The following is a 112,139-nucleotide window of genomic DNA, read 5'->3' on the forward strand; positions in this document are numbered from 1 at the left end:
AACGGTTCGACCACCTCATCCAGATCACCGACCTGGGCATGTCGGTCTCCAAGAGCCACCTCGAATTCGGCCAGCACGACGGCGAGTTCTGGGTGAACGACCGCTACTCCGGCAACGGCACCGTCGTGCGTCGCGCACCGGCTCCGGCACTGCGGTGCGAGCCCGGCCGGCGTTACCTGGTGGCCCGCGGGTCACGGGTGGAGATCGGCGACCAGTTCTTCATGGTGCTGTAGCTCCCGCCGGTCCTCCCCACGCCCGCCGCGGCCCGGTTCTGCACCGATAGGGCGGCCCGGTGGCGTGAGCCGGCGAGCCCGACTGGACTGAAGCCCATGACGACCACCGCCGGCCAGACCACGCCGCAGTCCCTTCCGCCGATCCAGCTGCCGCAGAAGCCGATCCCACCCGCCCGGCCCGGATTCCCGGTGATCGCCTGCGCGGCACCGCTGCTTGCCGCGGGGCTGATCTGGTGGCTCACCGGCTCCGCGCTGGTACTGGTCTTCGCGGTGCTCAGCCCGGTGATCGCCGTCGCCGGGCTCCTCGACGGGCGCCGAAGCAGTTCGCGGCAACGCCGCCGGGATACCGCCGCATACGCCGCGGCCATGACCGAGGCCGCCGAACGGGTCGACCACCGGCTGGCCAGGCTGCACCGCGACGCCTGGTCGTCGGCCCCGACCGCGCACCGCATCCTGACAGTGCCCGACGACCCGGGCCGTTGGGCGGACCCGACCACGGTGACCGTCGTGCTCGGCTCCGGCCCCGCCCCCAGCGGGCTGCGGCTGGACGGCGGCGGGGATTCTGCCGAGCACCGCGCAGTGCACGAGCTCGCCGCCGTGCTCCCGCTGGCCCCCATCGGAGTCGACCCCGCGGGCGGCATCGGCATTGTGGGTCCAGGTGTGATCGGGCGCTCGCTCGCCCGTAGCCTGGTGGTGCAGCTCGTCGGTCAGCTCAGCCCGCGCGCGCTGAGAGTCCGGGTACCGCCGGGGCCGGCGTGGGCCTGGGCCGCTGACCTGCCGCACCACAAGACTCGGGCAGCCCGGTGTCTCACCGTCGAGGACGCCGGACCCGCTGGGCCGCCGGCAGTACGGCCCATCCCGTCAGCGGCCGGGGAGATGCGCATCATACTGGCCGACAGCGTGACCGGCCTGCCACCGGGTTGCGGCACCGTCATCCGCGCGCAGGGGGTGACCGAGGCTGACGTCGTGCGGTTGGCGGGTCAGCCCTGCGAGCTCCGGTTCGCCCCGACTCTGGTGGCGGAGCGCCAGGTGAGCGACCTGGGCGAAATCCTCACCCGGGAGGCGGAAGCGGCTGGACTCGGCGGCGGCGACGCACTGCCGGAAGTGGTCGCTTTCGCCCCGCTGTGCGCCGCTCGCTCCGGACCCACCGAGGACTCGGCCCAGGGTTCCACCGCGGCAGGCAGCCTGGCCTGCGTGCTCGGCCTGGCCGAGCCGGGCGCACTCCACGTCGACCTGGTTGCCGACGGCCCACACGCACTCGTGGGCGGCACAACGGGCAGCGGCAAGAGCGAACTGCTGGTGACCTGGGTGGCTGCGCTGGCCACGCGGTATCCACCGAGTCAGGTCACCTTCCTGCTGGTCGACTTCAAGGGCGGGGCGGCATTCGACGCGGTGCGGGAACTGCCGCACTGCGTGGGCCTGATCACCGATCTCGACGAGCGGGAGGCGGCTCGTGCCCTCGCCAGTCTCGGCGCCGAACTGCGGCACCGGGAACGGGTGCTGCGGGAGTCGGGCGGCCGGGACATCACCGACCCGCAGAGCGCCGGCCGGCTCGCGCGCTTGGTGATCGTCGTCGACGAGTTCGCCACCATGCTGGAGGCCTTGCCCGCGCTGCACGCCCTGTTCGTGGACATCGCCGCCCGCGGGCGCTCGCTGGGGGTGCACCTGGTGCTCTGCACCCAGCGGCCGGCGGGGGTGGTGCGCGATTCCCTGCTGGCGAACTGCAGCCTGCGGATCTCGTTGCGGGTGAACAACCGCGCCGACAGCCAAGCGGTGATCGGTTCCGACGCCGCAGCCCTGATACCCGGCGACCTCCCCGGGCGGTGCCTGGTGCGGCGCGGTTCTGCTGCCGCGGTCGCCAGCCAGGTGGCGACAACGACCGCCGCCGACATCCGGGAGATCCTGTTGATCCGTCCCGCACCCACTCCCGCGCCCCGGCGGCCCTGGCTCGACCCGCTTCCGCCGCGGGTCACCGCCGAGATGCTGACGGCCGTCGCCGGTGTCGACGCCGTAGACCCCGGCGACTCGGAGTTCCTGCTCGGGCTCCTCGACCAACCCGACCAACAGCGTTACCGGGTGGCCAGATACGATCCGCAGAGCGCGGGCAACCTGTTGGTGGTCGGTGGTGCCCGCACGGGTAAGTCGACGCTCCTGGCCGCGCTCGCCGCCCAGGCGCCGCGCCGCGTGCGGGTGGTCCCAGCCGACGTGGAGGCCAGCTGGGACGCCCTGGTGCAGGCCAGGGCCGAACTCGACGGTATGGCCGCCCCGCCGACGGGACACGCCCGTCGGCACGATGCAGGTCAGGACCGCCGGTTGTTGCTCCTGGACGACATCGACGCGGTGCTCGCGCGCTGGGGCGATGAACACCGGGCGGCAGCGATCGACCTGCTCACCGGGATCCTCCGGGACAACGGTGCGGCCGGCCAGAAGCTGGTGCTGACGGCCCAGCGTCTCACCGGGTCGTTGCAGGCCCTGCCCGCCCTCTGCCAGAGTCGGCTGGTGCTCGGGCTGCCGACGGTGCACGAGCACCAGGCGGCGGGCGAGCCGGCGGCGAGCTACGACAGCACGCTGCCGCCGGGCGGAGGCCGGTGGCGAGGCGGGCGCATCCAGCTGCTGCATGCCGAGCCGACCGGTGCCGCCCCGCCTCCGCGGCCGGCGCTGTCAGCGCTCGCAGACCAGGCCGCTCCGATGCTGCTGGTGGTCGCCGGCTCTGCCGCCCGCTCGGCCGCGGCGTTCCGGGCTGCCGAGACGAATGCCTACCCCCAGGTTCTCGAGCTCGGCGCCCATACCGGTGCCGGAGCGTCGGGCGCGCGCGTGGAGGCATCCGCGGTGGCGGCGGGCACGGTGCTGGTGGCGGACGCCGACACCTGGCAGGCGAACTGGTCGTTGCTGACCGCGCTGCGCAGCGTGGCACCGCTGGTGTTCGACGGCGCCACCCTCGCGGATTACCGGCTGATCACCCGCCGCCGCGACCTGCCGCCGCCCATTGCGCCCGGGCGGTCCCACGGCTGGCTGGTCACTCCGGACGGCGTCGTTCGGCGCACCGGCGTGCCCTGACGAATCGGGGCTGCCGGGTCATCCGGCGAGCACCTCGGCGAGCGGCCGGAACGGCAGCGCGTTGGCGGTGGCGACGGGCGCGTTGGTGAGGGCGCCGCCGAAGGTGTTCAACCCGAGGGCCAGGGCGGCGTCGCCGCGGAGCGCATCCGCCCAGCCCCGACCAGCGATCGCGCGCACATACGGCAGGGTGGCGTTGGTCAGCGCGTAGGTCGAGGTGGCCGGCACCGCACCGGGCATATTCGCGACGCAGTAGAACAGCGATCCGTGCACGGCGAAAGTGGGAGCGGAGTGGGTGGTGGCATGGGTATCGGCGAAACAGCCGCCCTGGTCGACCGCGATGTCCACCAGCACACTTCCCGGCTTCATCCGGGAGACCAGCTCGTTGCTCACCAGCTTGGGCGCCTTCGCACCCGGGATAAGCACCGACCCGATCACGAGGTCTGACTGCACGAGCGCGGTGTCGATCTCGAACGCGTTCGAGGCGATGGTTTTAACTCGGCCGTAGTACTGCGCGTCCAGTTCCCGCAGGCGGAACAGGTTGGTGTCGAGCACCGTCACCTCGGCGCCCAGGCCCATCGCCACCTGCATCGCTGCCGTTCCCGCCACGCCGCCGCCGAGGATCGTCACCCGGGCGGGGTGGGTGCCCGGCACCCCTGGCACCAGCAAGCCTGGCCCGCCATTGGGCTTGAGCATGGCGTTCGCCCCCACGATCGGGGCCAGCCGGCCGGCAACCTCGCTCATCGGCGCCAGCAGGGGCAGCGCGCGGCTGGGCAGTTGCACCGTCTCGTAGGCGATGCCGGTGACCCCGGCCGCCAGCAGAGCCCGGGTGAGTTCGGCCTCCGCGGCCAGGTGCAGATACGTGAACAGCACCAAGTCGGAGCGAAAATAGCCGTACTCGCTCGCCACCGGTTCCTTCACCTTGAGTAGCAGTTCAGCCGCCGCCCAGGTGGATGCCGCATCCGGCATCATCGTGGCGCCGGCGGCCCGATACCGTTCGTCGCTGATCGACGACCCCAGTCCGGCGCCGGATTGCACCAGCACCTCGTGCCCGTGCAAGACCAGGTCGTGCACGCCGGACGGCGTGATCGCCACCCTGAACTCGTTGTCCTTGACCTCTGACGGCACTGCGACCCGCATGGTGCTCCTTTGCCCGAGCGGGTGCGTCTCATCGTTGACACGGACCCGTGCGCACAGCCTACTGCGACGGCGGAGCGACCGATCTGTGCGCTTTCGAGTGTGTTACCCCGACCGCACGGACGGTATCAGCCGAAATGCCCTGGAATGTTAACGTTTATCGCATTTTGTGGCGTGTTCAGCTCCGTCTGTGTCAGTATCGGTCCACTCGTCACGCAGCGGGCCGGGCCCATCCCGACGCTCAGGCCGCTGAAGAATGCAAGGAGACTGACATGACGCCGAGGCCCATGCCCGCAGACCCGATGATTCAGCAGCTGATCCGGCAGGCCAGGCAGTCCCAGATGGGCCGGCGCACTCTCCTCACCGGCGCGGGCGTGGGCGCAGCCGCGCTGGCCCTCGCCGCCTGCTCCACCGGCACCGCGGCGAAGCCGACCGCGGCGGCGGACAAGTCCGACAGCGAGAAGACCTTGCGCTGGGACAACTGGGCGCTCTACATCGACGTGGACGACGCCGGCAACTACCCCACCCTCGAGGCGTTCACCGCTGAGACCGGCATCAAGGTGGAGTACACCGAGGCCGTCGACGATAACAACACCTACTACGGCAAGGTCAAGGACCAGCTCGCCCTCGGCAAGGACATCGGCGCCGACACCGTCTGCCTGACCGACTGGATGGTCGGCCGGCTCGCCCGGTTCGGCTATCTGCAGGAACTCGACCACGCCAACATTCCCAACCTGGCCAACCTGCTGCCCACCCTGAAAGATGTGGACTTCGACCCCGGACGCGCTCTGTCGGTGCCGTGGCAGGGCGGCTTCGCCGGCATCTGTTGGAACAAGGAGAAATTCCCCGACGGCATCGGATCGGTGGAGGAGCTGTGGAGCACCCCTGAGCTCAAGGGCCGGGTCGGTGTGCTCTCCGAGATGCGCGACACCATGGGCCTGATCATGCTCGATGCGGGCGTCGACATCTCCGGCGACTGGGGCGACGACGAGTTCACCGCTGCTATCGACGTGCTGAAAAAGCAGGTCAGCGACGGCCAGGTGCGCAACATCAAGGGCAACTCCTACAAGGAAGACCTCGTCAACGGCGACAGCCTCGCCGCCATCGTCTGGTCGGGCGACATCGTGCAGCTCAATGCCGAGAACGGCGACAAGTGGGGATTCGTGGTGCCGGAGAAGGGCGGCACCATCTGGAACGACAACTTCGTCGTGCCGATCGGCTCCGCGCACAAGGCCAACGCCGAAGCGCTGATCGACTACTACTACGACCCGGCCGTGGCCGCCGAGGTCGCCGCCTACGTGAACTACATCACCCCGGTCGCCGGCGCGAAGGAAGCGGCCATGGAGATCGATCCGGAGCTCGCCGAGAACCAGCTGATCTTCCCCGACGACGCCACCCTCGCCAAGGCAAAGGTGTTCCGCACCCTCACCGGGGCAGAGGAGCAGACCTACGGCGCGCAATTCCAGAGCATCCTGCTGGGAGCCTGAGCCGTGGCGACGGGAGCATTCGCCGATCGCGGCGCCGACCTCGAACTCGTCGGCATCCAGAAACGGTTCCCCGGTTTCACCGCCATCGAACACCTCGACCTGGTCATTCCGGCCGGTTCGTTCTTCGCCCTGCTCGGCCCGTCCGGCTGCGGCAAGACCACGACGCTTCGCCTGGTGGCAGGCCTGGAGGACCCCACCGACGGGCGCATCCTGATCGGCGGCCAGGATGTCACCACCCAGAAGGCCTACCAACGACCGGTCAACACCGTCTTCCAGAGCTACGCCCTCTTTCCGCATATGACGGTGCTCGAGAACGTGGCCTTCGGGCTGCGCCGCCGCAAGATCACGGATGCCGTGGCGAAGGCGCACGAGGCGCTGCGGCTGGTCGAACTCGACCACCTGGCCGCCCGCAAACCCGTGCAGCTCTCCGGCGGACAGCAGCAACGGGTGGCTCTGGCCCGCGCGATCGTCAACCGGCCCGCCCTGCTGCTGCTCGACGAGCCGCTGGGCGCGCTCGACCTCAAGCTCCGCCGGCAGATGCAGCTCGAGCTCAAGAACATCCAGGAAGAGGTCGGCCTCACCTTCCTGCACGTCACCCACGACCAGGAAGAGGCCATGACCATGGCCGACACCGTCGCCGTGATGAACAAGGGCATGATCGAACAGATGGGCAGCCCCGAGCTGCTCTACGAACTGCCGCGCACAGCATTCGTGGCCAACTTCCTCGGCCAGTCCAACTTGTTCACCGGCCCGGTGGTGGGGGAGACCAGCACCTCGATCGCCGTCGACGTCGCCGGGCGCAGCATCGTGGTGCCCAAGGCCCGCTCGCACCGGCACGGCGGCGACGTCACCATCGGCGTGCGGCCCGAGAAGCTCAGCCTGCACCGTGACCTGCCCGCACCCGACTCCGCCTCAAACGTGCTCGGCCCTGGCCGGGTCACCGACGTCTCCTTCACCGGGGTCAGCACCCAGTACCTCGTGGCCGTTCCTGGCCTGGGCACCCTGGTGGTGTTCGAACAGAACCGGTCCGCCGGCCCGATCGAAGGCGAGGGCGACGAGGTCTGGGTGACCTGGAACGTGGAGCACGGCTTCGGCTTGGACGACGATCCGGCCGCGCAGACGGAAAAGTTCGTCGCCGACACCACCACGCAGAGCCTGGCGGCGCAGCGGCGCGCCGACCTGCTCACGGAGCTCGAGGAGGCCTGACCCATGGCCTTCGCCGCCTTCGCCAGCACCGCAGCCCCGCCAACGGATGCGCCGCCGCGCCGCCGCAGCCCGGTGGCTCTGCTCCTGCTGCTGCCCGGCATCCTGTATCTGGTGTTGTTCTTCCTGGCCCCGCTGGTGTCGCTTGTGCTCACCTCGCTGCAGGCGCCGAGCGAGTTCGGTGACATCGGTCAGTACAGCTACGCCTTCCGCTGGGAAAACTACGTGGTCGTGATCGAGCAGTACTGGCCGCACATCCTGCGCTCGTTCGGCTACGCCCTCACCGCCACGGTGCTCGCGCTGCTGTTCAGCTACCCGCTGGCCTACTTCATCGGCGTCACCACCCGCAGATGGCCGCTGCTGCAGAGCCTGATGCTGGTGCTCGTGATCGCACCGTTCTTCATCAGCTTCCTGCTGCGCACGCTGGCCTGGAAGCAGATCCTCTCCGACGAATCGTTCCTGGTCACCTCGCTCAAGGCTGTGTCGCTGCTGGCTCCGGATGCGCACCTCACCGGCACGGCGTTCTCGGTGATCTTCGGCCTCACCTACAATTTCATCCCTTTCATGACCCTGCCGCTGTACACGACGTTGGAGCGGCTGGACCTTCGCTACCTCGAGGCCGGCAACGACCTCTACGCCAGCCCGGTCCAGGTCTTCCGCAAAGTCACCATCCCGCTGTCGATGCCGGGCATCGTGGCCGGCACCCTGCTCACCTTCATCCCAGCGGCCGGTGACTACATCAATGCCAGCCGGGACTTCCTCGGCGGGGCGGACACCCAGATGATCGGCAACGTGATCGAGGCCAACTTCCTGGTGCTGCTCAACTACCCGGCGGCGGCGGCGCTATCGATCATCCTGATGACGGTGATCCTCGTGATCGTGGGCGTCTACGTGAAACGGTCCGGAACGGAGGAGCTGCTGTGACCCGTCTCTCCCTGGGCAAGTGGCTGCTGCCGGTGTATTCGGCGCTCGCGTTGCTCTTCCTGATGATCCCGATCGCCTACACCTTCGTGTTCTCGTTCAACGACTCGCTCAAGTCGAACATCACTTGGCGGGGCTTCACGCTCGATAAGTGGCTCAACGTCTGCGCGGTGCAGAACGGCGCGGTCTGCGAGGCGTTCGGCAACAGCCTGCTGATCGGCGCCGTCTCCACGGTGCTCGCCACGACGCTGGGCACCATGATCGCGATCGCGCTGGTGCGCTACCGGTTCAAATTCCGGGCCGGCACGAGCCTGCTGTTGTTCCTGCCGATGGCTACCCCGGAAGTGGTGCTCGGTGCGGGACTCGCGGCGCAGTTCCTCTCTCTCGGGGTGCCCAAGGACATGCTCACGATCATCCTGGCGCACACCATGTTCTGCATCAGCTTCGTGGTGGTCACGGTGAAGGCCCGGGTCGCCGGCCTCGACCCGGCGCTCGAGGAGGCCGGCCGGGACCTGTACGGCTCGCCGGCCCAGGTGTTCGCGCGGATCACCTTCCCGCTGCTGTTGCCGGGCATCCTGGCGGCCGCGCTGCTGTCGTTCGCGCTCAGCTTCGACGACTTCATCATCACCAACTTCAACTCCGGCGCGGTGACGACGTTCCCCAAGTACATCTACATCTCGGCGTCACGTGGCATCCCGGCCGAGGCCAACGTGATCGCCTCAGCGGTGTTCATTCTGGCCCTGGTGATCGTGGTGACCGCGCAGGTCTCCGCTGCCGCCCGGGCCAAACGCCAGGCCCGCCTCGGTTAGTGCCGGTTGTCGTCGGTGGCCGGGGATGCGGCATCCGCCGGCCCCCCGTCGTCGTCACCGTCGGTGGCCGGCCTGGTGAACGGCACCATGCCGAGAACCTCGGAGGACGTGCGTACCGGACCGACCGTGCGTTTGCGCAACGGGTCGCGGCGCAGGTCGACATAGAGGGACACGCACAGGCCGATGATGATCAGCACGAACGGGGTCGCCGCCAGGATCGTAAAGGTCTGCAGCGCCCCCAAGCCGCCCACGAACAGGAGCACTGCGGCGACAGCGCCGGTGAGCACTGCCCAGAAGATCACCAGCGGCTTCCACGGTTCCTTGCGGCCGCGACTCGAGAGCGTGCCGAGCACGAGGGCGCCGGCATCCGCGCCGCTGACGAAGAACACTGCCGTGAGCACCATCACCACCAGGGCAGAGCCGATGAAGAACGGGTACTGCTGCAAAGCGGCGAAGAACCCGGCGGCCTCGCTGCCGGTTCCGGCGATGTCGATGCCGCCCAGCTGTAGGTGCAGGCCGGCGCCGCCGAAAACGACGAACCAGAGGATGCTGACCGCTGTCGGCACCAGGAGCACGCCGAGGACGAATTCGCGGATCGTGCGGCCGCGGGAGATCCTGGCGATGAAGGTGCCGACGAACGGGGTCCAGGAGATCCACCACGCCCAGTAGAAGATCGTCCAGCTGGCCAGCCAGTCGCTGCCGCCGAACACGGCGGAGTGGAAACTCATCGGGACGAGATCGGCCAGGTACGCGCCGACGGCCGACGGCAGCAGGTTCAGGATGAACACTGTCGGGCCGACCACGAAGACGAACACCACGAGCACGGCGGACAACACCATGTTCGTGTTGCTGAGCCACTTGATCCCCTTGGCGAGCCCGCTCGCGGCGGAGAAGACCACGCCGACCGTGAGCACGCAGATGATGATGATGGGCAGGGCGGTGCCCGGGTCGTCGGCGAACTCACCGGTGGTCAGCAGTGAGAAGCCGGCCGCGATCTGCAGCGCACCCAGCCCGAGTGACGTCGCAGAGCCGAACTTGGTGCAGATGATCGCCAGGATGTCGATCGGCTTGCCCCAGCCCTTGTTGACGATGCGGTCCCTGCCGAAGATGGCCTGGAACGGGGAGCTCATCAGGTTGCCGCGTCCCATCCGGTAGGTCGAGTAGGCCAGCGCGAGGCCGACCACCGCGTAGATCGCCCACGGATGCAGACCCCAGTGGAAGAAGGTGTATGCCATCGCCGCGTTGGCTGCCTCCGGGCTGTTCGGCTCAGCATCGACGAACGGCGGGGGAGAGGCCAGGTGGGTGACGGGTTCGAAGACGCCGTAGAACATCAAGCCGATGCCCATGCCTGCGCTGAACATCATCGATACCCAGGACAGCGTCGAGAACTCGGTCTTCTGCCCTTCGCGCGAGAGCGGGATGCTGCCGTACCGGCCGAACGCCAGCACCAGCGCAAAGACCACGAAGCCAGTTGCCCCCAGGATGAACAGCCAGCCCAGGTTGCTGGTGACCCAGCCCAGGGCTGCTGACGCCCCTGCGCCCACGGCTTCGGTGAAGAACACACCGCACAGGCAGACCACGAGGATGATACCGGCGGAGACGCCGAAGACCGTTTTGTCTACGGTGGCCCAGCCGGTGCGGGCGGGTTCGTCGACCGCGTCCCCGAGCGCGGATTCTATGTCGTCGTCGGATAAGCCTCTGGACATGGTGCTCCTTGCCGACCGAACCGGCTCCGATCACCTCTCGTTGTGCACAATCAGTGATGACGTGACGAAAGTGCTGGCCCGCGGTCTGCATCAACGGTACGTGGATTCAGAGGACATTACTATAGTGGCCGCTATGGCTGAACTCGATGAATCCGGAACCGCTGGGCCCTCTTTGTATACCGGTCGAGGCGATTTCGGTCGCACCACCTTCGGCCGGCACGGCGACGTGGCCAAGACCGATGTGCGTGTCGCCGCCTACGAGGATTGTGACGAGGCGAACGCGCAGGTGAGTGTGGTGATGGCCGTCGGCAACCTGCCGATCGGGATCACGTCCACCCTGGCGAGCGTGCAGAACGACCTGTTCGACCTGGTCGCAGACCTGGCCGTGCCGCTGGACGCTGCCGAGCCCGCGACCGCGCGCATCCAAGAATCCCACCTGACCCGCCTGGAGCGGGCGGTCGACCATTTCGAGCCGGATGCCGCCGACCTCAGCGGCTTCGTGCTCCCCGGCGGCACCGTTGCCGCCTCGCTGCTCTATCAGGCGCGTGCCGTGGTGCGGCGAGCCGAGCGGTCGGTCTGGGTCGCCGTCGAGGCGCATCCTGCCGCGGTCAATCCGTTGTGCGCACGCTACCTGAACCGGCTCTCGACGCTGCTGTTCGTGCTCGCCCGGGGAGCGAATGCAGAGCACGGCGACGTGCAGTGGGTGCCGGAGGCGTCGGCGCTGGCCATGGCGCAGGAAGACGGCGCAGCCGCGCAGGACCCCGCCACCCCCGCCTAATCAGCTCCAGGCACGCGAGAGCGGCGGAGTGGCTGCCTCAGCGCGCTGAGGCGACCACACGACCGCTCTCGTGAACGGTCTAGACGTAGCTGACGCGGATCTGGCCGATGGGCTGACCGCCGCCGAAGACCGCGAGCTTCAGCTCGGGCACGATCGCGTCGATGTCGGCCCGGCGTACCGCGCCGGCATCCGCCAGCAGGCTGAGCGCCACGATGGTCGCGGCGCGCAGATTGCCGTCGAGGATCTTCAGCGCCACCGTTGTGCCGTTCTCTGCCGAGGCGACCATGATGCCCTCGGCGCCGCCCTTAACGAACAGGCCGAGCCGCTCGATCGCGATCGAGTCAGGCAGGCCGGGGCCGGCGATGACCCAACCGTTTTCCCGAACCGCCTCGGCCAGGAACCCGGCCTCACGGTAGATGGCGAACGGCGAGCTCGACTTCGAGGTGGCGATGCGGGCGATGCCGCGGGCCAGCGCGGTCAACGACAGCGCGTGCACCGGGGCACCGCAGCCGTCGACACCGCTGGCGGCGGGACGTTCGCCGGTGAAGCGCTCAACGACGTCGAGAATGCGCTTCTGAAGCGGATGCTCCGGGTCGAGATATCCCGCGGTCGGCCAGTGGTTCTGCACGCAGGCCACGAGCATCGCCGCGTGCTTGCCCGAGCAGTCGGAGTAGATCGGGGCGGGCCCGGCGCCCTGCCGCACCAGGGAATCCCGGGTGCCGGAGTCGCCCGGCCAGGTCGGGGTGCAGCCGAGGTCGGTCTCGGACAGACCGGCCCGGGCGAGCAGCCCGCGCACCAGGTCGGTGTGCTTCTGGGTGCCGGAGTGGCTGGAGGTCGCGATCGCGGCATCCTCACCGCGCAGCACCACACCACTGGCCATCACGGCGATGGCCTGGAACGGTTTCATCGACGAGCGTGGGAACACCGGGGCGTTGACGTCGCCCAGCGCGCGGAGTACCGCCCCGTCGCTGCCGAGCACCACCGCGGCGCCGGCGTGCCGGGATTCGATGAAGCCAGAGCGTTCGACCACGGCCAGTTCGACGGCGTCGATCACCTCGATGGTGCCGGCAGTGGCGGGGGAGGCCGCACCGAACGCGGCCGGTGTTGTTGTCGTCACGATTACAGCGTCGCCATCGCGTCGTCGATGACCGACAGCGCATCGTTCAGCAGCGCATCCGTCACGGCCAGGCTGGGCAGGAACCGGAGTACGTTGCCGTAGGTGCCCGCGGTGAGCAGCAGCACACCGTGCTGCGCGGCGTAGGCGGCGATGGCGGTGACCGCGGCGGCGTTGGGCGCCTTCGTGGTCTGCTGGGTGCCGGGCTGCACGAGTTCGATGGCGACCATGGCTCCGCGACCGCGGATGTCGCCGATGATGTCGTGCTTCTCGGCCAGGGTGGCCAGGCCCGCGCGGAGGGTCTTCTCGATGCGCTGGCCCTCGGCGAGCAGGTTGTTGTTCTCGATCGCCTCGAACACGGCGATCGCGGCGGCGCAGGCGACCGGGTTGCCGCCGAAGGTGCCGCCGAGCCCGCCGGGCTGGGATGCGTCCAGAATCTCGGCGCGGCCGGTGACGGCGGCCAGCGGCAGGCCGCCGGCGATGCCCTTGGCCACGAGCACCAGGTCGGGTTCCCAGCCGAAGTGCTCACTGGCGAAGTAGGCGCCGGTGCGGGCCATGCCGCTCTGGATCTCGTCGGCGATCATCACGACGCCGTTGGCGGTGCACCACTCCTGCAGCAGGGTGAGGTAGCCCTCGGCGGGAACCATGAAGCCGCCCTCGCCCTGGATGGGCTCGACCACCAGGCAGGCCAGGTCGCTGGCGCCGATGACCTTCTCGAGGTAGGCGATGGTGCGGGCAGCCGCTTCGGCGCCGGTGAGGCCGTCGTGATACGGGTAGGAACTGGGGGCGTGGTACACGTCGCTGGCGAGGGGGCCGTAGCCGGTGGCGTACGGCGCGGCCTTGTAGTTCATCGCCATGGTGAGCACGGTGCGACCGTGGTACGCGTGGTCGAGCACCGCCACGGCGCGACGGCCCGTGTACTTGCGGGCGATCTTCACGCCGTTCTCCACCGCTTCGGCGCCGGAGTTGATGAGCACGCTCTTCTTGGCGAAGCTGCCGGGAGTGTGCTCGGCGAGCAGCTCAGCGACGCGCACGTACTCCTCGTAAGGGGTGATGGTGAACAGAGTGTGCACAAAGTCGTTCAACTGGCCGGTCGCGGCCGCGACGACGCTGGCCTCCGAGTGGCCGACGGTGGTCACGCCGATACCGGCGCCGAGGTCGATGAACTGGTTGCCGTCGAGGTCGACGACGATGGCGCCGCTCGCCTTCTTGATGTACACCGGCAGGGCGGAGCTGACGCCGGTGGACACCGCGGCCAGGCGTCGCTGGTGCATCTCCGTCGATCGCGGCCCCGGAATGGCGGTCACGATCTTGCGTTCCTGGGTCACCGTGTAGACGGGAGCCGAGGGGGTGGGAGTGGCAGCGGAATCAGTCAACGTGTCAGTCATGATGGCGCCAGTTTACCGGCCCGTTACCTCCACAGCTCTTGCAAATCCTGCGAGAATTGACAGTGACGCGTCAAACCCGAAGGAGTCGCCATGATCGGTGTACATCATTACGCCGTGCACACCCAGTGGACAGGCAACCGGGGCACCGGTACCAGCAGCTACCGGTCCTATGGACGCGACCACATCCTCACCTCGCCCGGCAAGGAACAGATCCTCGGATCCGCCGATCGCACCTTCCACGGTGACGCCGACCGGTGGAACCCCGAAGAGCTCCTCCTCAGCGCGCTCAGCCAGTGCCACATGCTGTCGTACCTGCACGTCGCGGCCAATCACGGGGTAATCGTGGTGGGGTACTCCGACGATGCGATCGGCACCATGGCGCAAACCCAGGATGGTGGTGGCGCTTTCACTGCGGCCACCCTGCGTCCCCGGGTGGTCATCGCCGATCCCGATCAGGCCGAACTCGCCCAGGCGATCCACGCCGAGGCCGCCAGGTCGTGCTTCATCGCCGCGTCGGTGAACTTTCCGATCGGGCACGAACCCGTCACCGTCGTCGCACTGTCGACCTCTCTGCTGTGAGTGTTGTTCGGGCCGCCAGCGCCGCTCCAGAGGTGGAGCTGGTCGTGCTCGAAGCCGCGGTGCTCGAGGCTCTGGTAGTGGGCGACCGTACGGCCGCGGCCGCTGCCACCGGGCTGGATTTTCCCGAATTCTTCGACACGCAGGGCTGGCTCTGGCGCATCCATATCGACCGGATGCGGCAGCATCCGGCATCGGTCGGCTGGCTGGCCCGCGCCGTCGTCGACTCGGCCACGGGCGAGGTCGTCGGCCATGCCGGCTTCCACTTCCAGCCGGATCCGGCAGGAATGGTGGAGATCGGTTACACGATCGTGCCGGAGCGGCGTGGCCGGGGGCTGGCCACGGCCACCGTCACGGCGCTGCTCGCGTTCGCGGCGGCAGACCCCGCCGTGCGCACGGTGCGAGCGAGCGTGAGCCCGGAGAACCCGGCCTCACTCGCCGTCGTCGCTCACCACGGTTTTGTGCAGACCGGCGAGCAGGAAGACGAAGAAGACGGCTTGGAGCTGATCTTCGAACGCGCGCCGCGCTGACCCAACTCCCACGCCAGAAACGCGAAAGCGGCCATCCGGTCATCTCAACGGAGCTGAGACAACCACACGGCCGCTTTCGCGGGTTTTACTTCTGGGTGTCCGCGAACAGCGCGAAGGCCTCTTCGAGCACCGAGGCGGCGTCGTCGATGAGGGCGTCGGAGATGACCACAGACGGCATGATCCGCAGTACGGAGTCCCAGCTGCCGGCATCCAGCACGATCACGCCGTTGGTGGTGGCGTGCTTGAGCACGAACGACAGTGCCTCGGGGAACGGCTTCTTGGTGCCGGGGTGCACAAGCTCGACGCCGAACATGGCGCCCTTGCCGCGCACGTCGCCGACGATGTCGTACTTGTCGGCCCAGTCGCCGATTCGGGCCCAGAGGGCCTTCTCCACCCGCTGCGCTTCGCCCAGCAGGTTGTCGCGCTCGATGATGTCGAACACGGCCAGCGCGGCCGCGGTCGACACCGGGTTGCCGCCGAACGTTCCGCCGATGCCGCCGGGCTGAACCGCGTCCATGATCTCGGCGCGGCCGGTGACGGCGGCGAGCGGGAAGCCGCCGGCGATGCCCTTGGCCGTGGTGACCAGGTCGGGAATCACGTCGTGGTGCTCGATGCCGTACCAGGCGCCGGTGCGGGCGATGCCGGCCTGGATCTCGTCGGAGACGAAGACGATGCCGTTCTCGGTGCAGAACTCGCTCAACCGCTTGAAGTAGCCGGGGGCGGGGATGACGATGCCGCCGTCGCCCTGGATCGGCTCGACGAAGAACGCCGCGATCTCGGACGCGCCGATGTGGGTCTGGATGTAGTCGATGGTCTTCTCGGCCGCTTCCAGGCCGCTCAAGCCGTCCTGGTAGGGGTAGCTGGTGGGCACGCTGTAGATCTCACCCGGGAACGGGCCCATGCCAACGCGCTCCGGCCACGGGCGGTAGGTCATCGCCATGGTGAGGTTGGTGCGGCCGTGGAAGGCGTGGTCCAGGCTGACGATGGCGCGGCGACCGGTGTACTTGCGGGCGATCTTGACCGCGTTCTCCACGGCCTCGGCTCCGGTGTTCACCAGGATCGAGTGCTTCTCGAAGTCACCGGGGGTGATCTCGGCGAGCTTCTCGGCCACGCGCACGTAGTTCTCGTACGGGGTGACGGTGAAGAGGGTGTGGGTGAGCTTGCCGGCCTGCGCGGCGGCGGCGGCGGCCACCTCGGGGTGGGCGTGGCCGATGGTGGTCACGCCGATGCCGCAGCCCAGGTCGATGATCTGGTTGCCGTCGACGTCAACGAGGATCGCTCCCGCGCCGTGGTCCATGTAGATGTTGGCGAGGGTGCCGGCACCGGCAGACACGGCGCGAACGCGTCGTTCCTGCAGCGCGATTGACCGGGGGCCCGGGAGGGCGGTGACGAGCTTGCGCTCCTGGCTGACCGAGAAGGAAGAAGACATGCCCCCCAGTTTACGGTCGTCGCCTGGGGGCCCGCCCCGCACGGCGCTGCACACCGGTGCGGATGCCGCGCTCGGCCGACGGTTCGCAGCCGACGCCGGCGGCTTCGGATGTGCGCGAGACTTGGGTCATGCCGGATCTCACTGTGCGTGGCGGCGTCGGCAGCCAGGCCGCGGCCGAGATCGACGTGAAGCGATCCCGATTCCTCTGCCGCTTGGTCAGAGTCGAGACCGAGGATGCCGCGCGCGCCGCCATCGATGCCGCCCGGACCGAGCACTGGGGTGCGCGCCATCACTGCTCGGCCTTCGTGATCGGGCCGACCGGTGCGCCCGATCAGGTGCGACGCTCCAACGACGACGGCGAACCGTCGGGAACCGCGGGCCGCCCGATGCTGGAGGCGCTGGCCGGCCGTGGTGTGGTCGACTGTGTGGCCGTCGTCTCCCGCTATTTCGGCGGCACCCTCCTCGGCGCGGGGGGACTCGTGCGCGCGTATTCCGAGGCTGTTCTCACCACGATCGACCAGGCGCAGTCCGGCAGCCTGCTCGTGACCCGTGAACGCCGCGAGTTGTTCCGGCTGGCGCTCTCCCACGCGGATGCCGGCCGGATCGAGGCTGAACTACGCCAGCGCGGGGTGCTCGTCCTGGGTACGACGTACGGGCAGGACGCCCTGCTCAACCTTGCCGGCGATGATGCCGAGCGGCTCGGCGCCATCGTCGCCCAGGTCACGAACGGGGCCACCCACCTGGAGGCGCTGGGCCACGAGTGGGTGGACGTCGAGTCCTAGCGACTCGCCTTCTCACGGTGCTCGACGAGGTCGGCGAGCTGCCGGGTCACCGTGCCCCAGCCGTCGTGGAAGCCGAGCTCCTCGTGCTTGTCACGGTCGGTGACGTTGCGGTGCATCGCCGTCGCCGTGTATTCGGTGCCGTCGGGGTGGTCCGCCATGGTGATCACCGCGGTCACGAATGCGGCGTCCGCGGGGCGCCAGCCGGCGACCAGCGCATCCGTGAAGACGATGCGCTCGAGCTCGTCGACGGTGAGGAAGCAGCCGGTGATGTGCGGGGCGAACTGTTCGCCGTCCTCGCTCATCTCGGTGCGGAACGATCCGCCGGCGTAGAGGTCCATCTCGCGCACCCGGCAGACCGTCGGCGCGGGAATCCACCACTGTTCGAAACTGGCCGGGTCGGCCCAGGCGCTCCACACGGCCGCGCGCGGGGCGCGGATGATGCGCGAGACGGTGAGGTCCAGCTCGGGGTGCAGGGATGCGGTCATGCGGGGATCTCCTTGTCGACGGTTCCGGTGGTGACGAGGCGCTCCAGCCGGTCGGTGCGGCCCTCCCAGATGCTGCGCTGCTCACCGAGCCAGCTCTCGATCAGGTCGAAGGTGCCGCGCTCGAGGGTGCAGATGCGCACCCGGCCGGTCTTGCGGGTGCGGATCAGTCCCGATCTTTCGAGGTAGCCGATGTGCTTCATGAACGACGGCAGCGCCATGTCGAAGGGTGCCGCGAGCTCGCCGATGCTGGCCGGGCCGGCGCCGAGCCGGCCCAGGACGGCACGGCGGGTGGGGTCGGAAACGGCCTGGAAGACACCGTCGAGAGTCGAGGAATACTGAGCCATGCGGCTAAGTTACAACCCCATCATCACTTAGCGCAAGGGCTAAGTTTCTGACAGTCAGCGGCGCTCACGCCACCAGATGGCGCGCCGCACCCGCTGACCCACGGTGGTGGGCGGGGACTCGTTGTAGCTGTGCGCGAGTTCCTGGCCGGTCAGCTCGTGGATCGCGGCCATGATCTCGTCGGTGGCCTTGCGCCGGGCGCGACCGGAGTCGGCGGTGCCGTGCCCGCTCACGTCGATCGGTTCGCCGAATTTCACGCTAATGCGGCGGATACGCGGCATCTTCGACCCCACCGGCATGATCTCCTCGGTGCCGATCAGCCCAACCGGCACCACGACGGCCCCGGTGGTGAGGGCGAGCCAGCCCACACCGGTGCGGCCGCGATACAGCCGGCCGTCCAGCGACCGGGTGCCCTCCGGGTAGATCGCGAAGGCGCTGTCGGCGTCGAGGATGTCCTTGCCGGCGTCGAGTGCGTCCTGGGCGGCCTGGCCGGCGCCACGCTCAACGCCGACGGCGCCGATGGAGGTGAAGAACTGCCGGGAGACCCAGCCCTTGAACCCGGTGCCGGTGAAGTAGGTGGACTTGGCCAGGAACTGCACCCGGCGGGGCGCGGTGAGCGGAATGACAATGCTGTCGATGAACGACAGGTGGTTGCTGGCCAGGATCACCCGACCCTCGCGGGGGATGTTCTCCTTGCCGGTGATGCGCGGCCGGAAGACCAGGCGCGCGATGGGCGCCATGATGCCGTAACCGAGGAAATACACGAAGCCGGGCCGCTTGGTCTTCGCAATGATCTCAACGTCTTCTTCGACGTCCAGAGCCGGAACTGCCGGGGCTGCCGGTGTGGTTTCGGGCTCGGATGCTGGTTCATGCTTGGCTCCGGTCACTCAACGACCCTACCTCGCGGGGTAGCCGCACCCCGGCATATATCCGCCGTGCGCCTAGCATGGGGGCGTGCAGCGAATCATAATTCTCGGATCGACGGGCTCGATCGGTACCCAGGCGCTCGACGTCATCAAGGCCAACCCCACCCGGTTCGAAGTGGTCGGTCTGGCCGCCGGCAGCAACCGCGAAATGCTGGCCGAACAGGCCGCAGCGTTCAGCGTGGACGACACCGCTCTCGGCGCCGCCGAGGCCGAGCAGCTGGTGCGGGATGTCGACGCCGACGTCGTGCTCAACGGCATCACCGGCTCGGTGGGCCTGGGCCCGACCCTCGCCGCACTGAAGGCCGGCCGCATCCTGGCCCTGGCCAACAAGGAGTCCCTGATCGTGGGCGGCGACCTGGTGAAGAAGCTCGCCGCTCCCGGCCAGATCGTCCCGGTCGACTCCGAGCACTCCGCGATCGCCCAGGCGCTCCGCTCCGGCACGGCCGACGAGGTCCGCCGGCTCGTGCTCACGGCCTCCGGCGGGCCGTTCCGCGGCCGCAGCCGTGCCGAGCTGGCCGATGTCACTCCGCGCGAGGCGCTCAACCACCCCACCTGGGACATGGGGCTGGTCGTCACGACCAACTCCGCCACCCTGGTCAACAAGGGACTCGAGATCATCGAGGCCCACCTGCTCTTCGACGTGCCCTACGACCGGATCGACGTGGTCGTTCACCCGCAGTCGCTCGTGCACTCGATGGTCGAGTTCATCGACGGCTCCACCATCGCCCAGGCGTCCCCGCCGGATATGCGCCTGCCGATCTCGCTCGGCCTGGACTGGCCCAACCGGGTGGCCGCGGTCGGTGTGCCGATCGACTGGACCGCCCCGCATACCTGGACCTTCGAACCGCTCGACGACGTGGCTTTCCCCGCGGTGGAACTAGCCAAGCAGGTGGGCCGTGCCCGCGGCACCTACCCGGCCGTGTTCAACGCCTCGAACGAGCAGGCCGTGCTGGCCTTCCACGCCGGCCGGATCGGCTACCTCGACATCGTCGATACCGTGCAGCGAGTGGTGGAGGCCCACGAGTCCGCGGGGGAGCTCACCCTGGAGTCCCTCGCCGAGGCGGAGCGCTGGGCGCGTGCGACGGCAGACACCATCATCGGTTCGATCGCCCGCTGACCGGCGAGCTATCGGCGGTAACTGTCGGCCGCGGTGATCAACGCCTCGTTCCAGCCGGTGGCGGCCACACCGAGTTCCCGTTCGGTCTCGGCAGCGTCGATCAGGTATGGCACCCGGAACTGATAGCTGGATTTCCAGACCTCCCGCATCATCGGGCTGGCCACCCCGAGCGAGCGGAGCATCCAATCCGGGTACCCGGCCACGCTGCCGTGGCTGCCGTAGTGGGTGTTGAGTTGAGCGGCGATCTCGGTGCGGCTGCGGGCGTGGCTCGGAACGTGCCAGATCCGGCCCCACTCGCCGGTGTAGCCGGCCGCCTCGATCAGGGTCGCGGCGATGTCGGGCAGATAGCTCCAGCTGTGCACTTCGGCGGGCAGCCCGACCACCCGCGCGGTCTTGGAGGCCAGGACCGCGCCGAAGAAGGCCTGGCCGAGGTGGGCGGTGCCGGTGACGCCGGCGCCGAAGTAGTCACTCGCGCGCACCTCGACCGCCCGGATCTCACCGTGTCGGTGCGCCTCCAGCATGCGCTGCCAGCCGGCCCGGCGGATGGCGCCCTTGGATTCGGTGGTGGTCTCCGGCGTGTGTTCGGTCATCGGGCCGGTCGGCGAGCCGTACGGGTACAGGTTTCCCATCGAGACCAGGCCGGCCTTGCTCACGGATGCGGCGGCGATCGCTGCGGCGAACACCGGCGGCCAGCGCCTCGCCCAGTCGGCGTACGGGGGATTGGTGCACAGGAAGATGGTGTCCATCCGCTCGGCCGCGAGGGCGAACGCCACCGGATCTGACGCGTCGAGCACTCGCACGCTGGTGCCGGGCAGGGCGGTTCCCGACCGAGTGGCCACGGTGACGCTGTCGCCGCGGGCAACGAGTTGCCTGGCCAGTTCGCTGCCGATCCAGCCGGCGCCGACGATCAGGTGCTGGGGCATTTCATCCTCCGAACGGTGAGCTGACGGGGATAGGCTACCGGGTCGCGTCGCCCGGGGCCCTAGTCGGCGGCACCGTTGCCCGGGCCGGAGTTGTCGTCGGGCTCTGCGGTCGGGCCGGGCTCCGCGGTGTCCGTCGGCTCCGGGGTCGGCGCCGGCGTGGTGGGCACGGTCGTCGGGGTGGGCTCGGGCTCTGTGGGCTGCGGGCTGGGCTGTTCAGTGGGCGTCGGCGCCGGGGTGGTCGGGGCTGGCGCTTCCGGTGTCGGCTCCTGCGTGCGGGGAGTGGCCGGCGTTCGGGTGCTGGGCGGGACGGTCTGCGGGGTGGCGCGTGGCGTGGGGGTCGCGATGCTGAGCGCCGCGGCCAGGTCGGCTTCCACCAGGGCGATCGCCGCCTGGATGTCGCTGGCCCGGCCCGGCGCGATCCGGTTCTCTTCGGTGGCCACGGCCAGAAGAGCCTTCAGAGAGTCGAGCGCGGCCTGGGCGCCGGCGTAGTCACCCGCAGCAGCGGCTGTGCTCACCGTCAGAACGGCAGATTGCAGCTGCCCGGCTGTTCCGGCCGGCAGGCTGGGGGTGCTGCCGGTGCAGCCGGCCAGGGCGCCCGCCACCAGAACGGCACCGGCGGCCGCCAGGCGGATGCGGATGCGCAGGGATTTCGGAGCGCGGCGGGTCATGGCTGCACGCTCTCCTGCAACTGCTCGAGGTGCTCGCCCAATTCGCCGGTCACGGCAGGGTAGGCGGGCGGCCGCGGTGCCGGGTCACCGACGGGTACAACGAAGAACGCGGCCGCCAGGCCGAGAACCGCCACCAGCACACCGCCGAGGACCAGTGGCCAGCGGCGCCGACGCGATCCGACCCGACGGCGGGCCGGTGGCGGCGCCTGGTCCGGCCGCTCCTCCGGCGGCGCCTGGCTCGGCGTCAGCACTGTCGACTGCGTGACCGGGGCACTCGCGGGCAGCGATTCGACCACGGGAAGCACCATCGTCGGGGAGTCGGGCTCCGGCTCGACCGCGGCCTCGACCGCGGCTTCGGCCGCGGGTTCGTCCGCCAGATCGACCAGGGGCGAGACGATCGCCCTGGTGCTGTCATCGTCCTTTACGCTCGCGGCCGGCACGAGGCCGAGCAGTCGGATGGCCGCATCCGCCGCGGGGAGCCGATGCTCGGCCTCGCGCACGGTCATGCCGGCGAGCAGGCGGCGCCAGTCGTCGCCGAGCCAGCGCGGCAGCTCCGGCTGTCGGTGCAGCCGGGCGAGTGCCGACTCGACGGCCGTGCCGGGGTAGCTCTGTCGTGCCGTGAGGCTCTCCAGCAGCACCAGGCCCAACGAGTAGACATCGCTGGCCGGCCCGACCGGCTGGCCACGCGCCTGTTCCGGGCTCAGGTAGCCAGCGGTGCCGATCACCGCTCCCGGCATCGTCTGATGGGCGGCGTCGAAGAGCCGGGCGATGCCGAAATCGGCGAGCTTGGCGTGGGCGCCCCGGCCGGGAAAATCCGATGGTGCCAACAAGACGTTCGCGGGTTTGATGTCGCGGTGGATGATGCCCTTCGAATGCACGTAGTGCAGGGCCGCACAGAGGTCGGCACCCAGCCTGGCCACGTCGCCAGGGTCGATCGGGCCCTGCCGGATGCGGCTGCGCAAATCCGAGCCATCCACGAACTCGGTGACGATGAACGGCCGGGAGAGCCCGTCGATCAGCTCGGTGCCCGCGTCGTAGAGGGTGACCAGGGCGAAGTGGTTGAGGTGCGCCAGCATCGACACCTCGCCGTTCTGCCGGCCGGGATTCGTGCCCTCCGCGGAATCGACCCTGAACAGCTTGACCGCCACGGTGCGCCCCAGGGCCACGTCTTCGGCCTGATAGACCACCGACATGCCGCCGGTTCCGATCAGCCGGTCGACCCGGTATCGATTCGCGAGGGTGAGCCCGAGCACGCTATCGGCGCGTGTCGGTTCGCGAACCGGCTCGGTGGATGCAGACAGGCGGGCCTCCTGAAAACGGCTTTCAGTAATTCTTTGCCATGCCTGCAGACCCGTCAAGGTGCGCCGGGGCCCGTTGAGCCTACTCGCAGGCGTCCTTCTTCTTGCACTGACCGGGATCGTCTTTGCCCTTGTCGTTGCCCTTGTCGGTCTTCACCGGCTTGTCCGAGCCGGGGCCGTCGTCCTCGGTGTCGTCGGAGTCCTCGGAGTCGTCGGTGTTCTCCGGGTCGGTGGTGGTGACCGGGTCGGCCGGCACCGGTTCGGCCGGCGTGCTCGCCGCGATCGCGGCGGTCAGGTCGGCGTCGACGAGGTCGATCGCCGCCTGGATTTCGCTGGTGCGGGCGGCGGTGAGGGTGTCGGCCGAGGCGGCCAGGGTGTCGCGTACGGCGGCGAGGTCGGCCTGCGCCGTGGTGAAGTCGCCGGCGGCGGCGGCCACGCTCACCGCCATGACCCCGCTCTGCAGCGCGGCGGCAGTGTCGGCGTCGATCCGAGGCGTTGCGGCGGCGCAGCCGGCGAGCACGGTGGCCACGACAGCCGCTCCGGCCAGAGCGGCGCCCAGTCGTGCGCTCAGTCGTGCGCGCAGGGAAGACCCGGTGATCATGGCTGCACGCTTTCCTGGAGCTGCTCGAGGTGCACGCCGAGGTCACCCTCGACGGCCGGGTAGGCCGGTGGGTCGGCGGGTTGTTCGTTGGGTTGCACCAGGAAGAGCACGCCGGCCAGTGCGAGCAGCGCCACGAGCACGCCGCCGAGAACGATCCGGCGCCGCGCCGGCGACCGGCGGTCCGCTGCCGTCACCGGCGAGCTGCCCGCTGCCGTCGCCGGCAGCACCATGGTCGGGTCATCGGCTTGCAGGTCCGGTGTCGCCGTCGGGGCGAACACCCGTGTGGGGGCGTCGCCGCGCGTCGCATCCGCCGCGGATACCGCCACCGGGTCGCCGGCATCGACAGCCGCGACCGGGTCGCCGGCATCGCCAGCCGCCACCGGTTCCAGCCGCCGCAGCCGGGCCGCCGCATCCGCCGCCGTCAGCCGGTCGGCCGGGTCGCGGGCGGTCATAGCCGAGAGCACTGAGCCCCAGTCCGGTCCGAGCGCTGCCGGTATCTCCGGTTGCCGCTGCAGTCGCGCCAGCGCGGACTCGATCGCCGTGCCGGGGTACATGCGGGTGCCGGTGAGGCTCTCCAGCAACACAAGCCCCAGCGAGTACACGTCGCTGGGCGGGCCGATCGGCTCGCCGAGGGCCTGCTCCGGGCTCAGGTAGCCCGCCGTGCCGAGCACCGCGCCGGTGCGGGTGAGATGGGTGGCGTCGAAGAGCCTGGCGATGCCGAAATCGGCCAGCTTGGCGTGCGCGACCCGGCCGGGAAAGTCCGAGGGCGCCAGCAACACGTTGGCGGGTTTGATGTCGCGGTGGATGATGCCCCTGGCGTGCACATAGTGCAGGGCCTCGGCCAGGTCGGCGCCCAGCCTGGCCACTTCGGCGGCCGCCAACGGGCCCTCGCCGATGCGGCTGCGCAGATCGGAGCCGTCGATGTACTCCATCACGATGAACGATGCGGTGTGATCGCCGATCTGCTCGGCGCCGGCGTCGAAGAGGGTGACCAGGGCGAAGTGGTTGAGGCTGGCGAGCACCGCGATCTCGCCGCTCTGCCGCTGTGGTCCGGACTCGTCGGCGGTGTCGGTGCGAAACAGCTTGACCGCCACCGTGCGGCCCAGAGCCAGGTCGGCGGCCTCGTATACCGTGGCCATGCCGCCGGTACCGATGAGACGGTCCAGGCGGAACCTGTGCACGAGGGTGCGGCCGATCAGGCCGTCGGATCGCGACGGCTCCGGCATCAGCTCGGTTGGTGCAGACAGGGAGTGCCTCCAGGGTTACGGGTGCGCAGATGCGCGGGTGACGCTCGGGCCATAGGGCGGTGACAGTCAACGACCAGCCGCCTTGCAGCTAGAGAAGGCTAATCTACGACTGTGGAATCCGTGCTGTTGTATATCTTGGGCGTTGCCGTGGTCGTGGTCGGGCTGGCGCTCTCCATCGGCCTGCACGAAATCGGCCACCTGGTGCCCGCCAAGCTGTTCGGGGTCAAGGTCACCCAGTACATGATCGGCTTCGGCCCCACCATCTGGTCCCGGCGCAAGGGCGAAACCGAATACGGCGTGAAGGCCCTGCCCCTGGGCGGCTACATCTCGATGATCGGCATGTTCCCGCCCGCCAAAGACGGCGGCAAGACCCGGTCGAACAGCACCGGATTCTTCCAGCAACTGGTGCAGGAGGGCGAACCCGACAAGAAGCAGGGTGCCCTGGGCACCATGGTCGACGAGGCCCGCCAGGCCAGCGCCGACACCATCGGCGAGGGTGAGGACCACCGCGCGTTCTACCGGCTGCCGGTATTCAAGCGCATCATCATCATGCTCGGCGGCCCGTTCATGAACCTGCTCATTGCCGTGGTGCTCTTCGCCATCCTGCTGATGGGCTTCGGCACCACCCAGGCCAGCACCACCGTCGGCAGCGTCAGCGCCTGCGTGCTGCCGGCCACGAGCGACCGGCAGACCTGCGGCGCCGGCGACGAGGCCGCCCCCGGCGCCGCCGCTGGGCTCGAGCCCGGCGACCGGCTGGTGAGCATCGACGGCACCGCCATCACGAGCTGGGAACAGTCCACCGCGATCATCCGCGAGTCCTCCGGCACGCCGCTCCAGGTCATCGTCGACCGGGACGGCACCGAACAGACCCTCGTCATCACCCCCAAGCTCACCGAACGCTACGTCACGGATGACGACGGCAACGTCGTCACCGACGCCAGCGGTACCGAACAGACCACCGAGGTCGGCTTCGTCGGTATCGGCCCGGCCGGGGAGCTCGTGCCGCAGCCGGCATCCGCCGTTCTGCCCACAGTGGGCGAGAACATCTCCGGGGTCTTCCACATGATCCTCAACCTGCCGCAACGCCTGATCGACGTGGCCAACGCCGCATTCGGCCCGGGGGAGCGCGACCCGAACGGCCCGATCAGCGTCGTGGGCGTCGGCCGGGTGGCCGGCGAGATCGCCAGTATCGACACCATCCCGATCGCCAGCAAGACCGCCAGCCTGCTCGGGCTGCTGGCTTCGCTGAACATCGCCCTGTTCGTCTTCAACCTGGTGCCGCTGATGCCGCTGGACGGCGGCCACGTCGCCGGCGCGCTCTGGGAGGGCATCCGTCGCTGGTTCGCCAAGCTGTTCAAGCGCCGCGATCCAGGACCCGTCGACACCGCCAAGCTGATGCCGCTGACCTTCGCCGTGGTGATCGTGCTCGGCGGCATGAGCCTGCTGCTCATCTACGCCGACATCGTCAAACCGATCAACCTGTTCGGCTGAGTCTGCCCGGTGTACTCCCTCGGGAGTACCCGGCCGCCGGAATGCGCTCCCCGGGGCTAACTCGCGCCCGGGCGAGCGGACGTAGCATCGTTGCATGTCATCGTCCGCAGAGACGCCCGGGTACGACTCCGGCTGGTCGGAGCGCCGCCGGGGCTGGCCGGGCGAGCGGCTGCCGCCGTCGGTGCGGCTCTGGCTGCCTGTCGTGGTCTCGTTACTCGTGCAGGTGCCGACGACGGCGTTCCAACTCTGGCGGGGGCGCTGGGGCCTTCCGGAAGGTGAGACTCCGTTCGACACTCGGCGATGGGCGGAAGCGCTGCCCGGCCCCGGCGAGTCCGCCCCGGCCGCCGTCGCCGTGCTGGTCCTCGCGCTGGCCTTCGTCGGTCCGCTTTCGCTGATCGCCGCTCGCCGGTTTCCCGGTCCAGTGGTCATGATCTCCGCCGTCGCCGCCGCCGCGCCGATCCTGATCCTTCCCACCGTGGTCACCCCCTTCGCCGCCCTGGCCTTCGCCGTGGTGCTCGGAATCGTGCGGGGCGCGCGGATCTGGGTGTACGCATCCGTCGCGCTGGCCTGGGTGGGCACCATCGCACTGGCCGGTCTCTGGGGAATCAGCTTCAACCCGTTCCGGATCGCCGGCACCACCTTCGTGCTGGTGCTGCTGATGGGCGCCGGGGAGGGCCTCCGCCGTCGCCGGGAGGCGATCCTGGAGCACCGGCGCAGCGCGGACGCCCGCCGGCTCACAGCCGAACAACGGGAGCGGATGCGCATCGCCCGCGAACTGCACGACGTGCTGGCGCATTCGCTGTCGCAGATCAACGTGCAGGCCGGGGTGGGCCTGCACCTCATCGACAGCCAGCCGCAGAAGGCCGCAGACGCCCTCGCGAACATCAAGAGCGCCAGCAAGAACGCGCTCGACGAGGTGCGCACGGTGCTCGGCATCCTCCGTTCGGACCCTGCTGAGCCCTCCAGCGCGCCGCTGGCTCCGGAGCCCGATCTGGCCGGGCTCCCGGCCCTGATCGACTCGTTCCGTGCGCAGGGTCTCGGCGTGGCCTACGTGAACCTGCTCGAGGTGGAGAGCGCCGCACCGGCGGCCACCCAGCTGGCGCTCTACCGCATCTGCCAGGAGGCACTCACCAACGTGCTGCGCCATTCCCGGTCGCACGACGCATCCGTGTATCTCGGCATCGACCGGGGCGCCTACCTGCTGACCGTGACCGACAGCGGTGCGCCAGGGGAACGTCTGCCACCGGTCGATCCGGGCGGCGGCCTGCTGGGTATGCGGGAGCGCGCCGAACTGCTCGGCGGAACGCTGCGCGCCGGGCCGACCGAAAGCGGCGGTTTCCTGGTCGAAGCGAGGCTCCCGCTGCCCGGCCGCGCCGGCCAGGGCGAACGGGGCAACGGATGATCCGGGTGGTCGTCGCCGACGACCAGCAGTTGATCCGGGCCGGATTCAGGTCGCTGCTCGAGTCCGAGCCCGACCTGGAGGTGGTGGCGGAGGCCGGCACCGGCCGCGACGCCGTGGATGCGGTGACCCGGCTGCGTCCCGACGTGGTGCTGATGGACATCCGCATGCCGGACGGCGACGGCCTCTGGGCGACCGAACAGATCGTGCGCGACGCTGACCTCCGGCACACCCGCATCGTGGTCGTCACCACCTTCGAACTCGACGAGTACGTGGCGCGGGCCATCCGCGCCGGCGCGAGCGGCTTCCTGGTGAAGGACACCGAACCGGCCGAGCTGATCCGCGCGGTACGGGTCGTGGCGGCGGGGGAGGGCCTGCTCTCGCCGAGTGTCACCCGGCGGCTGCTGGCCCGGATGGCGGCGGGGCAGTCGGAGCCGCGCGACGACAGCGCCCTCACGGCCCTCACCGAACGGGAGAAGGAGGTGCTCGGCCTCGTCGGCCGCGGGCTGACCAACGCGGAGATCGGCCAGCGCCTGTTCCTCAGCCCGTTGACCGCGAAGACCCACGTGTCCCGCATCATGGGCAAACTCGCCGCCCGCGACCGGGTCCAGCTGGTCATCGCCGCCTACGACGCGGGCCTGGTCGCCCCAGGCCGGTAGCGGCGCCGGCGGATGCTCCCGCGGGTGTAGCGCAGGTGACTCCTGCGGGCAGATTCGCCCGCCGCATCCGGTCGGCACGCTGGAGGCACAGGTTTTCCCCCAACGAAATGGAGACATCATGCTGACCACTGCAGTTCTCACCGGGCTCGCCGCCCACCCGGGCTGGGGCATGGGCGGCGGCGGATTCGGCTGGCTGTTCCTGCTGATCCCGCTGTTCTGGATCGGCGTCGTGGTGGCGCTCTTCGCCATCTTCGGCCGCCGCTGGCGCCGGGGCGGGAACGGCCAGAGCCCATACGGCTACCCGAACGGCCCGCATGGCGCCGGCCAGGCGGATGCGCGCAGCGCCGAGAAGACGCTGGCCGAACGATTCGCCCAGGGCGACATCGACGAAGTCGAGTACCGTGCCCGGCTCGAGGTGCTCCGCGCCAACCGGGACGGCGCACCGTCAGCCTGACCCTGGGCCCGTCGGGCCCGCCTGCCCTCACCGGCGGGCGGGCCCGATCGGGCGTTCAGGAGGAACTGAGCCGGGCACGCGTAAGCTACATTCGTGGCCGCAATCAACCTGGGTACGCCCAAAGTCCCCGTAATCCTCGCTCCCCGACGTAAGTCCCGCCAGATCAAGGTCGGCAAGGTCCTCGTCGGCGGAGACGCGCAAGTCAGTGTGCAGTCAATGACCACCACACCGACGACGAACATCAACGCAACCCTGCAGCAGATCGCCGAGCTCACCGCCTCCGGCTGTGACATCGTGCGCGTCGCCGTGCCGAGCCGCGACGATGCCGAAGTGCTGCCGATCATCGCCAAGAAGAGCCAGATCCCGGTGATCGCCGACATCCACTTCCAGCCCAGCTACGTGTACCAGGCGATCGACGCCGGCTGCGCGGCCGTGCGGGTTAATCCCGGCAACATCCGCAAGTTCGACGACCAGGTGGGCAAGATCGCCGCCGCGGCCAAGGCTGCCGGCGTCTCCATCCGCATCGGCGTCAACGCCGGCTCGCTCGAGCCCAGCCTGTTGCAGAAGTACGGCAAGGCCACCCCTGAGGCCCTCGTCGAGAGCGCCGTCTGGGAAGCCAGCCTGTTCGAGGAGCACGACTTCCACGACTTCAAGATCTCGGTCAAGCACAACGACCCGGTGATCATGGTCAAGGCCTACCGGCTGCTCGCCGAACGTGGCGACTGGCCCCTGCACCTCGGTGTCACCGAGGCCGGGCCGTCGTTCCAGGGCACCATCAAGAGCGCCACGGCGTTCGGCATCCTGCTCGGCGAGGGCATCGGCGACACCATCCGGGTGTCGCTCTCCGCGCCGCCTGCGGAGGAGATCAAGGTGGGCCTGCAGATCCTGCAGTCGCTGAACCTGCGCGAACGCAAGCTCGAGATCGTCTCCTGCCCCAGCTGCGGCCGGGCCCAGGTGGATGTCTACAAGCTCGCCAACGACGTCACCGACGGCCTCGAGGGCATGACGGTTCCGCTGCGCGTGGCCGTGATGGGCTGCGTCGTTAACGGACCGGGCGAGGCCCGCGACGCCGACCTGGGCGTCGCATCCGGCAACGGCAAGGGTCAGATCTTCGTGCGCGGCGAGGTCATCAAGACCGTGCCGGAGTCCGAGATCGTGGCGACCCTGATCGAGGAGGCCAACCGCATGGCTGCCGAGATGCCGCCCAGCGAAGACTCCCTCGGTTCCCCCGTCGTGACGGTCGGCTCCCGCTAAGCGCAAGTAAGTCTCGACACACGCCACCCCGTTGGTCGAGCTTGTCGACGCCGTGCTGAGCTTGTCGAAGTAGACCCCGCAAGCCGATCTGTGGTCGCGACCCGCAGGCACGGCCACCGGGTCTCGACAGGCTCGACCAACGGCCCAAGGGGATTGCGATCTGCCCGCGCGCCGTAAAGTAGGTGCGTGCCTATTCGTATGTCGAACTACTTCCTCCGTACCCTTCGCGAAGACCCCTCTGATGCCGAGGTCACCAGCCACCGCCTGCTTGTGCGCGCTGGGTACATCCGCCGTCAGGCGCCGGGCATCTTCGCCTGGCTGCCGCTGGGCCTGAAGGTCAAGGCGAAGATCGAGACCATCATCCGCGAGGAGATGGCTGCCGCCGGAGCGTTCGAGGTGCACTTCCCGGCCTTGCTGCCGCGCGAGCCCTACGAGGTCACCGGCCGCTGGGACGAGTACGGCGACGGCCTGTTCCGCCTGCAGGACCGCAAGGGCAGCGACCTGCTCCTGGCCCCCACCCACGAAGAGGTCTTCACCCTGCTCGTGAAGGACCTCTACAACAGCTACAAGGATCTGCCGCTGTCGATCTTCCAGATCCAGGACAAGTACCGCGACGAGGCCCGCTCCCGCGGCGGCCTGCTGCGCGGCCGCGAGTTCACCATGAAGGACGCCTACTCCTTCGACCACACCGACGCCGGCCTCGACGTGAGCTACCAGGCCCAGCGCGACGCCTACGAGCGCATCTTCACCCGGCTCGGCCTCGAATACGTCGTCGTGCAGGCTGATGCCGGCGCCATGGGTGGCTCCAAGAGCGAAGAGTTCCTGCACCCCACCGCCGTCGGCGAAGACACCTTCGTGCGCTCGGACGGCGGCTACGCGGCCAACGTCGAGGCGTTCCGCACCCTGGCGCCCGCCGCGATCGACTTCACCGGGTTCCCGGCCGCCGAGGTGCACGACACCCCGGACACCCCCACCATCCAGACCCTGGTCGACAGCGCCAACGCCAACCACCCGCGCCCCGACGGCCGCGAGTGGACCGCAGCGGACACGTTGAAGAACGTGGTGCTCGCCCTGGTGCAGCTCGACGGCAGCCGCGAGATCGTCGTGATCGGCGTCCCCGGCGACCGTGACGTCGACCTCAAGCGCGTTGAGGTGGCCTTCGCCCCGGCCGAGGTCGAGGCCGCCAACGACGGCGACTTCGCCAAGCTCGACAAGATCGCCGGCCGCCCCGGCCTGGTCAAGGGCTACATCGGCCCGTGGTCGGCCACCGGCGCGATGCTGGGCGAAGAATCCGCCACCGGCATCCGCTTCCTGGTCGACCCGCGCGTGGTCGACGGCACCGAGTGGATCACCGGCGCCAACGAGGCCGGCCGCCACGTCTTCGGCCTCGTCGCCGGCCGTGACTTCGTCGCAGACGGTGTGGTCGAGGCCGCAGAGGTGCGCGCCGGAGACCCCGCCCCCGACGGCTCCGGCCCGGTCGAACTGGCCCGCGGCATGGAGATCGGGCACGTCTTCCAGCTCGGCCGCAAGTACGCCGAGGCGCTGGGCCTCAAGGTGCTCGACGAGAACGGCAAGCTCGTCACCGTCACCATGGGTTCGTACGGCATCGGCGTCACCCGTGCCCTCGCCGTGATCGCCGAGCTGAACAACGACGCCAAGGGCCTGATCTGGCCCGAGGCCGTCGCCCCGTTCGACGTGCACGTGATCGCCACCGGCCGCGACGAGATCGTCTTCGAGACCAGTGAGGCCGTGACCGCCCTGGTCGAGGCATCCGGCCGCGACGTGCTCTACGACGACCGCCGCAAGGTTTCGCCCGGCGTGAAGTTCGGCGACGCCGAGCTGATCGGCATCCCCACCATCGTGATCGTGGGCCGCGGCGCAGCCGATGGCATCGTGGAGCTGTGGGACCGCCGCTCGGGTGAGCGCACCCAGGTGGCCGTCTCCGAGCTGGCTGCCCACTTCGCCTAACCAGCAATCGCGAAAGCGGTCATCCGGTTGCCTCAGCGTCGCTGAAGCAACCGGATGACCGCTTTCGCGTGTTCGGGGAGGTTAGAGACGAGCGAAGCGGGCCCTGGCGAGGCAGTAGAGGCCGTAGGCGATCAGGCCGAGGCCCACCAGCACCAGGATGGCCACACCGAACGGCAGCTCTGCCAGCGAGCGCAGGGCGCCGTCGAGGCCGGTCGACTGGCTCGGGTCGACGGTGAACCCGGCCACGATCACCAGGATGCCTACAACGCCCACCGCGATGCCCTTGGCCACGTAGCCCGCGACACCGAGCCCGACCGTGGCCCGGCCCAGGGTTCCCCCGGGCACTGTGAGGTCCTCGGTGAACGTGCGCGCGACGCCCTTGTAGACGAAGTAGACACCGATCGCGAGCACCGCGAGACCCGCGACGATCAGCAGCACCGGGCCGCCCGGCAAGCCGAGAACCGTCGCACTGGCCGACTGGGTGCTGCCGGAGGAACTGGCCGAACCCGAGACCGCAACGGTGACCGCGGTGCCGGCGACGGCGAGGTAGGCCACGCCCTTGCCGATCTCCTTGGCGCGGTGCGCCCACACCTTCTTCGGGTCGTCGCCGGGAACGAGGAAGGCCTGCAGCAACTGCCAGACGCCCAGGGCGGCGAGGCCGACCACGATCGCCCAGAGCACGAACACGCCGCCGGGGGACTTGGCGACCTCGCCGAGCGCTCCGGACTGGTCAGCGCTCTCACCACCGGCACCGACGGCGACGCTGATCGCGATCGCGCCGATCAGGCCGTGCAGCAGGCCGTTCACGGCGTAGCCGACCCGGGCCAGGGTCTTCAAATGCGGATTGCTGCCCGCGCTCCGGGCGGCTCTGCCTGCCGATTGAGCGCCGGACGGTGCGGGGGAGCGTGTCATCATCGGGATATCGTAACCGCGACACCGCCGGCGATCGCAAGGCGCACCGGTGTGCACGGCTCCTACCGCTGAACGGGTGACGGGGCTGCCGGTATTCCGGTACCTTGGTAGAAGCCCGCTGCGCGGTTTCGCGGCGGCAAGATCTGAATAGAGGAGGCCGGCCATGGACATCGACCTCAGCGTGTTGCGGCTGATGGAGCGCGAGAAAGAGATTCCCTTCGAGGAACTCGTGCAGATCATCGAGCAAGCAATTCTGACGGCCTACCTCAAGCACACCCACCAGGGTGAGCCACTGAAGCAGGCTGCGGAAGAAGAACCCGGAGCTCGCGTCGTACTCGACCGCAAGTCCGGTCACGTCGACATTTACATTCCTGAGCACGACGAAGAGGGCAACATCATCGGCGAAGCCGTTGACAACCCCGACGACTTCGGTCGCATTGCCGCATTCGCGGCCAAGCAGGTCATCAACCAGCGACTCCGCGACATCGCGGATGACGCTGTGCTCGGTGAATTCAAGGGCCGCGAAGGCGAGATCGTCGCCGGCGTGATCCAGCAGGGCCCCAACCCCCGCATGATCCACGTCGACCTCGGCACCATCGAAGCGATCCTTCCCCCGGAGGAGCAGGTGCCCGGCGAAAGCTACGTGCACGGTTCCCGCATCCGGGTGTACGTCACGGCCGTCGGCCGCGGCATGAAGGGTCCGCAGATCACCGTGTCGCGCACTCACCCGTCGCTCGTGCGCCGGCTGTTCGCGCTCGAGGTGCCCGAGATCGCCAGCGGAGTCGTGGAGATCGTTTCCCTGGCCCGCGAGGCCGGTCACCGCACCAAGATCGCCGTGCGGGCCACCGAGCCCGGCGTGAACGCCAAGGGCGCCTGCATCGGCGAACTCGGCCAGCGCGTGCGCGCGGTGACCGCAGAGCTCAACAACGAGAAGATCGACATCGTCGACTACTCGCCCGACCTGGCCACCTTCGTGGCCAGCGCGCTCTCGCCCGCCAAGGTGACCAGCGCCTATGTCATCGATGAGTCGATCAAGGCCGTTCGGGCCCTCGTGCCCGACTACCAGCTGTCGCTCGCGATCGGCAAGGAGGGCCAGAACGCCCGCCTCGCCGCCAAGCTCACGGGCGCCAAAATCGACATCCAGCCAGACAGCATTCTGGAGGATGACGAATAGGGGGTACGATGGATCCCGTTAGAACGTGCATTGGATGCCGTTCGCGCGCCTCGCGATCCTCTCTTCTGAGGGTTGTCGCCCAGAATTCGCTGCTGGTGGTCGATGAGACTGCCACCCTGCCTGGGCGAGGTGCGTGGATTCATCCCACCATCGCGTGCTTCCAGGAGGCCGTAAAGAGGCGCGCTTTTGGGCGTGCCCTCCGCGTGACCAGCCCCCTGGACGCAAATCAACTAGAGAACAGGCTGACTTGGCTAATGGATAACTAATGAGCGGCTCGAAATGAGACCCGTCCGTTACTAACGGTCTGCCCCTTTCCGGGTGCAGGCCCGGAACAGGAGAATTGTGGCTGCAAAACCACGCGTACACGAGATCGCAACTGAGCTCGGTGTCGACAGCAAGGTAGCCCTTGCCAAATTGAAAGAGATGGGCGAGTTCGTCAAGGGACCGTCCAGCAGTGTTGAACCCCCCGTGGCACGCCGTCTGCGTGCCGCACTCGAGGCCGACGGGGTCGCCACCGGCGGCGCCGCTGCCACGCCGGCGGCACCTGCCGCCGCCAAGCCGGCTTCGACCACCACGGCCAAGCCCGGCGTCCGTCCGGGCCCTGCACGTCCTGCCGCACCGGTGCCCGCACCTGTCGTCGAGGCACCCGCAGCAGATGCACCGCCGATGCCCGCCGCTCCGCTGACCGTTGCCGAGCGACAGGTCCAGGCCGCAGAGAAGGCCGCGGCCGCCGAAAAGGCAGCAGCGACCGAGAAGGCAGCAGCGACCGAAGGCTCCACCGGCACCGAGGCGACCCCCGCGGCCGCCACTCCGGCAGCGAAGGCCGACGGCGACAAGCCGTCCGCCGCCGCCAAGCCCGGTGGAACCGTGCCGCGTCCGGGAGCTCGTCCGGGCAACAACCCGTTCGCCAGCAACCAGGGCATGGGCAAGACCCCCACCCCGCGTCCGGGCAACAACCCGTTCGCGAGCGCACAGGGCATGGGACAGCGTCCGCCGTCCACGTCCTCGCCCAGCAACATCCCCCGCCCTGCCGCACCCCGCCCCGGCGCCCCGCGCCCCGGTGGACCCGGCCAGGCACCCCGCCCGACCGGCTTCGGCCAGCGTCCGGGTGGCTTCCAGCGCCCCGGTGGCGCTCCGGGCGGCGCCGGTGGCGCACGCCCCGGCTTCACCCGGCCCGGCGCCCCTGCCGGTGCTCCCGGCTTCGGCCCGCCCCGCCCCGCCGGTGGCGGCGGCGCCGGTGGACGTGGCCGTGGCCCCGGCGGTGGAACCGCTGGTGCATTCGGTCGCGGTGGCGGCAAGAACAAGGCACGCAAGTCCAAGCGGACGAAGAGGGCCGAGTTCGAGCTGCGCGAGGCTCCGTCGCTGGGTGGCGTCAGCGTCCCCCGTGGCGACGGTGGAACCGTGGTGCGTCTGCGCCGCGGTGCCTCGATCACGGACTTCGCCGACAAGATCGACGCGAGCCCGGGCAACCTGGTGACCGTGCTGTTCCACCTCGGTGAGATGGCAACGGCGACCGAGTCGCTCGACGAGGCAACCTTCGACGTCCTGGGCAGCGAACTGGGTTACAAGATCCAGATGGTCTCGCCCGACGACGAAGACCGCGAACTGCTGCTCGGCTTCGACATCGACATCGACCAGGAGCTGGCCGACGAGACCGACGAAGAGCTCGAAGTTCGTCCGCCCGTCGTCACGGTCATGGGTCACGTCGACCACGGTAAGACCGCGCTGCTCGACGCCATCCGTAACGCCAAGGTGGCCGCAGGCGAAGCCGGTGGCATCACCCAGCACATCGGTGCGTACCAGGTCGTCACCGAGCACGAGGGTATCGACCGCGCCATCACCTTCATCGACACCCCCGGTCACGAGGCGTTCACCGCCATGCGTGCTCGTGGTGCGCAGGTCACCGACATCGCGATCCTCGTGGTCGCCGCCGATGACGGCATCATGCCGCAGACGATTGAGGCACTCAACCACGCACAGGCCGCCAACGTGCCGATCGTGGTCGCAGTGAACAAGATCGACAAGCCCGGTGCGAACCCGCAGAAGGTGCGCCAGCAGCTCACCGAATTCGGCCTCGTCGCCGAAGAGTACGGCGGAGACGTCATGTTCGTCGACGTGTCGGCCAAGAACAAGATCGGCATCCAGGAAATCCTCGACGCCGTCCTGCTCACCGCTGACGCCGGACTCGACATGCGCGCCAACCCGAACAAGGATGCCCGCGGTGTGGCCATTGAGGCCAAGCTCGACAAGGGTCGCGGTGCTGTTGCCACCGTGCTCATCCAGTCGGGAACGCTGAAGGTCGGAGACTCGATCGTCGCCGGAACGGCCTACGGCCGCGTCCGTGCGATGGCCGACGAAAACGGCGTCGCCGTTCTCGCCGCCACCCCGTCCCGTGCAGTCCAGGTACAGGGCCTCTCGAGCGTTCCGCGCGCCGGTGACACCTTCCTCGTTATCGATGAAGACCGCACCGCACGTCAGATCGCCGAGAAGCGCGAAGCCGCCGAGCGCAACGCCCTGCTGGCCAAGGCCCGCAAGCGCATCAGCCTCGAGGACTTCACCCGCGCACTCGAAGAGGGCAAGGTCGAATCGCTCAACCTCATCATCAAGGGTGACGTGTCCGGTGCTGTTGAAGCACTGGAAGAGTCGCTCCTCAAGATCGAGGTCGACGACTCCGTACAGCTGCGCATCATCCACCGCGGTGTCGGTGCGGTCACGGAGAGCGACGTCAACCTCGCCACCGTCGACAACGCCATCATCATCGGCTTCAACGTTCGCCCCGACACGAAGGCGCGCGAACGTGCGGCTCGTGAAGGTGTCGACGTGCGCTTCTACTCCGTCATCTACAACGCACTCGAGGACATCGAGTCTTCCCTCACCGGAATGCTCAAGCCCGAGTTCGAAGAAGTGCAGAGTGGTATCGCCGAGATCCGCGAGGTCTTCAGCTCGTCGAAGTTCGGAAACGTCGCCGGTGTCATCGTGCGGTCGGGAACGATCACGCGAAACGCCAAGGCGCGGGTCATCCGCGACGGCATCGTTGTGGGCGACAACCTGGCCATCGAGTCGCTGCGTCGCTTCAAGGATGACGTCACCGAGGTCCGCACGGACTTCGAGGCTGGTATTGGGCTTGGTAAGTTCAATGACATCCAGATCGGCGATGAGATCGAGACGATCGAATTGAAGGAAAAGCCGAGAGGTTAATAGCCTCTCGTTGCAAGGGGTCTCCGCTTGATCCCCCCCTCAGGGGAAGAGCGGGGACCCCTACCCCGATTCCCCTGAGGGGGGATCAAGCTACGACCCCACTCCCAGAGACACCTTCCGTCAATCGATGGTGGGGGAGGGCTTAAGAGCGTTTGAAGTACCCCAGACATATAGGAGTAGATCATGGTAGATCCGGCACGCGCTAGGAAGATGGCGGACCGCATCAAGGTCATCGTGGCCAAGCGGCTCGAACGCGGCATCCGCGACCCGCGACTCGGCTTCGTCACCATCACCGACGTCAAGGTCACCGGCGACCTGCAGCACGCCTCGGTGTTCTACACGGTCTACGGCTCGGAAGACGAGCGTAAGGACAGCGCCGCGGCGCTGAAAGCCGCTACCGGCATGTTCCGCAGCGAGGTGGGCAAGAACATCACGGCCCGCCTGACGCCGTCGATCGAGTTCATCGCCGACGGAATCCCGGAGAACGCCGCGCTCATCGACGACCTGCTGCGCGAAGCGCGCGAACGCGACACCCAGGTGGACGAAATGGCCCGCACCGCCGTTTACGCCGGCGACGAGGACCCGTACGTGAAGCCCCGCGAATGGGCCGAAGACGACGACGAGGATGACGACGACACCGACGAAGACGAGGTGGAGGTGGCCCCCGCACCCACCGGACGCCACGCCGCCGCCACCGAGCCCGACGCGTAACGACTCATCCGGCCCACCCGGGCTGGCGCACCACCTCGACACCTCCGGCCCCCTCACGGGTGCCGGAGGTTTCGTGTCAGTGAAACATTCCGGAACACACTGGAGAAATTCGAGAAATCCCCGGTGAAGACGCCCAAACAACTCTAGGATCGACGCAATCGTCCCATCCAGAAGGAGTTGTCATGGTTGAACCGAAGCAATCCGCCGCACCTGCCGGAGACGTTCCACTCTCCCTGCCGTACTACGGCGCCCCGATCGCCGTCGCGGTCAAGCGCTTCTTCAGCAAGTACGCCACCTTCACCGGTCGGGCCAGCCTCAGCGAATACTGGTGGTGGGCGCTGGTGAACTATGTCGTGCTCTTCGTGCTCGGCATCCTGGCGCTCGTTGCCGGCGGCGCCCCGACGGTCTCGGCCGACGGCACCGTCGCACCGCCGTCGGGCGGAGCCATCGTGGTGGTGCTGATCATCAGCGTGTACGGGCTGGCCGTGCTCGTGCCGGGGCTCGCGCTCACGGCCCGTCGGCTGCACGACGGCAACTTCTCGGCCCTGTTCATCCTGATCGCCCTGGTGCCGTTCATCGGCGGACTGATCCTGTTCGTGCTGACCCTGATGCCGTCCAAGCCGGAGGGCGCCCGGTTCGACTCGGCAAACCCGCAGTACAGCTACTAGCCACTCGCCGTCCAGACGCGAAAGACCCCGTGACGATGGTCACGGGGTCTTTCGCGTGGTGGGTGATTCGCCGAGTCAGGCCTCGGTGGCCGCGATCGTCCAGCCGGCGGTGTGCATCGTCCCCGGAGCGAGGAGCACCAGGTCCTCCCCGGTGGAGAAGGCATCCGGCGGGCAGGTCATCGGCTCGACGGCCAAGCCGATGCGGCTCTGCTCAGGCGCAGGCCGGTCTGCGGTGTGCACCTGCAACCAGGGCAGGTCGGCGCCGAAGCGCATGCGCACCCCGGTACCGGCCGGGCTGGTGAGGATGACAGTGGCCGACCCATCCGCCGCCGTCGCGATGGCGGTGAAGGCGTGGTCGATGAAGGTGTCGCCGATCACGCGAGCAGAACGGAAATCGAACTCCGGCGTGGTCTCCACCGGTACGACGGCGACGGGGCTGAGCCGGTCGGGCGTGACGGTGAGGTAGCTGGCGGCGGGGAACTCGAGCGTCCAGTCGTCCACGGTGCCGGGGCCGGCGACGAGATACGGGTGCGGGCCGGTGCCGTACGGCGCTGTGGCGGCACCGAGGTTCTCGGCGGTCACGGTGGTGGTGAGGCCGTCATCAGCGAGGCTGTAGGTGGCCAGCAGGTTGAGCCGGTGCGGGTAGCCGTCGCTGGGCACGATGGTGGTGCGCAAAGTCACGGAATCGACCGTGCGGGCCTCGAGCGACCAGTCGGCCCAGCAGACCAGGCCGTGCAGGGCGTGCGAGCGGCTGGGTTCGGTCAACGGCAGCTGGTAGTCGATGCCGTCGAAGGTGTAGCTGCCGTCGACGACCCGGTTCGGCCAGGGCGCGAGCACAGCGCCGCGGTAACCGGGGCGCACCTCGTTCGCTTCGAACGGAACCACCAGGTGGCGGCCCTGCCAGGTGAGGAGGCGCAGGCTCGCGCCGACGCTGGCGATCGTGGCGGAGTAGCCGCCGTGGTCGATCGTGTACTGCGATCCGGACAGCGGCAGCGGCGCCGCATCCGGGTCGGGGAAGGAGCCGGTGTCGGCAGCGGTGCCGTGCAGGGCGGCGTCAGTCATGGGGCAAGACTCGTTTCAAGTAGTCGTTCTCGAAGCGGCCGGCCGGGTCGACCCGCCGCACGTGGGCCGCGAAGTCATCGAGGCGGGGGTAGGCCCGGCGCAACCGGGCCGGGGACATCGTGGAGACCTTGCCCCAGTGCGGCCGCGGTGCGAACGACTCCAGGGTGTGCTCGACCAGCGGCAGAACGGTGAGGATTTCGGCGGGCAGCGGCTTCCAGGTGAAATGGATGGCCAGCGAGTCACGGGCGTAGCTCGGGCTGAGCCAGGCGGTGTCTGCGGCCACACTGCGCAGCTCGGAGATGTGCAGGAGGGGAGCGATCCGGTCGCCGATGGCCCGCAGCGCATCGATTGCAGCGACGGCGTGCTCGGCCGGGATGAGGTACTCGGACTGGATCTCCTCACCGTGGCTGGGCTGGAACTCACTGCGGAAGTGGGCGAGGCGTTCGTTCCACGGTCCGGGTTCGCGCAGCTGCCCGGTCACACTGTTGGCGGCGACGCCGGGCAACGGATGCAACGCGACCTTCGCTTCGGTGGCGCCGAGAGCGGCCAGGTCGAGCTCCGGTCCGTCGCGGTCGAGGCGACGCTTCGACCAGACCTGATGGGTGTTCTCGCCCTGGAAAGTGGTGAACACGCTGACGCTGTACCCACTGGACATGATGGCGGACCAGTTGGCGAGCGCGTTCCTCCAGCTCAGACCCTCGTGAACGTACTGCGAGATCTGGAAATGCGGTTCCACCCGCAGGGTGACCGCGGTGACGATGCCGACGGCACCGAGGCCGACCACCGAGGCGGCGAAGTCGGGGTCGTGCTCCCGCACGATCTCGACCTCACCGGAACCGCGCACGATCTCCAGCGCCAGGACCGACGAGGCCAGCGACCCGTTGCGCACCCCGGAGCCGTGCGTGCCGGTCTGGATCGCGCCGCCCACCGAGATGTGCGGCAGCGATGCCAGGTTGGGCAGGGCCAGGTCTCGGGCGGCGAGGAACGCGCCGACCTGGGCGTAGGTGCTGCCGGCGCCGACGCGCACGCTGACCGCGACACCGTCGTCGCCGAACTGCAGCGACGGTTCGATCGCCAGCTCGTCGAGGGCGACGAGGGTGCCGACGCTGTCGGCGATGGTGGAGAAGGAGTGCCGCGAGCCCAGGGCCTTGACCTGACCTCCGGACGCACCGGCGTCGACCACGATCGCAGAAACCTCTGCGGTGCTGGCGGGATGCCTGATGTCTTGGGTTGAATACTCGACGTTGCCGGCCCAGTTCTTCATGGAGTCCGTTTCTGTAGGGGGAAGCGCAGGGGGTTCACCCCTGGGAAAGAGCGTACAGGCCGGGCTCGACGGGCACCGCGAGGCCGTCGGCGACAAGCCCGGCCAGTGCGCGGTCGCGTTGCACGGCATCCGCCCACAGGCCCTCGATCTCTGCGGCAGTGACCGGATGGTGCGTGGCTCGCAACTCGGCCATGATCAGTCCGCGCACCTGCCGGTCGCTGCCCTCGAACTTCTTCTGCACGGCCTTCTTCGGCCCGGCGTACTCCGGATACCCGGCCGCACGCCAGGCGCAGGCCTCCCGCACCGGGCAGACGTCGCAGCGGGGACTGCGGCTGGTGCACACGATCGCACCGAGCTCCATGATGGCGGCATTAAAAACGGCTGCCGCAACTGGTTCGTCGGGGAGCAGGGCCGCCATGGCATCGAGGTCACGGCGGCTGGGCGGACCGGGCTCGCCCTGCCCGGTCACCGCCCTGGCGATCACCCGACGGGTGTTGGTGTCGACAACCGGATGACGGTGGCCGTATGCGAACGCGGCAACGGCCCGCGCGGTGTAGTCGCCGATGCCGGTGAGGGCCAGCAGCTCGTCGACGTCCTCCGGCACAATGCCGCCGTGCCGTTCGGTGATCTGCACCGCGGCGGCGTGCAACCAGAGCGCCCGGCGCGGATAACCCAGGCTCGCCCAGGCCCGCACGGCCTCACCCGGCGGTACCGCAGCCAGGTCGGCGGGGGTCGGCCAGCGTTCCAGCCACTCGGTCAGGCGCGGGATGACCCGGGTCACCGGGGTCTGCTGCAGCATGAACTCGCTGACCAGAGTGCCCCAGGCGCTGAAACCCTCTCGACGCCAGGGCAGGTCGCGGGCGTTCTGTTCGAACCAGGCGCTGATCGCCGGGGGAATGGCTGTGGCGTTCATCGGTTCTAACCTAGGCTCGATTCATGAAGCTTGTTTCCACCCCGCGCGTCGAGTACCTGCGTACCCTCGCGGCCGAGATCCTCAATCTCAACGGCAGAGGCCGGGTGATCATCGCCGTGGACGGCGCGGACGCGGCCACCCGGACCGCTTTCGCCGATGAGTTGGCGGCGGTCTTCGACGAGGCGGACAAGACGGCGGTGCGGGCGTCGCTCAAGTTCTTCCAGCGTTCCCGCGAGCAGCAGGCCGCATTCGGCGCCGAAACTCCCGAACGGTTCTACCGGCACGGCTACGACTACTCGGCGCTCCGCCGGGTGCTGCTCGAACCGTTCCGGCTCGGCGGCAGCACGGCGTTTGTCACCCAGGCCTTCGACCCCGACCGGAACACCTGGATCGAACCGGCCTGGACAACGGCTCCGGCCGACGCGTTCCTGGTGATCGACGGCGAGTTCGCGCTGCGCACCGAGCTGCGCGACGGCTGGAACTACCGCATCCTGCTGGAGAGCGAAGTGACCAGCGAAGCCGACTACCTCTACCAGCGCGAGAACCGGCCCCGCCAGGTGGCATCGGCCGTGATCGACGTGAGCGATGCGAAAGCGCCGCAGCGGGTGTTCAGCGACTCCTGCTGAACCGCGCCAGCACATCCGCCGGCGTCAGGAACGTGCCGCGTTCCTCCACCTCGTGCACCAATGCCGTGATCAACGCGTTCACCGGGGCCGTCGTGCCGGAGGCGGCGGCCTCGCGCACGACCGCGCCGTTGAGGTAATCCACCTCGGTGCGCTGCCCGCGGGTGACGCTCTGCAGGGTGGAGCCGAGGTTGGGCACCGAGCCCATGCGGGCCCGCATCATCAGCGGCAGCAGCTGGCCGGCCACGGCGGGCAGGGTGGAGAAGGCGCGCAACCGACGGTCGCCGAGCGCCTGCATCGCCCCGAACCGGATGCCGCGGCGCATGCCGACCCGCACGGCCTCCCGCATGCTCAAGGTCATCACCCGCCGCAGGCCGGGGTTCGCGACCACGTCCTGCACGCTCAGCCCGGTGATGGCCGGCAGCGCGTTGAGCATGTTCACCACGAGTTTGGTCCACTGGGCGCCGACGAAGTTGTCGATGGCCTGCGTTGGCACGGCCTCGGCCAGCACCTGCTGCCACCGGTGGGTCGCCGCATCGACGGGGCCGCTGCCCCGGCCGAGGTAGGTGGGCGCCGCCGTGGTGACGGTGACCAGGCCGGGCTGGGTGTAGTTGGCGGCGATGATCGACAGGGCACCGAAGCCGTCGGAGCGGGGCAGGAGCCGCCGGGCCGTGTCGACGCCGTCGAGACCGTTCTGCACCACGATCACCGCCGCCCCGTCGAGCATGGCGGCGTTGTCACTGATCGCCGATTCGGCGTCCTGCGCCTTGGTGCACACCAGGGCCAGCTCTGGCGCCTCCACCAGTCGCTCCAGGGCGTGCGGATGCGCTGTGGCCGGCCCGAAGCCGCCCTCGAGCCGGATGCCGTGCTCCCGGATCGCGGTGAGGCCGGCGCCCCTGGCCGTGACGGTGACGTCGTGCCCGGCCACGCTGAGGAGGGTGGCGAAGGTTCCGCCCAGGGCGCCGGCACCGATCACAGCAATTCGCATGCCCTCAGCCTAGGAGAGCGCCCGCCGACCTGAGGGCAGCGCCAGCGCGATCACGGCGGCGACGGCGAGCACGCCGGCACCCACCATGACGGCCGGCACCGCCGCATCCACGTACCCGGTGGGCGTGAGCTGGCCGCCGTTGCCGGTGAACACCGCGGTGAGCACAGCAACACCGAGGGCGACACCGATCTCGCGGAAGGTGGAGTTGGTGCCGGAGGCTTTGGCGTGGTCGTGCGGCACCATATTGGCCAGAACGGCCGTGGAGCTGGGCGCGAAGACCAGGCCCATGCCGAGCCCGGCCAGGATGAACGCACCGACGAGTTCGCCGTACTCGACGTCGGCCGACATGGTGAGGCTGAGCCAGAACATCGCGACCGCCAGCAGCGACAGGCCAACGACGATCGGCAGCCTGGTGCCGGTGCGCGGGCTGAGCATACCGGTGATCGGCGCCACGATCATCGGTGCGAGCGTCCACGGCATGGTCATCACACCGGCCTCGAGCGGGCTGTGTCCCTGCACGATCTGCAGGAACTGGATGAGGATGAAGATCGACCCGAAGATGCCGAAGCTGAAGGTGATGCCCACCAGGTTGGCCACGGTGAAACTGCGGTCCCGGAACAACCGCAACGGCAGCAGCGGGGCGGATGCCCGGCCCTCCCACCACACGAAGGCCAGCAGCAGGATGCCGCCACCGATCAGTGCCGTGAGCACCTCAGCGCTCGACCAGCCCGCCTCGTTGCCACGCACGATGCCGTAGACGACGCCGAACACCCCGACTCCGGCCAGCAGCAGACCCAGCACGTCGGCGCGGAGCTTCGCCCCGAAGCTGTTGGGCAAGGCCACCAGCACGAGCGGGATCGACAGCAGGCCCAGCGGCACGTTCAGCCAGAAGATCGCCTGCCAGTTCCAGCCCTCGACCACGGCACCGCCGATGAGCGGGCCGAGCGCCACGCCCAGGCCGGCGATGCCGCCCCAGATGCCGATCGCGGCCGGCCGGAACCTGTCGGCCACCGAGCCGACAAGCAGGGTGAGCGAGAGCGGCATCAGGGCGGCGGCGCCGAAGCCCTGCAGCGCTCGCGCGGTGATGAGCATCCACGGTTCGAGGCTCACGGCGCAGAACGCGGAGGCCGCGGTGAAGACCACGATGCCGGCGAGGAACACCGAGCGGCGGCCGAACCTGTCGCCGATCGCGACGGCCATCAGCATGAAGGTGGCGAAGCTCAGCGAGTAGGCGTTCACCACCCACTGCAGTTCTTCGATGTTGGCCGAGAGGTCGGTGTTGATCACCGGAAGGGCGCTGGTGACGACGAGGTTGTCGAGCGTCGCCATGAACATGGGCAGGGATGCGGCTACCACGGCGAGCCAGACCGGAACTCGGCGGCGCATTCCTGCGGCCGGTTCGGCCACCGCGGGCGCGAGAGTGGGGGAGGAGGTCATGAGCGGGAACCCTTCGCAGGCGAGGATGGGAAGTTGTTGTAATCGAATGATTACAAGATCCGAGACTAGTTATCGGCTGATAACCTGTCAACTGTGAATTCGACATCCGCACCGGAGCCCGCGCAGCCCACCGAGCGCATCCCCGCCGCCGAGCGCAGGGAACAGATCCTCGCCGCGGCTAGCCGGGTCTTCGGGGAGCGCGGCTACTCCGGCGCCACGACAGACCAGGTGGCGAGGGTCGCTGGGATCAGCCAGCCCTACGTAGTGCGCATGTTCGGCACCAAGGAGAACCTGTTCCTCGAGGTGCTCGCCCGGGCCCTCGACCGCCTGGTGACGAGCTTCCGGCAGATCATCCAGGAACCCCGCGAGGCCGGCCCGGCCGCGACGGAACTGCTCGCCTCCAGGCTCGGCGCCGCCTACGTGGACCTGATCGAGGACCGAGGCATCCTGCTCTCACTCATGCAGGCCTTCATCAGCGGGCACAACCCGGTGATCGGCGCCAAGGCCAGAGCCGGCTTCCTCGAGATCTACCGGATGCTGCGCGACGAGGCCGGCTTCCCGCCGGACACCATCCGCGAGTTCCTGGCCGACGGCATGCTGTTCAACACCCTGCTGGCCATCCGCCTGCCCGACATCTTCCACGAAGACCCGGCCGCCGCGGAACTGATGCGTTGCACATTCCGTGGCAAGCTCGACGTTGTGCTCGACGCCACCGCCGCCGAATCCACGGATGCAGACGCCGCACCCGCGCCTCCCGCAGCCGGACACGTCGACGCAGCAAAGGACGACAAATGAACGCGCAACGCCGCAAGCCCGGCAACACCACCAGCGGCCTGGTCCTGATCGACAAACCGCAGGGTTGGACCAGCCATGACGCCGTCGCGCGCACCCGGCGCCTGGCCGACACCCGCAAGGTCGGCCACGCGGGCACCCTCGACCCGATGGCGACGGGCCTCTTGATCCTGGGCGTCAACAGCTCCACGCGCCTCCTCACCTACGTCGTCGGACTCGACAAGGAATACCTGGCCACCATCCGCCTGGGCGCCGCAACGAACACGGACGACGCCGAGGGTGAGGAGCTCAGCCGCGCCCCCGCCGAGATCGTCGCCGCGCTCGCCGCGGAGGCCATCACGGCGGGAATCACTGCGCTCACCGGCGACATCAGCCAGCGGCCGAGCGCGGTCAGCGCCATCAAGGTCGACGGCAAACGCGCGTACGCCCGCGTGCGCGCGGGCGAAGAGGTAGAGCTGCCCGCTCGCCCGGTGACCGTGAGCGAGTTCGCTCTGCTCTCGACGACGCCCGTCGACGGTTTCCTCGACCTCGAGGTACGCGTGGTGTGTTCGTCCGGCACCTATATCCGGGCGCTGGCCCGTGACCTCGGCTCCGGCCTCGGTGTCGGCGGCCACCTCACCAGCCTCCGCCGCACCCGCATCGGCCCGTTCGGCATCGACGCCGCAGACCCGCTCGACCAGCTCGACGTCACGCGCGCCATGATCGGCCCGGCGGATGCGGCCAGCCGGCTCTTCGACCGCCTCGACCTCGACGCGCAGCAGGCGATCGACCTCAGCCAGGGCAAGCGCATCGACGTCCCGGCCGGCGCCGAAGACGGCGGACCCGTCGCCGCGGTCGACCCGAACGGCCGGCTGGTCGGCCTGGTGGAGTACCGCGGCGGCCGGGCCAAGTCGATCGTGAATTTCCCGCCGGACGAACCTGTGCAGGCCCGGCCCGTTCCCTCGACCGACGGCGCCGCAGACCCGGCCACCGCTGAGGACGCCTCGTGATCGAGTGGTACACCTACCTGCAGCTGGCGATCGCCGTGGCGGCCGGGCTGCTCTGCCTCGCGCTCGGGCTGGCCGGTCGCAAGCCCACGGACCTGAGCATGGGCGCGACGTTGCTCGTCGAGGTGCTGCTGATCGTGCAGCTCGTGGTCGCGATCGTTGCCCCGTTCGCCGGCAACGAGGCCACCGGCAGCGTGCTGGAGTTCTACACCTACCTGATCAGCGCCATCCTCCTGCCACTCGGCGGGGGAGTGTGGGCGCTGATCGAACGCAGCCGCTGGAGCACCGTGATCCTCGGACTGATCAACCTGTCGGTGGCGGTCATGCTCTACCGCATGCTGCAGATCTGGACGGTCCAGGGCGTCTGAGCCGGAGCTGGCGCCCGTCACCGTGATGTCCGAAGATGCTGCGATAATTACTGAGCCATGAATGAGCTGCAGACGAACCCCGGAGACAACGCCACCGGCACGACGAGACCCGGTCGGGTGACCGGAATCGGCCGTGTGCTGATCCTGGTCTACGGCGTTCTCGCCCTGGCCGCCACCGGTCGGTCGTTTGTGCAGATCGTAGGCAAGTACGACCAGGCTCCGCTGGCATACACCCTCTCCGCCCTCGCCGCCGTGGTCTACATCGTCGCGACGATCGCCCTGATCAACCGGGGTGCGCTCTGGTACCGCATCGCCTGGATCACGATCGGTTTCGAGCTGCTCGGCGTGCTCGTCATCGGCACCCTGAGCCTGGTCGACCCCGAACTGTTCCCGCACGACACCGTCTGGTCGGTCTACGGTCGCGGCTACGTCTTCATTCCGCTGGTGCTGCCCATCCTCGGCATGTGGTGGCTGGCCAAGCATGCGCCAGAGCAGCGGGTTCTCGGCGGCGCGGCAGCATGACCGCCCAGACCACCCCGATGAAGGTTCTCGACGGGCTTGACGCCGTTCCGGCCGACTGGCCGGCCTCGGCCGTGAGCATCGGCAAGTTCGACGGCGTGCATGCCGGACACCGTGCCGTGATCGCCGAGTTGAAGTCCCTGGCGCGCCGCGAGGGCCTGGCCGCCGTCGTGGTGACCTTCGACCGGCATCCGCTCGCCCTGCTCAACCCGGCCGTGTGCCCCGCCGAGCTGGTCAGCGTGCAGCAGAAGATCGACCTGCTCGGCGAGACCGGTATCGATGCCACCGTCGTGCTCTCCTTCGACCGGGCCCTGGCGTCGCTGGCGCCCGAGGATTTCGTGCGCGACATCCTGGTGAACACGCTGCATGCCAGGCACGTCATGGTCGGCCGTGACTTCCGGTTCGGCGCCAAGGGTGCCGGCGATGCCGATCTGCTCACCGAGCTCGGCCGCAGCTACGGCTTCGACGTGCGCCTGATCGACGACGTGATGCCGCTCGGCGAACGCCGGGTGTCCTCCACCTGGATTCGCGAACTGCTCTCCGCCGGCGACGTGCGGGCGGCCACGCGGCTGCTCGGCCACACTCCCACCGTGCGCGGTCTGGTCGTGCACGGCGCCGCCCGCGGCCGCGAGCTCGGTTTTCCCACCGCCAACCTGTCGCCGGAGTCCGAGGGCCTGATCCCCGCCGACGGCGTTTATGCCGGCTGGCTCACCGACAACGGGTCCAGCTACCCCGCCGCCATCTCGATCGGCAACAACCCCACCTTCGACGGCGTCGCCCACAAGCAGGTCGAGGCATATGTGCTCGACCAGGAGATCGACCTCTACGACCACGTCGTCGAGGTGTCTTTCGTCGAACACATCCGCGGCATGGTCGCGTTCACCGGTATCGACCCGCTGATCAAGCAGATCGAGGACGACGTCGTGAGAACCCGCTCGATCCTGCACCGCCCGCTGGGCTGAGCCGGGCCGGTCGGGCTACTCGCCCGGCGGAGTGTCCGGGCGGAACGATTCGGCCGGCGTGTCGACGGGCAACGGTCGACGGCCGAACAGGAACAGCACGATGTCCTCGGCCGTACCGGGCAGCTTCCGGCCGTGGCCGACGCTCCACTCGGCATCCGCGGCCACCAGCCGCACCGTACGCAGCACGGCTTTGATCTCGGTGGGCGCAATCAGACTGCGCCGCAGCGCGACGGCGCCGGCCGCGACCGGGTGGATGCTGAGGCGCAGGCCGAGCGGATGCGCCAGGTCCAGGCCGTGCACCACGGCTTCGGAGAGCTCGGCGATGCCGGTGCGACCGTGGCCGGCGGCCTCCGCTCGTGCGATCTCACGCAGGCGGGCCACCAGCTGTGCGGGCGGGGCATCCGCCGCGGCGCGGCTCACGGCGTCGATGGCCCTCGCCGGTCGTAAGTGGTGACCGACGTAAGCCCGGCCGGCGCTGGTGAGAAGCTGCGGGGTGCTGCTGCCGAGCCGCCAGACCAGATGGCCGGCGACGTCGCGCACCCGCCAGCCGGCGCACAGGCTCTGCGTCTCCCACTGCTCCGGCGTGAGGGTGGCCAGCAGGTCGGCGACAGTGCTGACCGTTGCTGCGAGGTGACCTGACCAGCGCGAATTCACGCCGGCCTCGTTACCGACGCTCCGCAGGCTGAGCGGGAGGTCGTGCGCGAAGTTTCCCATGCCGTCCAGCCTAGACTTGCACGGTGTCGATCAGCCCGCCCCGCCCCCTCTGGACCGGGCGTACCCTCGCTCTGGTCGGCATCCTGCTGGTCGCCGCCAACCTGCGCACCGCTGTGGCGGCCCTCTCGCCCATCGTCGGCGAGATCAACGTCGACATCCCGCTGAGCTCGACCGCCATCGGCGTGCTCGGCATGCTCCCGCCGGTCTGCTTCGCGGTGTTCGGCATCTTCACCCCGGTCTTCACCCGGAAGCTCGGCCTGGAGAACGTGCTGGTGCTCGCGCTGGTGGCCATGCTCGCCGGGCACATCACCCGCGGGCTCGCCGGGTCGCTGGGCCTGCTGGTGCTCGGCAGCATCATCACCTTCGCCGGCCTCGGCGTGGGCAATGTGCTGCTGCCGCCGCTGGTGAAGAAGTACTTCCCCGACCGCGTGGGCCTGGTCACCTCTCTCTACGTCACCGTGGTCTCGCTGAGCACCCTGATCCCGCCGCTGATCGCCGTTCCGGTGGCGGATGCAGCCGGCTGGCGGGTGTCACTCGGCCTGTGGATGCTGCCCGCGCTGATCGCACTCGTGCCCTGGGTGACCATGTTCATCCGGCACCGGGTGGAGACCTCCCCGGCCGCCCTGGACGAAGCCGAACCGGCCATGCTCGGCAAGATCTGGCGGTCCAGCATCGCCTGGGCGCTGGCCGTGGTGTTCGCCGCCTCGTCGCTCAACGCCTACGCCATGTTCGCCTGGCTGCCGCAGCTGCTGATCGACACGGCCGGGGTGACCCCGGCACAGGCCGGCACCCTGCTATCGGTCTATGCCGCGATGGGCATCCCATGCGCACTGCTGATTCCGTGGTTGACCGCCCGGATGAAGAACGTGGCTCTTCTGGTCTACCTGGGCGTCGCCTGCTTCCTGATCGGCGACCTCGGCCTGCTGCTCGCCCCGGCTACCCTCACCTGGCTGTGGGTCGTGCTGGCCGGTCTCGGCCCGCTGTTCTTCCCGCTGGCCCTGGTGCTGATCAACCTCCGCACTCGCACGCACGAGGGATCGGTGGCGCTGAGCGGATTCGTGCAGAGCGTCGGCTACACCCTCGGCGCCCTCGGCCCGCTCAGCGTGGGCCTGCTGCACGAGATCACCGGCGCCTGGACGGCCCCGCTGATCTTCCTGATCTGCACCGTTCTGGCCGTGACCGTGGCCGGCGCCGTGATCGCCCGGCCGCACCTGCTCGAGGACGACCTGGAACGCCACCGCTGAGCCTGCTCACCTGAGCGAGTTTCGCAACGAGTGTTGTACCGTCGGGCGGACTCCGCTTACGCTGGGGCCACGCAGGAAGGCGCCAACGCATGACCGACAACGACGAACTCCTCTCCATCCGGGCGGCCGAGCTGTACTACGAAGACGACAAGACCCAGGACGAGATCGGCACGATCCTGCGGCTGACCCGGTGGAAGGTGGGCCGGTTGATCGCCCAGGCCAAGGCCAACGGGTTCATCCGGATCGAGATCGTGCATCCCCGGGCGCGCCGGCTCGGCCTCGAGCGGCAGCTGCGCGAGAACACCCGACTGTCCGACGCCGTGGTGGTCTCCACTGCGGGCGTCGTCGACGAGCACGACCTGCAGCGCCGCATCGCGCAGGCTGCCGCCGACTACCTCACCGCTCTCCGGCCGGTGCCGCGCACCCTCGGCATCAGTTGGGGACGCACCCTCTACGACATCTCGGTGCAGCTGGGGCACGGCTGGGCCACCGGCGTGCACGTCGTGCAGATCAACGGCGGGGTCAGCCTGAATTCCCAGCCGGGCACCGCCGCGGCCACGGCCGTGAGCATCGCCCAGAAGGGAGCAGGGCAGTTCACCCTGCTGCCGAGCCCCGCCATCCTAGAACGGGTACAGACGAAACAGGCCCTCGCCGCCGACCGCTCGGTCGCCGCGGTGCTGCAGCTGGGGGCGACGGCGTCGGCCTACCTGTTCAGTGCCGGTCAGGCCGACGAGGGCTCGGCGCACGTGGCCAGCGGCTACCTCACGCCAGCCCAGATCGACGACCTGGTGCAGAACGGCGCCGTGGGCGACATCGTCGGACGGTTCATCAGCCGCACCGGGCAGATCGTCGACCCGGCGCTCGACGAACGCACCTTCGGCATCCCCCTCGAGCAGCTACGCCGCGCCAAGACCGCGATCGCCGTGATCGGCGGTCAGCGCAAGCACGCCATCGCCCAAGCGGTGGTGGGCAGCGGGCTCTGCACGGTCTTGATCACCGACGAAGACACAGCGCGCGCGCTCCTGGCCCGCGAGCCGTGACCTAAGCCCCAAGAATTTCGATTTCTGGGTGCTTATCTCACGGCTCGCGAACCGGTCAGGACTCGTGGGGGCGGTCGGGGTTGTCGTCTCGGAGGAGATCTTCCAGGGCCTGGTCGACCTCGTCCAGAACCTGGGGCTCACCCTTGGCGGAGCTGGTGAGGCGCGCCACGAGGGCCTGCGGGTCGTCGAGGTCCTCTGACGTGGGCAGAATGTCGGGGTGCGCCCACAGGGCGTCCCTGGCTTCGTTGCCCACAGCATCCGTCACGGCCTGCCACATCGCGGCAGCCTCACGCAGACGCCGGGGGCGGAGCTCCAGCCCGACCAGGGTGGCGAACGCCGACTCGGCGGGGCCGCCAGAGGCGCGGCGGCGCTTGACGGTCTCGTTGATCGCGTCGGCACGGGGGAGCCTGCTGGTGGCCTCCACGGTGACCACGTCGACCCAGCCCTCGACCAGGGCGAGCATGGTCTCCAGTCTGGCCAGGGCGGCCAGTTGGGCGTCGCTCTTGGGCGGGATCAGCGAGCCGTTCACCATGGCGTCCCGCAGTTCCTCCGGGTTCGACGGGTCGAAGCCCTCGGCCAGGGACTCGAGGCGTTCGGTATCGATGCTGATGCCACGGGCGAAGTCGGTGATCGAGCTGATCATGTGCAGGCGCAGCCACCGGGAGTGCCGGAACAGGCGTGCGTGCGCGAGCTCGCGCACAGCGAGGTAGATCTGCACCTGGTCGGCAGGCACGTCCAGGCCCTCGCCGAACTCGGCGACATTCTGGGGCACCAGGGCGGCCTGCTGGTCGCCGAACAACGGGATGCCGATGTCGCCGCCGGAGACGACCTCGCTGGAGAGCTGCCCCACCACCTGGCCGAGCTGCATGGCGAACAGGGTGCCGCCGAGGTTGCGCATCATCTGGCTGGCGCCGGCGAGCATGCCCTTGAGCTCCTCCGGCGCCTGCTCGGTGAGCACACTGGTGAGCGAGTCCGAGATGCTCGTGGCCACCGGCTCTGCCAGCTGGCTCCACAGCGGCATGGTCGCCGTGACCCATTCCTTGCGGGTCATCAGGCGGGGCACCACGGTGAGTTCGGCGACACTGATCACGTCGTCGAGCCAGAGCGCCGCGATGTGGAAAGCCTGCTCGAGTTCGGCGCGCTGGGCGTCGGTGGTGCTGAGCTGACCGGTCGCGGCGCGCTCCTGGCCCTGCTGCAGGGCGATGTCCCAGTTGATGCCGCCGTCGCCGCTGCCCTTGAGGGCACCCTGCAACTGGCTCATCAGCGCGGCGACGCTCGCGGGGTCGTTGGGCAGACCTGCGGCGCCGGCGAGTTGGCCGGGGTCGATCGACGACTTGCCCGAGAGGATGTCTCGGAGCATGTCCCTGAATTCGTCTTCTGGGTTGGAACCCTCGTCGGGTCTGGAGTCATCGGCCACTTCAGGCACCTCTCAGTTGCTTCCCTCTACGCTAGCCCGAGAACCCCTGCCAGAACTGGGAAATGACCTACGCTGGTAGGTCTGGTGTCCGCCCGTCGCGAACACCTCGCAGAACCTCAGTTCACGCTTATAAGGAGCCTGGTGGCCCTCTTCACCAACGACACGTATCCCGGCTCCGACCGACCCCGCCGCGGGTCCCGCGCGGGCTGGATCGTGCTCGGCATCGCCCTGGTCACCGGCCTGACGCTGGCGGTCGTGCCAGCCCCCTACGTCGTGGAGAAGCCGGGCCCGGTGTACAACACCCTCGGATCGGCCGACTACGAGGGGGAGAAGACCGACCTCATCACGATCGCCGACCGCGAGGTGTACCCCACCGAGGGTTCGCTCGACCTGCTCACGGTGTCTGTGCTCGGCAACCCGGACAACCGGCTGAACTGGTTGACCGTCGCCGCCGCCTGGCTCGATTCGAGCCAGGCCGTGGTGCCGCTCGAGTCGGTCTTCCCGGCCGACGTCACCACCGAACAGCGGGACGAAGCCAACCAGGTCGCCATGGTCAACTCGCAGCAGGACGCCATCGCCGCCGCCATGACCAGCCTCGGTTACGACTATCCGACCGATCTCACGGTGGCGTCGCTCGCCGATGATGCCCCGGCCGTGGACCTGATCGAGGCCGGTGACGTGATCACCTCGGTCAACGGCGAAGCCGTCGCCGATATCACCGCCCTCCGCGCCGCCCTCACCGCCAACGGTGCCGAGAAGGCCGCGACCGTCGGCCTCACCCGCGACGGCGCCGAGATGAGCGTCGACGTCACCCCCGTCGACATCGACGGCAACATCGTGCTCGGCATCAATGTCACCTCTGAATACAACTTCCCGTTCGACGTCGACATCCAGCTCGACAAGGTCGGCGGCCCCAGTGCCGGCATGATGTTCGCCCTTGGCATCATCGACAAGCTCACCCCCGGGTTCCTGCAGGGCGGCGAGGATGTGGCCGGCACCGGCACCATCGACCAGTCCGGCACCGTCGGGGCCATCGGCGGTATCCGGCAGAAGCTCTTCGGGGCCAAGGAAGCAGGCGCAGACTGGTTCCTGGCACCGGCCGCGAACTGCGACGAGGTCACCGGTCACATCCCCGACGGCCTCACGGTGTTCGCGGTGAGCACCCTCGATGATTCGCTGGCGGCGCTCGACGCGATCAGCACCGGCGCCGACACGAGTGCCCTGCCGACCTGCCCCGCGCCCTGATATCAAGGCTCCTTAGGGGTGAGCCCTCAGCGAACTCCGGGTTTGCCGTGAGTCGGGCTGCATAGAATGAGGGTCTGACCCCCGATCTATCAGAGCAAGAGGCCAATTCGTGACCACATCATCCGCCGGAAGCGCTCCACGTCGGAGCCGTGCCCCGCTCGCCATCACGGCAGCGATCATCGCGGGGCTGGTGATTTTGTTCTTCATCTTCGCCGGGCTGTACGCGGATGTGCTCTGGTTCGACCAGCTCGGCTTCCTCAGCGTGCTGACCACGCAGTGGATCGCCAGCGGCGTCCTGTTCGTCATTGGCTTCCTCGGCATGGCCGTGCCGGTGTGGGCGAGCATCCAGCTCGCCTACCGCCTACGCCCCGTCTACGCGAAGCTGAACTCGCAGATCGACCGCTACCAGCAGGTGATCGAGCCGCTGCGTCGCCTCGCGATGTACGGCATCCCGGCGCTGCTGGGCCTGTTCGCCGGTGTCGCCGCTGCCACGCACTGGCAGACCATCCTGATGTGGCTCAACCGCACGAATGCGGGCACCACAGACCCGCAGTTCGGCTTCGACGTGTCGTTCTACCTCTTCGACCTGCCGTTCTACCAGTCGCTGCTCGCCTTCAGCTCCGCTGTCGTACTGATCGCCGCCCTGGTCGCCCTGGCCACCTCCTACCTTTACGGCGCCATCCGCATCACCGGCCGTGAGGTCTACGTGGCCAAGGCCGCCCGCGTGCAGATCGCCGTCACCGCCGCCCTGTACCTGCTGCTGCAGGGCGTGAGCATCTGGCTCGACCAGTACTCCACCCTCACCCAGGCCAACGACCTGATCACCGGCGCCGGCTACACCGACGTCAGCGCCACCATCCCCGGCCGGGCGATCCTGGCCGGCATCGCCGTGTTCGTTGCGATCCTGTTCATCGTCACCGCCTTCATCGGCCGCTGGCGTCTGCCCGTGATCGGCACCGCGTTGCTGATCGTGAGCAGCCTGCTGATCGGTTCGCTCTACCCGTGGGTGGTGCAGCGCTTCCAGGTCGACCCGAGCGCGAAGACCCTCGAAGCGCCGTACATCCAGCGCAACATCGACCTCACCCGGGACGCCTACGGCGTCGCCGACGTCGAGGAGATCCCCTACACCGCGACCACCACCGCAGAGTCCGGCGCACTGCGCGCCGACGCCGAGACCACGGCCAACATCCGTATTCTCGACCCGGCCCTTGTGAGCGACGCGTTCGCGCAGCTCGAGCAGTTCAAGCAGTACTACCAGTTCCCCTCCAACCTCGACGTCGACCGCTACACGATCGACGGCAAGTCGCAGGACACCGTGGTGTCCGTGCGTGACCTCAACCTCTCCGGGCTGAGCAGCGAGACCTGGGTCAACTCCTCCGTGGTCTACACGCACGGTTATGGTGTGGTCGCCGCCTACGGCAACCAGCGCTCCACCGACGGCCAGCCCGTGTTCCTCGAGTCCGGTATCCCCACCTCCGGAGCCCTGGGCGAGTTCGAGCCGCGGGTGTACTTCGGCGAGACCTCCCCGACGTACTCGATCGTCGGCGCCCCCGAGGGCAGCGACCCCGTCGAGCTCGACTACCCGTCGGGTGAAGACGGCGCCCAGCAGACCTACACCACCTTCAGCGGTGACGGTGGGCCCAGCCTGAGCGGTCCGTTCAACAAGCTGATCTACGCCCTCAAGTTCCAGTCGGAGCAGATCTTCCTGGCCAACGCTGTCAGCGACGATTCCCAGATCCTGTACGACCGTGACCCGATCACCCGCGTGCAGAAGGTCGCGCCGTACCTGACGCTCGACTCCGACCCGTACCCGACCGTCGTCGACGGGCGGATCAAGTGGGTCATCGACGCGTACACGACCTCGGCCAGCTACCCGTACTCCACCGCCGTCAGCCTGAGCGACGCCATCGCAGACACCGAGACGCCGGAGCAGCCGTTCGCGCTGGACAACATCAACTACATGCGCAACTCGGTCAAGGCCACGGTGGATGCCTATGACGGCTCCGTCACTCTGTACGCCTGGGATGAAGAAGACCCGCTGCTGAAGACCTGGCAGAAGATCTTCCCGTCGACGGTCGAGCCGATGAGCGAGATGTCCGGCGACCTGATGAGCCACGTGCGCTACCCGGCCGACATGTTCAAGGTGCAGCGCGCCGTACTCGGCAAGTACCACGTGACCGACCCCGGTTCGTTCTACTCCGAAGACGACGCCTGGACCACCCCGAACGACCCGGTGTCGCCGTCGACCAACACGACCCTGCAGCCGCCGTACTACCTGACCATGCAGATGCCCGGCCAGGATTCCCCGTCGTACTCGCTGTACTCCACGTTCATCCCGAACGCGTCCGGTGAGACCAGCCGTAACGTGCTGACCGGTTACCTGGCGGCCGATGCGGATGCGGGCTCGACCGACGGTGAACGCAGCGACGGTTATGGCAAGCTCAGGCTGCTGACCCTGCCGAACGACATCACGGTGCCCGGCCCCGGCCAGGTGCAGGCCAAGTTCAACGGTGATCCCACAATCTCCGCCGAGCTCAACCTGCTCAAGCAGGGTCAGTCCACGGTGCTCAACGGCAACCTGCTCACCCTGCCCGTCGGTGGCGGCCTGCTCTACGTGCAGCCCGTGTACGTGCAGTCCACCGGTGAGACCAGCTACCCGCTGCTGCAGAAGGTCCTGGTGGCCTTCGGTGACCAGATCGCCTTCGAAGACACCCTGGACACCGCGCTGAACGTGCTGTTCCAGGGCGACTCCGGAGCGAACGCCGGCGACACCGATGTGCCCGCCGTCGAGACACCGGAGACCCCCACGGACGGCGGCGAGCCCACGGTTCCGTCGACCGAGACCGGGGACCCGGCAACGGATGCGCAGCTGAAGACGCTCCTGGCCACCGCCAAGGAAGCCATCGCCGAGAAGCAGGCCGCACTGGCCGCGAACGACCTGGCCGCCTTCGGAGTCGCTGACAAGAAGCTCTCCGAGACCGTGTCGAGCATGCTCTCCCTGATCGGCGAGTAGCGCTCAGGCATCCGCCGACAACGCGGGTGGTGCACCGGTAAGCCGGGTTGCACCATCCGCGTTTCTCGTTCGGGGCGCGACGCGCCCGGGGGAGCGGCCGATTCGAAGGGCTTGTAGAACTGTGGTAACTTAGTTCTTGTAGCGCGGGGTGGAGCAGTTCGGTAGCTCGCTGGGCTCATAACCCAGAGGTCGTAGGTTCAAATCCTGCCCCCGCAACAGAAAAGAAAAGCCCCTCCAGTCGGAGGGGCTTTTCTTGTTTCATGGGCCGCGTGGCGCGCACCCGCAGAAGCGGGAGAACGGAACCGGGGGGATCCGATGACACCAGGATCATTTACGAGGAAAAGCCGGGTGCGGCCGGTGTCGTGGAATCGGGAGGAGAGGTTCAGGCCGGTCTCGTCCCCGGTGGGTCCGCTGGCCGGTGGGGTCGTGCTGCTGGTCTGCTCGATCTATCTCACCGGACAGGTGATCATCAACTGGGACGCCTACACGGCCGCGATGCCCGGCAAGCAGGGCCTGCCCTACCTGTTGTGGCTCGCAACCATCGCCGCGTTAGCCCTGGGCCTGTGCACCATCGGGCCGCGGCGACGTTACCTCGCCGCGACCACACCAGCCCAGCGCGCGGTGTTCGAAGCGGAGCTGCGGGTCGAGATGCGTCTCCGCCGCGCCGGGCTCCCGCCCGCACCGCCAATCCCGGACGCCGAAACGCCCAGCGCCTCGGACGCCCCGACCACGCCCGCGAGCTAGTCGGGTGCTGGCGTAACTGCCACCAGTGCGGACTTCTGCGCCCGGTGCGCCGGGCGCAGAAGTCCGGTTCGGCAACAGTTACCCGACTCCGCGGGGCTATCGTTCTTCGCCATCCTCATGGTCGGCATCCGGGTCGCCGCCGGTCTGCCCGGCTAATTCAGCTCTATCGTCGGCGGAGGACTTCCGGTCGCTCTTCGCGTGAGACCGGTCTATCGCAGCTGCTCGTCGTTCACCGTGTCCGCGGTACGTCTCGGTGGTATCCAGGAACGCCTCGAGATCCGCGGCTTCCGCGCGCTTGTCGGATTGAGCGTCACGGAGATCGGCCTCATCGTCTCGCCGGTCCGCATCCGCCAGGAGTTTATGCACCTTTTGGTCCTGTCCTGACCGATTGCCTGCTTCCGCCTTTTCCCGGTTCTCCGGGATGAGGTCCGAGCCGGCCTCAGCGGCGTCGTCGCTCATGTCGGAGGAGTTCGTTGAGGTGCCCACAGTCACCATCTAACACCCCTTGTGGGCTGAAAGCCCGTAGCGGGCGGAGTTCCGGCCACGCCATCGAGCTAACCGCACAGCTGGTCAGCTGTTTCCCGAGCGGACAAATGCGCCCGGTGCGCCGGCCGCACTAGTCCGATTGGGGAACAGTTCGGCCGGGCGGACTCTCGGGGCGAACGGCGGGTTGTCGAGCTTCTCATGGCATCATCCCAAAGAAACGTCATCGGAACGTCGGGAGCAGTGCCGGCAATGCCGACCCTGCTGCCGCTGGCCATCCTCGGGGTCCTACTCGCCGACGGTTTCACGATCACGACCGAGGGCCCACGGTGGTTCTGGGTCGATTCGCCGGGGTTGGGCGTCCTTCTGGCAGTCGCTGGCGTCCTGCTCGGCGTGCTGCACTTCTGGCGTCGGGCCCGATCACACGCCTGACCGAAGGCCGCCCACGCAAAACGGCCCCGCACCGAAGTGCGGGGCCGTTCGTGGTGGTGCAGGTCGAACGGGTACTGCCAGAACTGCTGGAGCTTACTTGCCGACCTTGCGGGCGGTCTTCTTCTCGGCGGTCGTGGCGGCAACCTCTGCACCGGTCTCGAGCGCGGCGTCAACCACGGCTGCGCGGCCAGCGCGAACCTCGGCGAACGACGTGCCGTAGTACGCGGCTTCCATGAGGGTCTTCATGTCTTCCAGCATCGGCATCCGCGGGTTGGCGGGAGCGCACTGGTCGCCGTAAGCGCCCATGGCGAGCGAGTCGAGGCGGCTGATGAAGTCTTCCTCCGGCACACCCTGAGCCTGGAAGGACGGCTTGATGCCGACCTTGTCGCGCAGCTGCTCGACGGCCTTGGCGTAGGACTCGACGCCCTCGGCGGGAGTCGAGGCCGGCAGGCCCAGGTGCTTGGCGATCTCCTGGAAGCGCTCCGGGGCGATGTAGTGCTCGTACTTGGGCCAGCTGGTCAGCTTGGTCGGTACGGTGCCGTTGTAACGGATCACGTGCGGCAGGTAGGTCGCGTTGACCCGGCCGTGGATCAGGTGCAGCTGGGCGCCGGTGACGTGGGCCATCGCGTGGACTATGCCGAGGAAGGCGTTACCGAAGGCCATGCCCGAGATGGATGCGGCGTTGTGCATCTTCTCGCGGGCCTTGATCACGGTGTCATCGGTGCTGCCGATGGTGCCCTTGACGCTGGTCTCGATGTTCTCGAAGATCAGCTTGATCGCGTGCAGGCAGAGGCCGTCGGTGAAGTCGTTCGCGTAGACGGAGACATACGCCTCAGTGGCGTGGGTCAGGGCGTCGAAGCCCGAGTCGGCGGCGAGGAAGGAGGGCATCATGGCTGTGAGCACGGGGTCGATGATCGCGACGGACGGGATCAGCGCGTAGTCGGCCAGCGGGTACTTGACGCCGGTGACGTCGTCGGTGATGACGGCGAAGGGGGTCATCTCGCTGCCGGTGCCCGAGGTGGTCGGAATACAAACCAGCTTGGCCAGTTCGCCCAGGTCGGGGAACTTGAACGCGCGCTTGCGCACGTCGAAGAACTTTTCCTTCATGTCGGCGAATTCGATTTCGGGGTGTTCGTACAGGAGCCACATGACCTTCGCGGCGTCCATGGGCGAACCGCCACCGAGGGCGATGATGGTGTCCGGCTTGAAGGCGCGCATTTCCTCTGCGCCCTTCTCGACTGCGGCGACGGTGGGCTCGGGGAGCACGTTGTCGATGATCTGCAGGGCGACGCGGCCCTCGCGACGGTTGAGCACGTCGAGGATCTTGTCGACGAAGCCCAGGCGGGTCATGGTCGAGTCGGTCACGATGGTGACGCGGCTGACGTCGCGCATGTCAGCCAGGTAACGCACGGCGTTCGGCTCGAAGTAGGTCTTCGCGGGGATCTTGAACCACTGCAAGTTGTTGTTCCTCCGGCCGATGCGCTTGACGTTGATCAGGTTGATCGCCGACACGTTGTTCGAGACGGAGTTGTGTCCGTACGAACCACAGCCGAGCGTGAGCGACGGGATGAACGCGTTGTAGATGTCACCGATGCCACCGAGCGAGCTGGGGGCGTTGGTGATGATGCGGACAGCCTTGACGCGCTTGCCGAATTCCTCGATGATCGCGGGGTTTTCGCTGTGGATCGAGCCCGAGTGGCCCAGTCCGTCGAATTCCACCATCTGCTCGGAGAGCGAGATGCCCTCTTCGGCGTCCTTGGCGTGCAGGACGGCGAGAACCGGGGCCAGCTTTTCGCGGGTCATCGGTTCGTGCGGGCCGACTCCGGAAACCTCGACCAGAATGATCGACGTGTCTTCGGGAATGGTGAAGCCGGCCTGAGCGGCGATCCACACCGGCGACTTGCCGACGACGGTGGGGTTCAGCTTGGCGCCGGCGCAGTTCTCCGAGTTGGCCTGCACACCGAAGATGAACTCTTCGAGCATGGTCTTCTCAGCGGCGCTGGCCAGGTGGGTGTGCAGAATCTTGAACTCAGCCATGGCCTCTTTGTAGAGGGGCTCTTCGATGATGACGGCCTGCTCCGAAGCGCAGATCATGCCGTAGTCGAAGGACTTGGAGAGCACGACGTCGTTGACGGCACGCTTGAGCTTGGCGCTCTTCTCGATGAAGGCGGGCACGTTTCCGGCGCCGACACCCAGGGCGGGCTTGCCGCAGGAGTAAGCAGCGCGCACCATGGCGTTACCACCGGTGGCGAGGATGGTCGCGATACCGGGGTGGTTCATCAGCAGGGTGGATGCCTCAAGCGAGGGGGTTTCAATCCACTGAATACAGTTCTCGGGGGCGCCGGCCTTGATGGCGGCGTCGCGAACGACGCGGGCAGCGGCGACGGAGGACTGCTGGGCTCCCGGGTGGAAGCCGAAGATGATGGGGTTGCGGGTCTTCAGCGCGATGAGCGACTTGAAGATCGCGGTCGAGGTGGGGTTGGTCACCGGGGTGATGCCGCAGATGACGCCGACGGGCTCTGCGATCTCGGTGATGCCGGTGATCTCGTCGCGGCTGATGATGCCAACGGTCTTGAGGTTCTGCATGGAGTTGGTGACGTGCTCGCAAGCGAAGAGGTTCTTCACTGCCTTGTCCTCGAAGACGCCACGGCCGGTTTCGGCAACGGCGTGCACGGCCAGTTCGGCGTGCTTGGACAGTGCGGCGACGGAAGCCTTCTTGACGATGAAGTCAATCTGTTCCTGCGTGAAGTTTGCGTATTCCTTGAGCGCGACCAAGCCCGCGGAAACCATGGAGTCGATCTGCGCAGCTAGTGGAGTGGCGACTGGATGGTCTGTGATCGTCATTAGTTTTCCTCCTGGACAACCCGATCTGGGATCTTTGTCTCTGGTTCAAACATAGGACGGTCCCCGCGCGTAAACACGGGCCAAAGGTCCTGTCGCAAGGCCAATATTCCGCCCAGTGGACCTGTCGGGTCGACGTCGGGAAAATCCTCTGACCAGCAAAAACATCGCCACAGCGGGCCCAAGGTCCCCGTTGAACGTGCACAAATGTCCGCTTTCACGGCCAGAAGAGGCGGGTCAGCCGGCCAGGCCGCGCACGGTGGCGACGGCCTGCTGCACCCGGGTGGCCGCTTCGGCCAGCTCGCCGGCGTCGGTGTGGGCCGAGAGGGTGAACCGCACGGCGGTCTGGGCGAGGTCGCCGGGGATGCCGAGGGCGGTGAGCACGTGCGACGGTTCGTCGCTGCCGGCCGCGCAGGCGGAGCCGCTCGAGCAGACGATGTCGTGCCGCTCCAGCTCGAGCAACACGGCCTCGCCGCCGGTGCCGGCGAAGGTGAACGAGGCGTGCCCGGCCAGTCGGTGCAGCGGATGCCCGGTGAGGGCGGCCCCCGGCGTGCCGGCGAGCACCGCGGCCACGAAGGTGTCCCGCAGCTCGGCCAGCCGGGGAACGAGCTCGTCGCGCTCGGCCGCGGCGAGGGTGAGGGCGGTGGCGAGCCCCACGGCCCCGGCCACGTTCTCGGTGCCGCTGCGCTTGCCGCGCTCCTGGCCGCCGCCGTGCAGCACCGGTTCCACCGGCAGGCGGCCGCGCAGGTACAGCGCGCCGACTCCCTGCGGGGCGCCGAGCTTGTGACCGGAGATGCTCAGCGCATCGACGCCGAGTTCGGCCACGTTGAGCGGCAGCCAGCCGGCGGCCTGCACGGCATCGGTGTGGAAGGGCACGCCGGCGGAGCGGGCGACGGCGGCGAGCTCGCGAATCGGCTGCACGGTGCCGATCTCGTTGTTGGCGTAGTGCACGCTCACGAGGGTGCTGTCGGGGCGGAGCGCCGCGGCGAGGTCAGCGGGGTCGACCCGGCCGGTGGCATCCGTGGGCAACAGGGTGATTTCGAAGCCGTGCACCCGGTGCAGGTAGTCGCAGGAGTCGAGCACGGCCTCGTGCTCGAGGGCTGTGGTGAGGATATGCCGGCCGCGCGGGTTGCCCAGGGCCAGGCCTTTCACCGCGAGGTTGTCGGCTTCGGTGCCGCCACTGGTGAGAGTGATCTCGCCCGGCCGGCAGCCGAGCACCCTGGCGATATCGGCCCTGGCGGCCTTGAGGGTGGCCGCGGCGGCCTCGCCCACCCGGTGATGGCTGGACGGATTGCCGAAACCGCGAGTCATGACCGGCCAGATCGCCTCGGCGACCTCACGCCGCAGGGGCGTCGTGGCCGCGTTGTCGAGGTAGATCATGACTGTCGCCGATCGATCAGGCGTCGGCGAGGATCACGACGTCGAGGCCGAGGTCCAGTGAGCGCACGCTGTGGGTGAGGGCGCCGACCGAGATCACGTCGACCCCGGACTCGGCGATGCGGCGCACGGTGTCGAGGGAGACCCCGCCGCTGGCCTCGACGATGGCGCGGCCGGCGACGAGGCGCACACCCTCACGCAGCTCGTCGGCATCGAAGTTGTCGAGCATGATGGTGTCGATGCCGGCCGCGAGCACGGGCTCGATCTGGTCGAGGGTGTCCACCTCCACCTCGAAGTGGGTGGTGTGCGACAGCTTGGCTCGCACGGCGAGCAGGGCGTCGGTGAGGTTGATGCCGCGGGCGCTGAGCACGGCCAGATGGTTGTCCTTAGCCATCACCGCGTCCGAGAGGCTGAAGCGGTGGTTGTGGCCGCCGCCGTCTCGCACGGCCTGGCGTTCGAAGGCACGGAGGCCGGGCGTGGTCTTGCGGGTGTCGACGATCCGGGCGGCGGTGCCAACGGTTTCCGCTACGTAGCGGGCGGTGAGCGCGGCGATCCCGCTCATCCGTTGCACGAAGTTGAGTCCGATGCGTTCCGCCTGCAGGATGCCGCGGGCCGGGCCGGATGCCTCGGCGAGCAGTTCGCCCGCGGTGAAGGGGGTGCCGTCGGCGAGGTGCAGGTGCACCACGATGCGCGGGTCGACCAGCCGGAAGGCGGCTGCGAAGACGGCGCCGCCGCTGAAGACGCCGGCTTCCCGGGCGACGAGCTGGGCGGTGGCCACCGCGTCGGCGGGAATCAGCATCTCGGAGGTGATGTCGCCCCACGGGGCGTCCTCGTCGAGGGCGGCCCGCACAACGGTGTCGATGGCGGAAGTGGTCAGCATGCGATGGCCTCCGAGGGCTGCGATGGAGCGGACTGCGATGAGACCGGCGATCCCGCCGGAACGAGGGTGCGGGCCGACCAGGCTTGGCGCCGGCTGAAATGCGGCTGGGCCAGCTCGGCACGGCTCTGCGGGAAGTCGGCGCGGTGGTGGGCACCGCGGGATTCCTCCCGGGCGAGGGCGGCAGCCACGATGAGACGGCCGAGATCCAGCAGGTTGCCGGTCTCCAGTTCCGCGACGGTGGCGTCGCCCCGGTCGGCGGCCGTCCAGCCGGCCAGGGTCGCCGCGGCGCGGGTGAGGTCGGCACCGGAGCGGTGTACGCCGGCGGCTTCCCAGAGCAGCTGCTGCAGGGCGGCCCGGTCGACGCGGCCGCCGTCGACGATGATGCGCTCGGCGACGATCTCCTCGTCGATGTCCAGGTCGGTGGCGCAGCTGTAGTCGGCTTCGGCGTTCTCGAACAACGGCGGCAGCTGTTCGGGTTCGCCGAGCGCGCGTACGGCTCGGTCGGCGAAGACGGCGGCTTCGAGAAGCGAGTTAGAGGCGAGCCGGTTGGCGCCGTGGGCGCCGGTGCGGGCGACCTCGCCGACGGCGTAGAGGCCGGGCAGGGAGGTGCGGCCCCAGATGTCGGTGGCGACCCCGCCCATCCAGTAGTGCGCGGCCGGTGCCACCGGGATCGGTTCGACCGCCCAGTCCAGGCCGGCGGCGCGGCAGGCGGCAGTGATGGTGGGGAAGCGGCTCTCGAGCAGCTCGCGGCCGAGACCGGTGGCGTCGAGCAGCACCGGGGCGCCGCCCTGCGCCTTCATCTGAGCGGCAATGCTGCGGGCGACGATGTCGCGGGGTGCGAGTTCGGCATCCGGGTGGATGGCGGTCATGAATCGGTCGCCGGCACTGCTGAGCAGCACGGCGCCCTCGCCGCGCACTGCCTCGGAGACCAGGGGGGTGCCGGGCACCGCGAGCGCGGTGGGGTGGAACTGGTAGAACTCGACATCGGCCACGGTCGCACCCGCCCGCCAGGCGGCGGCGACGCCGTCACCGGTGGCGATGGCCGGATTCGTGGTGTGCGTGTAGAGCGCGCCGGCCCCGCCGGTAGCCAGGATCACGGCGTCGGCGGTCACGGTGTGCGTGGTGCCGTCGGCGCTGAGCAGGGAGGCGCCGGTGACCCGGCCGCGCTCCACGACGAGGTCGACGAGCATGGTGTGTTCGTGGATGCTGATCTGGTCACCGCCGAGGGCGTGCGCGCGGTTGGCGCGTTCCTGCACCGTAGCCACCAAGGCGGTCTCGATCGCGGCACCGGTGGCGTCGCCGCCGGCGTGCAGTACCCGGGAGCGGGAGTGCGCGGCCTCGAGCCCGCGGGTGATGCCGGACTCGTCACGGTCGAAGTCGACTCCGAACCGGATCAGATCGCGTACCCGGGCCGGGCCCTCCTCGCAGAGTACCTGCACGGCGGCGGGGTCGCAGAGGCCGGCACCGGCGCGGAGGGTGTCGAGGATGTGGGCGTCGACGGAGTCATCGGGGAAGAGGGCGGCGGCGATGCCACCCTGGGCGTACCGGGTGTTGCTGTCGGAGAGGGCGGCCTTGGTCACCAGGGTGACCCGGTGGCCCGCGTCGGTGGCCCGCACCGCGGCGATCAGGCCGGCGAGTCCGCTGCCGACGACCAGCACGCGTGCCATGGTCAGGCTCCCACCGTGGCGGCGGCGACGGGAGCGACCGGGCCGGCCGCGGGCGGCTTGGCCGCGAGCATCCGTTCGAGCGCGACCCTGGCGTGATCGGCCACATCGTCGGCGACGGTGATGCGGTTGAGCACCTCGGCCGGCACGCCGTCGCCGCCCACGAGCGCTTCGAGCACCCAGGCCAGGTAGCCCGAGTGGATGCGGTACATGGTGGAGCAGGGGCAGACCACCGGGTCGAGGCAGAAGATGGTGTGCTGCGGGTACTCGGCGGCCAGGCGCTGCACCAGGTTGATCTCGGTGCCGATGGCGAACGTCGATCCGGCCGGGGCTGCGGCGATGGCCTTCGCGATGTAGTCGGTGGAGCCGTATTCATCGGCGGCATCGACAACCGCCATCGGGCACTCCGGGTGCACGATCACGCGCACGCCGGGGTGCTCGGCGCGGGCCGTGGCGATCTGGTCGACGGTGAAGCGGCGGTGCACGCTGCAGAAACCGTGCCAGAGGATGACCTGCGAGTCCTCGAGTTCGGTCTCGGTGTTGCCGCCGAGGGGCTTGCGCGGGTTCCACATCGGCATCCGTTCCAGCGGCACGCCCATGGCCTTGGCGGTGTTGCGGCCCAGGTGCTGGTCGGGGAAGAACAGCACCCGCTGACCGCGTTCGAAGGCCCACTCGAGCACGGTCTCGGCGTTCGACGAGGTGCAGACGATGCCGCCGTGTTCACCGCAGAAGCCCTTGAGCGCGGCGGAGGAGTTCATATAGGTGACCGGGATCACGGGGACGCGCCCCGAGGCATCCGGTTCGGTGCCGTAGAGCTCTTCGAGCTGCTCCCAGCACTCGGTGACCGAGTCGATGTCGGCCATGTCGGCCATGGAGCATCCCGCGGCGAGGTTCGGCAGGATCACGGCCTGCTCCGGTGTCGAGAGCAGGTCAGCGGTTTCGGCCATGAAGTGAACGCCGCAGAAGACGATGGCCTCGGCGTCTGGCCGGCTCTGGGTGGCGACGGCGAGCTGGAACGAGTCGCCGACGAAGTCGGCGTGCTGCAGCACCTCCTCGCGCTGGTAGAAGTGGCCGAGCACCACGACCCGGTCGCCGAGGGTGGCCTTGGCGGCGCGGATCCAGTCGCCCAGCTCGCCGTTGGAGGCGGTGCGGTACTTGGCCGGCAGCTCGCCTTGACGGGGGGAGCCGGTGGGGATGACGTCGCCCATCGACGAGCCGGGGCCGTAGCCGGGGGCCTTGTCGTCGAAGTACCAGGGATCAACGGCAAGATCTGGCGTGCAGGTGCTGCCGTCGGTTTTGCCCGTGCTGATCAGGCGGATGGTGCGGTCGACCGATGCGATGGTCATGTCGTGCTCCTCGGGGGGTGCGGGGTGGGTCGGAGGGGAGTCAGGGGTGAGCCCGCCAGCGGGCCGAGCGGGCCCTGTTCGGCGAGCGACTGGGAGTCGTTGTAGCGGTAGAGGCGCGGCGGGCGGTGGGGAACACCGGCCAAGCGGAGGCCCGTGTCGACCAGGGTGCCGGAGGCCTCGATCGTGCGGCGGAAGTTGGCCGGGTCGAGCGGCTTCTGCAACACTGCCTCGTGCACGTCGCGCAGCTGCGCCAGGGTGAAGGTCTCACCGAGGAAGGCGTGCGCGATACGGGAGTACTCGACTTTGGTGCGCAGGCGCCAGAGGGCGTATTCCACAATGCGGTTGTGGTCGAAGGCGAGGTCGGGCAGACGGTCGGCGGGGAACCACTGCACGTTGTCGTCGACGACGGCCAGCTCGGCCTCGGTGGATTGCACCAGTGCCCAGTACACGATCGAGACCACCCGGCTGCCGGGCGATCGGCTGAGGTCACCGAAGGTATAGAGCTGTTCGAGGTATTTAGGGGTGAGCCCGGTGGTCTCGCGCAGGGTGCTGGCGGCAGCGGCCGAGAGCTCTTCCTCGGGCGGGAGCCAGCCTCCGGGCAGCGCCCACAGCCCCAGATACGGGTCCCTGGTGCGGCGCACGAGGGGCAGCCAGAGGGTCATGAAGCCCGATTCGACGTCGGGTCGGAGGGCGAAAATGACCGTCGACACCGCAAGCACGGGCGGGTGTGATTCGGTCATCGGGGCATCCATCGACTAAAGGTCAGTGTGACTTTAACTTGTCGCCCATCATATAGTCATTCTGACCAGAAGTCGAAATTCGGGCATGTAACCGCCGGGTGAGGCCGGTGGTTTCAGGAGTCGCGAGACGCCGTTGCAGCAGGTGCCGGGTTGGAATGGCGCGCTCCACGGCCGGTCAGCCCCCAGATCGTGACCCGGCCCATGGCCTCGAGAACGATGCTGCCGCTCATCTTGGAACTTCCCAGGGTGCGCTCCACGAAAGTGATCGGCACCTCCACCACAGTGAGCCGAGCGCGCACGGCGTGCAGGAGCATGTCGATTTGGAAGCAATAGCCCAGGCTGTCGACGCTGCCGAGCTGCATCCGTTGCAGAGCGTCTCTGCTGTATACCCGGTACCCGCCGGTCACGTCGCGCTGGGGCAGTCGCAACAGCAGCCGCGAGTACACCGAGCCGCCGCGGGAGAGCAAGCGGCGGTGCCACGGCCAGTTCTCCACCCGGCCGCCGGGAATCCAGCGAGAGCCCATCACCACGTCGGCGGTGCGCGCGGCGTTCAACAGGTCTGGCAGTTGCTCCGGCAGGTGTGAACCGTCGGCGTCGAGCTGAACGAGATAGTCGAAGCCGCGTTCCCTGGCCCAATCGAACGCGTCGAGGTAGGCCGCGCCCAGGCCGTTCTTCTTGGTGCGGTGCAGAACATGCACCTGCTGGTCGGCCGCGGAGAGGCCATCGGCCAGCGCACCGGTGCCATCGGGCGAGGCATCGTCCACGATCAGAATGGCGGCCTCGGGCACACTGGCGCGCACACGACCGACGATCGGGCCGATGTTCTCGCGCTCGTTGTATGTGGGAATGATGACCACAGTGGATGGCATATATCTACCTTGTCAGTTCGATGATGGTGCGATTCGCGGTGTTGGTAGGTGCCATGGTGTTTCCCAGTAAAGACCCCGCAGGTTAACGTTCACCCTCCGTGCTTCGGGCCAGGGCCTGCGAAGGCTCTCAGATTTGCGCTCCCGTCAGGGGTGCGTTGCGACCGGTCGTGCCTGGAATTCAGGCGACGTGACGGGGCAGCTGAATGGTGACGGCGAGTCCGTCGCCGGTGTTCCGCAGTGAAATCGTGCCGTGCGCGCGTTCGACGATGGCATGCACGATCGCCAGTCCGAGCCCGGAACCGCCTGAGCTGCTCGACCGGGAGTTGTCGGGGCGGGAGAACCTGTCGAAGGCGAGCGGGATGAAAGCGTCGGGCAGCCCCGGGCCGGTGTCCTCGACCGTGATCACGGCACCGGCGGCCACGCTGGCCAGGGTGACCGTGACGCTGCCGTTGCCGCCCATGGCATTGACCGCGTTCGAGATGAGGTTGTCGAGCAGCTGGCCCATGTTGGTGGGGGAGATGGTGTACCGCCCCACAGAGTCCTCGCCGTCGATGCGATAAACCACCTCGAGTTCCTGGCCGCTCTGCACCACCCTGGCCCGGTCGACGGATGCGGTCACCTCGTCCACGAGTCCTGCCCAGCCGGTCTCTGGCGGGGCCTGCTCGCTCTCCAGCTTGCTCAACTCGAGCAGGTTGGTCGCCAGACGGCTCAGCCGCGCGGCGGTCGCCGAAGCGTCCCGCACATCGCGTTCGAGCGCTGGGGCGTCGCCCGAGTTCAGGTGGGCGAGCTCGAGCTGGGCCTGGAGAACGGCGAGCGGAGTGCGGAGCTCGTGGCTGGCATCCGACACGATCTGTTTCTCGCGGTCGACGCCGCGGCGGAGCCGCTCGATGAAGTCGTTGAGGGTGTGGGCGAGCCGGCTCAGTTCGTCGTTCCCGGCCGGCACCTGCAGCCGGGCGGACGATCCGGTGGTGCTCAGGCTTTCGGCCTCCTCGCGCAACCGGGTCACCGGGCGCAGCGCGGCGCCGGTGAGGAGCCACGAGGCGAGACCGAAGCCGGCGGTGAGGATGAGCGTGCCGAGCGAGAGCACGCCGGTGAGTTGGTCGAGGAGCAGGCCGGAGGTTTGCTGGCTGCGGGCGGCGATCACGAGCCAGTCACCCGAGTCGGTGCTGACCGGCGTGGCCGACACCAGGTAGGTGGCGGCCGGGGTGTCCACGTTCTGCGGTTCCTGGCCGAGCCGGGTCAACCCGGTGATCTGGCGGTCGAGGCTGCGGGGGAGCGAGGACTTTCGCACCATGCCGGTGGGGTCGATGATCGCCAGCAGCTGCCCTTCGCTGGCCGACTGCAGCGCCTCGGCCGGGTTGGCCTGCAACTCGCTGATCAGCGGTTCGGCGTCGTTGCGCAGCATGGTTTCGTTCGTCTCGCTGAGGATGGACTGCACCTCGAGGCGGAAGAAGAAAGCTGCGGTGCTGAACAACAGCGTGGCCACGACGAGGCTGCCCACGGTGATGCGGGCGCGAATCGACAGTGCCGGCAGCCAGACCCGGCGCAGGCGGATCACCGGCCCGGCCGCCTCATTCGACGAGCTCCACCGCGTAGCCGCTGCCGCGCACGGTGACGATGCGAACGCCGGCGGCATCCGTATCGATCTTGCGTCGCAGGTAGCTGATGTACTGGTCGACGATGTTGGGATCGATGTGCTGGGTGCCGTTCCAGATCTCTTCCAGAATGGTGGTGCGATCCACGGTGGTTCCGGCGCGACTGCACAACAACCGCAGCAGGGCCACTTCCTTCGGGCTCATCGACACAGCTTTGCCGGCGACGGTCACGCGCAGGTCGCGGGAGTCGAGCACGATGTTGCCGATCTCCACGGTGAGAGGAGCGCCCATGGAGCGTCGGCGCAGCAGAGCGCGCACCCGGGCCGACAGCTCGGCGAGGGCGAATGGCTTGGTGAGGTAGTCATCGGCACCGCTGTCGAGTCCGAAGACCCGGTCGTCGACAGTGTCGCGGGCGGTGAGCAGGAGAACAGGCATGGTGCTGCCGGACTCGCGGATGCGGCGGCAGATTTCGAAACCAGACATTTGCGGCAGCATCACATCTACCGCGGCCAGGTCGAATCCGTCGCCGGTGATGGCGATCAGGGCGTCAACCCCGTTGGAGACCCGGGCGGTGTCGTAGCCCTCCGCCTGGAGACCGCGTTCGATGAGGGCGCCCATCTGGTCATCGTCTTCTACGACCAAGATTTTCATCGGTCACCCTTCGCTCGTTCAGGATCTTATGCTGGCACGTTACCGGCCTTGCTGCTCGCGACCGGCCGATGGCCCGGCTGGGAACCCGCCGATAGGCTGGCCGCATGGTGGACTCACGAGCAGGCGATGAACTCGGCGTGGCGGTTGCGCAATTCGCGCCCGGCAGCGATCAGGCCGCGAACCTGGCCGAGATGCGCACCCTGGCCGAGACTGCCGTGTCCCGCGGGGCGCGCATCGTCGTCTTTCCCGAGTACTCGTCATTCTTCGAGACCGTGCTGGGGGATGCGTCGGTGGCGGCCGCTGAGTCACTGGACGGACCGTTCGTCGGCGCGCTGGGCCGAATGGCCACGGACCTGGGAGTGCACATCGTGGCCGGCCTGCTCGAGCGCAGCGCCGATGCTGGCCGGGTGCAGAACACGCTCGTGGCGCTCGACCCAACCGGCGCCGTTGTGGCGCGTTACCGCAAGCTTCACCTCTATGACGCCTTCGGCAGCCGGGAATCCGACCGGGTGCTCGCCGGTGTGATCGAAGCGCCGGAAACCTTTGCCGTAGACGGCTTCACCGTTGGCCTGCAGACGTGTTACGACATCAGGTTCCCCGAGGTGACCCGTCGACTTGTCGACGCCGGCGCTGACCTCGTGCTCGTGCCCGCCGAGTGGGTGCGCGGCCCGCTCAAGGAGCAGCACTGGCGCACGCTGGTGACGGCGCGCGCGTTGGAGAACACGATCTATCTGGCGGCTGCCGACCACGCCCCGCCCAGCGGGGTGGGCGCGAGCATGGTCGTTGACCCGATGGGCGTCGAACTTGTCACGATCGGCGAGACAACGGATGTGGCGGTGGCGTGGATCTCCTCGGCTCGCCTGGCAGCCGTGCGCCAGATTAATCCCGCCCTGGCCCTGCGCCGGTTCGGGATCGTCCCGCGCTGAGGTTTCTCGGGTCCGGCATGCGCCGATAGTCGACGGTGTGTGCTGGGCGGAGTACACGCGCGCCCAGATGCTCGCGTCGCAGGGGTCGCGACGGGTTGCGAGCAGGCTTTTCCTGGACGAAGAAATTTTCGATATTGCCCTGTGGAAAACGTGACATTTTCTCGCATAGGAAGCCGATTCGTGGCAAAATGGGGGTATGGACGAAGAGCTCCAGAAAGGCTCCACCCCACCGATGGGAGACACTCCCACCGGGCAGAAGTCGCATGGCCGGGGCTCCAGCGGCCAGAGCTCCGACGGCCAGAGCGCGTTGGACTGGAACACCAGCCTGGTCGGCCCGGCACCCGAGATAACGGCGCCGCTCACGTCGACCGTAGCGGCCACCTCTGTCAGCACCGCCGCCGGCACGGACGCGTCGCCCAGCACGGCGGATGCGGCGCCGGACGGGAGCGGGTCGGGGGTCGGCGATGCCGGTGCCGGGCGCGGTAAGTCGCAGCCGGTGTGGCAAGAGCCCGCCGAGTTGCCCGCCGTGCAACGGGTGCTCGCCGGGTCTTTCGGGGAGAAGGTCGGTGTTCTGAGGGACGCGGCCCGCACGATTCGGGCGGTGATGGCGTCGATCGACGTGGACACGGTCAACGACGCCGAACTGGTCGCGTTGACGCAGGTGGTGGAGGAGGTGGGCCGGCCGGTGGACGCGGCCCGGGTCACGACCGCGACCGTGGTCGCGTACCGGGCCCGCCGGTCCTTGGGCCGGGACTCGCTGGCCTGGCGGTTGGGTGCCACCCGGGACCTGGACTTACTGACCCGGTTGACGCGTTGCTCGGACACGGAAATGAAACGCCGCATCACCCTGGGCGAGAAGGTCTGCCCGCGGATGAGCACGATGGGGGCGCAGGAACCGGTGTTCCCGATCGTGGCCGCCGCTCTGACCTCGGGGGAACTCGGGGTGGAGGCCGCGGCGGTCATTGTCAAAGCGCTCGGCGACTACACCGTGCACGGCCGGTTGTACGCCGACCAGGCCCAGGTGCGCTTCGCGGAGGCGAAGCTGGTCGAAAACGCCACCGGCTCCCGCTACGGCCATGCCACCACCGATAGCGATACTGATGGGGGCGCTACTGACGGCGGGGCAGACGAGGCTGGAGCCGGGACTGGGACCGGCCCGGTGTGCCGGGTGGGTGACTCGGACCTGGTCGCTGTCGGTGCGGACCACATCCAGGCCATGACGCCGGCCTGGCAGGCGTTCCTGAATCCCGACGGGGCGGCCCCGAACGCGCCGCTGCTCGAAGCGAAGTCGTCGTTCTCCTTCGGCACACTCCGAGACGGCCTCTACCCGCTCCGCGGCGGCGTCACCCCGGACCTCAAAGGGGTGATGCAGAACCTGTTCAACACCTACCAGTCCGCCCGCACCGCCGTGAAGTTCCCCTCTGCCGAGGACCAGCAGCGCATCGAAGCCGGCGAACTGATCCCCGGCGAAATCCTGGACGAACGCACCGGCGGGGAGAAACGAGCCGACATTCTGCGGGGCATTCTCACTCAGGTCGCCCAAGATCCCCGCACCCCGACCATGGGCGGCATGCCACCGACGGTGATGGTGCACGTGAACGCCACCGACCTGCTCAAGAACTCCGGCGTCGGCTGGATCGACGGGGTGGAGGGGCCGGTCTCGATGAAGAGCATCAATCAGATGATCGACAACGGCGGCATGCAACCCATCTTCTTCGGCGGAAACGGCGCCGTCCTCGGTTTGGGCTCCAAGGCCCGGTGCTTCTCCCCGCTGCAACGCAAAGCGATCACCGCGAGGGATGGCGGCTGCATCATCCCGGGCTGCACCTGCCCACCCCAATGGTGCGAAGTACACCACGTCGAACCCTGGCAGTACGGCGGTAGAACGCACGTGGACAACGGGGTGTTGCTGTGTTGGTACCACCACCACACCATCACCAGCAGCACCGGCTGGAAAATCCGCATGGTCAGAGGTGTACCCCAAGTGAAAGCACCCCACTGGATCGACCCCACCGAGAAGTGGCGCACCCCCGACAAGCATCGGGCACACGACCCACGCACCCGACGACCACCCGACGATCCCGAAACCCCGGAACCACCGAAGTAGTCACCGGGGTGCAGCTGGGTAGGTTCTACAGCTATTCGGGCGCGGCCACTGAGGACTTCGGCAGAGGTGATGCTGATCGCACTCTGAACGCGGCGTCTGGTCCGCTGGATTGGACAGCGGAACGGTTGGGAGACTGGCCAACGGAATGGCCGGGAGATTGGCCAGACGATTGACCGGAGGGCAGGCAGCGCTCTTCGCTGGTAGCGATAAGCCCCTGCGAGCTATTGGCCGACCTGGTCAATTGCGCAATCCAGTCAGGATTGAGGGTGGGGGTGTGGCCGCCCGTGAACTTGAAATAGAGCGGGATTGACGGATTCAGCCATGCCGAACTCCGCCCGTCACCGACCTCCGAGGCATTTCGCCAAGAGAACAGGAAACTCTCCCCACGACGCAGTTTCTGCACGATCACTACTTGCAGGTGCGTCAGTATTCTGTCGTCGAATTCCACAACGACACGGTCGTACGACAGGGTGCCCATGATTCACGTTCGCTTCCAATTAGTCACACAGGTTCCGGGAACCAGTGGAAGCGATGATGGGGCACTTACAAGAGAACCGGAGGATTCTTCAACTCTCCTCCGTCCTTTCTCAAAGGGCAAGCAGTTCTGGCAAAGCCGAAGAGTCGCTCAGCGGGTGGGAACCGGCGTGGTTATTCCGCTCATGAGCAGGGCAATCTCGATGCGCAGTGTTGCCGGCAGATCGGCGGGTGCTTCGCGGCCGAGGCCGGTACGGATGATCTCCATGTGCAGCACCGAAAAGATGCTCCGTGCAGCGAGCGTCACGTCGACGTCGGGTCGGAGCCGCGGGTCGGTACCGGGCTCGCCCAGCTGGGCCAACACGAGAGCTATGGACGATTCCAGACGGTCGACCAGGTCGAGCGCCTCGGAGCGGAAGGCGCCATCCGGGTCACCGAACAGAATCTCACGCTGGTACACCGCCATGTTCTCGCGCTGGCGAAGGCCGGCATCCAGCAGCGGGCCAAGCAGCCGCATGATCTGATCAGTGGGGTCAGCGTCTGTGCCGCCGATGTTCAGCCCGCGCTCGATCCCGTGGCTTAGTTCGGCGTTGTAGACCATGGTGAGGAGTTCAGGCTTGGAAGAGGCGTAGCGGAACAGCGTTCCGATGGCAACGTCCGCCCGGTCAGCGATGTCCTGCGTGGTCACGGCGGAGTAGCCGCGCTCGGCGAACAGCTCGGCTGCCGCCGCGTGAATGCGGTCCCGCTTGTCGACCTTGCCGCGCTCACGCCTTCCGACGGGCGGCGCCGTCAGGCCGGTGCTGTTGTCGGGTATAGGTCTCATCCGTCTCATTATGGTCCCGGCCGGTGCTCCAGGGCCGCAGGGCGAACAGAGCGTCGACCGGGTGCTCAATATGGCTGAAGTGACCCGTGTCGGCGAGGATCGTCACCTCGTACGCGGGGATCACCTCGTGCATCAGCTGGTCGTCGCCGACGGTGACGAAAACATCGCGGTCGCCGTGCACCGACCGCACCTCGCACTGGATGCTCGCCCAGCGCTGCGCAGCGTCGTAGCGCCCGGCACGGTGAGCGGCGAGGGCGAATGAGCGCGGCCGGGCCTCCGCAGCCAACGCTGCCACGACGCTGCGGTCGATCTCGTCGACGCGGCTGAACAGCGGTGTGACGAGCGGGCGGAGCACCCCGAGCCGGTGCAGTCCACGCACGAAACGGCGGCCGCCGGAGCCGAACCTGGTCAACACCCGCATCACGGCCAGCAGTGCTGTGAACCCGGGCAGCACACCGAAGCGGGTGAGCGGATGCTGCACACTCTCGATCACGCTGAAGGTCGTGGCCGACACCAGGCCAACGAAGGTTGTGCGCCGTGGCTGGCTTGCGGCAAGTTCCAGGGCAACGACTCCGCCCAGCGAGTGCCCGATCAGCTGCCACCGCTGGTAGCCCAGTGCGCGTGCGATTTCGGCGACCGCGGCAGCGAGGCTCTCGATGGTCTCGGTCTCCTCGCGTGCGGCGAGGGCCGAGTCACCCCAGCCGGGCAGATCGGGAATCACCAGATCGGTGAGCGGAGCCGGCGTCAACCGGTCCGCCGAGAGGATCAGCGGCGTCCAGGTGCTCCAGGACCCGGCTGCGCCGTGCAGCAGGATGGTGGCCACGCCGTCGCGGGCAGCCGAGTTGCGCCTGCCGTGGCGCACGGTAACCGGTCCCAGGGCGGTAGGGATCACGCTGGTTGTGAGACCAAGACCGCGCGCATCCGTCAGCAACGGGTACGGGCAGTACGCGGTGTCGGCATCCGACCAGGCATGGGAATTGCTGCTCATAGCCTTGGTTCGGCGCGCGCCCGCCGACGGATTGGGTGATGGACAAGGCTGGGAACGCGCTGCCGATTGCACGCGCGCAGGAATAGCCCGCGCTGGCAAACAGTTGCGATTGCGGGGCGTTCGTGCGGCCATGACGATCCAGCCGCCCACCAGCGATCCCCGTCACACCTATAGAAGGAGAACTACGTGAGTCTTTTCACCCCGCTGAACCTCGGCGCTCTTGAGCTGCCCAATCGATTGGTTATGGCACCACTCACCCGGATGCGTTCCGGAGTCGACGGCATTCCCGGCGCACTGAACATCGAGCACTACCGCCAGCGGGCGACTCTCGGGCTCATCGTCACGGAAGGTGTCTACCCCGACAAGGCCGGCCAGGGCTTCCCCGGCCAGCCCGGCTTGGTTACCGACGAACAGATCGACGGCTGGGCCAAGGTCGCCGACGCCGTGCACGCCGGTGGTGGACGCATCGTGGCCCAGGTCATGCACGCCGGCCGGGTCACGCACCCCGAGACCAACGGTGGCCTCGAGATCGTCGCTCCCAGCGCGATCGCGATCAAGGGCGAGAGTCACACCTACAAGGGCAAGCTGCCCTATCCGGTGCCGCGTGCGCTCACTCTCGACGAGCTGCCCGCTGTCGTCGACAGCTTTGTGCAGGCGTCACGCAATGCCGTCGCTGCCGGGCTCGATGGTGTCGAGATCCACTCCGCCAACGGCTATCTGCTGCACGAATTCCTCTCACCTGCATCGAACCAGCGCGATGACATCTACGGTGGATCGCCCGAGAACCGCGCCCGCTTCGTGATCGAGGTCGCCACGGCAGTTGCCGCCGCCATCGGCGCAGACCGGGTGGGTATCCGCATCTCGCCGGAGCACAACATCCAGGACGCACTCGAGACCGATGCCGCCGACGTGCTCGCCACGTATGGCGCGCTGGTAGACGGACTCGCACCGCTCGGACTGGCCTACCTGAGCGTGCTGCACCGCGAACCCGCTGGCGAGCTGGTACCCGCCCTGCGCGCCCGCTTCGGCGGCCCGCTGCTGGTGAACACCGGGTTCGGCGAGGTCACCACTCGCGATGAGGCCACCGCCCTGATCGCCGACGGACATGGCGATGGCGTAGTGGTGGGTCGGGCCGTGATCGCCAACCCCGACCTCGTGCGCCGCTGGCTCGAGAACCTGCCACTGAACGAGCCCAACCCGCTCACGTTCTACGCCTCGGACGCCGTGGGCTACACGGACTACCCGGCCTACGCCGGCTAGTCACACCGGCCGCGACCGACCGAAACAAGAACGGCCCCATGACGTGTCATGGGGCCGTTTCTGCTCTGCTGTTGAGACGGCTGGCTACAGGCGGGCGAGCCGGGCGGCGGCCTCTTCGAGCACGTCCACGCGCTTGCAGAACGCGAACCGCACCAGAGACGCATATTCCGCCTTGTGCTCCGGCAGACAGAACGCGGTGATCGGGATGCCGACCACTCCGGCCAGGTCTGGCAGCGCACGGCAGAACTCGACCCCGTCGGCGTGACCGAGCGCGGCGGCATCCGCCACGATGAAGTACGAGCCCTGTGGCACGGTGAGCGTGAACCCGGCCGCGGCCAGCCCCCCGGCCAGCACGTCGCGCTTGGCTTGCAGGTCGGAGGCGATCCCGGCGTAGTAGCTGTCGGGCAGGCCGAGGCCGACGACGGTGGCCGGCTGGAACGGGGCGCCGTTCACATAGGTGAGGAACTGCTTGACGGCGAGGATGGCGGTGACGATCGCGGCGGGGCCGCTCAGCCAGCCGATCTTCCAGCCTGTGGTGCTGAACGTCTTTCCCGCTGACGAGATGGTGACCGTGCGCTCGCGCGCACCGGCCAATGTGGCCACCGGTAGGTGCGCGACGCCGAACGTGAGGTGTTCATACACTTCGTCGGTCACGATCAGGGCGTCGTGCTTGTGCGCGAGCGTCACGATGAGTTCGAGTGTCTCGCGGGCGAAGACGGTGCCGGTGGGGTTGTGCGGGTTGTTGATCAGGATGATGCGGGTGCGGTCGTTGACCACGGCTGCGAGCTCATCGAGGTCGGGCTGAAAGTCGGGGGAGCGCAGCCGCACGGTGCGGTGCACGCCGCCGGCCAGGGCGACGAGTCCGCCGTACGCGTCGTAGAACGGCTCGAACGTGACGACCTCGTCGCCCGGTTCGAGCAGGGCCAGCAGGGTCGCGGAGAGCGCCTCGGTGGCTCCGGCCGTGACCAGGATCTCGGTGCCAGGGTCGACCGTGAGGCCGTAGAAGCGCTGCTGGTGCCGGGCGATGGCTTCGAGCAATTGCGGATTTCCGCGCCCGGGCGGGTACTGGTTGACGCCGTCACTGATGGCTTGGCGAGCAGCGTCGAGCACGGCGGCAGGGCCGTCTTCGTCGGGAAAACCCTGACCGAGGTTGATGGCGCCGGTGCGAGCCGCCAGGGCGCTCATCTCGGCGAAGATGCTGGCGGAGATGGATCCGTCGGCACCGAGCAATCCAGCGCCGCGGGCGGTGCGCTTCCAGGCGCCGGAAATCGTCATGTGGTGACCTGCATACTCCCAAATTTACGACATGCGGCACCCCTCGATTGGCCGCCGACCGAAGCAGCTCAATTGAGACCTGTGGATAACTCGCACGGGGAAGCGCGGCGGAGGCTTACCGTGTCGGCATGGGGACTGATGCTGGCAGGCGACGACGCACGAGCCGGATGGTGACGCTCGCCTGTGCGGGAATCTTGCTGTTGCTCCCCGTGAGCGCCTGTGCCGCGGAACCGACACCAGCCCCGACGTCAGCCCCGCCAACCGCTGCGCCCGTCTTCGCTACCGATGAGGAGGCGCTGGCCGCTGCAGAAGAGGCTTACGCGAACTACCTGAGTCGCTCCAGCGCGATAGCCCACGGCGGGGGAGTGGACGCCCAGCTTATGACCGAGGTCGCCACCGGCGAAGCACTTGAGACTGAGATCGGCTCTTTTGAGGAAATGTCCAAGGCAGGCACGGTCGGCGTTGGCGAGCTCCAATTCGACACGTTGACGGTTCAGTCCTTGGATCTATCATCGGGTTCGTTGTCCGCCTACGTGTGTCTCGACGTATCTGGATCTGATGTCGTGGATGGATCTGGCGTAAGCACGCTGTCGGAGGGGCGGGTTGAACGGCTCCCGTTGGAAATCGGCTTCGTTTACGACCGCGATGGAGGACGCCTACTTCTAGAGAGGACCCGAACATGGGACGGGGAAAACTTCTGCTAGCTGTGGTTCTGCCGGTTGTCGTTGTGGCATTGCCGACGACCGCTGCGGCACAAAGCGGGACATGCGGAGCATGGGAGGGCGCGAGCGGCGGCTGCCCCGATTCCAGCGCAGGTATCGGCAACGGCGGGGTTGATGTCTCGGCCGGGTGGGACGGTGCTAGTCCGGGGAGTGGTGCCGGTGGTGGGGCTGGCAGCGGCGGTGAAGTGGGCACCGGCGGCGGAACGTGGGACGGCAACAGTGGGCTGCCCGACGGAGTCAGCGTTGTTCCCGGGGGAGTCGCAGTAGACGACGGCGACGCGGCCAGCGGTCCGTTTCTTCCACCGCGGCGGGGCGCCATCGTGGATCCCGCAGCGCCGGCGGATCCGGCCTGCGTGCCGCAGACACCGTGTGACCCGGCGCTCGTCGTTCGGGTGAGTGACCTGGTGAGTATCCAGGCTGACGCACCCAGCCAGGGAATGGAACCCGACGGCTGGCTTGTGGTGGGCATCCCGACCAACTTCTTCGCCAGCGCTTCTCCGCACGTGCACAGGGGACCGCTGCTGGGCGCTCCCGCCGACGTTCGATTCACTCCCGTCGGGTTCCGCTGGGACTATGGCGATGGCACGTCAGCCACAGCGGAAACGGGCGGCTCGAGCTGGGCCGCTCTGAATCTTCCGGAGTTCTCAGAAACGTCCACCAGCCACGTCTTCGAGCAGACCGGCACCCTCACCATCCGCTTGGTCGTCTCGTATTCGGCGGAGTACAGCTTCGCTGGGTCGGAGTGGCGCCCGGTGCAAGGCCTGCTCGAGGTGCCGGCCAGCCCGATCACTGCCATCGCCGACCGCGCCGGCACTGTACTCGTGGCCGAGTCATGTTCGACGGATCCGGGCGGGCCGGGCTGTTGAGTGCCACGATAGAAGAGCGCTGAAATTCTGCGGTCTCAGGTGCCGGGCAAGGTCACGGCTTCGTCATTGACTGCTCCCAGCCTGCGCATATCAAACGTTCAGCTTCAGGCGAGAAGCTATCTTCGCTTGGAAGGAGCACATCATGACTGACAGCACTGAGAACCCGGGCACCACCCCCGACCAGCCTCACGACCACAACCCGATCGAGGTCAACTCGGCCGGTGAAGCCGCCGTGGCACAGCCCGACCAAACCACCCCCACTGCCGACGCCACCGGCGACAACACGACTGCCGTGCAGCCCGTTGTGCCGAGGACCGCAGACAACCAGCCCACCGAGGTGCTGGGATCCGGAGACGGCACAGTCGCCGCCCAGGCTCCCGCTACCCCCGGTGCGTCCCCGGCCGCCCAGCAGCACGCTGCACCCCAGCACACTGCGCCCCAGCACACCCCGGCACAGCCCGCGCCGCACAACGCCGCGCCCGCAGCCCACCCGGCACCGTACACGCAGCCCGGTGCTTACCCGACGGATGCCTTCGGCCGGCCGATTCCGGGCCCGGATGGCACCACCCCGATTTACGCTCCCACCCCCGCGCAGCAGCAGGCGTACGCGTATGCCAACGCCAGCCAGAACGGCTACGCCCCGCAGCCCACCGTCGGACCGAAGCCGCCCAAGGACCCCAACCGCCGCAAGGGCAGCGTCGCCGTCATCGCCGCGCTCGCCATCGGCGCGCTGATCGGTGGCGCCTCCGGCGCCGGCGTCATGGCATTCGCCGGCTTCGGCCAGACCAACGGCACCCCGGCCAGCCAGGCCCAGGGTCCGGCTACCGTCGTGGTCAACAACACCGACAGCGTCAACGAGATCACGGCGGTCGCCGCCAAGGCCTCGCCCAGCGTCGTCACGATCGAGGTCGCCTCCGGCGACTCCGGTGGAACCGGCTCGGGCGTCATCCTGAGCGAGGACGGTTACGTGCTCACCAACACCCACGTGGTCACCCTCGACGGTGCCGCGTCCGACGCGGCCATTCAGGTCAAGTCCAGCGACGGCAAGCTCTACTCCGCCACCCTCATCGGCACCGACCCGGTCTCCGACCTCGCCGTGATCAAGCTCGACGACGCCTCCGGTCTCAGCCCCATCACCTGGGCGGACTCCAGCGACCTCAACGTCGGCGACACCGCCATCGCGATCGGCGCTCCGCTCGGCCTCTCCGGCACCGTCACCAACGGCATTGTCAGCGCGCTTAACCGCAGCATCACCGTTGCCTCCTCCGCCGCTCCGACCACGCCCGACGAGACCACGCCCGACGAGGGCGACGGCAACTACTTCAACTACGACCTGCCCGGCGCGACGCCCGACACCCAGGGCACCCAGAGCAGCATCTCGCTCTCGGTGATCCAGACGGATGCCGCGATCAACCCCGGCAACTCCGGCGGCGCCCTGCTCAACAGCAAGGGCCAGCTGATCGGCATCAACGTCGCCATCGCCAACGCGGGCGGCAGCTCGGAGTCCACCACCGCCGGAAGCATCGGCGTCGGTTTCTCGATCCCGGCCAACCTGGCCAAGCGGGTCTCCGACGAGATCATCGAGAGCGGATCGGCCTCGCACGGCCTGCTCGGCGCCAGCGTCACCAGCGCCACCAGCTCCGACAGCGACACCGTCGGCGCCCTGATCAGCGAGGTGTCCTCTGGTGGAGCAGCCCAGAAGGCAGGCCTGGCCGCCGGTGACGTCGTGACCAACTTCAACGGCGTGCCGATCACCGATGCCACCGACCTCACCGCTCAGGTGCGCACCCTGGCCGCCGGCGACACGGCCGACCTCACCTACGTACGCGACGGCAAGTCAGTGACCGTCTCGGTCACGGTCGGCGAGCTCACCAGCTAGCCCGCCACCAGCTCCTTCCTTCTGCGCCGCCGGTCTCGCACCGGCGGCGCAGTGCTGTGCGCGGCAGTGCCATCGATGGATGCGAACCGGGTGAAAAGGCTCGGCTGCTAGGCTCAGTCGATTGCCCGAATGAGTGGAAAGATGGCCAGCCCAGTGCACGAGAGCCCAGACACCGAGCTGATCGGCGTCTCGTACATCATGCCCGTGCTCAACGAGGCCAGCCATGTGCGCGCCGCGGTGCAGAGCCTGCTCGAGCAGGACTACGACGGCCCGTTCGAGGTCACCCTGGCCCTCGGCCCGAGCATCGACGGCACCACCGAACTGGTGGAGGAGATGGCCGCGGTCGATCCGCGCATCCAGGTGGTCGCCAACGAGGTCGGGTCAACGCCTGCCGGCCTCAACATCGCCATTCGCGCGTCGCACTACCCGGTGGTCATCCGGGTCGACGCCCACTCGGTGCTGCCGCGCGACTACGCCCGGATCGCCGTCGCAACCCTTGAACGCACCGGGGCCGACAACGTCGGCGGCATCATGGACGCCCAGGGCACTGCCCCCTTCCAACAAGCCGTCGCTCGCGCCTACGGCTCGCGCATCGGCCTGGGCGGCACCCCGCTGCATGTCGGCGGTGCCGAGGGCGAGGCCGAGACCGTGTACCTCGGCTGCTTCCGCCGGGACAGCCTGCTGCGCGTCGGCATGTTCGACGAGGGCATCAAGCGCGGCCAGGACTGGGAACTCAACCGACGCCTTCGTGAACACGGCGGATCGGTCTGGTTCACTCCCGAGCTCAAAGTGATCTACCGCCCCCGGCCGAGCCTGTCCCGGCTGGCCCGGCAGATGCTATCCACCGGGCTGTGGCGCGGCGAACTCGCCCGCCGCTACCCGGCAGCGAACGGCCTGCGGTACTTCGCTCCGCCCGTGATGGTGCTGGGTGTCACGCTGGGCACAGTGCTGGGCATCATCGGCATCGTCCAGGCCGCTCTCGGCCTACCGGGCTGGCTGCTGCTGGGCTTCCTGGCACCGATCGCCTACCTGCTCATCGTGCTCGTAGCGGCCGCTCCAGTGGCCCGGCCCGACGGTGTTCGTGTGGCGCTCTGGTTTCTCGTAGTCTTGCCGTGCATTCATTTCTGCTGGGGCGTTGGGTTCCTGCTGGGCTACCTCAAGCTCACCACCAACATTTCCGCACACACGGGAAGACACCCATGACGTCTGGTTCGCCCAACACGGCTCGCCCCTCTTCGATCGCCGAACTTCGTGCCGTCGCGCAACCGCCCGAAGTGCGGATGCGCGCCAACGCCGAACACTGGACGGCGTCCCTCTACCTGCGCGACCTGTCGCCCTACCTCACCTGGTTGCTGCTGAAGACGCGCATCTCGGCCAACGGAGTGACCGGCCTGATGATTCTCGTCGGCTGGTCCACCGCGGCGGCCCTGCTCATCCCCGGCATCTGGGGCGCCCTGCTGGCACTCGTGCTCGGCCAGCTGCAGATGCTTGTCGACTGCTGCGACGGTGAGGTCGCCCGCTGGCGACGTACCTCCTCGCCCGCCGGGGTGTTCCTCGACAAGGTCGGGCACTATTCCACCGAGGCGTTGATCCCGATCGCCCTGGGCATCCGTGCCGCCGGCTACCCGTTCGAGGCGCCGGCCGACTTCCTGTTCACCACCCTCGGCCTGGCGCTGGCGCTGCTGATCGTGCTGAACAAGGCCCTCAACGACATGGTGCACGTGGCCCGCGCCAACGCCGGACTCGCCAAGCTGGCCGACAACAAGGGCGAGAAGGTGCCGCAGGCCGGCCTGATCGCCACCCTGCGCCGCCTGGCCCGGTTCCTGCCGTTCCACCGCTTGTACCACTCGGTGGAGATGACCATGGTGATCTTCGTCGCCGCGCTGATCGGCCTCGTCGCCGGCCAGCCCGCCACCGACCGGGTGTTCCTGGCCGTACTGGTGCCGCTCGCGTTCCTGGCGTTGATCGGGCATTTTCTGGCGATCATGGCCTCGAAGCGCGTGCGCTCCTGACCCCGGGCAAGACCGTGCCCGCCCAGAACCTGCCGGTGACCATCGGAGTGGTCGTGCTCACTCAGGGTCGCCGCCCTGACGACCTCGAGCGAGGCATCCGCAGCCTGCTCGCCCAGCAGGACGTGCAGCTCGACATCGTCTGCGTGGGCAACGGCTGGCAGCCCGTCGGATTGCCCGACGAGGTGGCCGCCCTCGCGCTGCCCGAGAACCTGGGCATCCCCGCCGGCCGCAACCGCGGTGTCGCGCAGGTCACCGGCGACTACCTGTTCTTCCTCGACGACGACGCCAGCCTGCCCGACCCGCGGTTCCTGATCGATGCCGTCGCGGTGCTCCGCGCCGACCCCAGTATCGGGCTGCTACAGCCGCGCGTGGTCGATCCAACCGGCCTCACGGCGCCGCGCCGGTGGATCCCGCGCATCCGCAAGGGCGAAGCCACCGCCTCCAGTGCCGTGTTCTCGGTCTGGGAGGGGGCCGTGCTGCTGCCCCGACCGGTGTTCGATGCCACCGGCGGATGGGCCGAACCGTTCTTCTACGCGCACGAGGGCATCGAACTCGCTTGGCGGGTGTGGGATCAGGGCCTGCGCACCTGGTACGCCGGCAATCTCGAAGCCAACCACCCGGTGATCCTGCCCACCCGACACGCCGACTTCTACCGGCTGAACGCCCGCAACCGGGTCTGGATCGCCCGCCGCAACCTGCCCGTGCCCCTCATGCCGCTCTACGTGGGCTCCTGGACCGCAATCCAGCTCCTGCGGGGTGCCCGCAACCCGGCGGCCCTGAAGGCCTGGTTCGCGGGCTGGTGGGAGGGCTGGACCACCGACCCCGGTGAGCGCCGACCGCTCAAGGCCCGCACGGTGTGGCGCATGACCCGTGCCGGCCGGCCGCCGGTGATCTGAGCGGGAATCGGTTAACGATTGACTACCGTTGCCGGGCATCCGGGGGGTGAGTCGGCGCCGGGCAGCAGCCCGGTCGGTAGGGTGGAACAGTGGTAAGCAAGAAAGACTTCCGTCTCGCAGCAAAGCTGGTCAGGGACGTGATCGCATCCCGGAAGGCCCAACGGCTGCTGACCGAACGCCTCTCCGCACGAGGCCCGCTGCCCACCTCCCGCTTCAAAGTCGCCGTCTACTATGCCGACGGGGCCGTCAATCTCTACCAGATGCGACAGTGGTACAAGCCGCTCGCCAAGCTGGCCGAGACCTGGCCGGTCGTCGTGCTCAGCCGCACCGCCGGCGGCACCATGAAGCTGCTCGATGAGAGCCCGGTGCCAGTCGCCTACGTTCGCAAGGTCGCCGACCTCGAACGCGTGATCGCCGAGCAGGACATCCGCATCGTGCTCTACGTCAACCAGAACTCCCGCAACTTCCAGATGATGCGCTACGGGCGCCGCTGGCACGTTTTCATCAACCATGGTGAGAGCGACAAGATGTACATGACCACGAACCAGTTCAAGGCCTACGACTATTCGTTCGTCGCCGGTCAGGCCGCGATCGAGCGGCTCGGCAAGGTGCTCTGGGACTACGACTTCGAGAAGCGGGCCATCACCATCGGCCGCCCGCAGGCCGACCACTACTCGGGCCAGCTGCCGTATACGCCCGACGACCGCACCGTGGTGCTCTACGCCCCCACCTGGGAGGGTGACCGGGCTGCCGCCGCCTACGGCTCCATCGCCACCCACGGCGTCTCACTGATCACCGCTCTGCTGCAAAGCCGCCGGCACCGGGTGATCTATCGCCCGCACCCGCGTAGCGGTGTCGTCGACCACGAATACGGCGTGGCCAACAAGCAGATCATGGCGGCGATCACCGCGGCCAACGCCCGGGACAGTACGGCCCACCACGTGATCGACACCGGCCCGGAGCTCGGCTGGCAGTTGTCGGCGGCGGATGTCGCGATCGTCGACATCTCAGCCATGGTTTACGACCGGCTGGCGTCGGGCAAACCGTTGATGGTGACGCGGCCGCAGAACCCGTTGGCGGCCATTGACACCAGCGGATACCTCGCTGACTGCGAGTGGCTCGACACCGGCGACACGGCCGGCATCGTGGAAACCCTCGACGAGCTCACCGGCGACGAAACTGCCGAAGCCCGCCTGCGAGTATGGGTGGAGAAGTACTTCGGCGACCCCACCCCCGGGGCCGCCACCGCGCGGTTCCACGGCGCGATCGAGCACCTGCTGGGGGAGTGGGACCGCTTCGCTGCCTTGCACGCGGATGACGACGACGGCCTGGCCGAATTCGACGAGGAACTCAGCGAGATCGAAGACGTCTGACCGTTAGACCGGCGGCCTAGACGGGCGGCCGCACGGGCTCGGCGGGCACGCTCGGTGCGGCGGGTTCAACGTGGTCGTCGCCTGCCCGGTCGGCCGCTGCGCGCCGACGACGGAGCGGCGCCGGGATGGCGCGGAGCGCACCATGGCCGAGTTTGCCCATCCGGCCGCCGCGCACGACCACGCCGTCCTGCAGGATGAGGGTGCGCTCGTGCGGCTCCAGCTCGGGGCGGAAGTAGGCGGGAGCCTGGCCGAACGCCAGCCTCGAGGAACTCACCACCCGTTTGCCGAGGATGTGGTTGCCCATGCCGCCGATGACGGCACCGATGCCGAACGGCACGGCCTTACCGATCAGGCTGGCTCCGCCCTTGGCCGCGAATTGCCGAATGAAGGTGCGCTTCAGTTTGTCGGTGAGCGGCCCCATGATGGCGCGCGGCAGGCTCGTGGTCACCAATTCGCCCCAGTAGGCCGTGCGGGCGACGCCGCCACCGCTGACCTGGCCGGCCAGCTGGCGCACGAGGTCTGAGCCCTCGTGGCCGAGCATCATGGTCATCACCAGCGCGCGCGCCCGCTCGGGGTCGCTTACCGTGATGCCGTGCACCTCGCTGACCGACTGCGAGAACAGCGCGGTCGCCTCGAGGAAGCCGGCTGTTTCCACACCCGACAGGGCCAGGGTGATACCGGTGCCCACCCCGGGGATCACCGCGGTGGCGCCGACAGCAGCTCCGCCACCGGTCACGGCGGCGAGGTAGCGGCGCTCGAGGATGCGGACGATCTGCTCGGGGGTGGCCTCCGGGTGCCGGTGCCGGATGCCGCGGATGTGCGCGAGAACGGCGGGCCGGTGGATCGCCAGGAGCCGGTCGAATCCGGTGACGACGGCGGTGGGGAGCTGGCCGCCCTGCGGCATTCCGCCAGTGGGCGACAGCAGCGGTTTTGGTTTCTTAGCCATGATGCGGTCCTCCTTCGGTGCCGTGGCACGAGTTTACGGGCCCAAACTGGGCATCCTCGCGAGAATTCCCAGCGAGATCAGTGCCCGATGGGCGTGACGAATCGAGGGCGGCGTACGTCTTAGGCCGGCTTGATTCCGTATTCCTGGTTGTACCGCGCGAGCACGTCGGTGATCGGCCCGTCGAGAACGAGGGCGCCCTTGTCGAGGTACAGCCCTCTCGCGCAGAACCGGCGCAAGTCGCGTTCGTTGTGCGACACGATGAACAGGGTGCGGCCGCCGGCGAGCAGTTCCTCGATGCGCCGATAGCACTTCTCGCGGAACGCCTTGTCGCCCACGGCCAGAACCTCGTCGACCAGGATGATCGGCTCCTCGAGCCGGGAGATCACGGCGAAGGCGATGCGCACCTTCATGCCGCTGGAGAGGTGCTTGTAGGGCGTGTCGATGAAATCGGCGATCTCGGCGAAGTCGATGATCTCGTCGAAGCGTTCGGCGATCTGTTTGCGGGTCATGCCGTGCAGCCCGGCCGTGAGATAGACGTTGTCGCGCACCGTGAGGTCATCGACGAAGCCACCGGTGATCTCGATCAGCGGGGCGACGCCCTCGATCACGGTGACGCTGCCCTCGTCGGGCAGAACCACGCCGGTCACGAGCTTGAGCAGGGTGGACTTGCCCTGACCGTTTCGGCCGACGACGCCGATGGCCTCGCCGCGCTGCACGGTGAACGACACCTTGCGCAGCGCCCAGAACTCGCCGGACCTGGTGCGGCGTCGACTGCCGGCGAAAAGGTCTTTGAAACTGCGTCGACTGCGGCGGTTGCGGCGGAACCTGATGCCGACGTCGGTGAGGGAGATGACGGTGTCGTTCATCAGATCTCCTTCAGCACGGCGCGCTCGGTCCGGCTGAAGACCAGGAGACCGATGCCCAGGAACGCCACCGACATCGCAGCGCCCACGCCCACGACGAACCAGTCCAGTTCGCCGGGGAAGAACGCGGCCCGGTACAGGCTGAAGATTCCGCTGAGCGGGTTGAACGCGGCCCAGAAATGCAGGCCTTCCGGCAGATCGCTGGTGGCGTAGATGATCGGCGAGGCATAGAACAGGAAACGCAGGATCAGCTTGATTGCACGCTCGAGGTCACGGAAGAAGACCACCAGGGGAGCGACGATGAGGCCGACACCGGCGGTGAGGATCGCCTGGATCAGGATGGCCAGCGGGAAGAAGACGGCATCCACGTTGATGTGTGCGCCGGAGAACACGGCGAAGAGGATCAACACCGGAATCGCCGCGACGAATTCAATGCCCTTGGAGAGCACGAGCCGGTTCACCCAGATGGTGCGGGGGATGCGGGTGGAGCGGATCAGCTTGGCTTCCCGGAGGAACGCCCTGGTGCAATCGGAGATCGCGCCGTTGAACCACATCCAGGGCAGCAGGGCCGCGAGGAGGAAGACGATGTAGGGATCGTTGCCCACGGTGCGCTGGAAGACCTGGGTGAAGACGAACCAGTAGATGCCGGCCATCACCAGCGGGTCGAGAATCGACCAGAAATAGCCGAGCACCGAGGTGGAGTACCGCACCCGCAGGTCGCGCTGGGTCAGCAGCCACAGGGAATGACGGTAACGCGCAAACGGGGTGCGCTGTTCAGGACGCACCTGAGCGTAACTACTCACGCGCTCTATCGTATGGGAGCGGATCGGGGCACGACGCCAATGGCGCCCGTGCCCCTTCCGCGTAACAGAATCAGACGAAGAGGTTGGCGCGCTCGAGGTCCTCGGCGAAGTCGACCTCGACGGCGTAGAAGTCCGAGATGTCGACGGGCTCGACGAGCATGCGGTTCTTCTCGATGGCGAGTTCGATACCGCGCTCGAAGTAGTCCTGGTCGGCGACCTTGCTGAGGTGGTGGATGAGCACGGCCTTGTCGGCAGCGGACACGTAGTTGATGCCGACGGCTTCGCCCAGACCGTTCTTCACGGTCTTGGAGAGCTCCTTGATGTAGCCCTCGGCGCTGGTCGTGTACTTGACTTCCTCGTCAGAGACCTTGGACGTGTTCACGGTCACGAACGACTGGTCGCGCTTCATCATCGAAGCGGCGCGGTCGAGGATCGCCGGGTCGAAGACCACGTCGCCGTTCATCCACAGCACGCCACCGTTGGCGGATGCGCGAAGGGCACGGAGCAGGCTCTTGGACGTGTTGGTCACGTCGTACTGCTCGTTGTAGACGAAGGATGCCTGCGGGAAGGCCTCGATGATGTGCTCGAGCTTGTAGCCGACAACGATCGTGACCTTGGTCTTCTTGCCGAAGGCGTGCTCGATGTTGTCGAACTGCTGCTGCATGATCGTGCGGCCGTCGTTCAGTTCGGTCAGGGGTTTGGGAAGGGAGCGGCCGAGGCGGCTGCCCATTCCTGCTGCAAGTATTACTACCTGGGTGGTCACGAATATCTCCTAAGAAAGATCTGGGTGGCCCCGCAACAGCCGGACGTTTCCGACGAGTTTGACTGCGGTTCACCCCTAAGTTCACGTATAGACACACCGTTATGCCACCTTCAGAGTACCTGAATACCCCGTTCCGGGGGAAGAGAGGGACGGATGCGTGTCCGGATCGTGACGATTCCGCGCGTTCGGGAACCGCTCGATGCCAGGTGTGGTTCGTAGCAGACGGCTCGGATCCCAGGGTGGGAATCAGCCCTTGAAGACGTTGCGGACCCAGCGATGTCAGATGGTCCTTGGTAGGTTAGCGAGGTGACTCCAGTGCCTCCGAACTCCGAGCCAGACGAGCAGACTCCGATCTTGCCCGTTACCGATACGGAGCCGGAACGCGAGGGTAGTGCTGCCCAGCACGAGACCTCTGCGAACCGCCCCCCTGAGCCTGCTTCCTCCTCTACTGCTGCGCCCGCAGCAGAGGCGAAGCCACCCCGCAAGACCCCGGTGCGCAGCACCACCAGGGCACCCCGGGCTGCGGCGACCCCGCGAACATCCGCCACCCCGCGTGCCAGTGCCGGTACCCGCGCCCCGGCCAAGAAGAAGCCGACCGCTGCCGAAGCCGCCGCTGAGACTGCTGCCTCGACCGCCGCCGCCGAGTCCACCGCTGCACCGGCCACGAACGAACCGGCCGGAGCCGCTGGCGATCGCGCGGAGCCGGCCACCGCGGCCGCCCGGGTCACGGTGAGCCGCACCCCGGCGGCACGCAAGACCCCGGCCAAGACCACAGCCAAGCCCCCGGCATCGAAGGCGACCCGGCTACCGTCCACCACTACGGCCACGGCCGATACGGCGGAGGCCGTGGATGCCGCTGCGCCTGCTGCCGACCCCGCTGCTCCGGTCGAGGAGACCGGCACCACGTCGCCGCGCGCGAGCACGCCCCGAACGAGCACACCCCGTTCGACCACGACCCGAACGAGCGCCGACCGCTCGGCGGCGGCTAAAGCTGCCGCCGCGAAGGCAGCGGCTGCCAAGTCGGAATCGGCGGCCAAGGCCAGCGCTGCGCGGGCGGAAGCCACGAAGGCGGCGTCGGCGAAGGCTGCTGCGGCTCGTGCCGCGGCCACCAAGGCCGCCCGTGCGGCGACCGCTGCCGCCCTGGCCCGCAATGCCCAGGTGGAGAACGCGGCCGAGCCGGCGCCCGAAGCCGAACCCGCTGTCGTCGAGCCCGCTGTCGTCGAAGCTGCTGTTGTCGAGCCCGCTGTTGTCGAACCCGCTGGTGAAACTGCTGTCGTCGAGGCCGAACCCGCTCCTGACGCCGCATCCGCCGCGCCCGTGGTCGTTGAGGCCGAACCCGCTGACGAACCCGCTGACGAAACCATCGTCGATGCTCCGACCACAGTGCTGCCGGTTGCCGAGAACCCGCCCGCCGACGACGAAACCCGCGTCATGACGATCCCGGCGGTCCCCGCCGATGATGACGACACCGTCGTTCTGACCGTTCCGACTGCAGCGCCGGCGCCGGTCGCCGAGGACGCCCGCCCCGTGCGCCGTCCGTTCTGGCGGTTGCCTCGCGGTGCCGAGAAGGCCGCACCCGTTGTCGCGGCAGCGACCGTCGCCCAGACGGATACCGTTGCGCAGGCTGAACCCGTGGTTGAGTCTGCACCGGTGCCGCGCATCACTCCTCCGGTCGTGCGCAAGCCGCTGGCACCGCGCACCGGTGCATCCCCTGTGGTGAACCCCAATGCCCCGATCGAGATCTCGGTCAGCGGGCTCAACAAGCGGTTCGGCCAGAATGTCGCCGTCGCCGACGTGAACCTCCAGGTTCGGTCCGGGTCGTTCTACGGCATTGTCGGCCCCAACGGAGCAGGCAAGACCACGACACTGTCGATGATCACCGGTCTGCTGCGGCCGGATTCGGGATCCATCCACGTGCACGGCATCGACGTCTGGGCCGACCCGATTGCCGCCAAACGGGTGATCGGCGTGCTTCCCGACCGGCTGCGACTCTTCGACCGGCTCACTGGCGCCCAACTGCTCTACTACGCCGGCGTGCTGCGCGGGCTCGAGAGCGAGACCGTGCGGGCCAGGTCCGCCGACCTGGCGAAGGCCTTCGGCCTCGAGGATGCCCTCAATCGGTTGGTTGCCGACTACTCGGCCGGCATGACCAAGAAGATCGCGTTGGCCTGCGCCATGATCCACTCGCCGCGCGTGCTCGTGCTCGACGAACCGTTCGAATCGGTCGACCCGGTGTCGGCAGTGAATGTCACCGAGATCCTGCAGCGCTACGTCGCCAGCGGCGGAACCGTCATTCTCTCCAGCCACGGCATGGACCTCATCCAGCGGGTGTGCGACAACGTGGCGATCATCGTGCAGGGCTCCGTGCTGGCCGCAGGGACGATCGACGAGGTCCGCGGCAACGCGTCGCTCGAAGAACGTTTCGTCGAGCTCGCCGGCGGACGCAAGGTTGCGGAGGGCCTGGAGTGGTTGCACAATTTCTCGGACTGAAACTGAGGCTCCTCGCCAATCTCTTCCGGCGTAGCCCCTGGCAGGTCGTGGGAGTGGTGCTCGGCCTCGTCTACGGGCTGCTCGTCGCAGCGGCGCTGGTCGCGATGCTGATCGCGTTCCGCTTCGTCGACGAGGTGGGCACCATCCGCGACGGACTCATCGTGGTGGGCTCGCTGGTGGTGCTCGGCTTCATTCTCGTGCCGCTCATCTTCGGCGTGGACGACAGCATGGACCCGCGCAAGTTCTCCACCATGGGCATTCCGAACAAGCAGCTCTCGCTCGGCCTCGCAGTGTCGTCGCTGCTGGGAGTTCCGTCTGCGACGCTCGCGCTGGTGCTGCTGGGCACCATCGTGACCTGGTCGCGGGGCGTAGGCGAAACCCTCTTCGCCATCGTGGCGGCAGCACTGCTGCTGGCCACCTGCATGCTGGCCTCCAGGGTGAGCACGTCGATCGCGGCGTTCCTCCTGTCAACCCGGCGCTCGCGCGAGTTCACCGGCATCGTCGGTCTGCTGCTGATCGTGATGATCACCCCGGTCGTCGTGCTGCTGGTGAACGTCGACTGGAGCCAGTACGGCCTCGACCTGCTCGGTGGATTTGCGGCCATCCTCGGCTGGACCCCGCTCGGAGCAGCCTGGGCTGTTCCCGGCGACGCCGCAGCCGGCGATTGGGGCCTCTCCCTGCTCCGGCTCGTGATCGCCGCTCTGACCGTGTACCTGCTCTGGCTGGCCTGGCAGGCGCTCGTGGCCCGCATGCTCATCACGCCCGGCCGGGAGGCTCAGGCCCGCCAGTACGGCGGCCTGGGCTGGTTCGACCGTCTGCCGCACAACCCGACCGGCGCCATCGCCGCACGCAGCATCACCTACTGGGGCCGTGACCCCCGCTACTGGGTGTCGTTGATCATGATCCCGATCGTGCCGGTGCTGGTCATCCTGCCGCTGGCCGTGGCCGGGATGCCGTTCGAGTACCTCGCCCTGGTACCGGTGCCGCTGATGTGCGTCTTCCTCGGCTGGACACTGCACAACGATGTCGCCTACGACCACACCGCGATCTGGCTGCACGTGGTCTCCGGGCCGCGAGGAGTCGCCGACAGGCTCGGCCGCCTCGTGCCCGCCCTGTTCGTGGGCATTCCGCTGATCGGACTCGGATCGGCCATCAGCGTGGCCGTCTACGGCGACTGGGCCGTGCTGCCCGGTCTGCTGGGGGTCAGCACCTGCATCCTGCTCGCCGGCCTCGGCTTCTCCAGTTTCACCTCGGCCCGGTTCCCGTACCCGGCAACCAAGCCGGGGGATAGCCCGTTCGCTCAGCCGCAGGCGTCGGACACCGCGGCGGCCGTCATCCAGTCCTTCACCTTCGTGGGCTCGATCGTGGTGGCGCTGCCGGCCATCATCTGCGCCGTGCTCGGTGTCTTCGTCGATCCGATCTGGAACCTGCCGGCGCTCTACTGGGGCCTGGGCGTGGGAGCGTTCATGCTGGTCGGGGGCGTCTGGTTAGGTTCGCGCACTTTCGAGCGCCGCGGACCTGAGATGCTCTCCTCCGCATTGCGCGCATAGCTGCATACACTTGAGACCATGACACTCGACATTCGCGCAAGCATCGCAGACCCCGGCCGGGGCCCAGAAACCGGTGGCGGAACGTCCACGCTCGACCGTGAACTCGAAGAACTGCTGAACCAGGAGCAGATCGAGCCCGGGGACCACGAACGATTTTCGCACTACGTGCCTAAAGACAAGATCCTCGAGTCCGCGATGACAGGTAAGCCGGTCAAAGCGCTGTGCGGCAAGAAGTGGCTCCCGGGCCGCGACCCGGAGAAGTTCCCGGTCTGCCCCACCTGTAAGTCGATCTACGAAAAGATGAAGCAGGACTGACCGGTCCGCCGCATCCGCCGCATCCGCTACCGGTAGACGGTCGGAATGACGGCTTCGCCGCGTCCGAGCCTGAAGGCGTCGATCGGCAGTTCCCGCATGGCAGCGGCGTTCTGCTCGCGGGCCAGCCGGGTGCCGGATGCGCCCAGGTAGCGTTCGTCCACCACCCCGGCTTCCATCAGCGGTACCAGGAGCGGCCGCTCTGTGGAGTCGTTCGCAGCAGCGGCTGCCGGCGCCTCTGCCGCGGCGAAGTCACCGTCGGCGGTGACCGTCACGACCTCTTCGCGGGCGGTGCCGGTGGCGTCCAAGCGGCGCAGCGCGTTCTTCCGGCCGCCGACCGAGGCCTTGTGCGCGGAGGTCTTCGCCACCGAGACCCACTCGTCGGCGTCGTTCTTGTGGGCCACGAGCTTGTAGACCATGCCGGCAGCGGGGGCGCCCGACCCGGTGACGAGCGAGGTGCCCACCCCGAAGGCGTCGACCGGTGACGCCGACAGTGCGGCGATCGAGTACTCGTCGAGATCGCTGGTGACGGTGATGTGGGTGTTCACCGCCCCGAGGGAGTCCAACTGGGCCCGAGCCGCGGCGACCACGGTGGGCAGGTCGCCGGAGTCGATGCGGATGGAGCCCAGCCCGGTTCCGGCCACGGCCACGGCCAGTTCGATGCCGCGTTCGATGTTGTAGGTGTCCACCAGCAGCGTGGTCGACGCGCCGAACGCATCCACCTGGGCGCGGAAGGCGTCTTCTTCGCTGTCGTGCAGCAGCGTGAACGAGTGTGCGGCGGTGCCCATGGTGGGGATGCCCCAGCTGCGGCCGGCCTCCAGGTTGCTGGTGGAGGCGAAGCCGGCGATATACGCGGCACGCGCGGCGGCGACCGCGGCGTATTCGCTGGTGCGGCGGGAACCCATCTCGGCCAGTGGCCGACCCAGGCTCACCGAGACCATCCGGGCGGCCGCGCTGGCCACGGCGCTGTCGTAGTTGAGCACACTGAGAATCAGGGTTTCGAGCACGACGCATTCGGCGAAGGTGCCGTCCACCTGGATCAGCGGGGAGCCGGGGAAGTAGGCGTCACCCTCGCGGTAGCCCCAGATGTTGCCGCTGAACGAATAGTCCGCCAGCCAGTCCAGGGTGGGCGGGCGAACCACGTCGTTGTTGCGCAGCCAGTCGAGTTCGGCGTCGCGGAAGCGGAAGTCTCTGATCAGGTCGAGCAGGCGGCCGGTGCCGGCCACGATGCCGTAGCGCCGCCCGGCAGGCAACCGCCGGGCGAAGGCCTCGAACATGCACTCGCGGTTCGCGGTGCCGCTCTGAATGGCGGCATCCACCATGGTGAGCTCGTAGCGGTCGGTTCGAAGTGCGGAAGACTCGGTCACCCGCGCAAGCCTAGTCGTGACTTAGAGCGCGCCGAAGGCCACGATGCAGTTCTGGCCGCCGAAGCCGAACGCGTTGACCAGGGCATGCTTGATCGGCTGGATCCGAGCGGTGAGCGGTGTGTAGTCCAGGCCGCACTCCGGGTCGGGGGTGCGCAGGTTGATCGTGGGCGGCACGATGCCGTTCTTGATCGACAGGGCGCCGACCAGCGCGGACAGCGCACCGGCTGCGCCGATCATGTGCCCGGTCATCGACTTTGGCGCGGTGATCGAGATCTTGTCGGCAAAGTGCCGCAGGGACTCGCGGATGGCGAGGGTTTCGGCCTTGTCGTTCGCCTGGGTGGAGGTGCCGTGGGCGACGATCATGTCGATGTCGGCCGGGTTGAGCTTGCTCTTGTCGAGCGCACGGGTGATGGCCTGGCTGGCGTATTTGCCCGACGGGTCGGGTGCGACGATGCTGAAACCGTCACTGGTGAGGGCGCCGCCGAGGACCTCGGCGTAGACGCGGGCTCCGCGTGCCCTGGCGTGGGAGAGCAGCTCCATCACGAAAACGACCGCGCCCTCGCCGAAGACGAGGCCGTTGCGGTTGGCGTCGAACGGGCGGCTGGCCTCGGTGGGCTCGATGTTGTGGGTCGACGCGGCGTGCATGGCGTTCAGCCCGGCGAACATCACCGGGGTGATGGCGGCTTCCACGCCGCCGGCGATCACGACGTCGGCGTCGCCGGTGACCAGCATGGTGCGGGCCTCGAGCAGCGCGTAGGCACCGCTGGCGCAGGCCAGGGCGCTGGCGTTCACGGGGCCGTGCACGCCGAGGTCGATCGCGATCTCGCAGGCGGCCATGTTCATCAGCGACTGCGGCACGAAGCGGGGGGAGATGCGACGGGGGCTGCCGGCGTTGACGTGTTCGGTCGCATCCTGGATCTCGGCGTAGCCGGATACCGCGCTGTTCACCACGACAGCGGTGTGGATGCCCTCCATCGACGGGCCGAAGCCGGCGTCGGCGACGGCTTCACGGGCCGCGGCGATGGCCATCTGGGAGGCGCGAGAGGCACGCTTGGCCTGCTTGACCGCCATGCGGGTGGTGGGGTCGAAGTCCTTGACCTCCCCGGCGATCTGGGTGGGCAGGTCGGTGGCGTCGAACTGGGTGATGCGGGCCACGCCGCTGCGACCGTTGATCAGGCCGTCCCAGGTCTCGGTCCACGAATTGCCGAGCGGGGTGAGGGCTCCCAATCCGGTGATTACGACTCGATCATTCATGACGATCATCTCCTCAGACGGCGCGAGGGACGTCTCCGGTGCGGGCTCTGTCTGGTTGACCTGGCCCACATGCCGAGTGTAGTTACGGGTATATACGTCTCCACGTACGTTGGAGCGTTTTGGGCATACATTCGAGCGTTGTGGGTATATAGCGGTATCTGGCCGGGGCGGAATGCCGAACCCGGCTAGGCTTGATTGTCGTGACGGATGCACCGATTGGGATTTTCGACTCCGGCGTCGGCGGGCTGACCGTCGCCCGGGCCATCAAGGACCAATTGCCCAATGAGTCCATCCTCTACATCGGCGACACCGCCCATTCGCCCTACGGGCCGAAGAAGATCGCCGATGTTCGGGAGTACGCCCTCGACGTTCTCGACGATCTCGTCGCCCAGGATGTGAAGTTGCTGGTAATCGCCTGCAACACCGCATCGGCGGCCGTGTTGCGGGATGCCCGGGAGCGTTACAGCGTGCCCGTCATCGAAGTGATCCAACCCGCCGTGCGCCGCGCCGTCGGCACCACCCGCAACAAGCGGGTCGGCGTGGTGGGAACCGTTGGCACCGTGAACTCTCGCGCCTACAACGACGCCTTCGCCGCCGCGACCGATATCCAACTGTTCTCGCAAGCCTGCCCGCGGTTCGTCGAGTTCGTCGAGAGCGGTGTGACCACCGGTGCCGAGGTGCTGCGGGTTGCGGAGGAATACCTGGCTCCGCTCAAGGCCGCCGACGTGGACACCCTCGTGCTCGGCTGCACCCACTACCCGTTCCTGCGCGGCGTCATCTCCTATGTGATGGGGGATGCCGTGACCCTGGTCTCCAGCCACACCGAGACCGCCAACGACGTCTACCGGGTACTCGTGGGGCAGGGCCTCGAACGCGTCGAGACCGCACCGCCCAGCTACCGCTACGAAGCCACCGGCGACAGCGCCGACGATTTCCTCCGCCTCGCCCACCGCCTGCTCGGCCCGGAGATCTCCCGGGTCGATTTGGTCGCGACCGGAACCATCAGCCTCAGCGAGGTGGCCAGACTGGCCGCCTCGACCCCCCGCCTGTTCAAGGAGAACCCGTGACCGACATCCTGCGCGCCGATGGCCGCACCAACGACCAGCTGCGCCCCGTGACCATCGAGCGTGGGTGGAGCGACCAGGCCGAGGGGTCGGCGTTGATCTCGTTCGGCCGCACCAAGGTGCTCGCCACCGCGTCGTTCACTAACGGCGTGCCGCGCTGGATGGCCGGCAAGGGCAAGGGCTGGGTCACCGCTGAGTACTCGATGCTGCCCCGCTCCACCAACTCCCGCATGGACCGCGAATCGGTCAAGGGCCGCATCGGTGGCCGCACCCACGAGATCAGCCGGCTGATCGGCCGGAGCCTCCGTGCCGTCGTCGACATGAAGGCGCTGGGCGAGAACACCATCGTCATCGACTGCGACGTGCTTCAGGCGGATGGCGGCACGCGCACCGCCGCGATCACGGGCGCCTATGTGGCCCTGGCCGACGCCCTCGAGTGGGGCCGCGAGAAGAAGTTCATCGCCCAGAAGGCCCAGCCGCTCACCGACAGCGTCGCCGCCGTCTCGGTGGGCATCATCGCCGGGGTGCCGATGCTCGACCTGGCGTACACCGAGGATTCGCGCGCCGAGACCGACATGAACGTTGTCGTCACCGGCCGCGGCAAGTTCATCGAGGTGCAGGGCACGGCCGAGGGAGCCCCCTTCGACCGCACCGAGCTCAACTCCCTGCTCGACCTCGCTCTCGCCGGTGCGATCACGCTCACCGACCTGCAGAAGACCACCCTGGGCCGCTGAGATGCGCGTCGTTCTCGCCACCCACAACGCCCACAAGGTCGAGGAACTCAGGCGCATCCTCGCACCTCTGCTGCCCGGCCTCGAGGTGCTGGCCTACGACGGCCCGGAGCCGGTCGAGAACGGCGCGACCTTCACCGAGAACGCGCTGATCAAGGCCCGCGCCGCCGCAGCCCACACCGGGTTACCCGCCATCGCGGATGACTCCGGCATCTGCGTGGATGTGCTGGGCGGCTCGCCCGGCATCTTCTCCGCCCGCTGGGCGGGACCGGCGCGGGACTCGGCCGAGAACCTGAACCTGCTGCTCTGGCAGATCAGCGACATCGCCGACGAACACCGCGCCGGGCACTTCACCTGCGTCGCCGCACTGGCGTTGCCGAACGGCGTGGAACGGGCCGTGACGGGGGTGTGGCCCGGGCGCATCCTGCACGCCCCCGCGGGTGCGGGCGGGTTCGGCTATGACCCGATCTTCCAGCCTGACGGCCATGACGTGTCGGCCGCCGAGTTGTCTGCGGAGGTCAAGAACGCCGAGAGTCACCGGGCCATCGCCTTCGCGGCACTCGGGCCGGTGCTCTCTGAACTCCTGGCATCCTGACCTGCTGAGAACGGCACTCATTCCCAACTAGCGGCCGGGCTGGCTTTCGCCCCGCGCGGCTCGTACCGTGGAGGCATGAGCCACGATCACGCATCCGCACAGACGACGAATCGCTCGCGTCTGTCGATCGTGATCGGCATCGTCTCGCTGGTTCTGGTCGCGGAAATCGTGGGCGCCTGGTTTACCGGGTCGCTCGCCCTGCTGGCGGATGCCGGGCACATGTTCTCCGACCTGGCCGGGCTGATCATCGCACTCACGGCCACCATCGTGGCGGCCCGGCCCGCATCCGACCGGCAGACCTTCGGCTATCAGCGTGCCGAGGTGTTCGGTGCCATGCTCAACGGCCTGATCCTGCTCGTCGTGGCCGGATTCGTGGTGTTCGGCGCGGTCAGCCGGTTGATCGCCGGAGACCCGGCCGAGGTACTGGCCGGTCCGATGCTCGTCGTCGCCGTGATCGGCCTGATCGCCAACATCGTCGGCATCCTGTTGCTGCGGCCGGCCGCGTCGGGGTCGATCAACATGCGCGGTGCCTACCTCGAGGTGCTCGGTGACGCGCTCGGGTCGATCGCCGTGATCGTCGCGGCCGTGCTGATCCTCACCACCGGATTCCAGCAGGCCGACGCGATCGCGTCGCTGGTGATCGCCGCGATGATCCTGCCGCGGGCGATCGGCCTGCTGCGGGACGTGGTGCGGGTGTTCAGCGAGTCGGTGCCCGCCGACACCAACGTGCAGGAGATCAGGCAGCACCTGGAAGGCACGCCGGGGGTCGTGGCCGTGCACGACGTGCACGTGTGGGCGATCACCTCTGGGTCACACGTGTTCAGCGCGCACATCGTGGTCGAGCCGGAGCTGCTGGCCTCCGGACGGTCGGGCCAACTGCTGAGTGAACTGTCAGAGTGCCTGTCGCACCACTTCGACGTGGAACACTCGACGTTCCAGTTGGAGCCGGCCGATCATGCCGCCGATGAGGAACACGCGCACCACTCCCACCGCTGAGCGCGGCCGGACGGCTCAGGCCTCGTGCTTGCCGTCGTTGTTGGTGTCGAAGGTCTCCGGGTCGAGCACGAGCTTCTCCGGGTCGACGGCCACACCGGCGCGAGCCTCGCGGCGGGCTTTCACGGTGGACTGCACGTAGTGGTAGATCGTGGGGATCAGGGTGATCACCACGGCACCGAGCAGGATGAGGTCGATGTAGTCGCGCACGAAGTCGGCCAGCGGCGGAATGTAGCCCAGGAAATAACCGAAGAAGGTGAGGCCGGCGCCCCAGATCATGGCGCCGATGAAGTTGTAGAGGCTGTACTTGCGGTAGTTCATGTGGCCCACGCCGGCGGCGACCGGGGCGAAAGTACGCACGATCGGCACGAAGCGCGCGGCGATCACGGCGAAGCCGCCGAAGCGCACGAAGAAGGCGTTGGTGCGTTGCACGTTCTTGACACTGAACAGTCCGGATTCCTTGCGCTCGAACACCCGTGGGCCGAGGCGATGGCCGATCAGATAGCCCACCTCGCCGCCGAGGAACGCGGCGCCGCCGATGGCTAAGGCCACCCACCAGATATCGATCTTGATGATGTCGAAGAAGACGAACAGGCCGGTGATGACGAGCAGGGTGTCGCCGGGAAGCAGGAATCCGATCAGCAGGCCGGTTTCGGCGAAGACGATTGCGCACACGCCCAGCAGTGCCCAGGGCCCGAATCCGTTGATGAGGATCTCGGGGTCGAGCCAGGGGATGAGTGCTGTGTTAATCACGAAGAAAACTCCAGTCGTCGGCGGCTAGATCGGCCGGTCGGCGGTGATCGCATGCGTCACTACAGAGTAACGCGGAATTCCGAGGGAAAGCCTGATGACGCCGTGGGCTAACCCCCCAAAGTGCCATCCTCCCGGGCCCCGGCGCTGTCGACCGTGGCTCGGGCATCCGCTCGGGACTCCGCCCGCTCGGTGTACCAGGTGCGCAGGCCGAACACGATCGACGCCGTGATGAAGAAGCCGGCGATGACGTATGCGGCGCTCTTCACCCCGGGGATGGCCGCCGCGTAGTAGCCGGTGAGGGTGATGCCGACCCCCCAGGCGAGCGCTCCCACGAGGTTGCTGGAGATGAACTTGTAGTAGTTCATCCGGCCCACCCCGGCGACCACGGGAACGAACACCCGAGCCCACGGCATGAACCGGGCGACGACAACGGCCCACCAGCCGTATTTGCGGTAGAAGGATTCGGTGCGCACCACCATCGCCTGGGTGCGCCGGCCGCCCCGCCGATCGAGGTAGCCGCGTCCGTACCGTCGGCCGAGCAGGAACCCGACCTGGTCGCCGAGGAATGCGGCTATGCCCACCCCCACGGCGAGCACGACGATATTCAGGCTTGACGTTGAGGCGGCCACCAGGCCGGCGCCGAAGAGCAGTGAATCACCCGTGATGAACGGGATGAACACGCCGAGGAACAGGGCGGTACCGGCGAACACCAGCGCCCAGACGAGGAGGTAGAACACGACAACGCCCGCACTCGCGACGAAGTCGCTGAGCTGGCCGTCGAGCGCTGCCGTGCGTAGCATTTTCTAGCGCGCCAACCCGTCGAAGACCGCACCGTTGTAGGTGAAGGCCGCATCGACCTCGGCCACGAGGGTGTTCACTTCGGCCGGTGCCAACGCGAGCGCGTTCAACCGGTCGCGGTAGGCACGCTTGTACTGCACGATGTTGTTGATCGCGTCGAACCGGTAGAACCCGAGCTGCTCGGGAGCGGCGCCGTAGTGCCGCGCGACAAGGGAGGCGATGGCCTGCCCACCGGACAGATCACCGAGGTAGCGGGTGTAGTGGTGGGCGAGGCACCGCACAGTGTCGGCGCTGGTGAGCGACTGCAGGTGCGCGATATACGCGGTGGTCGAGATCAGCGGTGGATGTTCCCGACGCCAGTCCTGCACACCCAGAGCGGCCAGGTCGCTCTCGATTGCGGGCAGCCGGTCGAGGTCCGGGTCGAAGAGGTCGAGGCGGTCGACCTGGGAGACCCGGTCGACAAGCTGTTCGAGCGCTTCGTAGACCCAGGCGTACTGGCCGAGGTAGCGGGTGTAGTCGGCGAGCGACAGGTTGCCGCTCATGAGTTCGGTGATGAACGAGCGGGTTTCGGTGTCGCGATGTTGTCCGCTGGAGCTCGCGCGGAGGTAGTCGGCCAGGCTCGGCTGCTGGTCCATGGTGTGCTGCGTTGTGGCTGGGGTCGCGGTCATGAGAACCGATCTGCTGGGGGACGAGTAAGGCAATCCTAACCTAAGCAAATTTCGGTGGCCAGAATTGGGGAGAATTCTCGGTTGCAGCGGAGCCGGACGGCATCTACGTGTCGACAGCCGGCGCCCGTCGGTGCGGGAGAAGGGACTTGAACCCTCACGCCTTTCGGCACAGGTACCTAAAACCTGCGTGTATACCAATTTCACCACTCCCGCAGTAAGGCTCCAGTCTAGGGGCGCTCGTTGATGCCTGCGCCGGTGCCCGCAGCCTTCCAGCGAAGGTGACGTCAGTCCAGGTCGTAGCCGAACGCGAAGAGGTCCAGAAAACGGCCGGGGGCGACCTCGACCGGTCCCTCGCGGTCCGTGAGACGCACGAAGCCGAGCGCCAGGTAGAGGCGGTGGGCACCCACCATCTCGCTGCCGCTGTTCATCACTACCCGCCGCGCGCCGCGTTCGCGGCCCAGGGCGATCACGTGCCGGGTCAGGGCGGCCCCGATCCCGCGCCCGCGTGCGTCTGGCGCCACCGCCAACAATCTGAAGTCGAGCTCGCCGTCCCTGGCGAGCGGGGAGATCCGTTCGCCGGGAAGCGGCGTCCAGACCGTGCCGAGAATCCGGCCTGTCGCCGGGTCTTCGGCCACCCAGACCTGGTCGTGCGCCGCGCGGGTGGCCACATCGAGCAGGGAGCGCCGGTAGCTCTCGGGGAGTTCGTAGTCGTGGCTGTAGGCGGCCTCGGTGACGGCGGCGACAGCATCCGTCTCGTCTGGCTCGATCAACCGGATGCGGACGGTGGTGGCCAGATCGGGATGGTGCGGCATGGTTCACTTTCTGGGGCGGGCCGGGCGGACTCGTGCGAGCGTAATACACTCCGGCCACAGGCTGTGGATAACTTGCACGGGCCGGCCCGGTTGTGACGCAGGATTTCCCCATGAGTGAGGCCGTGCGCATCATCACCGAGCAAGTGCGGCTGCGCGTGCGCCGGGACGGCGTCGACCTCGCCACCGACGACAGCCTGGCCGACCAATACGTGCGCGACGAGGTGCGGCGCTACAGTGAACGCGCCCTGGGTGGGTCGCTGCCGTTGCTCGCCGACGAATTCCAGGCGGCGCGGGAGGTGGTGGCCGCCCTCACCGGGTTCGGCGCGCTGCAATCGTTCCTGGACGACCCCGATATCGAGGAGATCTGGATCAATGCGCCGACCCGGGTGTTCGTGGCCAGGGACGGGGTGCCGGAGCTGACCACGATGGTGCTCACCGAGCGGGAGGTGCGCGACCTGGTCGAACGGATGCTGCAGGCCTCCGGTCGCCGGGTGGATCTTTCCTCTCCATTCGTGGATGCTTCCCTGCCCGACGGGTCCCGGCTGCACGTCGTGATCCCGGACATCACGCAGCGGCACTGGTCGGTCAACATCCGCAAGTTCACCCGGCGGGTGCGGGACCTCACCCAGCTCGTGGCTCTCGGCTCGCTCACCCAGCCGGCCGCGGAGTTCCTGCGGGTCTGCGTTCAGGGCGGTCAGAACATCCTGGTCTCGGGGGCGACGCAGACCGGCAAGACCACCATGCTGAATGCCCTGCTCGCGTCGACTCGGCGCACCGAGCGCATCATCACGGTGGAGGAGACTTTCGAGCTGAGCGTGGGCGCCCGGGACGTGGTGGCGATGCAGTGCCGCCAGCCCAGCCTCGAGGGCGCCGGCGAGATCACGCTGCGGCGGCTGATCAAGGAGTCGCTGCGGATGCGCCCCGATCGTCTGGTCGTCGGCGAGGTGCGGGAGGCCGAGAGCCTCGACCTGCTGATCGCCCTGAATAGTGGTCTGCCCGGGATGTGCTCGATCCACGCCAACAGCGCGCGGGACGCACTGGCCAAGCTCTCGACGCTGCCGCTGCTGGCCGGGCGGAACATCGACTCGTCGTTCGTGCTGCCCACGGTCGCCGGCTGTATCGACCTGGTGGTGCACTGCGAGATCGACCAGCACGGCCGACGCCGGGTGACCGAGATCATCGCGCCGAGCGGCCAGCTCACCGGGTCGACCATCGAGGCCAGTCCGCTCTTCCTGATCAAGAACGGCGTGCTCGAGCACACCGGCGGACTCCCGACGAAGCTGGCCAAGTTCCGGGCCGCCGGTCTCGACCCGGCCGCGGTGCTGCGGAGGGGAGCGGCATGACCCTCGTGCTGGGCAGTCTGCTCGGTGCCGGCCTGGTGTTGGTGAGCGCCCCGTTTCTCTGGCCGGGCACTCGCAGCGCCGCGCAGGGTGGGCGGCTGCTTGCCGGGTGGCGGGCTCGCCTCACCCAGGCCGGGTTGGGATCGCTCCCGGTGTCGGTGTTTCTCACTCTGTCCGGTGTGCTGGCGGTGGCTGCGGCGGCGCTCGCCGAGGCACTGCTCGGGGTGCGGGCGCTTTCGCTGGTGGTCGGCGTGGTCTGGTTGATTCTGCCCACCGTCGTCGTGCTCTGGCGGGCGCGGGCGCGACGACGGCTCAATCGCACGGTCTGGCCCGACGTGGTCGACCACCTGGTATCGGCCGTGCGCTCCGGCCTGGCCTTGCCCGACGCGGTGAGCAGCCTGGCCCAGGCCGGTCCGGTGGCCACCCGGCTGTCGTTCGCGGAGTTCGAACGCGAGGATCGGGCCACCGGCAACTTCGGCTACAGCATCGACCAACTCAAGACTGCCCTCGCCGACCCGTTCGCCGATCGACTGCTCGAAACCCTGCGGATGGCTCGGGAAGTGGGCGGAAGCGACCTCACCGTGGTGTTGCGCAGCTTGTCGAGCTGGTTGCGGCAGGAAGCGGCGGTACGAGCGGAGGTCGAGGCCAAGCAGTCCTGGGTGGTCAACGCCGCACGGCTCGGGGTGGCGGCGCCGTGGATCGTGCTCGTGCTGATCAGCAGCCGCCCGGAGGCGGCGCAGGCCTACAACACCCCGGCCGGGACCATCGTGATCCTCGGTGGTCTCACCGTGTCGGTGCTGGCCTACCGGGTGATGATCGTTCTCGGCCGGCTACCGGAGGAACGGCGGTGGTTCCAGTGACCACGCTGGCCTGGGGCGCGTTCTTCGGGTCGGTCCTGGGCCTCGGGTTGTGGTCGCTGGTGAGCCTCACCCCACGGCTGAGTCGGCCGCGACTGGCGAACCGCCTGGCCCCGTACCTGCTCGATGTCTCCGCCGAGGCTCGCTTCTATGTCGGCCGGCGCTCGGTCGACCCGATCCCGGTGCTCGGTACCCTGTTCTCGCCGGTCTTCGACGCGCTCGCCCAGGCGCTGGCCGGTGTGCTCGGCGGCGCCGAGGTGATCGAGCGGCGGTTGCGGCAATCCGGCTCCATCCGCACCGTCGACGCGTTCCGCTCCGAGCAGTTGGTGTGGGCGTTGATCGGGGCGGCCGGTACCCTGCTGCTCGCTGTCGCAACCCCGCTCGGCCGGGCCTGGCCGCTCATCGTGCAGGTGTCGGCACCCGTCGTGGCCGCGATGGCCGGGGTGGTGCTGCGCGACGCCCAGCTGAAACGCGCCGCAACGGCCCGGCTGGCCCGCATCGAGAGTGAACTCCCTACCATCCTGGAGTTCCTCACCCTCTCGCTCGCCGCCGGCGAAGGCATCCTCGATGCCCTCCGCCGGGTGGCGCGCAGCACATCGGGGGAGCTCTCCCGCGAATTCGCGGGCGTGATCACCGACGTGCACAGCGGGCTCTCCCTCACCACGGCGCTTACCGATCTGTCTCGCCGGATGCGCCTCACTCCGCTCACCCGCTTCGTCGACCAGGTCGTCGGAGCGATCGATCGCGGTTCTCCGCTCGCGGAGGTGCTGCGTGCCCAGGCCCAGGACGGCCGCGAGGAATCCAAGCGCAAGCTTTTCGAGGCGGCGGGCCAGAAAGAGGTGGCGATGATGGTGCCGCTGGTCTTCCTGATCCTGCCGATGACTATCCTGTTCGCCATCTTCCCTGGCCTGTTCGTGTTGCAGGCCGGTTTCTAGACCCTTTCGACCCACGTACCCGGTTTCATCCGTGCACCACCCGAGAGAAAGCAGGACACCGTGAGCCTCCTCATCCAGCTACAGAACCGTTTCCGCACAGGGCTGCACGACGCACGTCACGATGAACGCGGGGACGTGCCGGGGTGGGTTTTGATCACCCTGATGACGGCAGGCCTGGTGATGATCATCTGGGGGCTGGCTGGGCCGGCGCTCAGCGGCATCTTCGAGCAGGCCATCGACCGGGTCAGCGGCATCTGACGACATCGATGTTGCGCGGGTGGCCGGGCGCGCCCGGCGAGAGCGAGCGGGGAACGGCCGTGGCCGAGTTCGTGATGGTCTCTGCCCTGCTCACCGCGTTGACCTTGGCCGTGCTGCAGCTCGCGTTGGCGTTGCACATCCGTAACACCGTGCTGGATGCCGCGGCCGAAGGAGCCCGCTATGCGGCCCTGGCCGACAGCGGACTGTCCGAAGGCGCCGAGCGCAGCCGCGATCTGATCACCTCTGCCCTCGGCCCGGCCTATGCCGCCGATGTCTCGGCCAGCTACGCCGAGGTCGCCGGGGCGCCCGGCGTACAGATCCGGGTGGTGGCCCCGCTGCCGTTGTTCGGCCTGCTGGGCATGGACCGTGGGCTGGAGGTGACCGGACATGCGGCGGTGGAAGAACTGGCGACCGAGTGACCGGCTGGCCACTCTCAGCGGAGACGCCGGGTCGGCCTCGTTGGAGTTCATCAGCGTCGGCCTGATCCTGCTCGTGCCCCTGGTCTACCTGGTGCTCGCCCTGTCTGTGCTGCAGGGCGGCGCCTTCGCGGTGGAGGGCGCGGCCCGGCAGGCAGCCCGGGTCTACGTGCAGGCACCGAGTGCGGCGGAGGCCGAGGCCCGTGCCGAGCGTGCCGTGGTGGTGGGGCTGGCCGACTACGGCATCGACGTGACCGCCGCCGAGGTCAGCATCAGGTGCGCGGGCAGCGCCGAGTGCCTGGCTCGGCGGAGCGTTGTCACCGTCACGGTGCGGGTAGCCGTGGACCTGCCGTTCGTGCCCGCGGTGCTGACGCAATCGCACCGCGGCAGCATCCCGCTGGAGGGGTCAGCGACGCAGACCGTGTCGCGATTCTGGCATGAGGGCTGAAGCCGATGCCGGGACGTGTGAGGGACTTCTGCCGCGGTGATGATGGCTCCACGCTGCTGCTCACCATCTTCTACGGTTTCCTGGCCTTGCTCGTGGTGCTGATCGTGACGGCAGCAACCAGCCTCTACCTGGAGCGTAAGAAATTGTTCACCCTGGCGGATGGGGCGGCGCTCGCCGGAGCGGAATCATTCACCCTCGATGCGGTGGCGATCGACTCCGGAGAATTGCACGCCGCCCTGACCACCCCCGAGATCCGGGTTGCGGCCACCGGCTACCTCACCGCCGCACCGCATCCCGATCTGGATGAGCTCGTGCTCACCCGCGCCGACACCGCCGACGGCCAGAGCGCCACTGTCACCCTGCGGGCGTGGTGGCGCCCACCCGTGTTCACCCTGTTCGTTCCCGACGGCCTGCCCGTGGAGGTGACAGCGGTCGCCCGGTCGGTGTTCCACTGAGCGGTTTTCCCCGCTGTTCACCGTGCGTTCAGGCCCCATCCGCTCTGCCCCTGTTGCCTGGATGACGTTGGTTCGAATCCGGCCAACACACAGACACAATTTCCAGGGGGAAATACCGTGCACCGTGCGTCCAACTCACTCCCGACCATGAGGCGCAGCGCGCTGATGGTCGCCGCGACCGGCCTGCTCGCCGGCGCCAGCATCCTCGCGCCGCTCGGCGCCTACGCCGCCACCGACGACCACGGCGGCGCCGCCCGCAACGATGGCGACCAGACCGCCGCGATCCGCGAGTCCATCGTGGACGGCCCGGCCAAGAACGTCATCCTGCTGATCGGCGACGGCATGGGCGACAGTGAGATCACCGTCGCGCGCAACTACGCCCAAGGGGCCGCGGGCGAGTTCGCCGGGATCGACGCCCTGCCGCTCACCGGCCAGTACACGACCTACGCCCTCAACCCGGACGGCACCCCGAACTACGCGTCTGAATCCGCCTCTACCGCCAGCGGCTGGTCCACCGGCACCAAGACCAACAACGGCTCGCTCTCGGTCGACATCGCGGGCACACCGCAGTCGACGCTGCTGGAGCTCGCCAAGGCGAACGGCCTGCGTACGGGCAACGTCTCGACCGCTGAAATCCAGGACGCCACCCCCGGCGCCCAGGTTGCGCACATCAGCGCCCGTGGCTGCTACGGCCCGGTGGAGACCAGCGTGACCTGCGCCGAGGAGGCGCTCGAGAACGGCGGCCTCGGCTCCATCTCCGAACAACTCCTCACCCTGCGCCCGGACGTGGTGCTCGGCGGCGGCTCCGCAACCTTCACCGAGACCGCCGTCGGCGGCGACTGGGCCGGTCAGACCCTCTTCGAACAGGCCACCGAGCGTGGCTACCAGCTGGTGAACGACGCCGCCGGCCTGGAAGCGATCACCGCAGCCGACCAGAGCGCCCCGGTGCTCGGACTGTTCACCGAAGGCAACTTCCCCACCCGCTGGGTCGGCCCGGAGGCCACCGTGGGCGGCGGCGACCTTGCCCCGGTCTCCTGCACGGCCAACCCCGAACGGTTGAACACCGGCCTCTCGCTGGCCTCGCTGACCGACAAGGCCATCGACCTGCTGTCGGCGGACTCCGAGCAGGGCTTCTTCCTGCAGGTCGAGGGCGCCAGCATCGACAAGCGCGACCACGCCGCGGATGCCTGCGGACAGATCGGCGAGACCGTCGACCTCGATGAGGCCGTGCAGTCCGCCCTCGCCTTCGCCAAGGCCGACGGCAACACCCTCGTCGTGGTGACTGCCGACCACGCCCACACCAGCCAGATCGTCGGCTCCACCCCGCCCGGCCTCAGCGTCGCGCTGACCACCGAGGAAGGCCAGACCATGCTGGTCAGCTATGGCACCGCCAACGCTGGGGAGTCGCAGCAGCACACCGGGTCCCAGGTGCGCATCGCCGGCTACGGCCCCGGCGCCGCGAACGTGCTCGGCCTGACGGACCAGACCGACCTGTTCTTCACCTCGTCCAACGCCCTGGCGCTGAACACCGACCTAGCCGCGCTGAGTGCCGGTGCCGCGGTCACCCTCGACCAAGCCACCGTTGCTCCGGGCACCGACTTCACGGCCACCGGTTCTGGACTCGCCGCCGACTGGCGCGCAGCCGGTGAGGTCGGCACTGAGGCCTCCGGTGAGCCGCTGGGTGTCGCCGACGTCATCGACGGCCAGGCCGTCTTCATCGGCACGGCACCGAGCGAGCCCGGCGAGTACTCGGTCACCCTCACGGGAGCACAGACCGGAGTCTCCGTGTCGGCCACGCTCACCGTCACCGCCGACGCCATCCCCGCGACTCCGACACCGACACCGACTCCGACGGCCACCGCTCCGGCCGTGGCCCTGCCCGGCACCGGTCCGTCCGCCGGCGCCGCCGCGGCCGTGGTCGGGGCGCTTGCCTCTACCGGGGCGCAGGTCGCACCGGTTGCCGGCCTGGCCGCCCTGCTTCTCGCCGCGGGCGGGGTGTTCCTGGTGATCCGCCGCCGACGCCACCACGCGGCGTCGTAGCAAACATCCGGTAGCCGCACGCCGCTGCGGCATCCGGCAGCACGGCGAAGGCCGCTCCGACTGGAGCGGCCTTCGTTTGCTGTTCGGGCCGACACCCGGCCGCCGGTATTCTCATTCGAGTGCCGCATGTGGTGGCGGGGGAGAACAGTGACAGCCAAGCGTGACCGCCTGACCGGCGCCGGAGCCCAACTCGTCACCGAAGTGACCATCAACTACGGGTCCTCGCTGGCCGGGCTGCTCATCCCGATGGTGGGCTCGCCCGTCGTGGTGGCGATGCGCCAACTGGTGATGGCGGTCGCGGTGCTGCCGTTCTACCGGCCCAAATTCGTCACCTTCACCTGGGCGCGGCTCTGGCCGGCCCTGCTGCTCGGCGTGGTGCTCGCCGTGATGAACCTCACCTTCTACGAGTCGGTCGCCCGGCTCGGCCTCGGCGTCGCCGCCACCATCGAATTCCTCGGCCCGTTCGCCGTGGCCCTGGCGGCGTCCCGACGCTTCCTCGACTTCGTCTGCGCGGCCGCGGCCGCCGGCGGTGTGGTGCTGCTCACCTGGTCGGACGGCACCCTGGACCCGTTCGGTATCGCCCTGGCGCTGACCGCTGCGGCGGCGTGGGCCGGCTACATACTGCTCACCCGCCGGGTCGCCACGCAGCTGCCCGGGCTGGAGGGCATCACCATCGCCAGCCTGGTCAGTCTGGTGTTGCTCGTTCCGGTGGCCCTGGTCACGGTGGACTATTCGAAACTGAACTGGGGTGTGATCGGCCTGCTCGTGGCCGTGGGAGTGCTGTCATCGGCATTCCCCTACACGCTCGACACGTTCATCCTGCGCCGGATCACGCCGCGCCTGTATGCCATCATCACGAGCTTCGGGCCGGTGATTGCGGCGATCTTCGGCGTGCTGGTGCTGGGTGAGAGCCTGCTGCTGCAGCAACAGATCGCCATCGTCGTGGTCTGCGTTGCCGCCGGCGCGGCGATCGCCACCCAGCGGGAGCAACCGCTGTCGGACATCGAACGCACCGCCCGCGCCATCCCGTAGGGCGACAGCTCGGTCGGGCTGGGATCAGTCCCTGGTAGGGATGGCCTCCAGAGCGTCGGTCTCGAGCGCGGCCACGAACTCGTAGGCCACCAGATCGCGGGGGGACTCCTCGATCGCCGCCAGCGGGGCCAACACCTTCGACTCATCCAGGGCGCTGAGCTTGCGAGCTGTCGGCAGCACCTGGCGCTCCATCGACCCGACGAAGCCGTTGTAGTCCTTGACCGTGCGTTCGATTGCCCGGCCGAGCTTCTCGATGTGGGTTGCCGTGGTGGCCAACCGGGAGTACAGCTCGCGGCTGAGATCGAACAATACCTGGGCGTCGTGGGTGAGTACATCCTGTTGCCAGCTGAAGGCCACGGTCTTCAGCACCGACCAGAGCGTGACCGGGGAGGCCAAGGCAACTCGCCGGCTGAACGCGAACTCCATCAGCGACGGGTCGGCTTCCAGTGCCGACGACACCAGCGATTCACTGGGGATGAACGCGATCACGAGCTCAGGGGAGGCGTCCAGACCCTGCCAGTACGCCTTGCTGCCGAGGGCGGTGACATGGTCGCGCACGGCCTTGACGTGCGCCTTCATGAAGACAGCACGCTGGGCGCCATCCGCGCCGGTGGCGGTCGCCGGAATCTGGCTGGCCTCGAGAAACGCGGTGAACGGCACCTTGGCATCCACGGCGATGTTCTTGCCGCCGGGCAGGTGCACCACCATGTCGGGGCGGCCGGCACCGGCATCCGAGTGGATGCTGGACTGCACGTCGAAGTCGACTCGCTCGATCAGGCCGGCGGCCTCCACGACACTGCGGAGCTGAGTCTCGCCCCAGACGCCGCGGGTGTTGTTGGCCCGCAGGGCCGAGGCCAGGGATTCGGCCGTGCTGCGCAGGCGTTCCTCGGATTCGGTGGCGGAGCGCAGCTGCTCGGTGAGCTCGCCGTGCTGCAGGCTGCGCTGTTGCTCCAGCTCGGTCACCTTCTTCTGCATGTTCTGCAGGCTGTCTTTCACCGGGGCGAGCGCCTGCAGCACCTGGCTCTCCTGCCGATCGCGTTCGCTGCGGGCGGCCTGATCGTCGCGCTGCCGGTCGACGATGTCGCGGTACTGTCGCTTCTGGTCGGCGATCTGATCGCGCAACCCGTCGGCGGTGGCCTGCATC

At 68.3% G+C, this 112,139-nt stretch carries 106 protein-coding genes and 2 tRNA genes (2 of these 108 cut by a window edge); 61 read left to right on the top strand and 47 right to left on the bottom strand.

All coding sequences use genetic code 11. The annotated features are described in order from the left end of the window. Together CTB96_RS05895 and CTB96_RS05900 are read left to right on the top strand one after the other, a co-directional pair. Window positions 1-233: the end of an FHA domain-containing protein gene (locus tag CTB96_RS05895; RefSeq protein ID WP_248283240.1), read on the top strand. 307 nt of this gene lie to the left of the window's left edge; the window shows 233 of its 540 coding nt (coding positions 308-540); the start codon falls outside the window, past its left edge; the stop codon is at window positions 231-233. A 96-nt stretch (window positions 234-329) separates the two neighbouring features. Further along, window positions 330-3,290 carry an FtsK/SpoIIIE domain-containing protein gene (locus CTB96_RS05900; protein WP_110126003.1) on the top strand — a complete coding sequence of 987 codons (2,961 nt, stop codon included), beginning with the start codon at window positions 330-332 and terminating at the stop codon, window positions 3,288-3,290. An 18-nt stretch (window positions 3,291-3,308) separates the two neighbouring features. Here the strand turns inward: CTB96_RS05900 and ald are convergent, their stop codons facing one another. Then, entirely contained in the window at window positions 3,309-4,427 is a 1,119-nt protein-coding gene (gene ald / locus CTB96_RS05905; RefSeq protein WP_110126004.1) for an alanine dehydrogenase, read from the bottom strand. Between the two features lie 269 nt (window positions 4,428-4,696). Between ald and CTB96_RS05910 the strand changes: the two genes are divergently transcribed. From CTB96_RS05910 to CTB96_RS05925, 4 genes are read left to right on the top strand one after another with little or no spacing between them, the layout of a single operon-like run. Continuing rightward, a complete protein-coding gene (locus CTB96_RS05910) occupies window positions 4,697-5,911 on the top strand; it encodes an ABC transporter substrate-binding protein (protein ID WP_110126005.1) in 1,215 nt (404 codons plus the stop codon). 3 nt (window positions 5,912-5,914) lie between these two features. Further along, window positions 5,915-7,117 carry an ABC transporter ATP-binding protein gene (locus CTB96_RS05915; protein WP_110126006.1) on the top strand — a complete coding sequence of 401 codons (1,203 nt, stop codon included), beginning with the start codon at window positions 5,915-5,917 and terminating at the stop codon, window positions 7,115-7,117. Between the two features lie 3 nt (window positions 7,118-7,120). Next, window positions 7,121-8,038: an ABC transporter permease gene (locus tag CTB96_RS05920; protein ID WP_110126007.1), complete on the top strand. Its 918-nt coding sequence runs from the start codon at window positions 7,121-7,123 to the stop codon at window positions 8,036-8,038. Further along, on the top strand, window positions 8,035-8,844 hold the full coding sequence (locus CTB96_RS05925; RefSeq protein WP_248283241.1) for an ABC transporter permease: 810 nt from the start codon (window positions 8,035-8,037) through the stop codon (window positions 8,842-8,844). Before CTB96_RS05920 ends, CTB96_RS05925 begins: the two co-directional genes overlap by 4 nt. On the opposite strand, the gene CTB96_RS05930 is transcribed toward CTB96_RS05925, so the two are convergent. Continuing rightward, the gene (locus CTB96_RS05930; RefSeq protein ID WP_110126008.1) at window positions 8,841-10,550 is read right to left on the bottom strand and encodes a BCCT family transporter; all 1,710 of its coding nucleotides are present in this window, start codon (window positions 10,548-10,550) and stop codon (window positions 8,841-8,843) included. The two genes, CTB96_RS05925 and CTB96_RS05930, sit on opposite strands and share 4 nt — an antisense overlap. 133 nt (window positions 10,551-10,683) lie before the next feature. Here CTB96_RS05930 and CTB96_RS05935 point away from each other — a divergent pair, with 133 nt between their 5' ends. Then, window positions 10,684-11,328 (top strand): cob(I)yrinic acid a,c-diamide adenosyltransferase, encoded by a 645-nt coding sequence (locus tag CTB96_RS05935; RefSeq protein WP_110126009.1) that lies wholly within the window; start codon window positions 10,684-10,686, stop codon window positions 11,326-11,328. 79 nt (window positions 11,329-11,407) lie between these two features. On the opposite strand, the gene CTB96_RS05940 is transcribed toward CTB96_RS05935, so the two are convergent. Together CTB96_RS05940 and gabT are read right to left on the bottom strand one after the other, a co-directional pair. Beyond that, entirely contained in the window at window positions 11,408-12,445 is a 1,038-nt protein-coding gene (locus tag CTB96_RS05940; protein WP_110126010.1) for an asparaginase, read from the bottom strand. Window positions 12,446-12,447: 2 nt separating this feature from the next. Further along, window positions 12,448-13,830: a 4-aminobutyrate--2-oxoglutarate transaminase gene (gabT, locus tag CTB96_RS05945; protein ID WP_110126011.1), complete on the bottom strand. Its 1,383-nt coding sequence runs from the start codon at window positions 13,828-13,830 to the stop codon at window positions 12,448-12,450. Between the two features lie 90 nt (window positions 13,831-13,920). Here gabT and CTB96_RS05950 point away from each other — a divergent pair, with 90 nt between their 5' ends. Together CTB96_RS05950 and CTB96_RS05955 are read left to right on the top strand one after the other, a co-directional pair. Beyond that, on the top strand, window positions 13,921-14,409 hold the full coding sequence (locus tag CTB96_RS05950; RefSeq protein ID WP_110126012.1) for an OsmC family protein: 489 nt from the start codon (window positions 13,921-13,923) through the stop codon (window positions 14,407-14,409). Further along, window positions 14,406-14,936, top strand: coding sequence for a GNAT family N-acetyltransferase (locus tag CTB96_RS05955; RefSeq protein ID WP_219993223.1), 531 nt, complete (start codon window positions 14,406-14,408; stop codon window positions 14,934-14,936). The genes CTB96_RS05950 and CTB96_RS05955 overlap by 4 nt, the downstream gene beginning before the upstream one ends. 85 nt (window positions 14,937-15,021) lie before the next feature. Here the strand turns inward: CTB96_RS05955 and CTB96_RS05960 are convergent, their stop codons facing one another. Continuing rightward, window positions 15,022-16,365, bottom strand: coding sequence for an aminotransferase class III-fold pyridoxal phosphate-dependent enzyme (locus CTB96_RS05960; RefSeq protein ID WP_181397165.1), 1,344 nt, complete (start codon window positions 16,363-16,365; stop codon window positions 15,022-15,024). 128 nt (window positions 16,366-16,493) lie between these two features. Between CTB96_RS05960 and CTB96_RS05965 the strand changes: the two genes are divergently transcribed. Further along, window positions 16,494-17,147: an IMPACT family protein gene (locus tag CTB96_RS05965; RefSeq protein ID WP_110126014.1), complete on the top strand. Its 654-nt coding sequence runs from the start codon at window positions 16,494-16,496 to the stop codon at window positions 17,145-17,147. Here CTB96_RS05965 and CTB96_RS05970 read toward each other — a convergent pair. From CTB96_RS05970 to CTB96_RS05980, 3 genes are read right to left on the bottom strand one after another with little or no spacing between them, the layout of a single operon-like run. Next, window positions 17,144-17,632 (bottom strand): SRPBCC family protein, encoded by a 489-nt coding sequence (locus CTB96_RS05970; RefSeq protein WP_110126015.1) that lies wholly within the window; start codon window positions 17,630-17,632, stop codon window positions 17,144-17,146. The two genes, CTB96_RS05965 and CTB96_RS05970, sit on opposite strands and share 4 nt — an antisense overlap. Further along, entirely contained in the window at window positions 17,629-17,976 is a 348-nt protein-coding gene (locus CTB96_RS05975; protein ID WP_110126016.1) for an ArsR/SmtB family transcription factor, read from the bottom strand. The genes CTB96_RS05970 and CTB96_RS05975 overlap by 4 nt, the downstream gene beginning before the upstream one ends. A 54-nt stretch (window positions 17,977-18,030) precedes the next feature. Continuing rightward, window positions 18,031-18,861, bottom strand: coding sequence for a lysophospholipid acyltransferase family protein (locus CTB96_RS05980; RefSeq protein ID WP_427846466.1), 831 nt, complete (start codon window positions 18,859-18,861; stop codon window positions 18,031-18,033). 67 nt (window positions 18,862-18,928) lie between these two features. On the opposite strand from CTB96_RS05980, the gene CTB96_RS05985 reads away from it, so the two are divergent. After that, window positions 18,929-20,017: a 1-deoxy-D-xylulose-5-phosphate reductoisomerase gene (locus tag CTB96_RS05985; protein ID WP_110126017.1), complete on the top strand. Its 1,089-nt coding sequence runs from the start codon at window positions 18,929-18,931 to the stop codon at window positions 20,015-20,017. A gap of 8 nt (window positions 20,018-20,025) precedes the next feature. On the opposite strand, the gene CTB96_RS05990 is transcribed toward CTB96_RS05985, so the two are convergent. From CTB96_RS05990 to CTB96_RS06010, 5 genes are all read right to left on the bottom strand, one after another. Continuing rightward, window positions 20,026-20,940, bottom strand: a complete 915-nt coding sequence (locus tag CTB96_RS05990) for an NAD-dependent epimerase/dehydratase family protein (RefSeq protein ID WP_110126018.1) — start codon at window positions 20,938-20,940, stop codon at window positions 20,026-20,028. Between the two features lie 59 nt (window positions 20,941-20,999). Continuing rightward, complete coding sequence (locus CTB96_RS05995) at window positions 21,000-21,608, bottom strand: hypothetical protein (RefSeq protein WP_110126019.1); 609 nt, start codon at window positions 21,606-21,608, stop codon at window positions 21,000-21,002. Continuing rightward, window positions 21,605-22,861, bottom strand: coding sequence for a serine/threonine-protein kinase (locus tag CTB96_RS06000; RefSeq protein WP_110126020.1), 1,257 nt, complete (start codon window positions 22,859-22,861; stop codon window positions 21,605-21,607). The genes CTB96_RS05995 and CTB96_RS06000 overlap by 4 nt, the downstream gene beginning before the upstream one ends. Window positions 22,862-22,988: 127 nt before the next feature. Further along, window positions 22,989-23,507 carry a hypothetical protein gene (locus CTB96_RS06005; protein WP_110126021.1) on the bottom strand — a complete coding sequence of 173 codons (519 nt, stop codon included), beginning with the start codon at window positions 23,505-23,507 and terminating at the stop codon, window positions 22,989-22,991. Then, complete coding sequence (locus CTB96_RS06010; RefSeq protein WP_110126022.1) at window positions 23,504-24,733, bottom strand: protein kinase domain-containing protein; 1,230 nt, start codon at window positions 24,731-24,733, stop codon at window positions 23,504-23,506. The genes CTB96_RS06005 and CTB96_RS06010 overlap by 4 nt, the downstream gene beginning before the upstream one ends. A gap of 132 nt (window positions 24,734-24,865) precedes the next feature. Between CTB96_RS06010 and CTB96_RS06015 the strand changes: the two genes are divergently transcribed. From CTB96_RS06015 to CTB96_RS06040, 6 genes are all read left to right on the top strand, one after another. Continuing rightward, window positions 24,866-26,245, top strand: coding sequence for a M50 family metallopeptidase (locus CTB96_RS06015; RefSeq protein ID WP_219993224.1), 1,380 nt, complete (start codon window positions 24,866-24,868; stop codon window positions 26,243-26,245). A gap of 94 nt (window positions 26,246-26,339) precedes the next feature. Further along, complete coding sequence (locus CTB96_RS06020) at window positions 26,340-27,647, top strand: sensor histidine kinase (protein WP_110126023.1); 1,308 nt, start codon at window positions 26,340-26,342, stop codon at window positions 27,645-27,647. Then, on the top strand, window positions 27,644-28,303 hold the full coding sequence (locus CTB96_RS06025) for a response regulator (RefSeq protein WP_110126024.1): 660 nt from the start codon (window positions 27,644-27,646) through the stop codon (window positions 28,301-28,303). The genes CTB96_RS06020 and CTB96_RS06025 overlap by 4 nt, the downstream gene beginning before the upstream one ends. Before the next feature lie 118 nt (window positions 28,304-28,421). Further along, the gene (locus tag CTB96_RS06030) at window positions 28,422-28,757 is read left to right on the top strand and encodes an SHOCT domain-containing protein (protein ID WP_248283242.1); all 336 of its coding nucleotides are present in this window, start codon (window positions 28,422-28,424) and stop codon (window positions 28,755-28,757) included. 93 nt (window positions 28,758-28,850) lie between these two features. Next, window positions 28,851-30,011 (top strand): flavodoxin-dependent (E)-4-hydroxy-3-methylbut-2-enyl-diphosphate synthase, encoded by a 1,161-nt coding sequence (gene ispG / locus CTB96_RS06035; protein WP_110126025.1) that lies wholly within the window; start codon window positions 28,851-28,853, stop codon window positions 30,009-30,011. A 198-nt stretch (window positions 30,012-30,209) separates the two neighbouring features. Beyond that, entirely contained in the window at window positions 30,210-31,979 is a 1,770-nt protein-coding gene (locus CTB96_RS06040; protein WP_110126026.1) for a proline--tRNA ligase, read from the top strand. An 81-nt stretch (window positions 31,980-32,060) separates the two neighbouring features. Here the strand turns inward: CTB96_RS06040 and CTB96_RS06045 are convergent, their stop codons facing one another. After that, window positions 32,061-32,894, bottom strand: coding sequence for a DUF1206 domain-containing protein (locus tag CTB96_RS06045; RefSeq protein ID WP_248283243.1), 834 nt, complete (start codon window positions 32,892-32,894; stop codon window positions 32,061-32,063). A gap of 160 nt (window positions 32,895-33,054) precedes the next feature. Here CTB96_RS06045 and nusA point away from each other — a divergent pair, with 160 nt between their 5' ends. From nusA to CTB96_RS06070, 5 genes are all read left to right on the top strand, one after another. Next, the gene (nusA, locus tag CTB96_RS06050; protein ID WP_110126027.1) at window positions 33,055-34,065 is read left to right on the top strand and encodes a transcription termination factor NusA; all 1,011 of its coding nucleotides are present in this window, start codon (window positions 33,055-33,057) and stop codon (window positions 34,063-34,065) included. Window positions 34,066-34,073: 8 nt separating this feature from the next. Then, entirely contained in the window at window positions 34,074-34,331 is a 258-nt protein-coding gene (locus CTB96_RS06055) for a YlxR family protein (RefSeq protein WP_110126028.1), read from the top strand. A 76-nt stretch (window positions 34,332-34,407) separates the two neighbouring features. Beyond that, on the top strand, window positions 34,408-37,263 hold the full coding sequence (gene infB, locus CTB96_RS06060) for a translation initiation factor IF-2 (protein WP_110126029.1): 2,856 nt from the start codon (window positions 34,408-34,410) through the stop codon (window positions 37,261-37,263). Between the two features lie 183 nt (window positions 37,264-37,446). Further along, window positions 37,447-37,974 (top strand): 30S ribosome-binding factor RbfA, encoded by a 528-nt coding sequence (gene rbfA / locus CTB96_RS06065; protein ID WP_110126030.1) that lies wholly within the window; start codon window positions 37,447-37,449, stop codon window positions 37,972-37,974. Window positions 37,975-38,156: 182 nt separating this feature from the next. After that, window positions 38,157-38,642: a DUF805 domain-containing protein gene (locus tag CTB96_RS06070; protein ID WP_110126031.1), complete on the top strand. Its 486-nt coding sequence runs from the start codon at window positions 38,157-38,159 to the stop codon at window positions 38,640-38,642. Window positions 38,643-38,717: 75 nt separating this feature from the next. On the opposite strand, the gene CTB96_RS06075 is transcribed toward CTB96_RS06070, so the two are convergent. The 3 genes from CTB96_RS06075 to CTB96_RS06085 are packed head-to-tail and all read right to left on the bottom strand — an operon-like array spanning window position 38,718 to window position 41,881. Further along, complete coding sequence (locus CTB96_RS06075; RefSeq protein WP_110126032.1) at window positions 38,718-39,704, bottom strand: aldose 1-epimerase family protein; 987 nt, start codon at window positions 39,702-39,704, stop codon at window positions 38,718-38,720. Further along, entirely contained in the window at window positions 39,697-40,968 is a 1,272-nt protein-coding gene (locus tag CTB96_RS06080; protein WP_110126033.1) for a D-arabinono-1,4-lactone oxidase, read from the bottom strand. Before CTB96_RS06080 ends, CTB96_RS06075 begins: the two co-directional genes overlap by 8 nt. Window positions 40,969-41,002: 34 nt before the next feature. Next, window positions 41,003-41,881 carry an HhH-GPD family protein gene (locus CTB96_RS06085; RefSeq protein ID WP_110126034.1) on the bottom strand — a complete coding sequence of 293 codons (879 nt, stop codon included), beginning with the start codon at window positions 41,879-41,881 and terminating at the stop codon, window positions 41,003-41,005. 23 nt (window positions 41,882-41,904) lie between these two features. Between CTB96_RS06085 and CTB96_RS06090 the strand changes: the two genes are divergently transcribed. After that, on the top strand, window positions 41,905-42,507 hold the full coding sequence (locus CTB96_RS06090; protein WP_110126035.1) for a nucleoside/nucleotide kinase family protein: 603 nt from the start codon (window positions 41,905-41,907) through the stop codon (window positions 42,505-42,507). Here CTB96_RS06090 and CTB96_RS06095 read toward each other — a convergent pair. Next, window positions 42,491-43,492 (bottom strand): ketopantoate reductase family protein, encoded by a 1,002-nt coding sequence (locus tag CTB96_RS06095; RefSeq protein ID WP_110126036.1) that lies wholly within the window; start codon window positions 43,490-43,492, stop codon window positions 42,491-42,493. The genes CTB96_RS06090 and CTB96_RS06095 overlap by 17 nt on opposite strands. 9 nt (window positions 43,493-43,501) lie before the next feature. Next, window positions 43,502-44,929, bottom strand: a complete 1,428-nt coding sequence (locus CTB96_RS06100) for a DHA2 family efflux MFS transporter permease subunit (RefSeq protein WP_110126037.1) — start codon at window positions 44,927-44,929, stop codon at window positions 43,502-43,504. 93 nt (window positions 44,930-45,022) lie between these two features. Here CTB96_RS06100 and CTB96_RS06105 point away from each other — a divergent pair, with 93 nt between their 5' ends. From CTB96_RS06105 to CTB96_RS06125, 5 genes are read left to right on the top strand one after another with little or no spacing between them, the layout of a single operon-like run. After that, window positions 45,023-45,724: a TetR/AcrR family transcriptional regulator gene (locus tag CTB96_RS06105; protein WP_110126038.1), complete on the top strand. Its 702-nt coding sequence runs from the start codon at window positions 45,023-45,025 to the stop codon at window positions 45,722-45,724. Then, complete coding sequence (gene truB, locus CTB96_RS06110) at window positions 45,721-46,710, top strand: tRNA pseudouridine(55) synthase TruB (RefSeq protein WP_110126039.1); 990 nt, start codon at window positions 45,721-45,723, stop codon at window positions 46,708-46,710. Before CTB96_RS06105 ends, truB begins: the two co-directional genes overlap by 4 nt. Next, window positions 46,707-47,075, top strand: coding sequence for a hypothetical protein (locus CTB96_RS06115; RefSeq protein WP_110126040.1), 369 nt, complete (start codon window positions 46,707-46,709; stop codon window positions 47,073-47,075). The genes truB and CTB96_RS06115 overlap by 4 nt, the downstream gene beginning before the upstream one ends. 57 nt (window positions 47,076-47,132) lie before the next feature. After that, window positions 47,133-47,597 carry a hypothetical protein gene (locus CTB96_RS06120; protein ID WP_110126041.1) on the top strand — a complete coding sequence of 155 codons (465 nt, stop codon included), beginning with the start codon at window positions 47,133-47,135 and terminating at the stop codon, window positions 47,595-47,597. Between the two features lie 17 nt (window positions 47,598-47,614). Next, window positions 47,615-48,556, top strand: coding sequence for a bifunctional riboflavin kinase/FAD synthetase (locus CTB96_RS06125; protein ID WP_110126294.1), 942 nt, complete (start codon window positions 47,615-47,617; stop codon window positions 48,554-48,556). 15 nt (window positions 48,557-48,571) lie between these two features. Here CTB96_RS06125 and CTB96_RS06130 read toward each other — a convergent pair whose 3' ends face one another. Then, window positions 48,572-49,270, bottom strand: a complete 699-nt coding sequence (locus CTB96_RS06130; protein ID WP_110126042.1) for a maleylpyruvate isomerase family mycothiol-dependent enzyme — start codon at window positions 49,268-49,270, stop codon at window positions 48,572-48,574. Window positions 49,271-49,293: 23 nt separating this feature from the next. On the opposite strand from CTB96_RS06130, the gene CTB96_RS06135 reads away from it, so the two are divergent. Next, entirely contained in the window at window positions 49,294-50,514 is a 1,221-nt protein-coding gene (locus CTB96_RS06135; protein WP_427846467.1) for a CynX/NimT family MFS transporter, read from the top strand. A gap of 89 nt (window positions 50,515-50,603) precedes the next feature. Further along, window positions 50,604-51,554: a sugar-binding transcriptional regulator gene (locus CTB96_RS06140; RefSeq protein ID WP_110126043.1), complete on the top strand. Its 951-nt coding sequence runs from the start codon at window positions 50,604-50,606 to the stop codon at window positions 51,552-51,554. Between the two features lie 55 nt (window positions 51,555-51,609). On the opposite strand, the gene CTB96_RS06145 is transcribed toward CTB96_RS06140, so the two are convergent. After that, window positions 51,610-52,971, bottom strand: a complete 1,362-nt coding sequence (locus tag CTB96_RS06145) for a zinc-dependent metalloprotease (protein ID WP_427846472.1) — start codon at window positions 52,969-52,971, stop codon at window positions 51,610-51,612. Between the two features lie 141 nt (window positions 52,972-53,112). On the opposite strand from CTB96_RS06145, the gene CTB96_RS06150 reads away from it, so the two are divergent. From CTB96_RS06150 to CTB96_RS06165, 4 genes are all read left to right on the top strand, one after another. Beyond that, a complete protein-coding gene (locus tag CTB96_RS06150) occupies window positions 53,113-54,216 on the top strand; it encodes a YlbL family protein (RefSeq protein ID WP_110126045.1) in 1,104 nt (367 codons plus the stop codon). A 109-nt stretch (window positions 54,217-54,325) separates the two neighbouring features. Next, window positions 54,326-57,229, top strand: coding sequence for a UPF0182 family membrane protein (locus CTB96_RS06155; RefSeq protein ID WP_181397167.1), 2,904 nt, complete (start codon window positions 54,326-54,328; stop codon window positions 57,227-57,229). A 142-nt stretch (window positions 57,230-57,371) separates the two neighbouring features. Further along, a tRNA-Met gene (locus CTB96_RS06160) sits at window positions 57,372-57,445 on the top strand. Between the two features lie 141 nt (window positions 57,446-57,586). Then, complete coding sequence (locus CTB96_RS06165) at window positions 57,587-57,973, top strand: hypothetical protein (RefSeq protein WP_146215756.1); 387 nt, start codon at window positions 57,587-57,589, stop codon at window positions 57,971-57,973. 96 nt (window positions 57,974-58,069) lie between these two features. On the opposite strand, the gene CTB96_RS06170 is transcribed toward CTB96_RS06165, so the two are convergent. Beyond that, window positions 58,070-58,468: a hypothetical protein gene (locus CTB96_RS06170; RefSeq protein ID WP_110126047.1), complete on the bottom strand. Its 399-nt coding sequence runs from the start codon at window positions 58,466-58,468 to the stop codon at window positions 58,070-58,072. A gap of 240 nt (window positions 58,469-58,708) precedes the next feature. On the opposite strand from CTB96_RS06170, the gene CTB96_RS06175 reads away from it, so the two are divergent. Beyond that, window positions 58,709-58,888, top strand: coding sequence for a hypothetical protein (locus CTB96_RS06175; RefSeq protein WP_110126048.1), 180 nt, complete (start codon window positions 58,709-58,711; stop codon window positions 58,886-58,888). Between the two features lie 93 nt (window positions 58,889-58,981). Here CTB96_RS06175 and adhE read toward each other — a convergent pair whose 3' ends face one another. The 9 genes from adhE to CTB96_RS06220 form a co-directional block, all read right to left on the bottom strand. Further along, entirely contained in the window at window positions 58,982-61,732 is a 2,751-nt protein-coding gene (gene adhE / locus CTB96_RS06180) for a bifunctional acetaldehyde-CoA/alcohol dehydrogenase (RefSeq protein WP_110126049.1), read from the bottom strand. Window positions 61,733-61,966: 234 nt separating this feature from the next. Next, window positions 61,967-63,109: a cysteine desulfurase family protein gene (locus CTB96_RS06185; protein WP_110126050.1), complete on the bottom strand. Its 1,143-nt coding sequence runs from the start codon at window positions 63,107-63,109 to the stop codon at window positions 61,967-61,969. 16 nt (window positions 63,110-63,125) lie between these two features. Continuing rightward, the gene (nadC, locus tag CTB96_RS06190) at window positions 63,126-63,986 is read right to left on the bottom strand and encodes a carboxylating nicotinate-nucleotide diphosphorylase (RefSeq protein WP_110126051.1); all 861 of its coding nucleotides are present in this window, start codon (window positions 63,984-63,986) and stop codon (window positions 63,126-63,128) included. Then, window positions 63,980-65,653 (bottom strand): L-aspartate oxidase, encoded by a 1,674-nt coding sequence (gene nadB, locus CTB96_RS06195; RefSeq protein ID WP_110126052.1) that lies wholly within the window; start codon window positions 65,651-65,653, stop codon window positions 63,980-63,982. The genes nadC and nadB overlap by 7 nt, the downstream gene beginning before the upstream one ends. Before the next feature lie 2 nt (window positions 65,654-65,655). Further along, window positions 65,656-66,996, bottom strand: coding sequence for a quinolinate synthase NadA (gene nadA / locus CTB96_RS06200; protein WP_110126053.1), 1,341 nt, complete (start codon window positions 66,994-66,996; stop codon window positions 65,656-65,658). After that, window positions 66,993-67,736, bottom strand: a complete 744-nt coding sequence (locus CTB96_RS06205) for an NUDIX hydrolase (protein WP_110126054.1) — start codon at window positions 67,734-67,736, stop codon at window positions 66,993-66,995. The genes nadA and CTB96_RS06205 overlap by 4 nt, the downstream gene beginning before the upstream one ends. A gap of 113 nt (window positions 67,737-67,849) precedes the next feature. Continuing rightward, window positions 67,850-68,605, bottom strand: a complete 756-nt coding sequence (locus tag CTB96_RS06210) for a polyprenol monophosphomannose synthase (protein ID WP_110126055.1) — start codon at window positions 68,603-68,605, stop codon at window positions 67,850-67,852. Window positions 68,606-68,783: 178 nt separating this feature from the next. Continuing rightward, window positions 68,784-70,163 carry a sensor histidine kinase gene (locus tag CTB96_RS06215; protein ID WP_181397168.1) on the bottom strand — a complete coding sequence of 460 codons (1,380 nt, stop codon included), beginning with the start codon at window positions 70,161-70,163 and terminating at the stop codon, window positions 68,784-68,786. A 13-nt stretch (window positions 70,164-70,176) separates the two neighbouring features. Continuing rightward, window positions 70,177-70,851, bottom strand: coding sequence for a response regulator transcription factor (locus CTB96_RS06220; RefSeq protein WP_110126057.1), 675 nt, complete (start codon window positions 70,849-70,851; stop codon window positions 70,177-70,179). Window positions 70,852-70,955: 104 nt separating this feature from the next. Between CTB96_RS06220 and CTB96_RS06225 the strand changes: the two genes are divergently transcribed. After that, entirely contained in the window at window positions 70,956-71,777 is an 822-nt protein-coding gene (locus CTB96_RS06225; protein ID WP_110126058.1) for a carbon-nitrogen hydrolase family protein, read from the top strand. Window positions 71,778-71,973: 196 nt separating this feature from the next. Beyond that, window positions 71,974-73,884 carry an HNH endonuclease signature motif containing protein gene (locus CTB96_RS06230; protein WP_110126059.1) on the top strand — a complete coding sequence of 637 codons (1,911 nt, stop codon included), beginning with the start codon at window positions 71,974-71,976 and terminating at the stop codon, window positions 73,882-73,884. Window positions 73,885-73,915: 31 nt separating this feature from the next. Here the strand turns inward: CTB96_RS06230 and CTB96_RS21065 are convergent, their stop codons facing one another. The 3 genes from CTB96_RS21065 to CTB96_RS06245 all read right to left on the bottom strand — a co-directional run bounded on the left by CTB96_RS21065 (window position 73,916) and on the right by CTB96_RS06245 (window position 76,169). Further along, window positions 73,916-74,362, bottom strand: coding sequence for a DUF7882 family protein (locus CTB96_RS21065; protein WP_486601517.1), 447 nt, complete (start codon window positions 74,360-74,362; stop codon window positions 73,916-73,918). Between the two features lie 147 nt (window positions 74,363-74,509). Next, window positions 74,510-75,181, bottom strand: a complete 672-nt coding sequence (locus CTB96_RS06240; RefSeq protein ID WP_181397169.1) for a TetR/AcrR family transcriptional regulator — start codon at window positions 75,179-75,181, stop codon at window positions 74,510-74,512. After that, a complete protein-coding gene (locus CTB96_RS06245) occupies window positions 75,123-76,169 on the bottom strand; it encodes an alpha/beta fold hydrolase (RefSeq protein ID WP_181397170.1) in 1,047 nt (348 codons plus the stop codon). The genes CTB96_RS06240 and CTB96_RS06245 overlap by 59 nt, the downstream gene beginning before the upstream one ends. A gap of 186 nt (window positions 76,170-76,355) precedes the next feature. On the opposite strand from CTB96_RS06245, the gene CTB96_RS06250 reads away from it, so the two are divergent. After that, a complete protein-coding gene (locus CTB96_RS06250; RefSeq protein ID WP_110126062.1) occupies window positions 76,356-77,429 on the top strand; it encodes an alkene reductase in 1,074 nt (357 codons plus the stop codon). Window positions 77,430-77,513: 84 nt separating this feature from the next. On the opposite strand, the gene CTB96_RS06255 is transcribed toward CTB96_RS06250, so the two are convergent. Next, window positions 77,514-78,704: an aminotransferase class I/II-fold pyridoxal phosphate-dependent enzyme gene (locus CTB96_RS06255; protein WP_110126063.1), complete on the bottom strand. Its 1,191-nt coding sequence runs from the start codon at window positions 78,702-78,704 to the stop codon at window positions 77,514-77,516. 167 nt (window positions 78,705-78,871) lie between these two features. Here CTB96_RS06255 and CTB96_RS06260 point away from each other — a divergent pair, with 167 nt between their 5' ends. From CTB96_RS06260 to CTB96_RS06290, 7 genes are all read left to right on the top strand, one after another. After that, window positions 78,872-79,408 carry a hypothetical protein gene (locus CTB96_RS06260; protein WP_110126064.1) on the top strand — a complete coding sequence of 179 codons (537 nt, stop codon included), beginning with the start codon at window positions 78,872-78,874 and terminating at the stop codon, window positions 79,406-79,408. A 338-nt stretch (window positions 79,409-79,746) separates the two neighbouring features. Continuing rightward, a complete protein-coding gene (locus tag CTB96_RS06265; protein WP_146215757.1) occupies window positions 79,747-80,292 on the top strand; it encodes a PKD domain-containing protein in 546 nt (181 codons plus the stop codon). Between the two features lie 142 nt (window positions 80,293-80,434). Further along, window positions 80,435-82,171: a S1C family serine protease gene (locus tag CTB96_RS06270; protein ID WP_110126066.1), complete on the top strand. Its 1,737-nt coding sequence runs from the start codon at window positions 80,435-80,437 to the stop codon at window positions 82,169-82,171. 141 nt (window positions 82,172-82,312) lie between these two features. After that, complete coding sequence (locus tag CTB96_RS06275) at window positions 82,313-83,374, top strand: glycosyltransferase family 2 protein (protein ID WP_248283244.1); 1,062 nt, start codon at window positions 82,313-82,315, stop codon at window positions 83,372-83,374. Next, window positions 83,371-84,183 (top strand): CDP-alcohol phosphatidyltransferase family protein, encoded by an 813-nt coding sequence (locus CTB96_RS06280; protein WP_110126067.1) that lies wholly within the window; start codon window positions 83,371-83,373, stop codon window positions 84,181-84,183. The genes CTB96_RS06275 and CTB96_RS06280 overlap by 4 nt, the downstream gene beginning before the upstream one ends. A 14-nt stretch (window positions 84,184-84,197) precedes the next feature. Then, complete coding sequence (locus tag CTB96_RS06285) at window positions 84,198-85,079, top strand: glycosyltransferase family 2 protein (protein ID WP_248283245.1); 882 nt, start codon at window positions 84,198-84,200, stop codon at window positions 85,077-85,079. An 89-nt stretch (window positions 85,080-85,168) separates the two neighbouring features. After that, complete coding sequence (locus tag CTB96_RS06290) at window positions 85,169-86,452, top strand: CDP-glycerol glycerophosphotransferase family protein (protein ID WP_110126068.1); 1,284 nt, start codon at window positions 85,169-85,171, stop codon at window positions 86,450-86,452. A 16-nt stretch (window positions 86,453-86,468) separates the two neighbouring features. On the opposite strand, the gene CTB96_RS06295 is transcribed toward CTB96_RS06290, so the two are convergent. The 4 genes from CTB96_RS06295 to CTB96_RS06310 all read right to left on the bottom strand — a co-directional run bounded on the left by CTB96_RS06295 (window position 86,469) and on the right by CTB96_RS06310 (window position 89,827). Further along, a complete protein-coding gene (locus CTB96_RS06295; protein ID WP_427846468.1) occupies window positions 86,469-87,398 on the bottom strand; it encodes a hypothetical protein in 930 nt (309 codons plus the stop codon). Window positions 87,399-87,517: 119 nt separating this feature from the next. Beyond that, window positions 87,518-88,264: an ABC transporter ATP-binding protein gene (locus CTB96_RS06300; RefSeq protein ID WP_110126069.1), complete on the bottom strand. Its 747-nt coding sequence runs from the start codon at window positions 88,262-88,264 to the stop codon at window positions 87,518-87,520. Next, window positions 88,264-89,064 (bottom strand): ABC transporter permease, encoded by an 801-nt coding sequence (locus tag CTB96_RS06305; RefSeq protein WP_248283246.1) that lies wholly within the window; start codon window positions 89,062-89,064, stop codon window positions 88,264-88,266. Before CTB96_RS06305 ends, CTB96_RS06300 begins: the two co-directional genes overlap by 1 nt. A 70-nt stretch (window positions 89,065-89,134) precedes the next feature. Further along, window positions 89,135-89,827, bottom strand: coding sequence for a phosphocholine cytidylyltransferase family protein (locus tag CTB96_RS06310; RefSeq protein WP_110126071.1), 693 nt, complete (start codon window positions 89,825-89,827; stop codon window positions 89,135-89,137). 492 nt (window positions 89,828-90,319) lie between these two features. Between CTB96_RS06310 and CTB96_RS20955 the strand changes: the two genes are divergently transcribed. The 3 genes from CTB96_RS20955 to CTB96_RS06325 are packed head-to-tail and all read left to right on the top strand — an operon-like array spanning window position 90,320 to window position 94,182. Further along, entirely contained in the window at window positions 90,320-92,317 is a 1,998-nt protein-coding gene (locus CTB96_RS20955) for an ABC transporter ATP-binding protein (protein ID WP_345788774.1), read from the top strand. Beyond that, on the top strand, window positions 92,293-93,867 hold the full coding sequence (locus CTB96_RS06320; protein WP_248283247.1) for a hypothetical protein: 1,575 nt from the start codon (window positions 92,293-92,295) through the stop codon (window positions 93,865-93,867). Before CTB96_RS20955 ends, CTB96_RS06320 begins: the two co-directional genes overlap by 25 nt. A gap of 18 nt (window positions 93,868-93,885) precedes the next feature. Next, window positions 93,886-94,182 carry a DUF3039 domain-containing protein gene (locus tag CTB96_RS06325; RefSeq protein ID WP_110126072.1) on the top strand — a complete coding sequence of 99 codons (297 nt, stop codon included), beginning with the start codon at window positions 93,886-93,888 and terminating at the stop codon, window positions 94,180-94,182. A 26-nt stretch (window positions 94,183-94,208) separates the two neighbouring features. On the opposite strand, the gene CTB96_RS06330 is transcribed toward CTB96_RS06325, so the two are convergent. Both CTB96_RS06330 and CTB96_RS06335 read right to left on the bottom strand, forming a co-directional pair. Next, window positions 94,209-95,546 carry a nicotinate phosphoribosyltransferase gene (locus CTB96_RS06330; RefSeq protein ID WP_110126073.1) on the bottom strand — a complete coding sequence of 446 codons (1,338 nt, stop codon included), beginning with the start codon at window positions 95,544-95,546 and terminating at the stop codon, window positions 94,209-94,211. Window positions 95,547-95,567: 21 nt separating this feature from the next. After that, window positions 95,568-96,800: a beta-ketoacyl-[acyl-carrier-protein] synthase family protein gene (locus CTB96_RS06335; protein ID WP_219993226.1), complete on the bottom strand. Its 1,233-nt coding sequence runs from the start codon at window positions 96,798-96,800 to the stop codon at window positions 95,568-95,570. Between the two features lie 200 nt (window positions 96,801-97,000). Here CTB96_RS06335 and murI point away from each other — a divergent pair, with 200 nt between their 5' ends. The 4 genes from murI (at window position 97,001) to CTB96_RS06355 (ending at window position 100,186) form a co-directional block, all read left to right on the top strand. Then, a complete protein-coding gene (gene murI, locus CTB96_RS06340; RefSeq protein WP_110126074.1) occupies window positions 97,001-97,867 on the top strand; it encodes a glutamate racemase in 867 nt (288 codons plus the stop codon). Further along, window positions 97,864-98,598 (top strand): ribonuclease PH, encoded by a 735-nt coding sequence (rph, locus tag CTB96_RS06345; RefSeq protein WP_110126075.1) that lies wholly within the window; start codon window positions 97,864-97,866, stop codon window positions 98,596-98,598. The genes murI and rph overlap by 4 nt, the downstream gene beginning before the upstream one ends. Before the next feature lies 1 nt (window position 98,599). Beyond that, window positions 98,600-99,190, top strand: a complete 591-nt coding sequence (gene rdgB / locus CTB96_RS06350) for an RdgB/HAM1 family non-canonical purine NTP pyrophosphatase (RefSeq protein ID WP_110126076.1) — start codon at window positions 98,600-98,602, stop codon at window positions 99,188-99,190. 75 nt (window positions 99,191-99,265) lie between these two features. Next, window positions 99,266-100,186, top strand: a complete 921-nt coding sequence (locus CTB96_RS06355) for a cation diffusion facilitator family transporter (protein WP_110126077.1) — start codon at window positions 99,266-99,268, stop codon at window positions 100,184-100,186. Window positions 100,187-100,201: 15 nt separating this feature from the next. Here the strand turns inward: CTB96_RS06355 and CTB96_RS06360 are convergent, their stop codons facing one another. The 5 genes from CTB96_RS06360 to CTB96_RS06380 all read right to left on the bottom strand — a co-directional run bounded on the left by CTB96_RS06360 (window position 100,202) and on the right by CTB96_RS06380 (window position 103,214). Beyond that, on the bottom strand, window positions 100,202-100,933 hold the full coding sequence (locus tag CTB96_RS06360; RefSeq protein WP_427846473.1) for a DedA family protein: 732 nt from the start codon (window positions 100,931-100,933) through the stop codon (window positions 100,202-100,204). A gap of 110 nt (window positions 100,934-101,043) precedes the next feature. After that, a complete protein-coding gene (locus tag CTB96_RS06365) occupies window positions 101,044-101,736 on the bottom strand; it encodes a DedA family protein (RefSeq protein ID WP_110126079.1) in 693 nt (230 codons plus the stop codon). A gap of 3 nt (window positions 101,737-101,739) precedes the next feature. Further along, on the bottom strand, window positions 101,740-102,402 hold the full coding sequence (locus CTB96_RS06370; RefSeq protein WP_110126080.1) for a biliverdin-producing heme oxygenase: 663 nt from the start codon (window positions 102,400-102,402) through the stop codon (window positions 101,740-101,742). A 131-nt stretch (window positions 102,403-102,533) separates the two neighbouring features. After that, window positions 102,534-102,615 (bottom strand) — tRNA-Leu (locus CTB96_RS06375). A gap of 71 nt (window positions 102,616-102,686) precedes the next feature. Continuing rightward, window positions 102,687-103,214, bottom strand: a complete 528-nt coding sequence (locus CTB96_RS06380) for a GNAT family N-acetyltransferase (RefSeq protein ID WP_110126081.1) — start codon at window positions 103,212-103,214, stop codon at window positions 102,687-102,689. A gap of 110 nt (window positions 103,215-103,324) precedes the next feature. Here CTB96_RS06380 and CTB96_RS06385 point away from each other — a divergent pair, with 110 nt between their 5' ends. From CTB96_RS06385 to CTB96_RS06425, 9 genes are all read left to right on the top strand, one after another. Beyond that, window positions 103,325-104,557, top strand: a complete 1,233-nt coding sequence (locus CTB96_RS06385) for a TadA family conjugal transfer-associated ATPase (protein ID WP_110126082.1) — start codon at window positions 103,325-103,327, stop codon at window positions 104,555-104,557. Continuing rightward, entirely contained in the window at window positions 104,554-105,414 is an 861-nt protein-coding gene (locus CTB96_RS06390) for a type II secretion system F family protein (RefSeq protein WP_110126083.1), read from the top strand. Before CTB96_RS06385 ends, CTB96_RS06390 begins: the two co-directional genes overlap by 4 nt. Continuing rightward, window positions 105,402-106,346 (top strand): type II secretion system F family protein, encoded by a 945-nt coding sequence (locus tag CTB96_RS06395; protein ID WP_248283248.1) that lies wholly within the window; start codon window positions 105,402-105,404, stop codon window positions 106,344-106,346. The genes CTB96_RS06390 and CTB96_RS06395 overlap by 13 nt, the downstream gene beginning before the upstream one ends. A 72-nt stretch (window positions 106,347-106,418) precedes the next feature. Next, entirely contained in the window at window positions 106,419-106,604 is a 186-nt protein-coding gene (locus CTB96_RS06400; RefSeq protein ID WP_110126302.1) for a hypothetical protein, read from the top strand. Between the two features lie 59 nt (window positions 106,605-106,663). Then, window positions 106,664-107,023, top strand: a complete 360-nt coding sequence (locus CTB96_RS06405; protein WP_345788775.1) for a TadE/TadG family type IV pilus assembly protein — start codon at window positions 106,664-106,666, stop codon at window positions 107,021-107,023. Then, window positions 106,992-107,468, top strand: coding sequence for a hypothetical protein (locus CTB96_RS06410; protein ID WP_110126086.1), 477 nt, complete (start codon window positions 106,992-106,994; stop codon window positions 107,466-107,468). The genes CTB96_RS06405 and CTB96_RS06410 overlap by 32 nt, the downstream gene beginning before the upstream one ends. 5 nt (window positions 107,469-107,473) lie before the next feature. After that, window positions 107,474-107,923: a pilus assembly protein TadG-related protein gene (locus CTB96_RS06415; protein WP_110126087.1), complete on the top strand. Its 450-nt coding sequence runs from the start codon at window positions 107,474-107,476 to the stop codon at window positions 107,921-107,923. A 147-nt stretch (window positions 107,924-108,070) separates the two neighbouring features. Next, window positions 108,071-109,963 carry an alkaline phosphatase gene (phoA, locus tag CTB96_RS06420; RefSeq protein ID WP_110126088.1) on the top strand — a complete coding sequence of 631 codons (1,893 nt, stop codon included), beginning with the start codon at window positions 108,071-108,073 and terminating at the stop codon, window positions 109,961-109,963. Window positions 109,964-110,110: 147 nt separating this feature from the next. Continuing rightward, window positions 110,111-110,995 carry an EamA family transporter gene (locus tag CTB96_RS06425; protein WP_248283249.1) on the top strand — a complete coding sequence of 295 codons (885 nt, stop codon included), beginning with the start codon at window positions 110,111-110,113 and terminating at the stop codon, window positions 110,993-110,995. Between the two features lie 24 nt (window positions 110,996-111,019). On the opposite strand, the gene CTB96_RS06430 is transcribed toward CTB96_RS06425, so the two are convergent. Next, window positions 111,020-112,139 carry the 3' portion of a DNA recombination protein RmuC gene (locus tag CTB96_RS06430; protein ID WP_110126303.1) on the bottom strand. Its footprint extends 206 nt past the window's final position, so the window shows 1,120 of its 1,326 coding nt (coding positions 207-1,326); its start codon lies off the right edge, out of view; the stop codon is at window positions 111,020-111,022.

The organism is Cryobacterium arcticum (assembly GCF_003185895.1).
Classification (GTDB): domain Bacteria; phylum Actinomycetota; class Actinomycetes; order Actinomycetales; family Microbacteriaceae; genus Cryobacterium; species Cryobacterium arcticum.

What these genes read in the sequence shown, in the direction of transcription:
- CTB96_RS05900 (WP_110126003.1), top strand. Translation starts at nt 330, where the DNA reads ATGACGACCACCGCCGGCCAGACCACGCCGCAGTCCCTTCCGCCGATC.
- ald (WP_110126004.1), bottom strand. Translation starts at nt 4,427, where the DNA reads ATGCGGGTCGCAGTGCCGTCAGAGGTCAAGGACAACGAGTTCAGGGTG.
- CTB96_RS05910 (WP_110126005.1), top strand. Translation starts at nt 4,697, where the DNA reads ATGACGCCGAGGCCCATGCCCGCAGACCCGATGATTCAGCAGCTGATC.
- CTB96_RS05920 (WP_110126007.1), top strand. Translation starts at nt 7,121, where the DNA reads ATGGCCTTCGCCGCCTTCGCCAGCACCGCAGCCCCGCCAACGGATGCG.
- CTB96_RS05930 (WP_110126008.1), bottom strand. Translation starts at nt 10,550, where the DNA reads ATGTCCAGAGGCTTATCCGACGACGACATAGAATCCGCGCTCGGGGAC.
- CTB96_RS05935 (WP_110126009.1), top strand. Translation starts at nt 10,684, where the DNA reads ATGGCTGAACTCGATGAATCCGGAACCGCTGGGCCCTCTTTGTATACC.
- gabT (WP_110126011.1), bottom strand. Translation starts at nt 13,830, where the DNA reads ATGACTGACACGTTGACTGATTCCGCTGCCACTCCCACCCCCTCGGCT.
- CTB96_RS05950 (WP_110126012.1), top strand. Translation starts at nt 13,921, where the DNA reads ATGATCGGTGTACATCATTACGCCGTGCACACCCAGTGGACAGGCAAC.
- CTB96_RS05960 (WP_181397165.1), bottom strand. Translation starts at nt 16,365, where the DNA reads ATGTCTTCTTCCTTCTCGGTCAGCCAGGAGCGCAAGCTCGTCACCGCC.
- CTB96_RS05965 (WP_110126014.1), top strand. Translation starts at nt 16,494, where the DNA reads ATGCCGGATCTCACTGTGCGTGGCGGCGTCGGCAGCCAGGCCGCGGCC.
- CTB96_RS05970 (WP_110126015.1), bottom strand. Translation starts at nt 17,632, where the DNA reads ATGACCGCATCCCTGCACCCCGAGCTGGACCTCACCGTCTCGCGCATC.
- CTB96_RS05975 (WP_110126016.1), bottom strand. Translation starts at nt 17,976, where the DNA reads ATGGCTCAGTATTCCTCGACTCTCGACGGTGTCTTCCAGGCCGTTTCC.
- CTB96_RS05990 (WP_110126018.1), bottom strand. Translation starts at nt 20,940, where the DNA reads ATGCCCCAGCACCTGATCGTCGGCGCCGGCTGGATCGGCAGCGAACTG.
- CTB96_RS05995 (WP_110126019.1), bottom strand. Translation starts at nt 21,608, where the DNA reads ATGACCCGCCGCGCTCCGAAATCCCTGCGCATCCGCATCCGCCTGGCG.
- CTB96_RS06005 (WP_110126021.1), bottom strand. Translation starts at nt 23,507, where the DNA reads ATGATCACCGGGTCTTCCCTGCGCGCACGACTGAGCGCACGACTGGGC.
- CTB96_RS06010 (WP_110126022.1), bottom strand. Translation starts at nt 24,733, where the DNA reads ATGCCGGAGCCGTCGCGATCCGACGGCCTGATCGGCCGCACCCTCGTG.
- CTB96_RS06020 (WP_110126023.1), top strand. Translation starts at nt 26,340, where the DNA reads ATGTCATCGTCCGCAGAGACGCCCGGGTACGACTCCGGCTGGTCGGAG.
- CTB96_RS06025 (WP_110126024.1), top strand. Translation starts at nt 27,644, where the DNA reads ATGATCCGGGTGGTCGTCGCCGACGACCAGCAGTTGATCCGGGCCGGA.
- CTB96_RS06030 (WP_248283242.1), top strand. Translation starts at nt 28,422, where the DNA reads ATGCTGACCACTGCAGTTCTCACCGGGCTCGCCGCCCACCCGGGCTGG.
- CTB96_RS06040 (WP_110126026.1), top strand. Translation starts at nt 30,210, where the DNA reads ATGTCGAACTACTTCCTCCGTACCCTTCGCGAAGACCCCTCTGATGCC.
- CTB96_RS06045 (WP_248283243.1), bottom strand. Translation starts at nt 32,894, where the DNA reads ATGATGACACGCTCCCCCGCACCGTCCGGCGCTCAATCGGCAGGCAGA.
- nusA (WP_110126027.1), top strand. Translation starts at nt 33,055, where the DNA reads ATGGACATCGACCTCAGCGTGTTGCGGCTGATGGAGCGCGAGAAAGAG.
- CTB96_RS06055 (WP_110126028.1), top strand. Translation starts at nt 34,074, where the DNA reads ATGGATCCCGTTAGAACGTGCATTGGATGCCGTTCGCGCGCCTCGCGA.
- rbfA (WP_110126030.1), top strand. Translation starts at nt 37,447, where the DNA reads ATGGTAGATCCGGCACGCGCTAGGAAGATGGCGGACCGCATCAAGGTC.
- CTB96_RS06070 (WP_110126031.1), top strand. Translation starts at nt 38,157, where the DNA reads ATGGTTGAACCGAAGCAATCCGCCGCACCTGCCGGAGACGTTCCACTC.
- CTB96_RS06075 (WP_110126032.1), bottom strand. Translation starts at nt 39,704, where the DNA reads ATGACTGACGCCGCCCTGCACGGCACCGCTGCCGACACCGGCTCCTTC.
- CTB96_RS06080 (WP_110126033.1), bottom strand. Translation starts at nt 40,968, where the DNA reads ATGAAGAACTGGGCCGGCAACGTCGAGTATTCAACCCAAGACATCAGG.
- CTB96_RS06085 (WP_110126034.1), bottom strand. Translation starts at nt 41,881, where the DNA reads ATGAACGCCACAGCCATTCCCCCGGCGATCAGCGCCTGGTTCGAACAG.
- CTB96_RS06090 (WP_110126035.1), top strand. Translation starts at nt 41,905, where the DNA reads ATGAAGCTTGTTTCCACCCCGCGCGTCGAGTACCTGCGTACCCTCGCG.
- CTB96_RS06095 (WP_110126036.1), bottom strand. Translation starts at nt 43,492, where the DNA reads ATGCGAATTGCTGTGATCGGTGCCGGCGCCCTGGGCGGAACCTTCGCC.
- CTB96_RS06100 (WP_110126037.1), bottom strand. Translation starts at nt 44,929, where the DNA reads ATGACCTCCTCCCCCACTCTCGCGCCCGCGGTGGCCGAACCGGCCGCA.
- truB (WP_110126039.1), top strand. Translation starts at nt 45,721, where the DNA reads ATGAACGCGCAACGCCGCAAGCCCGGCAACACCACCAGCGGCCTGGTC.
- CTB96_RS06120 (WP_110126041.1), top strand. Translation starts at nt 47,133, where the DNA reads ATGAATGAGCTGCAGACGAACCCCGGAGACAACGCCACCGGCACGACG.
- CTB96_RS06125 (WP_110126294.1), top strand. Translation starts at nt 47,615, where the DNA reads ATGAAGGTTCTCGACGGGCTTGACGCCGTTCCGGCCGACTGGCCGGCC.
- CTB96_RS06130 (WP_110126042.1), bottom strand. Translation starts at nt 49,270, where the DNA reads ATGGGAAACTTCGCGCACGACCTCCCGCTCAGCCTGCGGAGCGTCGGT.
- CTB96_RS06140 (WP_110126043.1), top strand. Translation starts at nt 50,604, where the DNA reads ATGACCGACAACGACGAACTCCTCTCCATCCGGGCGGCCGAGCTGTAC.
- CTB96_RS06170 (WP_110126047.1), bottom strand. Translation starts at nt 58,468, where the DNA reads ATGGTGACTGTGGGCACCTCAACGAACTCCTCCGACATGAGCGACGAC.
- CTB96_RS06175 (WP_110126048.1), top strand. Translation starts at nt 58,709, where the DNA reads ATGCCGACCCTGCTGCCGCTGGCCATCCTCGGGGTCCTACTCGCCGAC.
- adhE (WP_110126049.1), bottom strand. Translation starts at nt 61,732, where the DNA reads ATGACGATCACAGACCATCCAGTCGCCACTCCACTAGCTGCGCAGATC.
- CTB96_RS06185 (WP_110126050.1), bottom strand. Translation starts at nt 63,109, where the DNA reads ATGATCTACCTCGACAACGCGGCCACGACGCCCCTGCGGCGTGAGGTC.
- nadC (WP_110126051.1), bottom strand. Translation starts at nt 63,986, where the DNA reads ATGCTGACCACTTCCGCCATCGACACCGTTGTGCGGGCCGCCCTCGAC.
- nadB (WP_110126052.1), bottom strand. Translation starts at nt 65,653, where the DNA reads ATGGCACGCGTGCTGGTCGTCGGCAGCGGACTCGCCGGCCTGATCGCC.
- nadA (WP_110126053.1), bottom strand. Translation starts at nt 66,996, where the DNA reads ATGACCATCGCATCGGTCGACCGCACCATCCGCCTGATCAGCACGGGC.
- CTB96_RS06205 (WP_110126054.1), bottom strand. Translation starts at nt 67,736, where the DNA reads ATGACCGAATCACACCCGCCCGTGCTTGCGGTGTCGACGGTCATTTTC.
- CTB96_RS06210 (WP_110126055.1), bottom strand. Translation starts at nt 68,605, where the DNA reads ATGCCATCCACTGTGGTCATCATTCCCACATACAACGAGCGCGAGAAC.
- CTB96_RS06220 (WP_110126057.1), bottom strand. Translation starts at nt 70,851, where the DNA reads ATGAAAATCTTGGTCGTAGAAGACGATGACCAGATGGGCGCCCTCATC.
- CTB96_RS06225 (WP_110126058.1), top strand. Translation starts at nt 70,956, where the DNA reads ATGGTGGACTCACGAGCAGGCGATGAACTCGGCGTGGCGGTTGCGCAA.
- CTB96_RS06230 (WP_110126059.1), top strand. Translation starts at nt 71,974, where the DNA reads ATGGACGAAGAGCTCCAGAAAGGCTCCACCCCACCGATGGGAGACACT.
- CTB96_RS21065 (WP_486601517.1), bottom strand. Translation starts at nt 74,362, where the DNA reads ATGGGCACCCTGTCGTACGACCGTGTCGTTGTGGAATTCGACGACAGA.
- CTB96_RS06240 (WP_181397169.1), bottom strand. Translation starts at nt 75,181, where the DNA reads ATGAGACCTATACCCGACAACAGCACCGGCCTGACGGCGCCGCCCGTC.
- CTB96_RS06245 (WP_181397170.1), bottom strand. Translation starts at nt 76,169, where the DNA reads ATGAGCAGCAATTCCCATGCCTGGTCGGATGCCGACACCGCGTACTGC.
- CTB96_RS06255 (WP_110126063.1), bottom strand. Translation starts at nt 78,704, where the DNA reads ATGACGATTTCCGGCGCCTGGAAGCGCACCGCCCGCGGCGCTGGATTG.
- CTB96_RS06260 (WP_110126064.1), top strand. Translation starts at nt 78,872, where the DNA reads ATGGTGACGCTCGCCTGTGCGGGAATCTTGCTGTTGCTCCCCGTGAGC.
- CTB96_RS06270 (WP_110126066.1), top strand. Translation starts at nt 80,435, where the DNA reads ATGACTGACAGCACTGAGAACCCGGGCACCACCCCCGACCAGCCTCAC.
- CTB96_RS06275 (WP_248283244.1), top strand. Translation starts at nt 82,313, where the DNA reads ATGGCCAGCCCAGTGCACGAGAGCCCAGACACCGAGCTGATCGGCGTC.
- CTB96_RS06280 (WP_110126067.1), top strand. Translation starts at nt 83,371, where the DNA reads ATGACGTCTGGTTCGCCCAACACGGCTCGCCCCTCTTCGATCGCCGAA.
- CTB96_RS06295 (WP_427846468.1), bottom strand. Translation starts at nt 87,398, where the DNA reads ATGGCTAAGAAACCAAAACCGCTGCTGTCGCCCACTGGCGGAATGCCG.
- CTB96_RS06300 (WP_110126069.1), bottom strand. Translation starts at nt 88,264, where the DNA reads ATGAACGACACCGTCATCTCCCTCACCGACGTCGGCATCAGGTTCCGC.
- CTB96_RS06325 (WP_110126072.1), top strand. Translation starts at nt 93,886, where the DNA reads ATGACACTCGACATTCGCGCAAGCATCGCAGACCCCGGCCGGGGCCCA.
- CTB96_RS06335 (WP_219993226.1), bottom strand. Translation starts at nt 96,800, where the DNA reads ATGAATGATCGAGTCGTAATCACCGGATTGGGAGCCCTCACCCCGCTC.
- rdgB (WP_110126076.1), top strand. Translation starts at nt 98,600, where the DNA reads ATGCGCGTCGTTCTCGCCACCCACAACGCCCACAAGGTCGAGGAACTC.
- CTB96_RS06355 (WP_110126077.1), top strand. Translation starts at nt 99,266, where the DNA reads ATGAGCCACGATCACGCATCCGCACAGACGACGAATCGCTCGCGTCTG.
- CTB96_RS06365 (WP_110126079.1), bottom strand. Translation starts at nt 101,736, where the DNA reads ATGCTACGCACGGCAGCGCTCGACGGCCAGCTCAGCGACTTCGTCGCG.
- CTB96_RS06370 (WP_110126080.1), bottom strand. Translation starts at nt 102,402, where the DNA reads ATGACCGCGACCCCAGCCACAACGCAGCACACCATGGACCAGCAGCCG.
- CTB96_RS06380 (WP_110126081.1), bottom strand. Translation starts at nt 103,214, where the DNA reads ATGCCGCACCATCCCGATCTGGCCACCACCGTCCGCATCCGGTTGATC.
- CTB96_RS06385 (WP_110126082.1), top strand. Translation starts at nt 103,325, where the DNA reads ATGAGTGAGGCCGTGCGCATCATCACCGAGCAAGTGCGGCTGCGCGTG.
- CTB96_RS06390 (WP_110126083.1), top strand. Translation starts at nt 104,554, where the DNA reads ATGACCCTCGTGCTGGGCAGTCTGCTCGGTGCCGGCCTGGTGTTGGTG.
- CTB96_RS06410 (WP_110126086.1), top strand. Translation starts at nt 106,992, where the DNA reads ATGCGGCGGTGGAAGAACTGGCGACCGAGTGACCGGCTGGCCACTCTC.
- CTB96_RS06415 (WP_110126087.1), top strand. Translation starts at nt 107,474, where the DNA reads ATGCCGGGACGTGTGAGGGACTTCTGCCGCGGTGATGATGGCTCCACG.
- phoA (WP_110126088.1), top strand. Translation starts at nt 108,071, where the DNA reads ATGAGGCGCAGCGCGCTGATGGTCGCCGCGACCGGCCTGCTCGCCGGC.